108 protein-coding genes, 1 tRNA gene, 1 other RNA gene and 1 pseudogene (2 of these 111 cut by a window edge) are annotated in these 115,343 nt (G+C 31.7%); 56 read left to right on the top strand and 55 right to left on the bottom strand.

Translation table 11 applies throughout. From position 1 onward, the window contains the following. Together greA and SLH33_RS05240 are read left to right on the top strand one after the other, a co-directional pair. Positions 1–22: the 3' end of a transcription elongation factor GreA gene (greA, locus tag SLH33_RS05245; protein WP_320418018.1), read on the top strand. The gene continues 452 nt to the left of window position 1, outside the view; 22 of the gene's 474 nt are visible here — the last part of the coding sequence; the start codon falls outside the window, past its left edge; it ends in the stop codon at positions 20–22. A 128-nt stretch (positions 23–150) separates the two neighbouring features. Then, positions 151–543 carry an HIT family protein gene (locus SLH33_RS05240; RefSeq protein WP_320418017.1) on the top strand — a complete coding sequence of 131 codons (393 nt, stop codon included), beginning with the start codon at positions 151–153 and terminating at the stop codon, positions 541–543. A gap of 71 nt (positions 544–614) precedes the next feature. Here SLH33_RS05240 and SLH33_RS05235 read toward each other — a convergent pair whose 3' ends face one another. After that, on the bottom strand, positions 615–1,766 hold the full coding sequence (locus SLH33_RS05235; RefSeq protein ID WP_320418016.1) for a HAMP domain-containing sensor histidine kinase: 1,152 nt from the start codon (positions 1,764–1,766) through the stop codon (positions 615–617). Positions 1,767–1,848: 82 nt separating this feature from the next. On the opposite strand from SLH33_RS05235, the gene SLH33_RS05230 reads away from it, so the two are divergent. After that, positions 1,849–2,709: a flavin reductase family protein gene (locus tag SLH33_RS05230; protein WP_320418015.1), complete on the top strand. Its 861-nt coding sequence runs from the start codon at positions 1,849–1,851 to the stop codon at positions 2,707–2,709. A 7-nt stretch (positions 2,710–2,716) separates the two neighbouring features. Beyond that, positions 2,717–3,082: a DUF3127 domain-containing protein gene (locus SLH33_RS05225; protein WP_320418014.1), complete on the top strand. Its 366-nt coding sequence runs from the start codon at positions 2,717–2,719 to the stop codon at positions 3,080–3,082. Between the two features lie 132 nt (positions 3,083–3,214). Here SLH33_RS05225 and SLH33_RS05220 read toward each other — a convergent pair whose 3' ends face one another. The 3 genes from SLH33_RS05220 to SLH33_RS05210 all read right to left on the bottom strand — a co-directional run bounded on the left by SLH33_RS05220 (position 3,215) and on the right by SLH33_RS05210 (position 5,718). Next, on the bottom strand, positions 3,215–3,457 hold the full coding sequence (locus SLH33_RS05220; protein ID WP_320418013.1) for a DUF1456 family protein: 243 nt from the start codon (positions 3,455–3,457) through the stop codon (positions 3,215–3,217). A 9-nt stretch (positions 3,458–3,466) separates the two neighbouring features. After that, positions 3,467–4,093 (bottom strand): short-chain dehydrogenase, encoded by a 627-nt coding sequence (locus SLH33_RS05215; RefSeq protein WP_320418012.1) that lies wholly within the window; start codon positions 4,091–4,093, stop codon positions 3,467–3,469. 62 nt (positions 4,094–4,155) lie between these two features. Beyond that, positions 4,156–5,718: an NAD(P)/FAD-dependent oxidoreductase gene (locus tag SLH33_RS05210; RefSeq protein WP_320418011.1), complete on the bottom strand. Its 1,563-nt coding sequence runs from the start codon at positions 5,716–5,718 to the stop codon at positions 4,156–4,158. 51 nt (positions 5,719–5,769) lie between these two features. Between SLH33_RS05210 and aat the strand changes: the two genes are divergently transcribed. After that, complete coding sequence (aat, locus tag SLH33_RS05205) at positions 5,770–6,393, top strand: leucyl/phenylalanyl-tRNA--protein transferase (RefSeq protein ID WP_320418010.1); 624 nt, start codon at positions 5,770–5,772, stop codon at positions 6,391–6,393. Positions 6,394–6,664: 271 nt separating this feature from the next. Here the strand turns inward: aat and SLH33_RS05200 are convergent, their stop codons facing one another. Then, positions 6,665–8,581: a CocE/NonD family hydrolase gene (locus tag SLH33_RS05200; RefSeq protein ID WP_320418009.1), complete on the bottom strand. Its 1,917-nt coding sequence runs from the start codon at positions 8,579–8,581 to the stop codon at positions 6,665–6,667. A 68-nt stretch (positions 8,582–8,649) separates the two neighbouring features. Between SLH33_RS05200 and SLH33_RS05195 the strand changes: the two genes are divergently transcribed. Further along, entirely contained in the window at positions 8,650–10,599 is a 1,950-nt protein-coding gene (locus SLH33_RS05195; protein WP_320418008.1) for a YgiQ family radical SAM protein, read from the top strand. 3 nt (positions 10,600–10,602) lie between these two features. Here SLH33_RS05195 and SLH33_RS05190 read toward each other — a convergent pair whose 3' ends face one another. The 7 genes from SLH33_RS05190 to SLH33_RS05160 all read right to left on the bottom strand — a co-directional run bounded on the left by SLH33_RS05190 (position 10,603) and on the right by SLH33_RS05160 (position 20,017). Then, positions 10,603–11,145, bottom strand: coding sequence for a sigma-70 family RNA polymerase sigma factor (locus SLH33_RS05190; RefSeq protein WP_320418007.1), 543 nt, complete (start codon positions 11,143–11,145; stop codon positions 10,603–10,605). Between the two features lie 270 nt (positions 11,146–11,415). Continuing rightward, positions 11,416–11,670 carry a hypothetical protein gene (locus SLH33_RS05185; RefSeq protein ID WP_320418006.1) on the bottom strand — a complete coding sequence of 85 codons (255 nt, stop codon included), beginning with the start codon at positions 11,668–11,670 and terminating at the stop codon, positions 11,416–11,418. Between the two features lie 88 nt (positions 11,671–11,758). Beyond that, on the bottom strand, positions 11,759–13,372 hold the full coding sequence (locus SLH33_RS05180) for an amidohydrolase (RefSeq protein ID WP_320418005.1): 1,614 nt from the start codon (positions 13,370–13,372) through the stop codon (positions 11,759–11,761). Next, complete coding sequence (locus tag SLH33_RS05175; protein WP_320418004.1) at positions 13,369–13,731, bottom strand: DoxX family membrane protein; 363 nt, start codon at positions 13,729–13,731, stop codon at positions 13,369–13,371. Before SLH33_RS05175 ends, SLH33_RS05180 begins: the two co-directional genes overlap by 4 nt. Before the next feature lie 3 nt (positions 13,732–13,734). Beyond that, a complete protein-coding gene (locus SLH33_RS05170; RefSeq protein ID WP_320418003.1) occupies positions 13,735–15,171 on the bottom strand; it encodes a M20/M25/M40 family metallo-hydrolase in 1,437 nt (478 codons plus the stop codon). A 44-nt stretch (positions 15,172–15,215) separates the two neighbouring features. Beyond that, positions 15,216–16,994, bottom strand: coding sequence for a TonB-dependent receptor (locus SLH33_RS05165; RefSeq protein WP_320418002.1), 1,779 nt, complete (start codon positions 16,992–16,994; stop codon positions 15,216–15,218). A gap of 5 nt (positions 16,995–16,999) precedes the next feature. Next, the gene (locus tag SLH33_RS05160) at positions 17,000–20,017 is read right to left on the bottom strand and encodes a tetratricopeptide repeat protein (protein WP_320418001.1); all 3,018 of its coding nucleotides are present in this window, start codon (positions 20,015–20,017) and stop codon (positions 17,000–17,002) included. A gap of 124 nt (positions 20,018–20,141) precedes the next feature. Here SLH33_RS05160 and SLH33_RS05155 point away from each other — a divergent pair, with 124 nt between their 5' ends. After that, entirely contained in the window at positions 20,142–20,828 is a 687-nt protein-coding gene (locus tag SLH33_RS05155; RefSeq protein WP_320418000.1) for a cell division ATP-binding protein FtsE, read from the top strand. A gap of 14 nt (positions 20,829–20,842) precedes the next feature. Further along, the gene (locus SLH33_RS05150; protein WP_320417999.1) at positions 20,843–21,709 is read left to right on the top strand and encodes a glycosyltransferase family A protein; all 867 of its coding nucleotides are present in this window, start codon (positions 20,843–20,845) and stop codon (positions 21,707–21,709) included. Here the strand turns inward: SLH33_RS05150 and SLH33_RS05145 are convergent. From SLH33_RS05145 to gyrB, 5 genes are all read right to left on the bottom strand, one after another. After that, on the bottom strand, positions 21,686–22,765 hold the full coding sequence (locus SLH33_RS05145; RefSeq protein WP_320417998.1) for a glycosyltransferase: 1,080 nt from the start codon (positions 22,763–22,765) through the stop codon (positions 21,686–21,688). The two genes, SLH33_RS05150 and SLH33_RS05145, sit on opposite strands and share 24 nt — an antisense overlap. Positions 22,766–22,945: 180 nt before the next feature. Next, entirely contained in the window at positions 22,946–23,428 is a 483-nt protein-coding gene (locus SLH33_RS05140) for a GNAT family N-acetyltransferase (RefSeq protein ID WP_320417997.1), read from the bottom strand. A gap of 88 nt (positions 23,429–23,516) precedes the next feature. Beyond that, on the bottom strand, positions 23,517–24,443 hold the full coding sequence (gene mdh / locus SLH33_RS05135) for a malate dehydrogenase (protein ID WP_320417996.1): 927 nt from the start codon (positions 24,441–24,443) through the stop codon (positions 23,517–23,519). A 122-nt stretch (positions 24,444–24,565) separates the two neighbouring features. Beyond that, a complete protein-coding gene (locus SLH33_RS05130) occupies positions 24,566–25,588 on the bottom strand; it encodes a DUF6588 family protein (protein ID WP_320417995.1) in 1,023 nt (340 codons plus the stop codon). 127 nt (positions 25,589–25,715) lie between these two features. Next, positions 25,716–27,653: a DNA topoisomerase (ATP-hydrolyzing) subunit B gene (gyrB, locus tag SLH33_RS05125; protein WP_320417994.1), complete on the bottom strand. Its 1,938-nt coding sequence runs from the start codon at positions 27,651–27,653 to the stop codon at positions 25,716–25,718. Positions 27,654–28,172: 519 nt separating this feature from the next. Between gyrB and epsC the strand changes: the two genes are divergently transcribed. Then, complete coding sequence (gene epsC / locus SLH33_RS05120; RefSeq protein WP_320417993.1) at positions 28,173–29,003, top strand: serine O-acetyltransferase EpsC; 831 nt, start codon at positions 28,173–28,175, stop codon at positions 29,001–29,003. A gap of 2 nt (positions 29,004–29,005) precedes the next feature. Then, a complete protein-coding gene (gene cysK / locus SLH33_RS05115; RefSeq protein ID WP_320417992.1) occupies positions 29,006–29,929 on the top strand; it encodes a cysteine synthase A in 924 nt (307 codons plus the stop codon). Positions 29,930–29,997: 68 nt separating this feature from the next. Here the strand turns inward: cysK and asnB are convergent, their stop codons facing one another. Beyond that, positions 29,998–31,659: an asparagine synthase B gene (asnB, locus tag SLH33_RS05110; RefSeq protein ID WP_320417991.1), complete on the bottom strand. Its 1,662-nt coding sequence runs from the start codon at positions 31,657–31,659 to the stop codon at positions 29,998–30,000. Between the two features lie 377 nt (positions 31,660–32,036). On the opposite strand from asnB, the gene SLH33_RS05105 reads away from it, so the two are divergent. The 12 genes from SLH33_RS05105 to recQ all read left to right on the top strand — a co-directional run bounded on the left by SLH33_RS05105 (position 32,037) and on the right by recQ (position 45,869). Then, positions 32,037–33,419 (top strand): anthranilate synthase component I family protein, encoded by a 1,383-nt coding sequence (locus tag SLH33_RS05105; RefSeq protein ID WP_320417990.1) that lies wholly within the window; start codon positions 32,037–32,039, stop codon positions 33,417–33,419. A 123-nt stretch (positions 33,420–33,542) separates the two neighbouring features. Further along, positions 33,543–34,133, top strand: a complete 591-nt coding sequence (locus tag SLH33_RS05100; RefSeq protein WP_320417989.1) for an aminodeoxychorismate/anthranilate synthase component II — start codon at positions 33,543–33,545, stop codon at positions 34,131–34,133. Positions 34,134–34,149: 16 nt separating this feature from the next. Continuing rightward, complete coding sequence (gene trpD / locus SLH33_RS05095; RefSeq protein WP_320417988.1) at positions 34,150–35,139, top strand: anthranilate phosphoribosyltransferase; 990 nt, start codon at positions 34,150–34,152, stop codon at positions 35,137–35,139. 26 nt (positions 35,140–35,165) lie between these two features. Continuing rightward, positions 35,166–35,519, top strand: coding sequence for a four helix bundle protein (locus tag SLH33_RS05090; protein ID WP_320417987.1), 354 nt, complete (start codon positions 35,166–35,168; stop codon positions 35,517–35,519). Between the two features lie 85 nt (positions 35,520–35,604). Continuing rightward, positions 35,605–36,393 carry an indole-3-glycerol phosphate synthase TrpC gene (gene trpC, locus SLH33_RS05085; RefSeq protein WP_320417986.1) on the top strand — a complete coding sequence of 263 codons (789 nt, stop codon included), beginning with the start codon at positions 35,605–35,607 and terminating at the stop codon, positions 36,391–36,393. Between the two features lie 83 nt (positions 36,394–36,476). Then, complete coding sequence (locus tag SLH33_RS05080; protein ID WP_320417985.1) at positions 36,477–37,115, top strand: phosphoribosylanthranilate isomerase; 639 nt, start codon at positions 36,477–36,479, stop codon at positions 37,113–37,115. 52 nt (positions 37,116–37,167) lie between these two features. After that, positions 37,168–38,346, top strand: coding sequence for a tryptophan synthase subunit beta (gene trpB, locus SLH33_RS05075; RefSeq protein WP_320417984.1), 1,179 nt, complete (start codon positions 37,168–37,170; stop codon positions 38,344–38,346). Positions 38,347–38,376: 30 nt separating this feature from the next. Beyond that, on the top strand, positions 38,377–39,144 hold the full coding sequence (trpA, locus tag SLH33_RS05070; RefSeq protein ID WP_320417983.1) for a tryptophan synthase subunit alpha: 768 nt from the start codon (positions 38,377–38,379) through the stop codon (positions 39,142–39,144). Positions 39,145–39,199: 55 nt separating this feature from the next. Then, positions 39,200–39,856, top strand: a complete 657-nt coding sequence (locus SLH33_RS05065; protein ID WP_320417982.1) for a porin family protein — start codon at positions 39,200–39,202, stop codon at positions 39,854–39,856. A gap of 19 nt (positions 39,857–39,875) precedes the next feature. Next, entirely contained in the window at positions 39,876–40,430 is a 555-nt protein-coding gene (locus SLH33_RS05060) for a TlpA disulfide reductase family protein (protein ID WP_320417981.1), read from the top strand. A gap of 74 nt (positions 40,431–40,504) precedes the next feature. Continuing rightward, positions 40,505–43,684 carry a S41 family peptidase gene (locus SLH33_RS05055; protein WP_320417980.1) on the top strand — a complete coding sequence of 1,060 codons (3,180 nt, stop codon included), beginning with the start codon at positions 40,505–40,507 and terminating at the stop codon, positions 43,682–43,684. Positions 43,685–43,757: 73 nt separating this feature from the next. Then, positions 43,758–45,869, top strand: a complete 2,112-nt coding sequence (gene recQ / locus SLH33_RS05050; protein WP_320417979.1) for a DNA helicase RecQ — start codon at positions 43,758–43,760, stop codon at positions 45,867–45,869. Between the two features lie 185 nt (positions 45,870–46,054). Here the strand turns inward: recQ and SLH33_RS05045 are convergent, their stop codons facing one another. Both SLH33_RS05045 and SLH33_RS05040 read right to left on the bottom strand, forming a co-directional pair. Continuing rightward, the gene (locus tag SLH33_RS05045; protein WP_320417978.1) at positions 46,055–47,716 is read right to left on the bottom strand and encodes a reverse transcriptase domain-containing protein; all 1,662 of its coding nucleotides are present in this window, start codon (positions 47,714–47,716) and stop codon (positions 46,055–46,057) included. 356 nt (positions 47,717–48,072) lie between these two features. Beyond that, a complete protein-coding gene (locus SLH33_RS05040; protein ID WP_320417977.1) occupies positions 48,073–51,519 on the bottom strand; it encodes a methylmalonyl-CoA mutase family protein in 3,447 nt (1,148 codons plus the stop codon). 457 nt (positions 51,520–51,976) lie between these two features. On the opposite strand from SLH33_RS05040, the gene SLH33_RS05035 reads away from it, so the two are divergent. The 5 genes from SLH33_RS05035 to SLH33_RS05015 all read left to right on the top strand — a co-directional run bounded on the left by SLH33_RS05035 (position 51,977) and on the right by SLH33_RS05015 (position 55,786). Beyond that, positions 51,977–53,995 carry a urocanate hydratase gene (locus SLH33_RS05035; protein WP_320417976.1) on the top strand — a complete coding sequence of 673 codons (2,019 nt, stop codon included), beginning with the start codon at positions 51,977–51,979 and terminating at the stop codon, positions 53,993–53,995. 19 nt (positions 53,996–54,014) lie between these two features. Continuing rightward, a complete protein-coding gene (locus tag SLH33_RS05030; RefSeq protein WP_320417975.1) occupies positions 54,015–54,563 on the top strand; it encodes a DUF4136 domain-containing protein in 549 nt (182 codons plus the stop codon). Between the two features lie 94 nt (positions 54,564–54,657). Beyond that, complete coding sequence (locus SLH33_RS05025) at positions 54,658–54,825, top strand: DUF5522 domain-containing protein (RefSeq protein WP_320417974.1); 168 nt, start codon at positions 54,658–54,660, stop codon at positions 54,823–54,825. 3 nt (positions 54,826–54,828) lie between these two features. Then, positions 54,829–55,527: a DUF4197 domain-containing protein gene (locus SLH33_RS05020; protein ID WP_320417973.1), complete on the top strand. Its 699-nt coding sequence runs from the start codon at positions 54,829–54,831 to the stop codon at positions 55,525–55,527. A gap of 73 nt (positions 55,528–55,600) precedes the next feature. Continuing rightward, on the top strand, positions 55,601–55,786 hold the full coding sequence (locus tag SLH33_RS05015) for a hypothetical protein (protein ID WP_320417972.1): 186 nt from the start codon (positions 55,601–55,603) through the stop codon (positions 55,784–55,786). On the opposite strand, the gene SLH33_RS05010 is transcribed toward SLH33_RS05015, so the two are convergent. Continuing rightward, the gene (locus tag SLH33_RS05010) at positions 55,766–56,557 is read right to left on the bottom strand and encodes a helical backbone metal receptor (protein WP_320417971.1); all 792 of its coding nucleotides are present in this window, start codon (positions 56,555–56,557) and stop codon (positions 55,766–55,768) included. The two genes, SLH33_RS05015 and SLH33_RS05010, sit on opposite strands and share 21 nt — an antisense overlap. Continuing rightward, entirely contained in the window at positions 56,554–57,369 is an 816-nt protein-coding gene (pyrF, locus tag SLH33_RS05005; protein ID WP_320417970.1) for an orotidine-5'-phosphate decarboxylase, read from the bottom strand. The genes SLH33_RS05010 and pyrF overlap by 4 nt, the downstream gene beginning before the upstream one ends. A gap of 61 nt (positions 57,370–57,430) precedes the next feature. On the opposite strand from pyrF, the gene SLH33_RS05000 reads away from it, so the two are divergent. The 10 genes from SLH33_RS05000 to SLH33_RS04955 all read left to right on the top strand — a co-directional run bounded on the left by SLH33_RS05000 (position 57,431) and on the right by SLH33_RS04955 (position 64,150). Beyond that, entirely contained in the window at positions 57,431–58,507 is a 1,077-nt protein-coding gene (locus SLH33_RS05000; protein WP_320417969.1) for an ABC transporter permease, read from the top strand. 1 nt (position 58,508) lies between these two features. Next, entirely contained in the window at positions 58,509–58,979 is a 471-nt protein-coding gene (locus tag SLH33_RS04995) for a thioredoxin-like domain-containing protein (protein ID WP_320417968.1), read from the top strand. A gap of 1 nt (position 58,980) precedes the next feature. Beyond that, positions 58,981–59,466 (top strand): TlpA disulfide reductase family protein, encoded by a 486-nt coding sequence (locus SLH33_RS04990; protein WP_320417967.1) that lies wholly within the window; start codon positions 58,981–58,983, stop codon positions 59,464–59,466. A gap of 35 nt (positions 59,467–59,501) precedes the next feature. Continuing rightward, complete coding sequence (locus tag SLH33_RS04985; RefSeq protein ID WP_320417966.1) at positions 59,502–59,993, top strand: TlpA family protein disulfide reductase; 492 nt, start codon at positions 59,502–59,504, stop codon at positions 59,991–59,993. An 18-nt stretch (positions 59,994–60,011) separates the two neighbouring features. Then, complete coding sequence (locus SLH33_RS04980) at positions 60,012–60,527, top strand: TlpA disulfide reductase family protein (RefSeq protein ID WP_320417965.1); 516 nt, start codon at positions 60,012–60,014, stop codon at positions 60,525–60,527. 2 nt (positions 60,528–60,529) lie between these two features. Beyond that, positions 60,530–61,291, top strand: coding sequence for a triose-phosphate isomerase (gene tpiA / locus SLH33_RS04975; protein ID WP_320417964.1), 762 nt, complete (start codon positions 60,530–60,532; stop codon positions 61,289–61,291). After that, positions 61,292–62,125 (top strand): 50S ribosomal protein L11 methyltransferase, encoded by an 834-nt coding sequence (prmA, locus tag SLH33_RS04970; RefSeq protein ID WP_320417963.1) that lies wholly within the window; start codon positions 61,292–61,294, stop codon positions 62,123–62,125. Positions 62,126–62,132: 7 nt separating this feature from the next. Further along, complete coding sequence (locus tag SLH33_RS04965) at positions 62,133–62,408, top strand: ATP-dependent Clp protease adaptor ClpS (protein WP_320417962.1); 276 nt, start codon at positions 62,133–62,135, stop codon at positions 62,406–62,408. Between the two features lie 3 nt (positions 62,409–62,411). Then, positions 62,412–62,684: a hypothetical protein gene (locus SLH33_RS04960; RefSeq protein WP_320417961.1), complete on the top strand. Its 273-nt coding sequence runs from the start codon at positions 62,412–62,414 to the stop codon at positions 62,682–62,684. A 632-nt stretch (positions 62,685–63,316) separates the two neighbouring features. Next, complete coding sequence (locus SLH33_RS04955) at positions 63,317–64,150, top strand: M57 family metalloprotease (protein WP_320417960.1); 834 nt, start codon at positions 63,317–63,319, stop codon at positions 64,148–64,150. A gap of 58 nt (positions 64,151–64,208) precedes the next feature. Here the strand turns inward: SLH33_RS04955 and SLH33_RS04950 are convergent, their stop codons facing one another. Continuing rightward, a complete protein-coding gene (locus SLH33_RS04950; RefSeq protein WP_320417959.1) occupies positions 64,209–64,607 on the bottom strand; it encodes a hypothetical protein in 399 nt (132 codons plus the stop codon). Between the two features lie 214 nt (positions 64,608–64,821). Between SLH33_RS04950 and SLH33_RS04945 the strand changes: the two genes are divergently transcribed. Further along, the gene (locus tag SLH33_RS04945) at positions 64,822–65,394 is read left to right on the top strand and encodes a biliverdin-producing heme oxygenase (RefSeq protein WP_320417958.1); all 573 of its coding nucleotides are present in this window, start codon (positions 64,822–64,824) and stop codon (positions 65,392–65,394) included. Here SLH33_RS04945 and SLH33_RS04940 read toward each other — a convergent pair. The 9 genes from SLH33_RS04940 to SLH33_RS04900 form a co-directional block, all read right to left on the bottom strand. Beyond that, positions 65,384–67,642, bottom strand: coding sequence for an ATP-binding protein (locus SLH33_RS04940; RefSeq protein WP_320417957.1), 2,259 nt, complete (start codon positions 67,640–67,642; stop codon positions 65,384–65,386). The two genes, SLH33_RS04945 and SLH33_RS04940, sit on opposite strands and share 11 nt — an antisense overlap. 31 nt (positions 67,643–67,673) lie before the next feature. Continuing rightward, entirely contained in the window at positions 67,674–68,126 is a 453-nt protein-coding gene (locus SLH33_RS04935) for a response regulator (protein ID WP_320417956.1), read from the bottom strand. A gap of 191 nt (positions 68,127–68,317) precedes the next feature. Continuing rightward, positions 68,318–69,235: a helix-turn-helix transcriptional regulator gene (locus tag SLH33_RS04930; RefSeq protein ID WP_320417955.1), complete on the bottom strand. Its 918-nt coding sequence runs from the start codon at positions 69,233–69,235 to the stop codon at positions 68,318–68,320. An 11-nt stretch (positions 69,236–69,246) separates the two neighbouring features. After that, complete coding sequence (locus tag SLH33_RS04925) at positions 69,247–70,005, bottom strand: SDR family NAD(P)-dependent oxidoreductase (RefSeq protein WP_320417954.1); 759 nt, start codon at positions 70,003–70,005, stop codon at positions 69,247–69,249. A 15-nt stretch (positions 70,006–70,020) separates the two neighbouring features. Continuing rightward, entirely contained in the window at positions 70,021–70,860 is an 840-nt protein-coding gene (locus SLH33_RS04920; RefSeq protein ID WP_320417953.1) for an SDR family oxidoreductase, read from the bottom strand. A gap of 134 nt (positions 70,861–70,994) precedes the next feature. Beyond that, positions 70,995–71,068: transfer RNA gene (locus SLH33_RS04915), tRNA-Arg, on the bottom strand. A gap of 44 nt (positions 71,069–71,112) precedes the next feature. Then, positions 71,113–71,340 (bottom strand): DUF2007 domain-containing protein, encoded by a 228-nt coding sequence (locus SLH33_RS04910; RefSeq protein ID WP_320417952.1) that lies wholly within the window; start codon positions 71,338–71,340, stop codon positions 71,113–71,115. 15 nt (positions 71,341–71,355) lie between these two features. Next, positions 71,356–71,508 carry an SsrA-binding protein gene (locus SLH33_RS04905; protein ID WP_320417951.1) on the bottom strand — a complete coding sequence of 51 codons (153 nt, stop codon included), beginning with the start codon at positions 71,506–71,508 and terminating at the stop codon, positions 71,356–71,358. A 77-nt stretch (positions 71,509–71,585) separates the two neighbouring features. Then, complete coding sequence (locus tag SLH33_RS04900) at positions 71,586–72,914, bottom strand: cell envelope integrity protein TolA (protein ID WP_320417950.1); 1,329 nt, start codon at positions 72,912–72,914, stop codon at positions 71,586–71,588. Positions 72,915–73,413: 499 nt separating this feature from the next. On the opposite strand from SLH33_RS04900, the gene SLH33_RS04895 reads away from it, so the two are divergent. Further along, complete coding sequence (locus SLH33_RS04895; protein WP_320417949.1) at positions 73,414–74,355, top strand: calcium/sodium antiporter; 942 nt, start codon at positions 73,414–73,416, stop codon at positions 74,353–74,355. Positions 74,356–74,423: 68 nt separating this feature from the next. On the opposite strand, the gene SLH33_RS04890 is transcribed toward SLH33_RS04895, so the two are convergent. Further along, positions 74,424–75,434 (bottom strand): glutamine synthetase beta-grasp domain-containing protein, encoded by a 1,011-nt coding sequence (locus SLH33_RS04890; RefSeq protein WP_320417948.1) that lies wholly within the window; start codon positions 75,432–75,434, stop codon positions 74,424–74,426. Positions 75,435–75,669: 235 nt separating this feature from the next. Here SLH33_RS04890 and SLH33_RS04885 point away from each other — a divergent pair, with 235 nt between their 5' ends. Continuing rightward, positions 75,670–76,848: an AIR synthase related protein gene (locus SLH33_RS04885; RefSeq protein ID WP_320417947.1), complete on the top strand. Its 1,179-nt coding sequence runs from the start codon at positions 75,670–75,672 to the stop codon at positions 76,846–76,848. A 1-nt stretch (position 76,849) separates the two neighbouring features. Here SLH33_RS04885 and SLH33_RS04880 read toward each other — a convergent pair whose 3' ends face one another. Further along, positions 76,850–77,278, bottom strand: coding sequence for a DUF6265 family protein (locus SLH33_RS04880; protein WP_320417946.1), 429 nt, complete (start codon positions 77,276–77,278; stop codon positions 76,850–76,852). 92 nt (positions 77,279–77,370) lie between these two features. Here SLH33_RS04880 and prfA point away from each other — a divergent pair, with 92 nt between their 5' ends. Further along, positions 77,371–78,447, top strand: coding sequence for a peptide chain release factor 1 (prfA, locus tag SLH33_RS04875; protein ID WP_320417945.1), 1,077 nt, complete (start codon positions 77,371–77,373; stop codon positions 78,445–78,447). A 151-nt stretch (positions 78,448–78,598) separates the two neighbouring features. Next, on the top strand, positions 78,599–79,093 hold the full coding sequence (locus tag SLH33_RS04870; protein ID WP_320417944.1) for a pyridoxamine 5'-phosphate oxidase family protein: 495 nt from the start codon (positions 78,599–78,601) through the stop codon (positions 79,091–79,093). 66 nt (positions 79,094–79,159) lie between these two features. On the opposite strand, the gene SLH33_RS04865 is transcribed toward SLH33_RS04870, so the two are convergent. Next, the gene (locus tag SLH33_RS04865) at positions 79,160–79,552 is read right to left on the bottom strand and encodes a hypothetical protein (RefSeq protein WP_320417943.1); all 393 of its coding nucleotides are present in this window, start codon (positions 79,550–79,552) and stop codon (positions 79,160–79,162) included. A 128-nt stretch (positions 79,553–79,680) separates the two neighbouring features. Between SLH33_RS04865 and SLH33_RS04860 the strand changes: the two genes are divergently transcribed. Next, positions 79,681–79,986: a hypothetical protein gene (locus SLH33_RS04860; RefSeq protein WP_320417942.1), complete on the top strand. Its 306-nt coding sequence runs from the start codon at positions 79,681–79,683 to the stop codon at positions 79,984–79,986. Positions 79,987–80,145: 159 nt separating this feature from the next. Here the strand turns inward: SLH33_RS04860 and SLH33_RS04855 are convergent, their stop codons facing one another. The 5 genes from SLH33_RS04855 to SLH33_RS04835 all read right to left on the bottom strand — a co-directional run bounded on the left by SLH33_RS04855 (position 80,146) and on the right by SLH33_RS04835 (position 82,031). After that, positions 80,146–80,349: a hypothetical protein gene (locus SLH33_RS04855; protein ID WP_320417941.1), complete on the bottom strand. Its 204-nt coding sequence runs from the start codon at positions 80,347–80,349 to the stop codon at positions 80,146–80,148. Further along, on the bottom strand, positions 80,333–80,695 hold the full coding sequence (locus tag SLH33_RS04850) for a hypothetical protein (protein WP_320417940.1): 363 nt from the start codon (positions 80,693–80,695) through the stop codon (positions 80,333–80,335). The genes SLH33_RS04855 and SLH33_RS04850 overlap by 17 nt, the downstream gene beginning before the upstream one ends. Further along, positions 80,695–81,060, bottom strand: a complete 366-nt coding sequence (locus SLH33_RS04845) for a YtxH domain-containing protein (protein WP_320417939.1) — start codon at positions 81,058–81,060, stop codon at positions 80,695–80,697. The genes SLH33_RS04850 and SLH33_RS04845 overlap by 1 nt, the downstream gene beginning before the upstream one ends. A gap of 99 nt (positions 81,061–81,159) precedes the next feature. Beyond that, positions 81,160–81,375: a hypothetical protein gene (locus SLH33_RS04840; RefSeq protein WP_320417938.1), complete on the bottom strand. Its 216-nt coding sequence runs from the start codon at positions 81,373–81,375 to the stop codon at positions 81,160–81,162. Between the two features lie 218 nt (positions 81,376–81,593). Continuing rightward, positions 81,594–82,031 carry a pyridoxamine 5'-phosphate oxidase family protein gene (locus tag SLH33_RS04835; protein WP_320417937.1) on the bottom strand — a complete coding sequence of 146 codons (438 nt, stop codon included), beginning with the start codon at positions 82,029–82,031 and terminating at the stop codon, positions 81,594–81,596. A 309-nt stretch (positions 82,032–82,340) separates the two neighbouring features. On the opposite strand from SLH33_RS04835, the gene SLH33_RS04830 reads away from it, so the two are divergent. The 5 genes from SLH33_RS04830 to SLH33_RS04810 all read left to right on the top strand — a co-directional run bounded on the left by SLH33_RS04830 (position 82,341) and on the right by SLH33_RS04810 (position 86,825). Next, complete coding sequence (locus SLH33_RS04830) at positions 82,341–82,907, top strand: AraC family transcriptional regulator (RefSeq protein WP_320417936.1); 567 nt, start codon at positions 82,341–82,343, stop codon at positions 82,905–82,907. After that, positions 82,900–83,346, top strand: a complete 447-nt coding sequence (locus tag SLH33_RS04825; RefSeq protein ID WP_320417935.1) for a response regulator — start codon at positions 82,900–82,902, stop codon at positions 83,344–83,346. The genes SLH33_RS04830 and SLH33_RS04825 overlap by 8 nt, the downstream gene beginning before the upstream one ends. 16 nt (positions 83,347–83,362) lie before the next feature. After that, positions 83,363–85,516, top strand: a complete 2,154-nt coding sequence (locus tag SLH33_RS04820; RefSeq protein WP_320417934.1) for a sensor histidine kinase — start codon at positions 83,363–83,365, stop codon at positions 85,514–85,516. A gap of 124 nt (positions 85,517–85,640) precedes the next feature. After that, entirely contained in the window at positions 85,641–85,775 is a 135-nt protein-coding gene (locus SLH33_RS04815; protein ID WP_320417933.1) for a hypothetical protein, read from the top strand. A 33-nt stretch (positions 85,776–85,808) separates the two neighbouring features. Next, complete coding sequence (locus SLH33_RS04810; RefSeq protein WP_320417932.1) at positions 85,809–86,825, top strand: AraC family transcriptional regulator; 1,017 nt, start codon at positions 85,809–85,811, stop codon at positions 86,823–86,825. Positions 86,826–86,888: 63 nt separating this feature from the next. On the opposite strand, the gene ssrA is transcribed toward SLH33_RS04810, so the two are convergent. Continuing rightward, positions 86,889–87,286, bottom strand: a transfer-messenger RNA (tmRNA) gene (gene ssrA / locus SLH33_RS04805). 257 nt (positions 87,287–87,543) lie between these two features. Here ssrA and SLH33_RS04800 point away from each other — a divergent pair. The 3 genes from SLH33_RS04800 to SLH33_RS04790 are packed head-to-tail and all read left to right on the top strand — an operon-like array spanning position 87,544 to position 89,368. Further along, the gene (locus SLH33_RS04800) at positions 87,544–88,752 is read left to right on the top strand and encodes an NAD(P)-dependent oxidoreductase (protein ID WP_320417931.1); all 1,209 of its coding nucleotides are present in this window, start codon (positions 87,544–87,546) and stop codon (positions 88,750–88,752) included. Positions 88,753–88,784: 32 nt separating this feature from the next. Continuing rightward, positions 88,785–89,000: a DUF3820 family protein gene (locus SLH33_RS04795; protein ID WP_320417930.1), complete on the top strand. Its 216-nt coding sequence runs from the start codon at positions 88,785–88,787 to the stop codon at positions 88,998–89,000. Then, positions 89,000–89,368: a DUF1801 domain-containing protein gene (locus tag SLH33_RS04790; protein ID WP_320417929.1), complete on the top strand. Its 369-nt coding sequence runs from the start codon at positions 89,000–89,002 to the stop codon at positions 89,366–89,368. The genes SLH33_RS04795 and SLH33_RS04790 overlap by 1 nt, the downstream gene beginning before the upstream one ends. Here SLH33_RS04790 and SLH33_RS04785 read toward each other — a convergent pair whose 3' ends face one another. Then, complete coding sequence (locus tag SLH33_RS04785; protein ID WP_320417928.1) at positions 89,369–90,325, bottom strand: transglutaminase domain-containing protein; 957 nt, start codon at positions 90,323–90,325, stop codon at positions 89,369–89,371. Positions 90,326–90,352: 27 nt separating this feature from the next. Then, positions 90,353–91,171, bottom strand: a complete 819-nt coding sequence (kdsA, locus tag SLH33_RS04780) for a 3-deoxy-8-phosphooctulonate synthase (RefSeq protein WP_320417927.1) — start codon at positions 91,169–91,171, stop codon at positions 90,353–90,355. A gap of 68 nt (positions 91,172–91,239) precedes the next feature. On the opposite strand from kdsA, the gene SLH33_RS04775 reads away from it, so the two are divergent. The 3 genes from SLH33_RS04775 (at position 91,240) to SLH33_RS04765 (ending at position 94,470) form a co-directional block, all read left to right on the top strand. Beyond that, positions 91,240–92,226 carry a M20/M25/M40 family metallo-hydrolase gene (locus SLH33_RS04775; RefSeq protein WP_320417926.1) on the top strand — a complete coding sequence of 329 codons (987 nt, stop codon included), beginning with the start codon at positions 91,240–91,242 and terminating at the stop codon, positions 92,224–92,226. A 104-nt stretch (positions 92,227–92,330) separates the two neighbouring features. After that, entirely contained in the window at positions 92,331–93,827 is a 1,497-nt protein-coding gene (locus SLH33_RS04770) for a S8 family peptidase (RefSeq protein ID WP_320417925.1), read from the top strand. A gap of 124 nt (positions 93,828–93,951) precedes the next feature. Further along, the gene (locus tag SLH33_RS04765; protein ID WP_320417924.1) at positions 93,952–94,470 is read left to right on the top strand and encodes a DUF4136 domain-containing protein; all 519 of its coding nucleotides are present in this window, start codon (positions 93,952–93,954) and stop codon (positions 94,468–94,470) included. Positions 94,471–94,514: 44 nt separating this feature from the next. Here SLH33_RS04765 and SLH33_RS04760 read toward each other — a convergent pair whose 3' ends face one another. The 3 genes and pseudogenes from SLH33_RS04760 to SLH33_RS13040 form a co-directional block, all read right to left on the bottom strand. Further along, complete coding sequence (locus SLH33_RS04760; protein WP_320417923.1) at positions 94,515–94,988, bottom strand: hypothetical protein; 474 nt, start codon at positions 94,986–94,988, stop codon at positions 94,515–94,517. A 6-nt stretch (positions 94,989–94,994) separates the two neighbouring features. Next, positions 94,995–101,087, bottom strand: a complete 6,093-nt coding sequence (locus tag SLH33_RS04755) for an alpha-2-macroglobulin family protein (protein WP_320417922.1) — start codon at positions 101,085–101,087, stop codon at positions 94,995–94,997. A 189-nt stretch (positions 101,088–101,276) separates the two neighbouring features. Further along, a pseudogene (locus SLH33_RS13040) lies at positions 101,277–101,471 on the bottom strand (OmpA family protein); the annotation flags it as partial. Positions 101,472–101,690: 219 nt separating this feature from the next. Between SLH33_RS13040 and SLH33_RS04750 the strand changes: the two are divergent. Beyond that, positions 101,691–103,043 carry a UDP-N-acetylmuramate--L-alanine ligase gene (locus SLH33_RS04750; protein ID WP_320417921.1) on the top strand — a complete coding sequence of 451 codons (1,353 nt, stop codon included), beginning with the start codon at positions 101,691–101,693 and terminating at the stop codon, positions 103,041–103,043. Positions 103,044–103,045: 2 nt separating this feature from the next. Here the strand turns inward: SLH33_RS04750 and SLH33_RS04745 are convergent, their stop codons facing one another. The 9 genes from SLH33_RS04745 to trkA form a co-directional block, all read right to left on the bottom strand. Then, the gene (locus SLH33_RS04745) at positions 103,046–104,110 is read right to left on the bottom strand and encodes a nucleotidyltransferase family protein (RefSeq protein ID WP_320417920.1); all 1,065 of its coding nucleotides are present in this window, start codon (positions 104,108–104,110) and stop codon (positions 103,046–103,048) included. Then, on the bottom strand, positions 104,100–105,233 hold the full coding sequence (locus SLH33_RS04740) for a hypothetical protein (RefSeq protein ID WP_320417919.1): 1,134 nt from the start codon (positions 105,231–105,233) through the stop codon (positions 104,100–104,102). The genes SLH33_RS04745 and SLH33_RS04740 overlap by 11 nt, the downstream gene beginning before the upstream one ends. Positions 105,234–105,288: 55 nt before the next feature. Continuing rightward, entirely contained in the window at positions 105,289–105,468 is a 180-nt protein-coding gene (locus SLH33_RS04735; protein WP_320417918.1) for a hypothetical protein, read from the bottom strand. A 20-nt stretch (positions 105,469–105,488) separates the two neighbouring features. Beyond that, complete coding sequence (locus SLH33_RS04730) at positions 105,489–108,281, bottom strand: lamin tail domain-containing protein (protein WP_320417917.1); 2,793 nt, start codon at positions 108,279–108,281, stop codon at positions 105,489–105,491. A gap of 150 nt (positions 108,282–108,431) precedes the next feature. Then, positions 108,432–108,611, bottom strand: a complete 180-nt coding sequence (locus tag SLH33_RS04725) for a hypothetical protein (protein ID WP_320417916.1) — start codon at positions 108,609–108,611, stop codon at positions 108,432–108,434. Between the two features lie 27 nt (positions 108,612–108,638). Beyond that, positions 108,639–111,284 carry a T9SS type A sorting domain-containing protein gene (locus SLH33_RS04720; protein ID WP_320417915.1) on the bottom strand — a complete coding sequence of 882 codons (2,646 nt, stop codon included), beginning with the start codon at positions 111,282–111,284 and terminating at the stop codon, positions 108,639–108,641. Positions 111,285–111,363: 79 nt separating this feature from the next. Next, on the bottom strand, positions 111,364–112,035 hold the full coding sequence (locus tag SLH33_RS04715; RefSeq protein WP_320417914.1) for a phage tail protein: 672 nt from the start codon (positions 112,033–112,035) through the stop codon (positions 111,364–111,366). Positions 112,036–112,348: 313 nt separating this feature from the next. Next, a complete protein-coding gene (locus tag SLH33_RS04710) occupies positions 112,349–113,848 on the bottom strand; it encodes a TrkH family potassium uptake protein (protein WP_320417913.1) in 1,500 nt (499 codons plus the stop codon). Further along, on the bottom strand, positions 113,848–115,194 hold the full coding sequence (trkA, locus tag SLH33_RS04705; RefSeq protein WP_320417912.1) for a Trk system potassium transporter TrkA: 1,347 nt from the start codon (positions 115,192–115,194) through the stop codon (positions 113,848–113,850). The genes SLH33_RS04710 and trkA overlap by 1 nt, the downstream gene beginning before the upstream one ends. A gap of 117 nt (positions 115,195–115,311) precedes the next feature. Between trkA and radC the strand changes: the two genes are divergently transcribed. After that, positions 115,312–115,343, top strand: the 5' end (the start) of a protein-coding gene (gene radC / locus SLH33_RS04700) for a RadC family protein (RefSeq protein ID WP_320417911.1). 655 nt of this gene lie beyond the right edge of the window; only the first 32 of its 687 coding nucleotides appear in the window; its start codon is at positions 115,312–115,314; its stop codon lies beyond the right edge, outside the window.

Below are 115,343 nucleotides of genomic sequence, written 5' to 3'. Positions count from 1 at the left end.
AATTTTAGAGATTTCAAGATAAGATATAAATAAAAAATATGTAAAATTTATTCGGGTTTTGACATAGTCAAAACCCGAATTGTTTTTTATATTTACTACTGATTGTCATTCCTGCGTAGACAGGAATCTAATTATAAATATTACAAAACCATGGCAAGTATTTTTACCAAAATAATAAATGGCGAAATTCCGTCATATAAAGTAGCAGAGAATGATGATTTTTATGCGTTTTTAGATATTAATCCGAATGCTGCTGGACATACGTTGGTAATTCCGAAAAGAGAAGAAAACAAATTATTCGATTTAAGTAAGGAAGAATATGATGGATTAATGAGTTTTTCTTACAGAGTAGCAAAAGCTTTAGAAAAAGTAGTTGATTGTAAGCGAATAGGAATGAGCGTAATTGGTTTAGAGGTACCGCATGTGCATGTGCATTTAATTCCTATCAATACCATGGCAGATATGCGCTTTATTGATAAGGTAAAATTAACGAATGAGGAGTTTGTGGCTTTGGCAGAAAAAATTGCGAGTAATTTTAAATAAAAATATTATCATTACTAGGTAGACAGAAATATTTTTATATAGATGAGACTATGCAATATATTGAATAACTGTTAGATTGTATTTAGTATAATCTCAAACGTAGTTCCTTTACCTAGTTCAGATTTTTGAACGAAAATCTTTCCTTTGTGATAATCTTTAATAATTCTTTTTGAGAGAGATAAGCCTAGGCCCCAACCACGTTTTTTAGTAGTGAATCCGGGTTTGAATATTTGTTTAAACTGCGATTTAGGAATTCCTTTTCCTGTATCGGTAACGAGTATCTTTACTTTTTTATCACTTTCAAAAATGGAGACACTCACAGCGCCTTTTCCTTGCATCGCATCTATGGCATTTTTAATCAAATTTTCTATTACCCAACCATAAAGTTCTGTGTTTAAGTTGCTTTCTATCACTTCTTTTGATGTTGAAAATGAAAAAGAGATTTGTTTTGAACTTCTAGATTCTAAATAATCATACGCTTTTTTGGTAATTTCTACTATATTTTGAGGTTTGAGTTCGGGCAATGAGCCTATTTTTGAAAACCTATTGGCAATGGTACTCAATCGGTTAACGTCTTTTTCTATTTCATCCACATAATCTTCGCTAATATTTTCGGCACGTAAAATAGCTATCCAACCCAATAAAGAAGATAACGGAGTGCCAATTTGATGCGCTGTTTCTTTAGCCATTCCTGTCCAAAGTTTATTCTGCTCTGCAATTTTATTGGAATTAAAGAATAAGTACACAACCGTTAAAAATAATCCTAAAATTAATAGAAGAGCCAGCGGATAATAAGTGAGTTTGTATAACAGATCTGAGTTTCTATAATACACAAATTGCTTTTTATTTTTTAAATAATTGATAACAATAGGCTGATTTTGATGTTTCATCAGCTGTAGCTGATTTTGAAGATACTTTTTATCTGTAGATTTTACAGAATCTAGGTTATGTGATGAAATAATATTTTCTTTATCATCAGTTAAAATAAGAGGGATATCTTTAATGTTTTCAAAGACTTTTGTTTCTAGATTAAAACTGGCATTTAAATCGGTATTACTTTCAAATTCTTTAATAGCCGAAGCAAAAATTTCCATTTTAGCTCTTTCATCTTGTTTAAATTTTTGAAAGAAAATATAGGTGTTCCATAAAATTAAAGAAACAATAAAAAACGATACCAGTATGGTAATACGTTTTACCCAAAAAGTATTGCTTAAAAAACTCATTAGCCAAATATAAACTATTCTTTGCTATAACTTAATTTCTAAAAGCGCAGTATATTTACATAGAATAAAAACAAAAAATAAAATGTTATCAATCAATCCTAAAGATATTTCAATACCAAAGTTACATGCTTATTTGTTAGGAGCAGTAGCACCAAGACCTATAGCTTTTGCAAGCACTATAGATGTTGATGGAAATCCGAATTTATCTCCTTTTAGTTTTTTTAATGTTTTTGGAGCAAATCCGCCTATTTTGGTTTTTTCACCTGCAAGAAGCGTAAGAGATAATACCACAAAACATACGTTAGATAATGCAGAAGCGACTAGAGAAGTGGTAATTAATGCTGTAAATTATGATATCGTTCAGCAAATGTCATTAAGTAGTACGATGTACCCTAAAGGAGTAAATGAGTTTGAAAAAGCAGGATTAACCATGTTACCTTCGGATGTTGTAAAACCTTTTAGAGTGGCAGAATCACCTGTGCAAATGGAATGTAAAGTGATTGATGTAATACACACAGGAAAAGAAGGAGGAGCAGGTAATTTAATTGTTTGCGAAGTAGTAAAATTACATATTAATGAAAATGTTTTAGATGAAGAAGGGCATTTAGATCATTACAAGTTAGATTTAGTAGCCAGAGCAGGAGGTAATTTTTATTCACGTGCAAGAGAAGGTTTTTTTGAAATCCCTAAGCCATTAACTACGTTAGGTATTGGAGTAGATCAAATTCCTTTAGAAATAAGAAATAGTAAGATTTTAACAGGGAATAACTTAGGTGTGTTAGGGAATGTTGAAGTGTTGCCAATTAAAGAAACTGTTGATAACTTTGCAAAAGAACATCCGCAATTTGTTGGTATTTCAGAAGAAAAAAAACATACATTTGCACAAGAATTTTTAGAAAATAATGATGTAGAAAGTGCTTGGAAAGTGCTTTTAATTAAATAGATACGTAATGGAAGTAATTGGGAAAATTAAATTAATTAACGAAACACAAACCTTTGGAAGTAACGGTTTTAGAAAGCGTGATATGGTGGTAACTACCGATGAACAATATCCGCAAATGATTTTGATTGAATTTATTCAAGATAAATGTGATTTATTAAACAGTTTTCAAGTAGGACAAGATGTAAAGGTGTCTATTAACTTACGCGGTAGAGAGTGGATAAACCCACAAGGAGAAGCAAAATACTTTAATTCTATTCAAGGATGGAGAATTGAAAGTTTAGCTGCGGGAGCTCCAGGTAATGTTCCTCCAGCACAATCATTTGAGCCTGCACCAGATTTATCTGCTGACGAACCAGATGATTTACCTTTTTAAGAAATTTGAAGTTTTTTTAACATTCAAGATATAAAACAAAAAGAGCGCAATTTGCGCTCTTTTTGTTTTATTATGATTATTTACCTTTTACCTTATTCTTATAAGCAAAGTAAAAAGGCCAAAAAAAGAAATTTATTTCTTTTCTTTTTGAGGCATAGGTCCTCTTAAATGGATAATTAAACCATTTAAAAAGTTTCTTAAAAACTGATCTCCACATTCCATATACTTTGGATGATCTTCTTTTCTGAAAATTGCATTGATTTCAGATTTTGATACTTTAAAATCAACCAAAGCACAAATATCAATAATATCAGTATCACGTAGTTGATGTGCTACTCGTAGTTTTTTAAAAATATCGTTGTTTGTTAATCCCATTTTTATAATTTAATTTACCATACTAAAAATTGCCCATGCGTAAATTGCAAAACGCAAAAAACGGAATAGACCAAAAGTTATTACTCCTTTTAAAGGATATTTTATCATACCTGCTGTTAAGCAACTTATGGCAAAAGGTAAAGGCAAAAGTGCACCTACTAAAATTAAAAAACCACCCCATTTGCTGGTGTTTTTTAAGTGCATTGCCATTTTTACTTCTAAATATTGTTTTACAGCAGCAATTTTTAAGGAAGATCTGCCAATAAAATAAGCAGTTATTCCTCCTAAATATGAAAGAGTTGCTAAAATTGCCAAGTTAATAAGTGGTTCTGATGTTTTCTTAGACCATGCAATAAAAATTTCAGGAGGAATTAACCCTAAAATAGTTTCAGAAATAAAAAATGAAGTAAAAATCCCTATAGGAGAGAAAGTTTCTGTCATTTTATGCAAGCCGTCATTTATATTATAGACGTATTTATTTATCAGTATAAGTGCTATAATTACTAAAACTACAGGTAAAAAAGCCTTTTTTACACTTTCCAGAATAAACATATAAAAACCTGTACGCTTATAATAGTTATGTAAACGTTTGGCATGCGGCTTTTTATTTCCCTTTCTTTTTTTTTGTTTCGACATGGTTTCCTTCCTCAAATTTTAAGGTGCAAAAATACTACCAAAACAAAGTATAAACCAAGAAATTAACGTTTATATTTTGCTATTGCAGCTTCTGCACAACGCTCTCCATCCATAGCTGCTGAAATAATGCCACCTGCATAACCACCACCTTCACCACACGGAAAAAGACCTTCAATTTGTGGGTGTTCTAAATCTTCATTTCTTGGAATGTTAACCGGTGATGAGGTACGAGATTCCACCCCGATAATATTTGCTTCTTGTGTGTAATATCCATGCATTTTTCTACCAAAAGCAGCAAACCCTTTGCGTAATCTACTTCCAATTAATTTAGGTAATAATGAATGCATTGGAGCAGAGTTTAATCCTGGTTGATAGGAAGATTCATTTAAGGATAATGATAAGCGACCTTCAACAAAATCGGTAAGTCTTTGAGCTGGTGCAACCTGACTTTTTCCTCCAGCATTAAAAGCTAATTTTTCCAAATCCTTTTGAAACTCTAATCCTTTTAAAGCACCAAAATGTTCATATTTTGGTAAATCTTTATCCACATTTATTTCTACAACAATTCCAGAGTTTGCAAATTTGTTGTTTCTTCGAGAAGGAGACATTCCGTTAACCACTACTTCGCCATTGGCTGTTGCTGCCGGAACTATAAATCCACCAGGGCACATACAAAATGAATATACACCACGGTTGTTAACTTGATGCACTAAACTATAGGCAGCAGCAGGTAATAATTCATCACGTTGACCAGAACAACTATACTGAATTTGATCTATCAGTTCTTGAGGATGTTCTACACGAACTCCCATGGCAAAAGATTTAGCTTTGATTAAAATTTCTTTTTTGTGTAATAGTTCAAAAATATCTCTTGCTGAATGTCCTGTTGCTAAAATAACCGAGTTCACAGCCATTTCCTTTCCGTTTTGTAAGATGATGGCTTTAAGTTTATTATTGTTTATAACAAAATCAGTAACGCGTGTTTCAAAATGAACTTCACCACCGTATTTTAAAATAGTTTCACGAATATTTTGAATGATTTTTGGTAATTTATTAGTTCCAATATGTGGATGAGCGTCTACTAAAATTTGATCGGTTGCACCGTGGTATACTAAATTTTCAAAGATTCTGCGTACATCTCCTCTTTTCAAACTACGAGTATATAATTTTCCGTCAGAGTAAGTTCCTGCACCTCCTTCACCAAAACAATAATTAGAATCTTCGTTTACATCATGAAATTGGTTAATGGCACGTAAATCACGTCTACGATTCTGTACATTTTTCCCACGTTCTAATACAATAGGTTTGTAGCCTAATTCAATACAACGAAGCGCAGCATACATTCCTGCAGGACCAAACCCGATGATATGAATTTCCTTAGCATTCGATACATCTTTGTAATCAAAAACATAATCTGGAGCATCTGGTAAAGGTTCATTAATATACACCGCAACTTTATAGTTGAAAATGATCTCTTTTTTTCGAGCATCAATAGATTTTCTTAGTACTTTAATTCCTGAAATATCAGAAACAGCAATATTTAATTGCTGTGAAGCTTTTTTTTCTAAAATTGAAGCGATGCGTTCTTCAAATAAATTAATGCGGAGTTGAATCTCTTTTACCATGCTGCAAAATTAGTTAAAAACCCATTGAGTCTATTTGATTATTTTAGCAATATGATTTGGATAACAAATAAACTTGAATTTCCATCGTCTGAATTAGCAACCGAAGAGGGAATATTGGCCTTGGGAGGAGATCTATCTACAGAAAGATTAATTTTAGCTTACTCAAACGGAATTTTTCCGTGGTTTAATGAAGGGGAGCCCATTGTTTGGTATTCACCCTGGGAACGTATGGTGTTGTTTCCTAAGGAGTTGAAAATATCCAAATCGATGAGGCAATTGATGCGTAAAAATAAATTTACCATTACCGAAAATACTGCTTTTAAAGAGGTGATTTTTAACTGCAAACATATTGATAGAAAAGATCAACCTGGAACATGGATTACCAATGACATGGAACAAGCTTATATTAATTTGCACAAAAAAGGAATTGCAAAATCTGTAGAAGTGTGGTTTGAAGGTAAATTGGTAGGTGGTTTGTACGGAATTGATCTAAAAAATGGTGTTTTTTGTGGAGAAAGTATGTTTAGTAAACTAAGTAATACCTCAAAACTAGCATTTATACACTTAACTCAAAATTGCGGATACAAACTCATCGATTGCCAAGTGTACAACGAACATTTAGCAAGTTTAGGAGCCAAAGAAATACCCAGAAAAGAGTTTTTGGAATTTTTATAGAGATTTTTATATTACTAATAAAGTAAGAGCTGTGAAATTTGAATAAAACGTCTCTTTTTTTTAGTTTTCAAAAAAATAATTAATAAACATCCATCCCATTCGGCGAGAAAAAATAACCATTCATCTATACAAATAATTCATTTCGGCGATTTTGTTAGTTTAAATCTATTAATTCTTATAACTTTGTAATCACTTAAGAGACGTCTTAAGTTCTTTTTCATAGCAATTTTCCCACTCAATTCTTTTGAGTGGGTTTTTTATTTTATAAGAATTATTGTTTTAACACAGAAAATTCAATTGAACTATCCGTAAAAACACTATGTGTTTGTGTTTTAAAATCTTTTTCGTCTGCTTTGTAAATGTTGTCTACATAAGTTTGCGGATTCAAATCGATTAAAGGAAACCATGTGCTTTGTATTTGAATTTGTAGTTTATGACCTTTTTTAAACGTGTGAAAAACATCTTGAAGCTTAATATTTACATCTGTTTTTTTGTTGGGTGTAAATGGTTCCGGATTTGAAAAACTGTTTCTAAAACGACCGCGCATTACTTCACTACGAACCATTAAATGATAATTGCTCAGTTTTAAATGCGGTTGCATTTCTTTATTATCATTTTTTAAATCCGCAGGATGCACGTCAATTACTTTTACAATCCAATCGGCAGCAGTACCTGTAGTTGCTACTTTTAATTTTGCTAAAATATCACCAGCAAGCGTAAAATCTTCTGTTAGTACATCGGTTTCAAAAACCAATACATCGGGTCTTCTGGCAGCAAAACGCTGATCGTCGGTCATGTATTTTCTGGGTGTAAATACGGTTTTAATATCTTCGGAATAAGGAACAGGACGCTTAATGTCACTAATGAAATTAATTTTTGCTTCTGATTTTTTATTCGAAGTTAACTCTTGATTTTCTGACAAATAAAAAAATTGTTTTTGAGTGTTTTGAGGAGGCCAAACATCGTACGATTTCCATTCTTTTTTACCAGTGTCAAAAACATAGGCTTCTGGCAATCCACTGTTTTTAGAACCGTCTCCTTTTAAAAAGTGATTGAAGAATTTAGTTTCTACTTCTTTTTGGAATTTTAATGAGATGGAATCTCCAAAATAATAATTACCCACAGCATTTTTAACTTTGCTTCTAGACCAACCTCCGTGATCCCAAGGGCCAAAAACTATTGTGTTATAATTTTCTGGTTGATGTTTTTCAATGCCTTTGTAGGTTTCTAACGGACCATACAGATCTTCGGCATCAAACCAACCACCAACAACCATAGTAGCTACAGTTGAAGGAACTTTATTTAAATGTTGAATGATTCCTTTGCTTTGCCATACCGAATCGTAGTTAGGATGTTCCACAATTTCTTTCCAGAAAAAATCATCAATTCTATTTTTGTTTTCTGTGGTTTTTACATCCAATCTGTCATATTGAAAATATTCGTTTAAGTTTTTAAGCGGACCTTTATCTAAGAAAAATTGATATTGATCTTGCGTTTTCATATCAGGAAAAGAATACCAAGCAGAATCTGTTGGTTGATCTTTATAGGTTCCAAATAAAGAAATAGCTTTGAAATAGCTTAATAAAAAAGCTCCGTTGTGGTGGAAATCATCAAAAAAGAAATCGCCAATGCAAGCTTGTGGTGAAGCAGCTTTTAAAGCAGGATGCGCATCAATAGTAGAAACTGTTGTATAATGTCCGGGGTATGAAATTCCCCATGTACCCACATTACCGTTATTGTTTTCTACATTTTTAACTAACCAGTCAATCGTGTCATAGGTATCAGACACTTCATCGGTTTCTTTTTCTTTTTTATTTGGAATATAGGCACGCATATTATCATACACACCTTCACTCATCCAACGTCCACGAACATCTTGATACACAATAATATTCCCTTCTTTCATTAAGTTTAGGTTAGGTCCAATTTTTTTTCTGAATTCAGTCTCTCCATAAGGACTACAACTATAAGGAGTTCGTTGTAACAGAATTGGGAAGGTTTTACTTTTGTCTTTAGGAGAATAGATGGTGGTGTGTAGTTTTACACCGTCTCTCATAGTTATTTGTACTTCTTTTTTGGTGTAGTTATCTTGTACGAAAGTGTCTTTTACATCGACTTCTTTCTTACCTTTTTTACAGCTAATGATTAAAAAAACAGAGAGTAAAAAAAGTTTTGCGTAGTTTTTCATAATGGTTTGGTTTATAAACCGATAAATATATAAAACTATCTGAGTAAAACATCGTATTTTTGCAGCGTATGAGAATAAGAAGACTTTCAGATTGGTTACCGACTACAAACAAGGAGGTGAAGTTACGAGGATGGGATGAATTAGATGTAATTCTGTTCAGTGGAGATGCGTATGTAGATCATCCGGCTTTTGGGCCTGCGGTAATTGGTCGTATTTTAGAAAGTTATGGATTGCGTGTTGCTATTGTACCACAACCGAGTGTGCATGATAATTTACAAGATTTTACTAAGTTAGGTACACCTCGCTTGTTTTTTGGAGTTACTGCAGGATGTATGGATTCTATGGTGAGTAATTATACTGCCAGTAAACGCAGAAGAGACAAGGATGCTTATACACCTAACGGCGATAAAGGTTTTAGACCTGACTATGCCACTACTGTTTATACGAAGATTTTAAAAGAGAAATTTCCAGATGTTCCTGTTTTGGTTGGAGGAATTGAAGCTTCGCTTCGTCGAGTAACACATTACGATTATTGGTCGGATAAATTAATGCCTTCCATTTTAAAAGAATCTGGAGCAGATATGTTGGTTTACGGAATGGGAGAACAACCATTGCGTGAATTGGTAGAGTTATTGCAAAAAGGAGTTCCGTTTTCTAGCTTAAAAACGATAAAACAAACAGCAGTTTTACTGAATGAGGATGAAAATGTACCGAAGAATAAAAATTGGCAAGATGTTGAAATAGCTTCACATGAAACTTGTTTGAAAGATAAAAAGGCCTATGCGGCTAACTTTAAAGTTATTGAGCAAGAATCTAATAAATTATATGCTCGTAGAATTTTTCAAAAAGTAGGTGATAAAACCTTAATGATCAATCCTCCGTTTCCAACAATGACTGAGGAAGAAATTGATGCTTCTTTCGATTTGCCATACACACGCATGCCACATCCAAAGTACAACAAGCGTGGACCGATTCCTGCGTATGAAATGATTAAATTCTCGGTTAACGTACATAGAGGATGTTTTGGAGGATGTAGTTTTTGTACGATTTCTGCACACCAAGGAAAGTTTATTGCCAGTAGAAGTCAGGAATCTGTTTTAAAAGAAGTAGATGAATTGACTAAGATGGATGATTTTAAAGGATATCTTTCTGATATTGGTGGTCCATCGGCAAATATGTACAAAATGAAAGGGAAGGTGCAGTCTATTTGTGATAAATGTGTAGCACCAAGCTGTATTTCACCGGTAATTTGTAGTAATTTAGATACGTCTCATAAACCGTTAACAGATTTATATAAAGCAGTGGATGCGCATCCGAAGATAAAAAAATCATTTATTGGTAGTGGAATTCGTCATGATATGTTAGTGCCTGAGTTCAACAAAAATGCAGATCCGAAAGAAATAGATGCGTATACCGAAGAGGTTATGACCAAACACGTTTCTGGGCGATTAAAAGTAGCTCCTGAACATACGTCTGACCCTGTTTTGAAGTTAATGCGTAAACCTTCGTTTACCTATTTTCATAAGTTTAAAGAGCGTTTTGATAAGATCAATCGTAAAAATAAACTGAATTTACAGTTGATACCTTATTTTATTTCGAGTCACCCAGCTTGTGAACCAGAAGATATGGCAAATTTAGCTGCTGAAACGAAAGACATGGGTTTTCAACTAGAGCAGGTACAAGATTTTACACCAACACCTATGACGGTAGCTACGGTAATTTATTACAGTGGATACCATCCATATACGTTACAGCCAGTTAAAACGCCAAAAACGCGTCAAGAAAAGTTAGATCAACATAAATTTTTCTTTTGGTACAAAAAGGAAAACAGACAATGGATTAAAGATAAACTTACCAATGTTGGACGTACCGATTTACTGAAAAAGTTATTACCAAATGATGACTCTTGGCGTAAGAATAAACCAGGTAAAACAAAAAACACGTTTGATGACACGGTGACTTCAGTAAAAGAATCTAGAAGAAGAAATAAAGGATTTAAAAAGAAGAGAAGGAGGTAAGGTTTACCCACAAACCTTACAATCGTCTTTGTCTTGAATTTCGCCTACTAATTTTCCTTCGTCGTTTAAAACAAATCCGCAGCAATCCATAAAACCTTTAGCAATGAGTTTACGAGCACGTTGTATTTGCGACTTTGTAGTTGGTAAACTTTGATTTAGGTGTTTGGCTACTTCTTGCTGTTTTAATCCTTTAATATCTGCTAAAAATAGAGGATCTCGGTATTTTTTAGGTAAACTTTGTAAAATACCTCGTAAACAGTCTTTTTCGGTATGTGTGGTATTATCTAAAAGTTCAGGTTCGGCTTCAAAACCTGTCCATTCAAAAGTTTGATTGGTGTTTTTAAAATGGTCAAGAATTGAGTTTCTGGCTATGGTAAATAGCCACGATTTTAGTTTGGTAATATCTTTTAATGTATGAAGTTTGGTATGTACTTTAATAAAAACATTTTGCAACAGATCATCGGTTACCATAGGATCTTTTACTTTGCTTAAAATAAAGTGTTTTACATCATCTGCATATTTTGCCCAAACTTGTTGTGTTGTCATAAGAAAAAGTAAAAACAGAAATCACTCTTATAAATTTAAAGAATAATTTCTGTTGTGGTTAATAAATTAATTTAATTAACAGTTACAATTACTACAAGTACAGTTATCGCAAGTACAATTGCTACAATTTCCTGTTTTACAGCCTTCACAATTACATGTACATTCGTTTTTATTTTTCATAATATGTATGTTTTATGTTTGTTTATTAATAAGACATAAAACTTTAGAAAAAGATGCATTTTATCTCAAATAATTTATATGAATAGCAGATTAAGCTTCGTTTTCAATACGATTTCTTTTCATTTCAAAGGCTTCAGTAGCCTCTTTTATAATTTTTAAAGTATCGGAAGCTCTATTCATTACTTTATCTAACTCTTTGTCTAAATCTTTAGATTGAATATCAAATAATTGAACTTCAACTACACCAATTTTTTCAATTAAACTTTTTTGTGTGTTTTGGATATCTTCCATTTTTACCAAAACAGAATTCATAATTTTCAATTTTTTTTCTGTTTTTTCATCCATAATTATAGTTTTTATAGTGAACTATAATATAATAAAAAATAATTTAAACAAAATTAAGATTTTGATTTTCAGTATTATAAAGTGTGAATTAATTTACTTTTTGACCTCCAACATAGGTAGCTAACACCTTTGTAGTTGGAATTTCTTCTTCAGAAACGGTCATAATATCTTTATCTAGAATGATAAAATCGGCAAACTTACCTACTTCTATACTTCCTTTTTCGTCTTCTTCAAAATTGGCATATGCATTCCAAATAGTCATTCCTTTTAAGGTGTTTTCTCTTGATAACGCATTTTCAGTTTGATATCCGTTTTCAGGATATCCTTTTAAGTCTTTTCTAGCAGTGGCTGCATAAAATGTATACAACGGACTCACATGTTCAATAGGAAAATCGGTACCTAAGGCAACTTTTCCGTATTGTTTTAATAAATTGTTATATGCATAGGCACCTTTTATTCTTTCTGCTCCCACACGATCTTCCGCCCAATACATATCGGATGTTGCATGGGTTGGTTGTATAGATGGAAGTACATTTTTAAATAAATTGAAATCTTGTAGATCAACAATTTGAGCATGTTCAATACGCCAACGTCTGTTTTCTTTTCCCTTCAAAACTTCATTATACGTTTTTAACATGATGTAATTGGCAGAATCACCAATAGCATGCGTGTTCATTTGATAATTTGATTCAGCAATTCTTTTGGCAACATTTTGAAGATTTTCATATGAGTTGACCAAGGCTCCAAAATGTCCTTTTTTATCAGAATACTCAGCTTTTAATGCAGCACCTCGAGAGCCTAAAGCTCCATCGGCATATACTTTTACTGAGCGAACGTTTAACTTATCTGTTTTTATAATACCTTTATTTAAGTAGTAATCAAGGTTTTTTTGATTGTTTGATATCATTGCGTACACACGCATTTTTAAATCGCCTGTTTGTTGTAAACTGTCAATAAGTTCAATCACTTCTTTGTCTAAACCTGCGTCGTCTACAGTTGTTAAACCTAAATCAAAACAAATTTTTTGAGCATCTATCAATGCTTGAATTTGCTGTTTTTTAGTAGGTTGAGGAATTTTAATAAAACTCATTGCATTATCTATTAGCACACCGGTAAGCTCACCATCTTTTTTAATAAATTCTCCACCATCAATTTTAGAATCTTTGTTAATACCCGCTAAATCAATTGCTTTTTGGTTGACCAACATGGCATGACCATCAATTCTTGTAATAGCTATTGGTGTATTTGGAAACAATTCATCTAATTGATCTTTTGTTGGGAATTCCTTAACTTTCCAATCATTTTGATCCCAACCTCTACCCGTAATGTATAGTGTGTTTTTATCTTTTTTGAAATCTAGTAATCGCTCTAAAACTTCATCATAGCTTTGTGTGCCAACTAAATCTACTTTTTGCTGTTGTAACCCTAAACCATAAAAATGACAATGTGCATCTATAAATCCAGGATATACTGCGTTATTTTCAGCATCAATAATATTAGAAGATTTATATTTTTTTTTGATTTCTTCATTACTGGCTACAGCTATTATTTTTCCGTTTTTTACAGCAAAACTTTGTGCGGTTTCAAAGTCTTTGTTGACGGTGTAAACTTTAGCGTTTGTTACAATTAAATCGGATTTTTCTTTGCCACAGCTAATAAATATTAAGGTAAGTAAAGATGCTAAGGAGATTAACTTTTTCATGAGTGTTTATAAATTAAATATGCTATATATAATAATAAAAACTGAAGAGGAGCTCTAATAATTGCAAGCTTCTTTGATCCAATAGCTGGTTTTTCTCTAAATAAATCCCAAATATGTATAGGAAAGAAAATAAGCATAAGGAAAAACATTCCTGCTGCAGCTTTTTTTGAAGTATTAGTAAAAATTAAACCAATACCAATAGCTAATTCAAAAAAGCCAGCTATATAATTTATGATAAGTTTTGGTAGTGGTTTAGGAATAAACCTATTAAATATTTTAGGTTTAACAAAATGCATTATACCTGCAAAAACAAAAAACAGTCCAAAAACTAAACGTAAAAAAAGTATAAGTTTAGACATAAATTAAGGTTTTATAGGCTCTTTGGTATATAAATATTTATCCATTAAATAAATTAAACTAGCCATAGAAGCGCTTCCCATTTCTAATTCACGCTTGTTTACTTTATCAAATGTATCGGTTTCTGTATGGTGATAATCAAAATAACGTTGACTATCAGGTCTGTACCCAACTAAGGTAACATGGTCGTCTTTTAACGGTCCCACATCAGCACCACTTCCTCCTGTGGTTAAATCATGTAATCCGTAAGGTGCTAATAATTTATTCCAACTTTTTACCAGAAGTGTATTTTTTTCATTTGCATCTATAGAAAACCCTCTTGGAGTATGACCTCCAGAGTCACTTTCTAATCCGCCAATATGATTTTCATTATTAAGTTTAGCCAAACGAGCATATTCTTTAGCTCCGCGCAAACCATTTTCTTCATTCATGAAAAACACAATACGTAATGTGTTTTTAGGCTGAATATTATTCTTTTTAAAAAGATAAGCAACTTCTAAAGAATGTACAATTCCGGTACCATCATCATGTGCACCTTCACCTAAATCCCAAGAATCTAAATGACCGCCAACTACCATTATTTTATCAGGATTTTCACTTCCTTTTATTTCTCCAACCACATTGAAAGATGGAGCATCTGGCAATGTTTCACAACTTTGTTTGAAATAGAATTTTAAATTCGGATTTTCTTTTAAATCTTTACTAAGGTTCTCTGCGGCTCTAGAGCTGATAGCAGCAGCTGGGATGTATTCATTTTTAGGAATATCTCCATAGCCCATACTTCCGGTATGTGGATAGTCATCAATTCCGTTGGTCATTGAACGAACAATAACTCCTTTTGCTCCGTATTTACCACAGACTCTAGCACCAGAAAAACGCTGCCCAACACAACCTCCATAGGCTTCAAAAGTATTGATTAGAGTATTGTCAAAAGCACCGTTAAAAAACACGATTTTGTCTTTTAATTCGTTACCTCTTTTTTCTGCTTCTTCAACGCTTTTTACTTCTATTACTTCACTAGTAATACCTTTAGCTGGAGTAGCAATAGAAAAACCTAAAGCACAAACAGGAACGTCTTTTTTTACACCATTTACGGTGTAATTTGCTACTTCCTTTTCTCCTCTAACCCAATGAGGAACCATAACCGGTTGTAACCAAACTGAGTCAAGACCAACTTCTTTCATCAATTTTTCTCCCCAAACTACTGCTTTTTCAGCTTCTGGAGAACCGGATAAGCGTCCGCCAATATTTTGGGTTAAATCTCGAAGCCATTCATAGGATTTTCCTTGCGTGAGTGCGGTATTGAAAAAGTTTTTTATATGAGTGCTGTCAATTTTTTCTTCAGAAGATAAAGAGTTTGAATGAGTTGTAGCTTGCTCTTTCTTTTCTGCGCATGCTACCAAAATACCTAATGCAGAAATTAGGGTTATTAATTGTTTCATTATAGTAGTTAATTTATAACCCTAAATCTACAAAAAAAAGCGACTTAAAAAAGTGCGTCAAATTTCCAGACAATTCCACCAATCACTTGAATGCCCTGAACATTATAATTGGTGAATTTTTGATAGCTGTTATTGGTAATATTGTTAACTTTTAAGAAAGCTGAAAAAATAGGATTAAAATGATAACCTCCATTAACATTTACATCAATATAACTTTTTAAATCTACTGCGGTAGGTACATCATTGTCATATATAAATCCTTTTCTATTCCCAACAAAATAAATATTAGTAGTAGCATACCATTTATCTGTTTTATAATGACCAAAAACATCAGCTTTTATTTTTGGTAAATGCCATGCTTCTTCTTGATTTAATAAGCTATAAGTATTGAACTCACTATTTAATCCAACAGTAATTTGTTTGCTAAAGTCGTATGCTATTTCACCTGAAACAGTAACGGTTTTTACATTGTCATATACTGCACTGAAAGAGTTTCCGTAGTCATAACCACTAAAAGAATAACCTGTAAGTACATCACCAGTAGTATTTCCATTTGATTTGGAATTGTTAAGGACATACAAAGGTTTATTTTCTTCATTTTTATAACTTGCTTGCACATTATAATTAATGGTATTAGACAAAATACCTCTTAAACCTCCATATATATTATAGATTTCATCAGTTTGTAAAATGGTTTGAGTAGGAGAGATGTATGGATTTTCATTGGATAAACTTTTATACGAATTGTTGTGTAAATCACCCGACGCACCCACATATAAATTAGCAAGTTTACCAATTACCGGATAATTTATTTCTACATCCGGATAAATGAAAAATTGATTTAGACTATTTTCGGTATCCATACTAAAGAAAGCTTTAGCTCCCACTTTAATATCAAATTCATTGAACTTAAAATTGTAATATGGATGTGCTCCTAAGGTGATGAATTTATACTTAACTTCATTAAAATCATCATTTTCATAAGATCTAACAAATGTTCCGCCTAAATAATCTAAAGATCCTTTTAATTGTAAGTCTTCTAACTGTAAACCAAAACGACCTAAAGGAAAAGCAAAAGTACCCTCAATACCTGCATTGAACTCACTACTTTCAAAATCATCAGTAAAAAGACTCACAAAAGCATTGGCATCTTGGGTGTAAGAATCTTGAAATTCTGCACCTCCAAAAACTTTATAATGTTTGTAAGTTTGTTGTGCTTCAATAGAATTGATAGCAATTTCTGTAAACGGAATATTTTCTGGTATTCCGTACCAATTATACATGTCTCTTTCGGCTTTGAAGCCTAATTTCCAATCAAAGTAACGTTCTTCTTGTTTGAAAAGTAAATCCAGATCAACATTGTAAAAGCTGCTACTTAGCACAGTATTTTCAACAGGGTCATTGGTGTATAAAAAGTTTAATCCGATAGAATATTCACCATCAAAAGGGGTGTTGTTATGAATGTATGCTTCAAAAAAAGGCGTGGTGTTGTTTCCAAAACCTGCGGAAAGATAATTATCAAATAAGCGCTCTTGTTTACCTAAATTAATTCCTTTTAACGTCCCGCTTTGAGGGATAAAGGTAGAAGCTACTGGAACCGATATAATTTGATATTCTAACTCTTTTTTATCAACTTCTTTTGATAGATGTATAACCGGTTTACGTTTAATTTTAAAAGCATCGGTTACTTTAGGAGCGTACGATGTAACTACATTAACAACCTCGGTTTTTATAGTGTCATTTTTTTTGGTAATAGATGTTTCTTCTTGCGCAAAAGTAAACTTGCCAACAAACATCAATAATAAGATTACATATTTTTTCATCAATTTTACTTTTGTGTGTTTACTGATTCGTTTGTTTTGGCTTCGTTGTTTTTAATATTACTGAGTTCATTTTGAGCTTCTTCAACTAAATCTTTGAATTGCGTAAAGTTTTTAATAATATTTTCTAAAATATAAGTGGCTTGATAAGCGTCTTTTAAAGCATAATAATTTTTAGCCATAATGATGTAGCTTTTTACTCCCCAATATTTGTAGTTTGAGTAATTAGCAATTAAATTTTGTACTTCTTTATTAGAATCCTCATACGCTTTTGCTTCGTGTAAAAAATAAGCATTGTAATAAAGTGCTTCTGCTTTCAGCTCACCGGTTGCAGTTTCATTTACGATAGAATAGTATTCTTCAGCAGTTAAATAATCATGCGTTTTTATAGCAGAACGAGCAATAATGATTTTTGCATCTTCTTCAACTACTTGGTCTATTTTAGCGTTGGTTAAAACTTTTTCTGCATACTCCACAGCTTTTTCATAATTAGCTTGTTGGTAATAACCTTTCATCATGTTGCTTTGAGCAAAAATTATGTTTTGCGGATAATTAGCTTCTTTTTCTAAACGCTCTAATAAAAGCATAGCGTTAGTCCAATTGTTACTTTCTAAATAAATTTGAGAAAGCTTCGCTAAAGATTCTTCTGAAAATTCATTCTTACCTTGTTCAACGACATATGAATAATGCGGAATGGTTTTTTCTTTCTGATTTTTCTTAAAATATGATTGAGCCAAATAAAAATGTGCTTTTAAAGCGTGTAATCCATTAGGAAATTCATTTAAATATTTATTGAATCCATCTATAGCTAAATCTGTACTGCCGTCTAAAAATTTATTTTCTGCTGCTTCATAAGAAGCATTGTCAATATCGCTATTAGATACATTTACAAAATGAACATTTTTTACCCATGAAGCATATTCATCAACTTTACCAATATCCACATACACATTTCTGGCATTGGTAACTGCTTGTTTTGCTTCATTTGAATTAGGGTATTTAGCAACGACTTCTTTAAACTTATTTAAAGCTTGTGTATTTTTACCTCCGTTGTAATACAATAAACCTTGACGTAATAATACGTTTGGTACATAATTACTACTTGGATGATTTTGTAAAAGTTTATTATAAGTTTCATTTGCTTTCGACGTTTTGTTCATGGTTGTGTATGTAGAGGCCAATTGGAACAAAGCATCATCTTTTAAATTAGAAGTTTCATAATTATTGGCTAACGATTGCAAATCTTTAATTTTTGCTTGATTATTGCCAGCTAATCCATTGCTCATCGCTTTTTGATACAATGCGTAATCTGCACCTACACCTCCTTCATTAATTACTTTTTCATATGCGTTGATAGCCTGTGAATAGTTTTTTGTAGCGTAGTAAGAATCACCCAAACGATTTGAAGCATCATCATTTAAATCATTATCATCTAATTGCTGATCTAAAAACTTTTTGAAAAAGGTGGCAGCACTTTCATAATTTTTCAATTTAAAATATGAGTAAGCAATATTGTAATTCAGATTTTTAGCTTCTTCTATAGAATGGTTGTTAACTGATAAGAATTCATCGAGAGAATTTTGATATTCACCCAATAAATAATCCGTTTCAGCCATCCAATAACGAGCCTTGTTTTTAATAGTATCGTTTTCTGCTTTGGTGGCAATTAAAAAATGTGGATTTGCTTGTTCTAGCTTTTGCTGATTGAAGAGCTGTATACCTCTGTACAATGATATTTCATTAGCTAGCACATCATTTTCAGTATTTTGATTTGTTTGTAAGTAATCAATAGCTCCTTGATAATCTTGCTGGTATAAATATGACGTGATTAAAAGATCACTTATTTCTTGTTTTTTTGGAGACTCAGGATATTTTGCTAAATATTCTTTTAGTACTTGTGGTACACTTTTGTATGGGTTTCCTTCTTCGTAACTTAATTTAGCATAGTTAAAATCAGCATCCGCAGTTATTTGCGGATCAAAATCCATTTCACTTGCATTCTTAAAAGCATTTAAAGCTTCAGCTTTTTTTCCTGTTTTTAAATAGCATTCACCCAAATGGTAGTAAGCATTTTGAGAAACCATGTTTTGGCCACCTATAATTTTAGTAAAATAAGCAACCGCATTTTCATAATCTTCTTTCTTATAATAAGCATACCCTAAGTAGTAATAATCGGTATTATTCCAACGTCCTTTTTTACCTTTATATTCCAATAAATATGGAATAGCTTTCTCATACTGCCCCAAATTAAAGTAACTCTCACCAATCACTTTAGAAATATCAGAAATTTGTTTTTTCTCAGCTGTTGGCAATATTTTTTCTCCAATTAGGATGGCTTTTTCAAATTTTCCACCTTTAAAAGCAATATCTAGTAAGTAATAATTGGCTTTAGATTTGTAAGTAGCATCATCAGCTAATTGGGCTAAATTATCTTCGGCTTCACCAAAGTTTTCTTGTTTGTAAGAAATATATCCGTAGTAATAACGTGCATCATTACCATATCTTGGATCTCCTAATAAAGTAGCAAATTTTTCTTTGGCACTGGTTAAATAATTAGAAACTAATAGGGCATATCCCATTTTGTAGTTCAATTCATTTCTATCTTCAATACTCAATAAATTAGGATCTGCTTTTTGATACCATTTTAAAGCATGAGAGGCTTTTCTATTAGAAAAATAATAATTTCCCACATTCATAAAAGCCATTTCTTTTTTGCTGCTATACGGATTGTTTTTAACAAACGTCATTACTTTATCATCGGCATTGGTTTGATTGAGTTTTATAGCGCACATTGCCTCATAATAATCAGCATCTGTTTTTAAATTATTATGTTTTCCGCTGCTTTTTGACACTTCAGCAAACAATTTTTGAGCGCCTGCATAAGCTTTATTGTTATACAAAGTGATTGCATGATGAAATTTTGCATCGAAATTTGATTGAATTTCTGTTTGTTGTGCCCAGGAATTCAATAGCCAAAATCCACAAAGTAAAAGAGTTAGGGATTGTTGAATTGGTTTTAATTTCATAGTTGTCGTTATATAAAGTTGATAACGTTGTTTTTTTTAAATTGTTGGATAGTTTATTCAAAAATAAAAAATGTACGGAATAATCAATAATAAATGATAGATTTGTAGAAATCTACTTGTTTTTATGGAGGAACCAATTCTACATCTTGAGAATGCAGATATATATCAGCGCGATAATTTAGTACTTTCAAAAGTAAATTTTTCGTTGAATAAAGGTGATTTTTATTACTTAATAGGAAAAACAGGAAGCGGTAAAAGTAGCTTGCTTAAAACTTTGTATGGAGATATTCCGTTACAGCGTGGTTTGGGGAATATTGTTGGGTTTGATCTGAAGAAATTAAAAGAAAAAGATATTCCATTTTTAAGAAGAAATTTGGGAATTGTTTTTCAGGATTTTAAATTATTGAATGACAGAAATGTTTTTGAAAATTTAGATTTTGTATTGAAAGCTACAGGTTGGAAAGATAAAAATGAACGTAAAGAAAAAATTTACGAAGTTTTGGATAAGGTAGGTATGAAGGAAAAATACTATAAACAAACCTTTGAATTATCTGGAGGAGAGCAGCAAAGAGTAGCTATTGCTAGAGCGCTGTTGAATGATCCAGAATTGATTTTAGCCGATGAACCTACCGGAAATTTAGACCCGAGAACTTCATTAGAGGTTATGGAGCTATTGAATGAAATTCATCAAAGTGGCAAAACTATCTTTATGGCAACACATGATTATCAGTTAATTGTTAAGTTCAAGCAAAAAACAGTTAAGTGTGAAGATGGTAAACTATTTGAAGTTGTGCAACAGACTAGTGCATAATGCTTTCGGTATTAGTGCCAACATATAATTACAATGCTTATTTTTTAGTTGAAGAAATTCACAAGCAATTACTAGAAACCAACAATGTTTTTGAAATAATTTGTGTTGATGATGGTTCTCAATCTAGTTTAAATTCAGAAAATAATAAAATAAATAATCTTTCGAGTTCAAGATTCATAGAGCTAACTGAAAACATTGGAAGAAGTGCTATTAGAAATTTATTAATAAAAGAATCAAATTTTAATTGGCTTCTTTTTTTGGACGCTGATGGTTTTCCTGTTAGTGATAATTTTATCCAGGATTATATAGAAATTATAAAGAATAATCTTTTTAAACCTAAAGTATTTTGTGGAGGAAGAAAGCACAGAGATTTAAAAAATAGTTTACGAACTAGTTTTGGGATTAAAAGAGAAGAAGTTCTAGTTGAAAAGAGAAAAAAAGAACCGTATCGTTATTTTTTTACATCTAATTTTTTAGCAACAAGAGAGATTTTTAATGAGGTTAACTTCTATGAAAATTTAACTACATATGGTTATGAAGATTATTTTATAGGGAAGCAGTTAGAAAAACAAGGAATTAAAGTCGTTCATATTGATAATCCTGTCTTTCATGAACAAATTGAAGATAATGAGGCTTTTATTGAAAAAACGAAACAAGGTTTAGAAAATCTGATGTTTCTAAAAAAGAATTTTCCGGAAGATTTTAGACAAATGAAATTATTAAAGGTTTTTAATTTTTTTGAACAGACTTTTCTAATTCATTTTCTAAAAAATAAGCATATATATTTTGCTAAAAAAGCTGTTGAGACTTCTTTATTAATATATTTTGACCTATTTAGAATAAGTTATTTGGATTATTTACAAAGAAGAAAAAATAGATAGTAAAATTTGTTCTTCGTTCTCCCAAATCAATTCTGATTTGGCTCTTTTTAATGCATCAGAAAAATCTTTTTGAGTTATATTTTGGATCTGATAAGCAATGTCTTTAGGGGTTCTATTTGTTGTAATTTCACCAACTTTATAATCTAAAATGATTTGTTTCATTTCCGGTAAATTTGAAACTAGGATGGGTACTTCCGCTTGAATATAATCGAAAATTTTATTAGGTAAAGTAAAACGATAATTCAATCCCAAATCTTCTTCTAATGAAATGCCTAAAACAGCATTCGGTGTAATATTTTTTAGTTCTTCAGGATTAACCTTTCCGTAAAAAATAACCTTATTTTCTAATTTTTTAATTTGTACTATTTTCTTTAGCTGTTGAGTAATATCACCATCACCTACAATTAAGAAAAGAAAATCATCCAAGAACTTGATAGTATCAATCATTAACTCCAAACCGCGACCAATATTTACACTACCTTGGTATAGGATGATCTTTTTGTTAAAATTTAGATTTTTTTTGAGGGAGTTATTTTTTTGTTTTAAGGGTAGGTTTCTTACAACAATAAAATCACCATTATATAATTTTTTATAATATTCAGCGATACTTTCGCAAACAGTAATACCATTTTTAACTTCAGGTATCAAAAGGGTTTCTAACTTTTTCCAAAACCATTGTACTCTTTTTTTATGTGCTAACTCAGGGATTTCAGAAAATAGCTCATGACTGTCAAAAACCAATTTTTTGCCTTGTAATTTACTGATGATAAAATTGGGTAACAGAGTGTCTAAATCATTCGCTAATAAAATGTCTTTTTTTGAAAATAGCAGTAAGAAAAACAATCGGGTATTATATTCCGCATAAAACAAAAAACCTTTATTAAATAATAGATTTAAGCGTTTGGTTGTATAATTTCTGTTAACAGGTAAGCTTGTTGTTAGTTTTCTGCCTACTAATAGAATGTCAAAACCAGATTTGTGAAGAGTATCACAAACTTTGGCAACACGTTGATCTGTTGATAAGTCATTAGTAACAGAAACTATTATTTTTTTCAATGAAATTGATTTTGAGATAAAAATAAAAATAAAAACCCGCTCCAATTACTTGAAGCGGGAAAATTGCTATGAAAAACTATGAAAAAGAAACTAAAAGAATGTTTCTCTATAATTTGGACGATAGGTTTTCAAAAATCTTACATAGGATTTTAATTTTAACATTTTTTTATAATTATCACGTTATAAGTGTTTTAGCATCCATATATTGCAAGTAGGATGTTCTGAATTTCCTAAAGATTTTTCTAGCTTTTTAAACCCTAATTTTTCATACATAGAAACGGCTTTTGCAAAATGAGGTAAACTCTCTAAGTAGACTTCTTTATAGCCTAATTCTTTGGCAGAATCTAAGCTTTTTTGCATCAACTCTTTACCGATTCCTTTGTTTCTTATAGTGTTTGAAATATAAAATTTAACGAGTTCAACACAGTCATTATTTAAACCTTCTGTGGGGTAAATACCACAGCAACCTAATGCCTTACCATCAACCTCTGCTACCCATAAAACTGACTTCGGATTTTTAAATAAATCGTAGAGATAATCGGTAGTTGGATCTGTATAAACGGTACCTTGTTGAGGTGCATTGTGTTCCTCAAAAACACTTCTGATCATAGAGGCTAAAGCTTTGTTATCTTCTTCTTGAACTTTTCTATAAATTGCTTTCAACTTAATTGATTTTTATTACGAACTAAAATTAACTAAAAAAGCAACTTCATTTGAAGTTGCTTTTAAAATATATTGTTAAAAAAGAGTGTTAAAACTCTAAAGCTTTATTATTGTTTTTAACAGCTTCAGCAGAAGAAGTTAAAGCTTCTTTTTCTTCAGCACTTAAATTGATCTCAACAATTTTTTCAATTCCGTTTTTACCTAATACTACCGGTACACCAATACAAAGATCAGATAAACCATATTCACCATCTAATAAAGCTGAGCATGGGTAAATTTTCTTTTGGTCGCAAGCAATAGCTTGCACTAAACCTGAAACAGCAGCACCTGGTGCATACCAAGCAGAAGTACCTAATAAACCAGTTAACGTTGCTCCACCAACCTTAGTATCTTGTTTTACTTGTTCTAGTCTTTCTTCTGATAAGAATTCAGAAACAGGAACTGAGTTACGTGTAGCTAAACGAGTTAATGGTACCATTCCTTTGTCAGAGTGACCTCCAATTACCATTCCGTCAACATCAGAAATAGGAGCTTCTAAAGCTTCAGCTAAACGATATTTAAAACGAGCAGAGTCTAATGCACCACCCATACCAATAATACGGTGTTTAGGTAATCCTGTAGCTTTATGTACTAAATAGGTCATAGTATCCATTGGGTTAGAAACCACAATGATAATGGTGTTAGGAGAGTGCTCAATTAAACTTGAAACAACTGATTTTACAATACCTGCATTGATACCTAATAACTCATCACGAGACATACCTGGTTTACGAGCAATACCTGAAGTAATCACACAAATATCAGATCCAGCAGTTTTGCTATAATCTCCAGTAGTTCCTGTAATTTTAGTGTCAAAACCATTTAATGAAGCAGTTTGCATTAAATCCATAGCTTTACCTTCAGCAAAACCTTCTTTAATATCTACTAAAACAACTTCTGAAGCGAAATTTTTAATAGCAATGTACTCAGCACAACTTGCGCCTACAGCACCTGCTCCTACAACTGTTACTTTCATTTTATATATATTTTATTGAAAATTATTAATAAGATGCACAAAAATAGCGATTTGCCTATGGATATAAAAGAAAACCCATTGATATTTCAATGGGTTTTTATTAAAAATTATATTTAGTTTTTTTATCTAAAACTAAAGGCAATACCAGCATTTACAGCATTGTATTCTTGTAAAGTATAGTCAGCAAAAATTTTGAAAAAACCTAAGCTTAATCTTGCTCCTAAAGTGGTTCTAAAACCGCTTGCGTCAAAATCTAAGTTTAAAGGATCAATTAATTGTCTTGGTGTAGGGGATAAATTATAGTCAATAGTGTAAGTCCCTAGCATGTCTAAAGAAGAAGTACCTCCTGTATAACCGACACCTCCGTAAACATTTATAATAGGAAAGTTAAGTGAGGCAATTGCTTGAACTGTATATGCATTTAAATTAAAATCTACTTTACCATTTTGAATATCAATATTATCGCCTGGGTTGTCATCAACAATATTATAATCAATTCCCATAGTGGTATAGGTAGCTAATAAAGATACGTGTAAAGGAGTTTTGTCTAGTGGACCAAACCAGTCAGTAATCTCTTTTTTAAATCCAACACCAAATAAACTTCCTTTTACATCATCACTTCCTGATTTTGGAACAAATCTTAAAATAATATCTGATTTAAAAGGTAGTCCTAAACTTGCTTGTATAGCAGGAGTGGGAACAGCATTTAAAGGCAGGTCTTCTTTAATACCTCCAGGCATGTCAAAAGTTCCTTGATAAGTAATTCCATTCTCTTGAAACTCTACAGTAGCTAAAACGCCATCATTTTCTGAACCTGCTACCGTTGCAGAAGTGATATTACCGCCATTTAATTGGTTGACAGATGTCAAATTTGATAATGAAAACATTTCATCTTTTGATGGAATGAATGATCCGTTTAAATTTATAGAAATATCAAATCCAAATTTTTTATGCACTTTAGCTGTGTGATACCATCCATTATTCATTCCATAAATTAATCCCTTCATCGCAGGATTCATATAGGCTTTGGTTAATCTATTTGCATCTTGGGAGCTAGCAAATAAAATGCCTTCTGGTCCGTTTTGAGCATTTGTATTAATAGCAGTAACTATCAATAGTAAAAAAAGAAAAATATTTTTTTTCATAATTTGAGGATTGTTTATTAATGGCTAAAAATATAAAAATTATTATATCTGAGAACTTGTTCATGAAAACAAAAAAAACCTTAAGGAATTTGTCTTAAGGTTTTTTGTTTTTATAATGCATATAGCATTACGCATCAATATTTGCATATTTTGCATTCTTTTCAATAAACTCTCTACGAGGTGGAACTTCATCTCCCATCAACATTGAGAATACTCTATCTGCTTCAGTTAAATTATCAATAGTTACTTGACGTAATGTTCTGAACTCAGGATTCATGGTAGTGTCCCATAATTGTTCAGCATTCATCTCTCCAAGACCTTTATAACGCTGAATAGTAACCCCGCCACCCATTTTTTGAGCAATTAAGTCACGTTGGTTATCATCCCAAGCGTACTCACGCTTTTGTCCTTTTTTAACTAAGTATAAAGGTGGTGTAGCAATGTATACATACCCTTGCTCAACCATTTCACGCATGTAACGGAAGAAGAAAGTTAAAATTAAGGTAGCGATATGCGAACCATCAACATCGGCATCACACATGATCACTACTTTATGATAACGTAATTTTGTTAAGTTTAACTCACGAGGATCTTCTTCGGTACCAATCGAAACCCCTAATGCTGTAAACATGTTTTTGATTTCTTCGTTTTCAAAAACTTTGTGTTGCATTGCTTTTTCAACGTTTAAGATTTTACCTCTTAAAGGAAGAATAGCTTGGAAATTACGATCACGACCTTGTTTTGCAGTACCACCTGCCGAGTCTCCCTCAACCAAGAAGATTTCACATGCTTCTGGGTCAGTTTCAGAACAGTCAGATAATTTACCGGGTAAACCACCAATACTCATTACTGTTTTACGCTGTACCATTTCACGAGCTTTACGAGCTGCATGACGAGCTTGTGCTGCTAAAATTACTTTTTGAACAATGGTTTTAGCATCGTTTGGATTCTCTTCCAAGTAATCCGTTAACATTTCAGATACCGCTTGCGATACTGCTGCAGTTACTTCACGGTTACCTAATTTGGTTTTGGTTTGTCCTTCAAACTGAGGTTCCGCAACTTTAACTGATACGATAGCTGTTAATCCTTCACGGAAATCATCACCTGAGATTTCAAACTTTACATTTTTTAGTAATCCTGAATCATCAGCATACTTTTTCAACGTAGCCGTTAATCCACGACGGAAACCAGATAAGTGAGTACCTCCTTCGTGCGTGTTAATGTTGTTTACATACGAATGTAAATTTTCAGCATATGAATCGTTATATACCATTGCAACTTCTACCGGAATTCCGTTTTTCTCACCTTCCATAGAAATTACATGCTCAATAATTTGAGTTCTGGTACTGTCTAAATACTTTACAAACTCTGATAACCCTTCTGTACTGTGAAAAGTTTCAAAAATGAAATTACCTTCATCATCTGTACGACGTTTATCGGTTAGAGTGATGGTAATTCCTTTATTTAAATACGCTAACTCACGCATACGCGTTGCTAACGTATCGTAATTGTATTCCGTAGTTTGTTGGAAGATAGATTTATCTGGAATGAAAGTTACTTCGGTTCCTGTTTTATCAGATTCTCCAATAGTTTTTACCGGATATAAGGTTTTACCTCGCTCGTATTCTTGTTGCCAAATTTTACCTTCACGGTATACTGTAGCTTTTAAATGGTCAGAAAGTGCGTTAACACAACTTACCCCAACTCCGTGTAAACCACCGGATACTTTATAAGAATCTTTGTCAAATTTACCTCCGGCACCAATTTTGGTCATTACTACTTCAAGAGCCGAAACTCCTTCTTTTTTATGTAATCCTACCGGAATACCACGACCGTTATCTCTAACCGTGATAGAATTGTCCTCATTAATGTCTACCGAAATAGTATCACAATGACCTGCTAAAGCTTCATCAATAGAGTTATCTACAACTTCATACACTAAATGATGTAAACCACGCACACCAACATCACCAATATACATGGACGGACGCATACGTACGTGCTCCATTCCTTCTAACGCCTGAATACTATCGGCTGAATAATTATGTTTTTTTTCTTCGCTCATTTTATAAGTGAATTAATTTGTTTTCTTATGATGGAATAAAACGCTCTTATTTGTTGGCTGAGCGTAATTGAAGCCAAAAAATAATCGCTGGAAAAGAGCGATTACTAGTTATACAAATTTACACTTTTAAAACTTTAAAATGAAGTTTTTAAGCGATTTGTGTTTAAGATTATCAACAAATGTTAAAAATTAAAAAGTGTCTTAAATCAATTAAAAATCACCTTAAAATTAAAAATGTTATTTAAATCTCTAAACTAGAAATCAGAAATTACAGAAAATGGCTTAGAATTTAATTTTTGATTTCTGTTTGCAGGTAAAAATGGATTTTTTTTAAGTTTTTTCTTCCAAAAAATACCTTTATATTTGCATTACATGTTAGCAATTAAGTTAAATAAAGTATGTTGTCAGTGTTGTTTCTTGAAAAAGAAGCAGATGTTGGCTATGTAGTATATTTTATTTTTTAAAATATTAATGACCACTTCTGTTTTGAATAGAAGTGGTTTTTTGTTTTTGATAAATATGAAAGAAAATAATTTTAAAGCACAATTTTTAGCATCTATTAGTGAATGTAAATGCTATGTGGGAAAGGAAAATGCAGAAGAATTCATTCAAAATTTATATGATGTATTATTTCAAGTAGGTAAAAAACAAATCACAACTGAAAAAGATTTTAATGCTTACTTTAATGAATTAGAAAGTAGTTTTACTGATGTTTTACTTGATGTTTTAACGGACAAAGAGGAATTGATAAGTATTAAAGAAAAGCTTTTTGATGCTATTCCATCCATTTATGCTATTTTGATTGAAGATGCTGAATTTATATTGCAAAATGACCCTGCGGCAAAATCTATCAGAGAAATTCAAATTGCTTATCCTGGTTTTTTTGCTACTGCTGTTTATCGTTTTTCACATTTATTATATCAATTAAATATACCCATTTTACCTAGAATTTTATCTGAATATGCACATAGTAAAACCGGAATTGATATTCATCCGGGAGCATCTATAGGAAAGCAGTTTATGATAGATCACGGTACAGGTGTAGTAATTGGCGAAACTACGATAATTGGAAACCAAGTAAAGATTTTTCAAGGAGTAACGTTAGGGGCTATTTCAGTTTCACGAGAAATTAAAGATACCAAAAGGCATCCCACTATCAAAGACAATGTAGTAATCTATTCAGGAGCAACCATTTTAGGAGGTAGTACTGTGATTGGGGAAAATAGTGTAATTGGAGGAAATGTGTGGTTAACACATAGTATTGAACCACATTCTAGAATATTTCATAAAAGTCAAATTATTGTAAAAGGAGAAAAGATTAAGAAAGAACCTATAAATTTTGTCATTTAGTTATGAAACATAATACCATTTTAAGCACAATCGGAAATACACCCGAAGTTAAGATTAATAACTTATTTTCAAACGATTTTGAAGTTTGGATGAAGTTAGAAAGAGCAAACCCAGGAGGTAGCATTAAAGATCGTATAGCATTGTCAATGATCGAAGATGCAGAAGAAAAAGGATTGCTGACCAAGAACACGGTAATTATTGAGCCAACTTCAGGTAATACAGGAGTAGGTTTAGCAATGGTGGCAGCGGTAAAAGGATATAAAATTCTGTTAGTAATGCCAGAATCTATGAGTATTGAACGTAGAAAAATTATGGCAGCTTACGGAGCAGAATTCTATTTAACTCCCAAAGAATTAGGGATGAAAGGAGCGATTGAAAAAGCACAAGAATTGGTTAAAAATAATGAAGATGCGTGGATGCCTCAGCAGTTTAAGAATATGGCAAATCCTGAAATTCACAAAAAAACCACCGCACAAGAGGTTTTAAAAGCGTTTCCTGACGGAATTGATTATTTAATTACTGGTGTTGGTACTGGTGGACATATTTCTGGAGTTTCAGAAATTTTAAAACAACATTTTCCCAACTTAAAAACCTACGCAGTAGAACCTGCATTATCACCTGTGTTAAGTGGAGGTGAACCAGGAGGGCATCCATTACAGGGAATCGGAGCAGGTTTTATTCCGGATACGTACGATGAAAAAGTAGTAGACGGAGCGATTACGGTTGAAAAGGAAGATGCTTTTAAATTTGCAAAAGAATTGGCTAAGAAAGAAGGAATTTTAACTGGAATCTCTACCGGAGCTTCCTTAGCAGCTATTGATAAGTTTAAAAATGAAATTCCGAAAGGAGCCAAAGTATTGACGTTTAATTACGATACAGGAGAACGTTATTGGTCAGTTGACGGATTATTTTCTGAAGAAGGATAAATAAAACATCCCGAGCCATTGGCTCGGGATTTTTTACACAACTAAAAATTTAAAAATTACGAACAGGCTTAATAAGCATCTTCGTGAACTGTTTTTATAGCTCTACCACTTGGTTCATTTTGGTTTTGAAAGCTTTCATCCCATGCTAGTGCAGTTGGTGTACTACATGCAATTGATGGAACCGAAGGAACCGTTAATGCTGCCGTTTCACTTGGAAAATGCTCTTCAAAAATTGAGCGGTAGTAATATTCTTCTTTGGTTCTTGGAGTTTGAATAGGAAAACGGTGATGTGCGCTCTTCATCATTTCATCCGTAACTTCTTTATCAACCAATTCTTTTAAGGTGTCAATCCAGTTGTAACCAACACCATCAGAGAATTGTTCTTTTTGTCTCCAAGCTACTTCTTTTGGTAAATAGCTTTCAAACGCTTTACGTAATACCCATTTTTCCATGCGTTCCCCATTGATCATTTTATCTTCTGGGTTAATACGCATTGCTACATCCATAAATTCTTTATCTAGGAACGGAACACGACCTTCAATTCCCCAAGCCATTAAACTCTTGTTGGCACGTAAACAATCGTATTGATATAATTTATCTAATTTACGAACCGTTTCTTTGTGGAATTCCTCAGCATTTGGTGCTTTATGGAAGTATAAATAGCCTCCAAAAATTTCATCTGCTCCTTCACCAGATAATACCATTTTTATTCCCATAGATTTAATAACACGTGCCATTAAATACATAGGCGTAGAAGCACGAACGGTAGTAATATCATAGGTTTCTAAGTTGTAAATAACATCACGAATAGCATCTAATCCTTCTTGAATGGTAAAGGTGATTTCATGGTGAATGGTGCCGATATGATCAGAAACTTTTTTAGCAGCTGCTAAATCAGGAGAACCTTCTAACCCGATAGAGAACGAGTGTAACTGCGGATACCAAGCATCATCGGTATCTCCAGATTCTACACGTTTTGCTGCATATTTTTTAGCGATTGCTGAAGTGATGGAAGAATCTAATCCGCCCGATAATAACACTCCGTAAGGAACATCACTCATTAATTGACGGTGAACCGCAGCTTCTAAGGCATCGCGTAATTCATCAATACTTGTTTGGTTGTCTTCAACAGCATCAAACTCCATCCAATCACGAGTGTACCACTTTTGTAATCCGTCTTCACGTGTATAATAATATCCCGGAGGAAAAACTTCAATTTTATTACAGAAACCTTCTAATGCTTTTAATTCTGAAGCCACATAAAAAGTTCCTTTTTTGTCCCATCCCATATATAAAGGGATAATTCCCATATGGTCACGAGCAATTAAATATTCATCTGTGTGCGCATCGTAAATGGCAAAACCAAAAATTCCGTTTAATTCATCTAAAAATTCAACTCCTTTTTCTTTATATAATGCGATAATTACCTCGCAGTCAGATTTTGTTTGAAATTCATATTTGCCTTCAAACTGCTTCCGTAATTCTTGATGATTGTATATTTCTCCGTTTGCAGCTAATACAAATCTTCTGTCTTTACTAAATAAAGGTTGTTGTCCTGAACTTGGATCAACAATAGCTAAACGCTCATGCGCTAAAATAGCTTTGTCATCACTGTAAATTCCGCTCCAATCTGGTCCGCGATGACGTACTTTTTTAGACATTTCTAATAGTTGAGGTCTTAAGTCTTCTGCTTTCTCTTTTAAATCAAACGCACATACAATTCCGCACATAATATTTTAGTTTAAATTTTTAGTTTTCGTTGTAATTATGATGCAAATAACCGAATGATGTTTGTTTTTGAAAATGAAAATTAAATTATTGATTATAAATTGTAATTAAAAATATTTAATTTATTTCAAAATGTAATGTAATTGGTAGCGTTTGCTGTAAAAAGACTGAAGATTATTAGTTTTTGGTTAAAAATGAAAAAAAATAGCTCAAAATAAAATCACTTTTATATATTTGTTCCATAATGATGAAACAATTATTAAATAACTGGTGGTGGAAAACTCATAACGTACGTTAGTGAGACCATCTTGTTATATCTATAATACAACGAAAAGGCTTATCTCATGATAAGCCTTTTTTTATTTTAAAAACTTTTGAAATGCAATTTAAAACCATACATAAAATCCGATTATCAGATACTGTTACTCCAGTAGGTTTGTATTTACGGTTGCGTGATAGATACCACGGAACGTTATTGTTAGAAAGTTCAGATTATCACAGTAAAGAAGATAGTTATTCGTTTATCTGTATTGAACCAATAGTATCCATGAAAGCAGATAAAAATGAGTTTTCAGTATCAATAAAAGGGAAAGAAATTAGTAAACAAACCATCGATAAAAATTTTTATGAATTGTTTACTGAGTTTACAGATTTGATCGATTTAGATTGTGAAGAATCGATGAAATCATACAACGGTTTGTATGGTTATACTACGTTTGATTCGGTACAGTATTTTGAAACGATAAAGTTTACGAATTCAGATGCTCCTTCTGCAATTCCGATGATGCAATACAGTTTTTATAAATTCATTATTGCCATCAATCATTTTAATGATGAAATGACGTTAATCGAAAATATTGAAGCTGTAGATGAATCACGCTTACAAGAAATTGAAACCATTATCAATGCACAAGCATTCAATACCCAAAAGTTTGAAATTGTTGGTGAGGAAACTTCCAATTGCACCAATGAAGATTTTAAAGAATATGTGCGTAAAGCAAAAGAGCATTGTAAACGAGGCGATGTATTTCAATTGGTATTATCACGTCAATTTCAGCAAAAATTTAAAGGAGATGAGTTTAATGTGTACAGAGCGTTACGTTCTATAAATCCATCACCTTATTTGTTTTATTTTGACTACGGAAGTTTTAAATTGATGGGTTCTTCACCAGAAGCACAAATTAAAATCAACCAAGGAAAAGCAATTATCAATCCGATTGCAGGAACTTTCCGAAGAACGGGTGATATGGCAGAAGATATCAAATTAGGCAAAAAACTTTCTGAAGATCAAAAAGAAACAGCAGAACACGTAATGTTGGTCGATTTAGCTCGTAATGATTTAAGTAAACATGCCAATAATGTTACAGTTGAGGTTTTCAAGGAAGTACAGTATTTTAGCCATGTAATTCATTTGGTGTCAACTGTTCAAGGACAAATAAAAGGACAGCCTATTAAAGTTGTCGGGGATACTTTTCCGGCAGGAACCTTAAGTGGAGCACCAAAATACAAAGCGATGGAATTGATTGATAAATACGAAAATCAATCTCGCGGATTTTACGGTGGTGCTGTTGGAATTATCGGATTGAATGGAGATGTGAATTTGGCAATTGCCATTCGATCGTTTGTGAGTAAAAACAACGTGTTGTATTCACAAGCGGGAGCAGGAATTGTGATTCATTCCAATGAAGAAAATGAGTTGCAAGAAGTAAATAACAAGTTAGCAGCGCTAAAAAAGGCATTGTTGTTGGCGGAAAAAATATAAAGCCCCTCCCAACCTCCCCAGAGGGGAGGAGAGTAGGTGGCAACTAAAAAGATAAATAAAAGTATAATTAAAAATGACCTTAGTAAAACTCCCTCCCTTTGGGAGGGACGGGGTGGGCTTATTATGAACATTTTAATATTAGATAATTACGATTCGTTTACCTATAATTTGGTACATATGGTTGAAAATATCACCGATAAATTACCAGATGTGTATCGTAATGATGAAATTTCGGTGGAAGAAGTGGGTGAGTATGACCTGATTATTTTATCTCCAGGACCTGGAATTCCAGAGGAAGCAGGAATTTTAAAAGAAACGATAAAAACCTATACGGGTAAAATTCCGATGTTTGGAGTGTGTCTAGGTTTACAAGCGATTACTGAGGTTTTTGGAGGGAAAATTATCAATATGAATGAAGTTTTTCATGGAGTGGCAACTAAAATGAGAGTAACTCAAAAAGATGCTGTTATTTTTCAAGATATCCCTGAAGAGTTCGAAGCAGCTCGTTATCATTCTTGGATCGCTTCCAAAGAAAATTTTCCTGCAATGTTGGAAGTAACTTGTGTGGATGAAGATGGTGGAATTATGGCGTTGCGTCACAGAAAATACAACATCAGTGCAGTTCAATTTCATCCAGAATCAATCTTAACAGAAGTAGGAGAAGATTTAGTACGAAATTTTATTGATAATGTAACTAAAAGCAAGAAGCTATAAGCTAAAAGCTAGTAATATGAAACAATTACTCAACAAATTATACCAACACGAACGTTTATCAAAATCAGAATCAAAACAAATTTTGATGGAGATTGCAGAAGAAAAATACAACGAGGCGCATTTAGCATCGTTTTTAACCGTGTTTATGATGCGTCCGATTACGGTTGATGAATTGTCGGGTTTTAGAGAAGCATTGTTAACGTTGGCAATTAAAGTCGATTTATCTGATTTCAATACGATTGATATTGTGGGTACCGGTGGAGATGGAAAAAACACTTTCAATATTTCTACATTAACATCGTTTGTGGTAGCGGGAACCGGACAAAAAGTGGCAAAACACGGTAATTATTCGGTGTCCTCAAACTCGGGTTCATCAGATATGTTAGAGAGTTTTGGGTATGAATTTACGAATGATGAAGCTACCTTGAAACGTCAATTAGAGAAGGCTAATATTTGTTTTTTACACGCGCCAAAATTTCACCCTGCAATGAAAGCAGTGGGTGCAACAAGAAAAGCGTTACAACTTAAAACCTTTTTTAATATGTTGGGACCATTGGTAAACCCGAGTAGCGCAAAAAATCAGTTGTTAGGAACATTTAATTTAGAAGTTGCTCGATTGTACAACTATATTCTGCAAGAAGAAAACAACAAATACGGAATTGTGCACGCTTTGGATGGTTATGATGAAATCTCACTCACTGGCGGATTTAAATTGTTTAGTAAAGAAGGAGAGCAGTTAATAACTCCCGAAGATTTAGGATTGAAAAGAGTTGCCCAGTCTGAAATTTTTGGCGGAGATTCCGTAGTAGATGCTGCAAAAATTTTTAAGCAAATATTAGATGGAAAAGGTACTGATGCACAAAACAATGTGGTGTTAACCAATGCCGCTTTTGCTTTAAAAATTGTTGATGAAAAGAAAAGTTTTTCAGCTGCTTTTTCGGAAGCTAATGAATCCTTATTTAGTGGAAAAGCAAAAGAATGCCTTAATAAGTTAATTACGAATTAGTAATTACGAATTATAAATTGCCAGTTATGAAAAAGGATAATATTATTCAGATAAAAAGTTATGATTTTGCTGTTAGAATAGTAAAAGTGTACAAATATTTATCTGAAGAAAAGAAAGAATTTGTTTTGAGTAAACAATTGTTAAGATCAGGAACGTCAATAGGAGCAAATATTGAAGAGGCGATTGGTGGTCAAAGTAGAAAAGATTTTTATGCTAAATTAACAATAGCTTATAAAGAAGCCAGAGAAACACATTATTGGATTAGGTTGCTCAGAGATACTGATTATTTGATGAATGATGAAGTGAACTCTCTACTTGAAGATGTAAATGAATTATTAAAAATCATAGGAAGTATTCAGAAAACAATTCGTAATTCATAAATAAAAATATAAATTAATAATTACAAGTTATGAATTAACACAAGTAAAACTCGTAATTCATAATTTAAAATTCATAATTAAATTAATGACAATTTTAGATAAAATCATCGCTTTTAAAAAGCAAGAAATAGCAAAAATAAAAGCCGAAGTTCCGGTAAAAAAACTGGTAGAAAGTCCAAATTTTAAACGGACTCCAATTTCATTGAAAGCTTCGTTAACCGAAAAATTTTCAACAGGAATTATAGCAGAGTTCAAGCGTCAATCTCCATCCAAAGGAATTATAAATGATAAGGTTTCGGTTACTGAAGTTACCCACGGATATTTAGATGCGGATGTGGCGGCACAATCTATTTTAACTGATACGTCGTTTTTTGGGGGAACGATGGCAGATTTGATGGAAGCGAGAACTATCAATACTACAAAGCCAATTTTAAGAAAAGATTTTGTGGTAGATGCATTTCAAATCGTAGAGGCTAAGGCAATTGGTGCAGATGTAGTTTTGCTAATTGCAGCGTGTTTAACGGGAGAGCAATTAAAAAATTACGGTCAATTAGCAACCGATTTAGGATTAGAAGTGTTGTATGAGGTTCATAATCAGGAAGATTTAGATAAGCTTTCTGATTTAGATAATAAAATCATTGGAATTAATAATCGTGATTTAAAAACCTTTAAAGTTGATTTGGAGAATTCTATTGAACTGGCAAGTCAAATTCCATCTAGCTCTATCAAAGTATCAGAAAGCGGAATTAGTGACCCAAGAATTGTATCAGGTTTAAAAGAATATGATTTTAAAGGGTTTTTAATTGGTGAAAATTTTATGAAAGCGGAAGATCCTGGATTGGCATGTCAGGAATTTATTAATCAAATTCGATAAAAGTGTAATTGTGTAAACGTTGAATTGTTTAATTGTGAGCATATAGAATACAATTAAACAGTTTAACAATTAAACGTTTAAACATGAAAATTAAAGTTTGTGGAATGAAATACCCGGAAAATATTCTCAAAATAGCAGCACTACAACCTGACTATGTAGGGTTTATTTTTTATGATAAATCTCCAAGAAATTTTGAGGGAATTATTCCTGAGTTACCAAAATCAACCAAAAAAGTAGGGGTTTTTGTCAATGAATATCTAGAGATTTTGGTGTCATTGGTTGAAGAATATAAGTTGGATGTTATTCAGTTTCATGGTGATGAAAGTGTGGATTATATAAAACAATTGAAAACACATTTACCAAAAGTTGAAATCATTAAAGTCTTCGGAATAAAAGATGAATTTGATTTTTCTGTTTTAGAAGATTATATCGATGTTGTAGACTATTTTTTGTTCGATACCAAAGGAGAAAACAGAGGGGGAAATGGCGTTACTTTTAATTGGGAAGTATTGAAGGATTATCCGTACACAAAACCCTATTTTTTAAGTGGCGGTATTGGTTTGAATGAAGTTGAAGATTTAATGTCGTTCCTGCAAAAGCAAGAATCTCAATGTTGTTATGCAGTTGATGTAAATAGTAAGTTTGAAATAGAACCCGGATTAAAATCCGTAGAAAAAATACAAAAATTTAAAAAATCTGTCATTACGAACGAAGTGAAGTAATCTCTAAATTAAAGATTGCTTCGTTACTCTCGCAATGACGAAATCGATAAAAATGAAATACAATCCAGATAAAAACGGGTATTATGGGCAATTCGGAGGAGCTTTTATTCCGGAATTGTTGTATCCAAATGTTAAAGAGTTAGAAGATAATTACATTAAAATTATTAAATCTGAATCTTTTAAAAAAGAGTATAAAAGCCTTTTAAAAGATTATGTTGGCAGACCTAGCCCGTTGTATTTTGCAAAAAGGTTATCAAATAAATACGGTGTAAATATCTACTTAAAACGTGAAGATTTAAATCATACAGGAGCACATAAAGTCAATAATACTATAGGTCAAATTCTCATTGCCAAACATTTAGGGAAAACTAAAATTATTGCAGAAACCGGTGCGGGTCAACATGGAGTGGCAACAGCAACTGTATGTGCTTTAATGGATTTAGAGTGTGTTGTTTTTATGGGTGAAAAAGATATTGAGCGTCAAGCACCCAATGTAGCGCGTATGAAAATGTTGAGGGCAAAAGTGGTGGCTGCCACTAGTGGGAGTAAAACATTGAAAGACGCTACCAATGAAGCTATTCGATATTGGATTCAAAATCCAGATACCTATTATTTAATTGGCTCTGTGGTGGGACCACATCCGTATCCTGATATGGTGGCGAGATTACAAGCGGTAATTTCTGAAGAAATGAAATGGCAATTAAAAGAGCAAACTGGTAAAGAAAATCCGGATACAATTATAGCTTGTGTAGGTGGTGGAAGTAACGCAGCAGGGGCTTTTTATCATTATTTAGATGATGAAGATGTGGAGTTAATAGCTGTAGAAGCTGCTGGTTTAGGTGTGAGTTCTGGTGAAAGTGCTGCCACCTCTCAGTTAGGAGAAGTAGGTGTAATTCACGGAAGTAAAACTATTTTAATGCAAGATGAATACGGACAAATTGTGGAGCCTTATTCAATTTCTGCAGGATTGGATTATCCGGGTGTAGGGCCTTTGCATGCATTTTTATTTGATGAAAAACGAGCAAAGTTTATGAATGCTACAGATGAAGAAGCATTAAAAGCTGCCTATGAATTAACACGTTTAGAAGGAATAATTCCCGCTTTAGAAAGCGCACACGCCTTGGCGGTGTTACCAAAAATTAATTTTAAAGAGAATCAAACGGTGGTTATCAATTTATCAGGAAGAGGTGATAAAGATTTGGAAACGTATATGAAAAATTTAGGCTTATAGCCATTGGCTAAAAGCTAAAAGCTATTTAAAATGAACTCAATTCAACAATTATTTCAGCAAAAAGATAAAAATCTATTATCTATATTTTTTACAGCAGGTTTTCCAAAATTGGAAGACACCACCGCTATTATTTCAGAATTAAACAAAAGCGGAGTAGATTTTATTGAGGTAGGTTTACCATATTCTGACCCGTTGGCAGACGGACCAACCATTCAACATAGTAGTTCGGTAGCGTTACAAAACGGAATGAATCTCGATGTGGTTTTTCAGCAATTGCAATCAATAAAGGAAGCAAACAGAACGCCTTTGGTATTGATGGGTTATGTGAATCAGATTATAAAATATGGCGAAGATAAATTCTGTCAGCAAGTAAAAGATTGCGGAATTGATACGGTTATCATTCCTGATTTACCTATGGTTGAATATGAAAATCACTATCAACAATTATTCAATAACTACGGAATAACCAACGTGTTTTTGATAACTCCACATACATCCGAAGAACGCATTCGTAAAATTGATAGTTTAACCAAAGCTTTTATTTATGTGGTGGCTTCTTCATCTATTACAGGGGCAAAAGGAGAAATTTCTCAGCAGCAAATTGACTATTTTGAGCGAATTAAAAACATGAACTTACAAAGCAAATTGATTGTTGGCTTTGGTATTTCAGACTATAAAACTTTTGCCACTGCTTGTCAATACGCTAACGGAGCTATTATTGGGTCAGCTTTTATTAAAGTGTTAGAGAATGGTGGAGTTGGAGAGATTGAAAAGTTTGTGAACTCAGTAAAAAGTTAGTTTGTTTCTTTTGTAATTTTTATGCACTTTCGTGGTCTTAAATTTTAAAAAGACTATGGAAAGAATAAAGATACTATTAATTCTAACAGGGTTAATCTTTACAAATTTTATAATTGCTCAAGAAAAAGTAAAATTAGGAGTAAATGCTGGAGTAAACTATTCTTCATTAAGAGAGAGTGATAATATATTTCGTAAAACAGATTCAGATTTTGCTTATTTAGTAGGAGCTAAATTTGAGTATATTATAAATGAGAATATTTCAATAATTACAGATATTAACTACGAAGTTAAAAAGACAAGCTATGATGTTACAGTGGCTAGTAATCAAGATGATCCTTGGTTTCCAAATACAAATTTAAAAGTAAAGACAAATCAAAATTTTTTAACTGTTCCAATGTTGATAAATTTTAAATTTGGAAGCTCTAATACTTTCTTTTTAAATGGAGGTCCTTTTCTAAGCTATTTACTGAATGCAAAAAGCCATACACAAGGAAATGTTTATGCTGATGAATCTTCTAAATTCAAAAAAACAGATTTTGGTATTTCATTCGGAATAGGGAAAATAATTTCACTAGATGATAAAAATGATTTGATTATTGAGTTGAGAGATAATTATGGATTAATTGATATCAATAGTAATTTATACAATGATTTTAATGAGGTAAAAACTAATTCTTTAAATTTAACTGTTAGTTGGAGTTTTAATCTGTAGAAATGCTTTATAAAATCAAATGAACCTCAAAAAACACCTCACTTGGTCTAATCTGATTTTTGTTTTAGTTGTAGCGTTAATGTTATACAAACCTACAAGAGTTTGGTTTATTCGTCAAGTATCCTTTTCACCATCAGTTTCATCGGTAGAGAAAAGTCAAAAAATAACCGATTATAATTGGCCTTTGTATGGTTTAAATACCGAAAGTGTCAACTTTTCACAGTTTGAAAATAAAGTAGTTTTCTTAAATTTTTGGGCTACTTGGTGTCCACCTTGTATTGCAGAGTTTCCTTTTATTCAGGAACTTTATAAAGATTACAAAGACAACGTGGCTTTTGTATTTGTAACCAATGAAAATTGGGAAGAAGTTGAGGCCTTCTTTCAGAAAAACAACTATGATTTTCCAACATATCAATCATCAGCAAGGTATCCAAAAGGATTGCCTTCTGTAAGTTCAATTCCCACAACCTTTATCATCGATAAAAAAGGAAATATCAGAGTTCAAAAAACAGGTTCAGCCGATTGGAATAGCGAAAGCTTTAGAAAATCGATTGATGGAATGTTGAGTGAGTAAGTGTTAAAAAATCTTAAAAAATTTAGCAACTTTCTTTAAAGAGTTAACTTCGTTTGTTAGTAAAATCAAACGAAATGCATTTAAAAAAGCTCCTTACAGTTGCAACACTTTGTATTGTTGGTGTTGCGGTTTCTCAAAACACACTTATTCGTAAACCAGCTATTAGTCCGGATGCTTCTCAAATGGCGTTTAGCTATGATGGAGATATTTGGACGTATAATTTCAATACACAACAAACCAAAAGATTAACTATTCATGAGGCTTATGAAAGTGATCCGGTTTGGAAGAATGATAATAAAACTTTAGCGTTTTCATCTAATAGAAAAAAAAATACAAATGTTTTTATTACTTCGGAAGATGGAGGTTTACCAAAGCAATTAACCTATTATCCAACGGCTAATACACCAACAAGTTGGGATGCAAACGGAAATGTTATTTTTTCAACTAAAAGAGTATTAGCAGGACCAGAGTGGGATGCACAGATTTATTCGGTAAATGAAAATGGCGGAACACCTGAGCGATTACTTACAGCTTATGGTTCTATGGCATCGGTTTCTCCAAATGGTAAATTTATTGCTTATGTAAAAGGAGCGTGTAGAACTGCGCGTGAAGATTATTCGGGGTCTGCGCAACGTGATGTTTGGATCTATAACACGCAAACCAAACAATATTATCAAATAACAACTAGCAATAAAAATGACCATTCTCCAGTTTGGGATGCTCAAAACAATCTGTACTACATTGGTGCTAAAAGTGGTCGATACAATATTTATAAGCAAGCAATTTCTGACAACGGAACAGCTTCCGGAACAGCTCAAAAATTAACTAATCAAAGAGAGGATGGTGTTCTTGAGTTTTCGGTAAGCAATAACGGAACAATAATTTATACTGCTGGAATAGATACTTACAAATTAGAAAATGGGTCAACAAAAAAACTAGATTTTAATTTGGCTTCAGATAATCGTTTCAATTTAGAAGAAACAAAAACGGTAAGTAACGGAATTAGCGAATTTGCTATTTCACCTAACGGAAAGAATGTTGCATTTGCAGTGAACGGAGAAATCTTTGTAAAAGAAAATGACAAAGAGAAAAAGCGTTCAAACAATGTAAGTAAAGATTTCTTTAGGGATAAAAATCCGGGTTGGATCAATGATAAAACAGTTGTGTTCTTATCTGACAGAGACGGAAAATTTCAGTTATACAGCGTAACTTCTGCAGATAATAAGGTTGGCTTACACAGAACCTTAAAAACTAAAATTACTAAGTTAACTAATGAGAAAGAAGATGTTGATTTATTTATCATTTCTCCGGATAATAAAAAAATAGCATATCAAGTTGGAAGAGGGAAATTGATGATTGCTGATATTGACGAAGGGAAATTAAAAAATGAGCAAGTTTTTTCTGATTCTTGGGCAGCTGCTGAAGATGTTTCTTGGAGTCCGGACAGTAAATGGATTGCTTATTCTCAAGAAGATTTGAATTTTGACAGCGAGATTTTCATTCAATCTGTAGAAGATAAAAATAAAAAAATGAACATCAGTATGCATCCAAGAAGTGATATGAGTCCTGTTTGGAGCGAAGATGGAAAAAAGTTAGCATTTTTATCAAATAGAAGCGGAATTAACTATGATGTTTGGATGCTTTGGTTGCAAAAAGAAGATTGGGAAAAGTCAAAAGCCGACCATGAAGAAGGTGATTATTACCAAAAAGAAGAAAAGAAAGACAAAGAGGAAGACAAGGATAAGAAAGATAAAAAGCCAAAGAAGAAAAAAGTTGTTGTAAAGATTGATGAGGATAAAATTTACGATCGATTAGTACAGGTAACTTCGTTACAAGATGATGAGTACAGTTTAGCGTTTAGTAAAGACAATGATTTTATCTATTATTCAGCTACAGATCCATCAACTAAAAAAAGAAGTTTATTCAAAATTAAATGGGATGGTTCAAAGCCAAAAGCAGTTAAAGGAACTGATGGAGCAAGAGGAGTTTCTTTGCAAAACGGAAAAATATATTTCCTAGCTAAAGGTGGTTTAAAAGAATTAAATACAAAGTCTGATAAAATTACAGGATTACCACATTCGGCAACCTATACCAAGAATGTTCAAAAAGAGCGTGAGCAAATTTTTGAAGAAGGAATTAGAGCTTTGTCGGCTGGTTTTTATGATCCGGAATTCCATGGATACAACTGGAAAAAGTTGATAGAAAAATATAAGCCTTGGGCATTGAATGCGAGTACGCATCAAGATTTTACATATATGTTCAACTTGTTGTTGGGTCAGTTAAATGCGAGTCACATGGGTTACAGACCATCTAATAATCCGGGTAAAACAACCAATGAAAAAATAGGATTGATAGGATTAGAAGTTACCAATACTAACAACGGAGCAAAAATCAATTATGTGTTGCCAAATTCACCTGCAGATAAGTCAAGAAGCAAATTAAATGTTGGTGATGTAATTACCTCAGTAAACGGTACTCCGATTAAAAAAGACACAAACTTTTTCAGTTTATTTAAAAATACCGAAGGTGATGAAGTGTTGTTAACCTTACAATCGGGTAAAGAAGTAGTGTTAAGAACACAAAAAAGTTTGAGAAACTTACAATATGATGAATGGGTAAATTCTCGTAAAAAATTGGTTGATGAATTTTCTAACGGACAATTAGGATATATTCACATTCAAGGAATGAATATGCCAAGTTTTGAGCGATTTGAACGCGAATTAAAAGCTAGTGGATATGGTAAAAAAGGTATTGTTATTGATGTGCGTTACAACGGAGGTGGTTGGACTACCGACCGATTAATGGCAGTGTTGAATGTAGATCAGCATGCGTATACCATTCCGAGAGGAGCCACAAAATCGTTAAAAAATAATAAACAATTTACAGGTAATTATCCGTTTAATGAACGTGCCATTTTATCGGTAAATACAAAACCTGTGGTAGCATTGTGTAATGAAAACAGTTATTCAAATGCAGAGATCTTTTCACATGCCTTTAAAAGTTTGGAGTTAGGTAAATTGGTTGGTCAACCTACCTTTGGAGCGGTAATTTCAACAGGAGGTAGACGCTTACAAAACGGATATATTCGTATGCCTTTTAGAGCTTGGTATGTAAAAAAATCGGGTAAAAATATGGAAAATGAAGCTCCGGCAGTTCCAGATTATTTAGTTGAAAACAAACCAGGATGGAAAGATAGAGGAGAAGATGCTCAACTAAAAAAAGCCGTTGAGGTATTGTTGCAAGAGATTAAATAAATAAAAATTAGAAATTATAAAATTGAAGCGTAGAATGTAAATTCTACGCTTTTTTTATTTCTACTTTTGCCGTATGATGCAGATTCAAGAAAAAGATTTACTTTCTAAGTTAAAAACAAATTTCGGTTATGATAGTTTTAGGCTACAACAACAAGAAATTATTGAAAATATTTTAGCCAAAAAAGATACGTTGGTAATTATGCCAACAGGTGGAGGTAAATCGATCTGTTATCAATTACCGGCACTTTTTTTTGAAGGAATTACTTTGGTTATTTCTCCGTTAATCGCATTAATGAAAGATCAGGTAGATAGCTTAAAAGCCAACGGAATTTCAGCAGCGTATTTTAATAGTAGTCAAACCCCCGAAGAGCATCAAAAAGTGTTCGACGGAGTAGCTGATAAAACAGTAAGATTACTTTACGTAGCACCAGAGAGTTTGTCTTTACTTCAGCATATATTAAATCAAAATTATATTAGTTGTATTGCGGTTGATGAAGCGCATTGTATTTCTGCATGGGGGCATGATTTTCGTCCCTCATATAAACAACTCGCTTTTTTAAAAAAATCATTACCAGAAACACCCATTGTAGCGTTAACAGCAACAGCAGATAAGGCAACACAAGAAGATATATTACAGCAATTAGCAATTGCTAATGCTACAAAATATATAAGTTCTTTTAATCGTGAAAATATAGCTTTAGAAGTAAGACCTGCGAATGATCGTATAAAGCAAATTATTCGTTTTATTAAAAAGAAACCGAAAGAGGCGGGAATTATTTATTGTTTAAGTAGAAAAACAACAGAGCAACTTGCTGAAAAGTTAAAAGACAACAATATTAATGCGAAATCGTATCATGCTGGTTTGTCTTTTGAAGAACGTTCTAAAACTCAAGAGGATTTTATTAAAGATGATGTAGATGTAATTTGCGCAACTATTGCCTTCGGAATGGGAATAGATAAATCAAACGTACGTTGGGTAATTCATTATAATATGCCCAAAAATATTGAGGGATATTATCAAGAAATTGGGCGTTCTGGTAGAGATGGTCTAGAGGCAGAAGCATTGCTTTTTCATAGTTATTCAGATGTTATTCAGTTGCGTCAATTTATTGCAAATACTACAAATAAAGACGTTCAGGAAGCCAAGTTAGACAGAATGAAACAGTTTGCGGAAGCTACTGTTTGTAGACGTAAAATTTTGTTAAGCTATTTCGGAGAGCTAATCGAAGAAAATTGTGGGAATTGCGATGTATGTAAAAATCCGCCAAAGTTTTTTGATGGTACTGTAATTGCACAAAAAGCATTGTCTGCTATCTATAGATTAGAAGGTAAAGAAGCCATGGGAACTGTAATAGATGTGTTGAGAGGAGCACAAAATGCAACGATTTTAGAGAAAGGATATCAGCAAATAAAAACTTACGGAGTAGGAAAAGATATTTCATGGAGAGATTGGCAACATTATATTGTTCAATTAATAAATCAAGGATTTTGTCAAATAGCTTTTCATTTACACAATGCTTTACAGCTTACAGAATTCTCCAATAAAATACTGTTTAATGGTGAAAAAGTATTTTTAACCACTCCTGTTGAAATTGAAAAAATTAAAAAAGAAACTGAGGTTAAGTCAAAAACAAAAAAGAAGATTGTTAAAGATACCTTATTTGAACGTTTGCGAAAATTACGTTATAGAATTGCCCAGGAGGAAGATATTGCTGCTTATTTAGTTTTTAATGATGCAACGTTGAGAGAAATTGAAAACGAGCGTCCGCAAACAGATGAGGAGTTTTTAGCCATAAGTGGAGTAGGGCAACGAAAATTAGAAGTGTATGGAGGAGAGTTTATGGAAGAGATTAAAACCTTTCTTAGTGAGAAAAAGAAAGGTAAAAAAGATACCACGTTAGAAACTTTTAATTTATACAAAGAAGGTTTTACGATTGATGAAATTGCTGATAAAAGAGGACTGAAACCTCAAACGATCTTTTCGCATTTGTCAAAATTATATTTAGAAGGAAAAGATGTGAGTTTAGATGAATTTATCTCCGCAGATATTTTGAATTTGGTTAGAAATGCAAAAAAAGTGTTGAAAAATGAAACAGCATTAAAACCGTATTTTGAGTTTTTAGGTGAAAAAGTTCCGTATGAACAGATTAGAATAGGATTGACTATTTTACAGAAGAAAGGATAAACAAAAACCTGACGAGTTATTGCTCGGGAGTTCTTTTAAAAAAAATATGGTGCAAATTTTTATGATAATACTCGAATGAGATAGAATTGGTGTTCTATAAAAATCGTTATTTAAAATTTTTACATATAAAGGTTTAGTTTTTGACTTAAGTAAGTTAATTTGAAAGGTGAGGGGTGGCTTAATAACTAACTTTGTATATTTTCGTTTTCAATTTCAGATATAATAGAATAAATTATGTCGAATATTAATTTGAAACTATTAAAATTAACACGTTTATATCTTTCTTCTTTATTATAAATATATTTAGCGAAGTCTTTTTTAGAAAGAGCCAGACTATCCTCATTTTGAGATCTAACTTTATCAGTAATAACTATTTCTTTACTTTTTAATTTGTTGGTGTTTTCGTAGCAAGTTATCTTTGGATCTTTAATTAATGTACCACTCTCGTTTGAAAACTCATCACTTAAAAAAATTCTCCTTCCAAAAGAATCTGTTATAGTTAAGTCTTCATCTTTGTAAAAATGTTCAATACAGTTTTGGTTAGTTTTTCTATGTGAAGGTTTTGGAAGATAGAAAGTAAAAACTTTATTATTAAAATTTTTATATCTTTTTCCTTCTTTCGGAACAATATTTTTAAGGGCTTTTATATTATCTGAATCAAAAATTGCTATTATTGGGTTTGTATTTTTTGTAGAAGTTGAAATATATCCATCTAGGTAAGATTTCAACTTAGTATCCCCAACGGTAGCTTCATATTTAATAAATTCAATTTTTGTGCTTAAGTGTCTATAGGTATCATTTATTACTGAAAGAGAATTGATGGCAGCAGTTAAATGCATCCAATCAGTATTACCTTCCGTTAATACTTTTACTTTTCCTTTTGAATAATTTTCAGTATAATTTTTAAAATTATGGTTAGGGTTTAATGAATTGAATTTATTTAGCAGCGATTTAAATAATAAATCTTCTTTTCCTCTAATATCAGATATAAATAATAATTTTCCCTCAATAATATTTATAAACAACCGGGAGCTAAATTTTTTTTTAGGATTCTTTTTAAAGTGATTAATTGTGGCTAGTTCTAAACCTCTTATTTCCCAGGAGTGTAACATAGCTCTGACTTGTTTTAAGAAGCCTTTTTTAACATTTACTCTTTTGTTAACAGTTAATCCAGTTACATATTGATTTTGGAAGTGTTTTCTTAAAGTTGTTTTCGATTTGTTTACTTTGAATCCATTACTATTTATTATTTCTAATAGAGTCTCGCTTAAATAGAAAGTTTCATCTTTTTCTATTCCAATTTTAGAAGGTACTTTTTTTAGGTTAGTTGAAAATGTGATATCATCAGAATAACGACTATAAAAACTTTTGTTTTTTTTAGCAAAAAGTTTTAGCTGATTGTCTAGTTTTCTGGTTATCAAGTTAGAAATTATAGGTGAAGACGGGCTGCCTTGAGGTAATTCATTGTTGTGGCAACATAACTGAGCTAAAATACTAGATACTTCATCATTAAAACTAAAAGGATGAGATTTAAACATACCTCTTACACGACCAAAATTTATGGATTGAAAGAAATCACTTAAATCTAAATTTATTACAAATCTTTGTTTTTTGTGCGGGGTAGCATTAGTTCTAATTCCTTTACCTTTAACATAGCTGTGAACATGTTTTTTTACTGTATAATTTTCCTGTAACTCTTTAGCTATTTTTTTTTGAATAGCTTTAAGTGAAGGTATTGGTGCTAATATCTTTCTAGGATTGCCGTTTTTTTTGTCTATGGTGAATTCGCGATATTTATTATCAATACTATATGCATTGTAGTCAAGCTTTTGAATTGAAATACTCAAAAAACTAGCTAAATCTTTTTTATTCTTAATTTCTATAAATCTGATAGGAGAAATAGAGCTCATGGTTATTCTACTTTAGCTACATTCTTGAATAAAATATTAAGATGTTATAAATAAAATGTTGTTATAACTTATATAAATAATTTAAATATTTCTTGTATTGTAGGAATAATTATTTAAAAACAAGTTAATTTGAAAAGAAGGAATTCCATTCCAAAACTGCTGCTGAAACGCGCGCAAAATCAATAATACCATGAGCAATATTTTTCATAAAAATAAGAAATAATTTTACTCTATCAAAAAACCTCTCAGAAATTTCTGAGAGGTTTTAAATATTCATCTAAAGGCATTGCCTTTTACATGTTTCGTCTGTACTGACCACCAACTTCAAATAAAGCAGAGGTAATTTGTCCTAAAGAACAAACTTTGGTAGCTTCCATTAGCTTTTCAAAAATATTTTCATTTTGAATGGCTGCTTGTTGTACTTTGGCTAATTCTTTAGTAACCTTCTCTTTGTTGGCTTTATTTAGGCTTTCCTTGGTCTTAATTTGGAATTGCTTCTCATCTTCTGTAGCTCTAATCACTTCCGCAGGTTGTACCGTTGGAGAACCTTTTGAACTTAAGAAGGTGTTTACTCCAATAATTGGGAATTCACCAGTATGTTTTAAGGTTTCATAGTATAAACTTTCTTCTTGAATTTTTGAACGTTGATACATCGTTTCCATCGCTCCTAAAACGCCTCCGCGTTCTGTAATTCGATCAAATTCAGCTAATACCGCTTCTTCAACTAAATCGGTTAACTCTTCAATAATAAATGAACCTTGAATTGGATTTTCATTCTTTGCTAACCCTAATTCTTTATTGATAATCAATTGAATTGCCATGGCTCTACGTACCGATTCTTCAGTAGGAGTTGTAATCGCTTCATCATATGCATTGGTGTGTAACGAGTTACAGTTATCGTAAATTGCATATAATGCTTGTAGCGTTGTTCTGATATCGTTGAAGTCAATTTCCTGAGCGTGTAACGAACGTCCAGAAGTTTGGATATGATATTTCAACATTTGCGCACGTGAGTTAGCTCCGTATTTAAGTTTTAAAGCTTTTGACCAAATTTTACGAGCTACACGACCAATTACTGCATATTCAGGATCAATTCCGTTTGAGAAGAAGAAGGATAAGTTTGGACCAAACTTATTAATATCCATTCCTCTTGATAAGTAGTACTCAACATAGGTAAATCCGTTAGCTAATGTCAATGCCAATTGCGTAATTGGATTTGCACCTGCTTCGGCAATATGATATCCAGAAATAGACACCGAATAGAAGTTACGCACATTCTTTTCAATAAAATATTCTTGAACATCACCCATTAAACGTAAGGCAAATTCCGTAGAGAAAATACACGTGTTTTGAGCCTGATCTTCTTTTAAAATATCTGCTTGAACTGTACCACGAACCTGAGCTAAGGTATTTGCTTTAATTTCTGCATATACATTCGCAGGTAAAATTTGATCTCCGGTAACACCTAAAAGTAATAAACCTAACCCGTCGTTTCCTTCTGGTAAATCTCCGTTGTAACGAGGGCGTTCAACACCTTTATCGTCGTATAATTCTTTTAATTTCGCTTCAACTTTGTCTTCTAAACCGTGTTCTTTAATGTATTTCTCACAATTTTGATCAATAGCAGCATTCATGAAGAATCCTAATAACATAGGCGCTGGACCATTAATGGTCATAGAAACCGATGTCATTGCATGACTTAAATCGAAACCAGAATATAATTTTTTAGCATCGTCTAAACAACAGATGGAAACACCGGCATTACCAATTTTTCCGTAGATGTCTGGTCTGTGACCTGGATCGTTACCATAAAGCGTCACACTATCAAATGCTGTCGAAAGACGCTTTGCAGGCATGCCCAAACTTACGTAGTGAAAACGACGGTTGGTACGTTCTGGCCCACCTTCACCGGCAAACATACGTGTAGGGTCTTCTCCAGTTCTTTTGAAAGGATATAAACCAGAAGTATAAGGGAATTCACCAGGAACATTTTCTTGTAAATTCCAACGCAATAAATCTCCCCAAGCTTTGTATTTTGGTAAAGCTACTTTCGGAATTTGCGTATGTGATAACGACTCAGTATGTGTTTCAATTTTTATTTCTTTATCTCGAACCTTGAATGAATAAATTGGGTTTTTATACTTGGCAACTTTTTCTTGCCAGTTTAAAATAACCTCCCAGTTATGCGGATCAAGATTTAGTTTTACCTTATCAAACTGATCGAATAATAATTTTAAAAACTCCTTGTTATCTCGAGAGGAGTCGAGAGACAGAATCTCATCCTGATTTAACCCTGATTTGGTCAATAATTCTTGGTCGCTGAGAGTAGTCGAAGCGACAGAAAGAATCGTTTGATAAATACCATATAATTTTTGAGCTACTTTTTCTTGCTCATCAACAGTCTTGTCATACGCTCTGTTGTTTTCTGAAATTTCTGATAAATAACGTGTTCTTGCTGGTGGAATTACAAAGATCTTTTCAGACATTTCTTTGGTGATTTCAAAAGACGATTGTAAATCAGCTCCTGTCTTTTCAACCAATTTGTCCATGATTGCTTTGTACAATGAGTTCATTCCTGGATCGTTAAATTGCGAAGCAATCGTACCAAACACAGGCATATCATCCGTATGAACATCCCACAAATTATTATTACGCATGTATTGTTTTTTTACATCGCGCAATGCATCTAAAGCTCCTCTTTTATCAAATTTGTTAATAGCAACCAAGTCAGCAAAATCCAACATATCGATTTTTTCTAACTGAGTAGCAGCACCAAATTCAGGAGTCATTACATATAAAGAGGTGTCTGAATGTTCTATGATTTCGGTATCAGACTGACCAATACCTGAAGTTTCTAAAATGATCAAATCAAAATTAGCTGCTTTCAACACTTCAACCGCTTCATTCACGTATTTTGATAAGGCTAAATTTGATTGACGTGTAGCCAACGAGCGCATATAAACTCTTGAATTGTTAATGGAATTCATACGGATTCTATCTCCTAATAAAGCACCACCTGTTTTTCTTTTTGATGGGTCTACAGAAATTAATCCGATGGTTTTTTCTGGGAAATCAATTAAAAAACGACGAACTAATTCATCTACTAAACTCGATTTTCCTGCACCACCAGTACCGGTAATTCCTAAAACGGGTGTTGTAGAATTTTTATTTTTCTCATGGATAATATCCATCGATTCTTTAGCAATTTCCGGGAAATTTTCAGCAGAAGAAATTAAACGCGCAATACTTCCTACATTTTTTTCTTTTAATTGATTGATTTCTCCATTCAATGAATCACCAATGGCAAAGTCAGACTTTTCAACCAAATCATTGATCATACCTTGTAATCCCATTTCACGACCATCATCTGGAGAGTAGATACGCGTAATTCCGTAATCCATCAATTCTTTGATCTCTTCCGGAAGAATTACTCCGCCGCCACCGCCAAAAATTTTAATATGACCTGCTCCTTTTTCTTGTAACAAGTCGTACATATACTTAAAATATTCGTTGTGACCTCCTTGATATGAGGTCATAGCAATAGCATTGGCATCTTCTTGAATTGCACAATTCACCACTTCTTCCACACTTCTGTCATGGCCTAAATGAATCACTTCACATCCGGTAGATTGAATAATTCTACGCATAATATTGATGGAAGCATCATGACCGTCAAAAAGAGATGCAGCGGTTACAATTCTTACTTTATGTTTAGGTTTATAGGGTGTTATTTGTTCCATTCGTAAATTCGAGTTGTTTGAAAGAGCCGCAATTTACGGATTTATTAAAAAACTGACCGAATTTTAAAGAATTATAAATAACTCCAAAAAGCCCAAAGCTTTCTGGTTTTTAAATAAGTTGGATTGTGCTCGTTTTGGTAGGCTTCGCGTTCAAAACTTATGTTTCTGTAAGCGATGTGTTTATTTTTATATTTGATCAATTTCACACACCATTCTAGTAGATAAAACAGGTAAAAAAATACAACTAACAGTTCTAGTTGCTGTTTTAAATGGATCTTTTCATGGGTGATCAAACACGTGTCTTCTTTTAGATCTTTTTGTTTCAAAAAGATAAAAGGGAAAAGTGTTACTCCCACAAATCCTCTCGGAACAATATATTTTGAAATAAAAATCATCTGACAAAGAAAAACAATTATCGCACCAAAATAAATATATTTGTTGGCACAAGCAAACAACCATGACTTTTAAAGAACAGATATTACAAGGAATTCCAAGTGAATTACCTTCAAAAAAAGAATACGATTTAGCCATAAACCACGCACCAAAGCGTAAAGAAATTTTATCAGAAGAAGAAAAGCAATTAGCCTTGAAAAATGCGCTTCGTTATTTTGATAAAAAACACCATGCAACTTTATTACCTGAATTTTCCGAAGAATTAGAAAAATACGGACGTATTTATATGTATCGTTTCAGACCAAATTACGAAATGTATGCACGTCCAATTGAGGAGTATCCGGGTAAATCTCAACAAGCAAAATCGATTATGTTGATGATTCAGAATAATTTAGATTATGCTGTGGCGCAACATCCACATGAGTTGATTACCTATGGAGGTAACGGAGCGGTTTTTCAGAACTGGGCACAGTATTTATTAACCATGCAATATTTGTCGGAAATGACTGATGAGCAAACGTTAGTGATGTATTCTGGTCACCCAATGGGATTATTTCCATCGCATAAAAATGCACCAAGAGTTGTGGTTACCAACGGAATGATGATTCCGAATTATTCTCAACCCGATGATTGGGAAAAATTCAATGCTTTAGGCGTTACACAATACGGACAAATGACTGCGGGAAGTTACATGTATATTGGTCCGCAAGGAATTGTACACGGAACAACGATTACGGTTTTAAACGGATTCAGAAAGATAAACAAATCACCAAAAGGAAATGTATTTGTAACTGCTGGTTTAGGAGGGATGAGTGGTGCGCAACCTAAAGCAGGAAACATTGCAGGTTGTATTACAGTTTGTGCAGAAGTGAATGAAAAAGCAGTACATACCCGTCATTCTCAAGGTTGGGTAGATGAGGTAGTTACTGATTTAGATGCATTGGTTTCTCGAGTGAATCAAGCAAAAGAAAATCAAGAAACAGTTTCTATAGCCTATCATGGAAATGTAGTGGAGGTTTGGGAAAAGTTTGATGAAGCAAATGTGTACATCGATTTAGGTTCTGATCAAACTTCGTTGCATAATCCTTGGGCTGGAGGTTATTATCCTGTAGGTATTTCATTTGAAGAGGCAAATGCAATGATGGCAGAACAACCGGAATTGTTTAAAGTAAAGGTTCAGGAATCATTACGTCGTCATGCAGCGGCAATTAATAAACATACTGCCAAAGGAACTTATTTCTTTGACTACGGAAATGCCTTTTTATTAGAAGCAAGCAGAGCAGGAGCAGAGGTTTATAAAGATGAGAACGGTAATTTTTGTGCGCAAAGTCATTCAAAACTGGCAAGCGAAGCATTCGCTTATCCAAGTTATGTACAGGATATTATGGGGCCAATGTGTTTTGATTATGGTTTTGGTCCGTTCCGTTGGGTGTGTACCTCTGGAAATCCGAAGGATTTAGAAAAAACCGACAAAATAGCATGTGAAGTTTTAGAAGAGATTAAGCAAAATTCACCAGAAGAAATTCAGCAACAAATGGCGGATAATATTCAATGGATCAAAGGAGCGCAAGAAAACAAATTAGTAGTAGGTTCTCAAGCGCGAATTCTATATGCTGATGCTGAAGGACGTATTAAAATTGCGAAAGCCTTTAATAAAGCTATAAAAAAAGGAAAGATTGGTCCGGTTGTATTAGGTCGTGATCATCATGATGTGTCAGGAACTGATTCACCTTACAGAGAAACTTCTAACATCTATGACGGTTCTCGTTTTACTTCAGATATGGCTATTCATAATGTAATTGGAGACAGTTTTAGAGGGGCTACTTGGGTGTCAATCCACAACGGTGGAGGTGTAGGTTGGGGAGAAGTAATTAATGGCGGATTTGGCATGCTTCTTGATGGAAGTAAAGAAGCATCAAAGCGCTTAAAATCAATGCTTTTCTGGGATGTGAATAACGGAATTGCAAGACGTTCTTGGGCAAGAAATGACGAAGCTATTTTTGCTATTAAGCGTGCCATGGAAGCAAATAAACAACTTAAAGTTACGTTGCCAAATATAGTGGATGATGCATTGTTTAACTAATGTTTAAAACCTTGTAAATATGAAAATTGCTCGACTTTTTGCACCATTGCTTTTGTTGGTTCTTACTTCATGTAGTTCAGTAAGAGTAGCTACAGATTATGATACAAAAGCAGATTTTGACTCGTATAAAACCTTTGCGTTTTATAAAACTGGGATTGATAAAGCTCCAATCTCTGATTTGGATAAAAAGAGAATAATGAGAGCAGTTGAAGCTGAATTAGTAGCTAAAGGAATGACTAAGTCGTCTGAACCAGATGTGTTAGTTAGTTTATTTACAAAGTCAAGAGAAAGAATAAATATCAATGATAACAACCCTGGCTGGGGTTGGGGTTACGGTTGGGGCTGGAACCCATGGATGTGGGGTGGAGCTAACAGACTTAACGTAAATCAGTACACAGAAGGAACTTTATTTTTAGATATAATTGATGCTAAAAAGAAAGAATTAGTATGGCAAGGTATTGGTACTGGAGCTCTTAAAAGCCTTAATGTAGAAAAGAAAGAAGCACGTATTAAAGAGTTTGTTAAAGAAATAATGGCTAAATATCCTCCGGGAGCTGAGAAAAAATAGTTTTTATTCATTATTTTAATAATTAATAAAACGTCAGTATGAACTTATAGGTTTGTAGTGACGTTTTTTGCTTGAAAAATATATATTTGTAAATATGTATAGAAATAGAATTGAATTAGAGGATGATGATTATTACATAAATGAGCAGGGGTTTAAAGTCTTTACAGAAAAATACCATTTAAAAAGAGGGTATTGCTGTAAAAGTGGCTGTAAACACTGTCCGTACGGATATGATAAAAAAACAGATACATTTAAAAGATAAATTATGAAAAAAATAATTGCATTGGCGTTTGTGCTAGTTTTATCAAGTTGTGCTGAGTTGCAACAAGTAGTAAACCAATTACCACAAGGAGGTTTAACCCAGCAACAAATAGGGCAAGGTTTACGACAAGCGTTAGATAATGGAATTCAACATCAAGTAACCAAATTAACTGCGAAAGATGGTTTTTATAAAAATGAATTAGTAAAAATTTTATTACCAGAAGAACTAAAAGCAGTAGATAATGGTTTACGTAAAATAGGATTAAGCTCTTTAGCAGATGAAGGAATAAAGGCTTTAAATAGAGCTGCTGAAGATGCTGTAAAAACAGCAACTCCAATTTTTGTCAATGCAGTTAAAGAAATAACGTTTACTGATGCAAAAAACATTTTGCTTGGAGATAATAGAGCGGCAACATCGTATTTAGAAGGTAAAACAACTACTGCTTTGTATAATCAATTTAATCCGGTAATTAAAAATTCTTTTGGAAAAGTAGGCGCTGATGAAATTTGGGCAAATTTAATTACAAAATATAATAGTATACCTTTTGTGAAAAGAGTAAATCCTGATTTAACAGATTATGTAACTACAGAAGCCTTAAAAGGAGTGTTTACTATGATTGCCGTAGAAGAAGAAGGTATACGTACAAAAATTGGTTTAAGAGATACAGCTTTATTAAGAAAAGTTTTTGCTTTACAGGATTAATAATAAATTTTATAATTAGTTGAATTTCAATTAAATATTTTAGTATATTTAATGACAGTTAAACCTTCATAACATGTCACGATTAAGTCAACTAACCCGATATAGAAAGCACTTAGAGGAACGTTACTATAAATTAATAGAACGTTCTAATGAGTATAAATATATTGACGAGGTACAAAGTGACCTGGCTTCTTATAAGGCTATGAAAATTCTTGAAAAGATAAATAGAGTTAAATATTTAGATAATTCTTTGATGTAATTGTTTAAAATAATCAAAGGCTTTAAGCAGTCGGGTTCCATACCATGAAAACATTTCTCCGTCTACAAATACGGTTTTTGCATGATGTGTAATTCTACCAATTTCAAACGCGTGCTCTTCTTTGAACGGATAAGGCTCTGATGATAATAAAACCAAATCAGGATCCCCTTCTATTCTTATTTTTTTTATTTCAACTTCAGGATAACGTTCTTTATTGCTATAAATATTGTCAAATTTGTTTAATTCTAATAGGTAATTGATAAAAGTATTATTCCCAGCAACCATCCATGGATTTCTCCATATAAAATAAGCAACCTTTTTGGAACTTAAATTTCTTTTAAATTCTCTAAAATCATTCAACTTAAATTCAATTTTTTGAATGATTTTTGAAGCTTCGGTTCTGCATGAAAATAATATGCCATACTGCTCAATAAGATCTAGGGTATCCTTAATTGTGAAAATATCTGAAACATGAACAGGTGCAATTTTTTCACACATTGTTACAATTTCTTTGGTGTTTTCTTCTTTGTTACATAGAATAATGTCAGGCTTGAGAGCTTTGATTTTATCAATTTTGATGTTTTTTGTTCCGCCAACTATTTCTTTTTTTTGCTTTAAATCAAAAGGATGAACACAAAACTTAGTAATGCCAACAATTTTATCTTCTAAACCTAAATCTATCAATAATTCAGTTTGACTAGGAACTAAAGAAATAATTCTTTTTATAGGTTGTTCAATTTCAATTTTTCTATTGAGCTGATCTTTAATCATTTTTGAAGAATCATTTTCATTTGCTTTTGCAATTCTTCTGCTTTTTCTGCTGCAGCTTCAGCAAAATTATCTTCATTGGAAGCATAAATAATTCCGCGAGATGAATTAACAAGCAATCCAACATTTTCAGTCATTCCATATTTACAAACCTCTTCTAAATTACCACCTTGAGCACCCACCCCAGGAACTAACAAGAAGCTATTAGGCACAATTTTTCTAATGTCCGACAAATATTCGGCTTTTGTGGCTCCAACCACATACATTAGGTTTCTTGAGTTTTGCCAAGTTTTTGAAGTTTCTAAAACTTCTTTGTATAATTCTGTGCCTTCAACTTTTTTAGTTTGAAAATCAAAAGCCCCTTCGTTAGAAGTTAAAGCAAGTAAAATAGTATGCTTGTTTTCAAAAGCTAAGAAAGGCTCTACAGAATCTTTACCCATATATGGAGCAATGGTGACTGAGTCAAAGCCTAAATCTTCAAAAAAAGCTTTAGCGTACATAGTTGAGGTGTTGCCAATATCACCGCGTTTAGCATCTGCAATTGTAAAAATTTCTGGATAAGTTTCGTTTAAATACTCAATCGTTTTTTTTAAAGCCACCCAACCTTTAATTCCGTAAGCTTCATAAAAAGCAATATTAGGTTTATAGGCAACGCATGTATGATGAGTGGCATCAATAATAGCTTTGTTAAACTCAAAAATTGGGTCTTCTTCCAGCAGTAAACGTTTGGGAATTTTATCCAAATCAACATCTAAGCCAATGCATAAAAAGGATTTTTTTCTTTTAATTTCTGAAATAAGTTGTTGTGTGGTCATGGTTGTTGTTAAAAGTTATTCAAAGGTAATTATTTTAAACTTTCTGTTATCTTTGTTTTTAATGTTTCAGTATATAGTTAACAAATCTTTTTACGGACTTCTTACCTTGCTAGGGGTTGTAACAGTTATCTTTTTTTTGTTCAATATTTTACCCGGAGATCCTGCTAGAATGTTAATGGGGCAAAGAGAAGATTCAGAACAGCTTCAAAACATAAAAAAGAAGTATGGCTTTGATAAGCCAACAACTACTCAGTATTTTTATTATGTAAATGATCTATCGCCCATTTCTATACATAGTAAAAATGAAGAAGATTATACTTTTTTATCTGCTGAAAAATATAGTTATAGTAAACTTTTTTCAATAGGAGAGAGTCAGGTGGTGTTAAAATACCCTTACTTAAGAGAATCCTTTCAAAAAAACGGTAAAAAAGTTTCTGAAGTAATTTCAGAAACATTGCCAAACACAGCAGTTTTAGCTATTGTAGCTATTGTAATTGCAATTTCTATAGGAATAGTTTTAGGGGTTTTATCAGCACTTTATAAAGATACTTTCTTTGATAGAATTATAGCTATAATTAGCACTTTAGGAATGAGCGTTCCATCATTTTTTTCAGCAATATTATTTGCTTGGTTTTTTGGTTTTGTGTTACATAAATTCACAAATTTAGAAATGACAGGGAGCTTGTATGAAGTAGATGATTTTGGAGAAGGAAGTTATATTAAGTGGAAAAATTTGATTTTACCCGCACTAGTTTTAGGTATTCGTCCGTTGGCTGTAGTAATTCAATTAATGCGAAACTCGTTGTTAGAAACTTTGAATCAAGATTATGTAAGAACTGCAAAAGCAAAAGGATTAAGTACGTATCAAGTTGTTAAAACACATGCGCTTAAAAATTCATTAAATCCTGTGGTTACAGCAATTTCTGGTTGGTTTGCTTCAATGTTAGCCGGTGCTGTTTTTGTGGAGTATATTTTTAATTGGAACGGTTTAGGTAAGGAAATAGTTAACGCATTAAACACATTAGATTTACCAGTAATTATGGGAAGTGTTTTAGTAATTGCAACTTTATTTATAATCATTAATATTCTGGTTGATGTTATTTATAGTTGGTTAGATCCACGAGTTAAATTAAATTAAAATGAAGAGTATAATTTTATTTTTTTTAATGATGATTTTTGTTGGCTGTGCTGCGTTTCAACCAAAATCATTCTCCAAAAATGCGTTAGATGAAAAATTAGTCACGCCAGAAAGGGATTCCATAACATTAAGAGAGGTTTTGAATAAAAATACTAACAAGAATAAATTTATTCAGGTTTTTGCAAGTTATTGTCCGGTTAGTCAAGCTAGTTTTGATGATGTAGTTGCTTTTCAAAAAGAACATCCAGAAAAAGAATATATTTTCTTGTCAGTTGATCATACGTATCACGACTGGAAAAGAGGTTTAGAGTATATAAAACCGAAAGGTCAATTTTATTACATTCCTAAAAAAGGAAATGGAGATTTAGGTAAGTTTTTAAAACTGAAAAGTATTCCGAGGTTTTTAAAAATTGATAAAAAGGGAACTATTAAGGTGTATAAAACTTCAAAAGTATCAGATAAATTAAAATAAGATGAAGAAAATTATATTAATACTAGTAGTTGTTTTTTTCAATTGTAAAACAGAGAATCCAACACAGTTTTCACAAAAAGCATTAAATGATATTTTTATTTCTTTAGATGAAAAGACAACAACATTTCAAGAAGTAATAAATCAATACAAAGGAAAAAAAGTGTTGATTGATGTTTGGGCTTCTTGGTGTGGAGATTGTATTAAGGGCTTACCAAAAGTGGTTACCTTGCAAAATGAAAACCCTGACGTAGTTTTCCTGTTTTTATCGTTGGATAAGAATTTAGACGAATGGAAAACTGGAATTGAGAAATATAACGTAAACGGTGAACATTATTTTATGAAATCTGGTTGGGAAGGAGATTTTGGTTCTTTTTTAGGTTTAGATTGGATTCCTAGGTATGTGGTAGTTGATGAAAAAGGACATATAAGTATGTACAAAGCTGTTGAAGCAAATGATAGTCAAATACTTGAAGCTTTAAAAAAATAATGTACATTAGCAATTAATAATTAATCCCCGTTAAAATGAAAAAATTACTTTTTATTTTTTCAGTTTTATTGTTCGTTGGATGTAACAACAAAACTGAAAGGTCTGTCCCGTTTTCTTCAGAAGCTCTTGCTGATACATTTATAGGTATTGATGAGCAACCAATTACATTACAACAAGTATTAGATAAATACAAAGGAAAAAAAGTAATGTTAGAGGTGTGTGCTTCTTGGTGTAAAGACTGTATTTTAGGTTTGCATTATGTTAATAAATTAAAAGAAAAACATCCAGATGCAGCTTTTGTATTTTTGTCTTTAGATAAAACTATTCCTCGTTGGAAAAGAGGAATAGAACGATTTGATTTTAATGGAGATCATTATTTCTTACAATCAGAATGGGAAGGTGCTTTTGGAGAGTTTATCAATTTAGATCAAATTCCACGTTACATGGTAGTAAATGAAGAAGGTCAAATAGTATTGATGCGAGCTACCAACCCACAAGATCCAGCCTTAGACGAAGCTTTAAACTAATCTCAAACTAATCAAAAAATGAAAATCAATAAAATAGCATTACTACAAGTATCATTACTTTTAGTCATAATCGCATTTACATCATGTAATACTGTACAAAAAGGAACAAAAATGCCAGTTGGAGCGTTACAAGGTAAATTTTTAAATCTTGAAGAAGAAGAAGTTCAATTTGATAAAATTTTAGAAAGATATAAAGGAAAAAAAGTATTTGTAGAAGTATGTGCCTCATGGTGTAAAGAATGTATTTTAGGTTTACCACATATTAACAAGCTTAAAGAGAAAAATATCGACGCAGTATTTGTATTTTTGTCAATAGATAGAAATGTAGATCAGTGGAAGAGAGGAATTGAACGTTTTGATATAAAAGGAGAGCATTATTACTTACCATCTGCATTAAAAGGAAGTTTTGCGCAAAGTTTGCAAATAGATAAAATTCCAAACTACATGGTGGTAAATAAAAAAGGAGAAATTGTTGTGTCAAATATTTCTGATCCTACTGATGTTAGATTAAAAGAAGCATTAGAAAACAACTAACTATGAGACAAAAAATAGTTGCAGGTAACTGGAAAATGAACAATACTCTTGATGAGACAAAAAAACTTATCAAAGAATTAAAAAAAGAATTAAAATCTGTTAAGTTAAAAAAAGATACACGTGTAATAATAGCACCAACTTTTGTAAACTTACTAACTGCCACCAAAAAAACTAAAAAAACTAAAATTGAAGTAGCAGCTCAAAATATGCATCAAGCTAAAAATGGTGCTTATACAGGTGAGATTTCTGCAGAAATGTTAACTTCAGTTGGTGTAAAAACAGTTATTTTAGGTCATTCTGAAAGGAGAACTTATTTTAACGAAACAGATAAACTTTTAACAGAAAAAGTAAATACAGCATTAGAAAATAATTTAGAAGTAATTTTTTGCTTTGGAGAGCAGTTAGAAGATAGAAATAGTGAGAATCATTTTAAGGTGGTGGAATCTCAATTAAAAAATGCGTTATTCCATTTAAAATCAGAAGATATTAAAAATATAATTCTAGCCTATGAACCCGTTTGGGCAATTGGTACCGGTCAAACAGCTAGTGCAGATCAGGCTCAAGAAATGCATGCGTTTATTAGAGGTTTATTTGCTTCGGAATATAGTCAGGAATTAGCAGATACTATTTCAATTTTATACGGTGGTAGTGTAAAACCAAATAATGCCGAAGAAATTTTTTCAAAGCCAGATGTAGATGGTGGTTTGATTGGAGGAGCGTCATTAAAAGCAAAAGATTTTTCAGCAATAGTAAAAGCTATATAATTGGATAATATTTATATTGAATATAATTTTACGGTTCAGCCTAAAGAACCGGCAACCGAAATTCTTATTGCAGAATTAGGAGAAGCAGGATTTGAAAGTTTTGTTGAAAATGAAGAAGGAGTTACAGCTTATATTCAAAAATCGGACTGGAATCCTTCTGTTTTAGAGAGTATCTTTATTTTAAACTCTTCTGATTTTAAAATTGAGTATAACCACAAAGAAGTTGAACAAACCAACTGGAATGAAGAATGGGAAAAGAATTTCAGTCCCATTCAGGTTGATGATTTGGTAAGTGTAAGAGCGCCTTTTCATAAAAATCCAAATTTAAAATACGATATAGTTATTGAGCCAAAAATGAGTTTTGGTACCGGTCATCATGAAACAACACACATGATGCTTCAACATCTGATTGATATAGATTTAGAGGGAAAAAAGACTTTAGATATGGGGTGCGGCACAGGTATCTTGGCTATTTTTGCAGAGATGAAAGGAGCGCAACCTATTGATGCTATTGATATTGATAATTGGTGTTATGTAAATTCAGTAGAAAATATCGAACGAAATAACTGTCGTCATATTTCAGTATATGAGGGAGATTCTTCTCTTCTAATCAATAAAAAATATGATGTTATTATAGCTAACATTAACCGAAATATTTTGTTAATGGACATGAAAGTATATACTAGTTGTTTAAATGATAACGGAGTATTGCTTTTAAGTGGGTTTTACCATGAAGATATTCCAATTATTGATGCAGAGGTAAGTAAGTATGGCTTAAAACTGGATAAAGTTATTGATAGAAACAATTGGGTAGCAGTAAAATATATTAAATAAAATGAAGATGAGTACAATTGAAAAAATTCAAGAAGAATTAGATGTTCTTTTTCAAGAAAAAAGAGAGCATGAAATTGTTTTGTACAATGATGATGTAAACACATTTGATTTTGTAATTGACAGTTTAATAAGTGTGTGTGAGCATACTTTAGAGCAAGCTGAGCAATGCACTATTTTAGTTCATTACAAAGGTAAATGTGGAGTTAAAACAGGAGAGTATGATGATTTAGAACCTCGTTGCTCTAAATTGTTAGAATTAGGATTATCTGCAGAAATCGTATAATTGATGGAAAACGTTTTAAAATATTATGAGTTTTCCGATTTTTTTGAAGATAAGTCTAATGTGTTTTCAGGAAAATTAATAGCGTATTCAGAATTAAATTCTCAACATTTTTTAATTTTTGAAAAAAAAGATGATCAATTTAATCTTTATGTTTCAAAATTTCCATCCAAAAAAGATATAGGGATTCGACCTCCAGAAATACTAGAGGTATTGGTTGAAAACTATGATAAATCCTTATCTGAACATAGAGTAGTTTTAAGAAAGTATCTATATTAAAAAGTCAAAAAAAATATTTTTTTGACTTTTTTTTATGATTAATGTGACCTTTTAAAAATAGTTGTGTCATAATAGTGTAGCAGTCAGGTAAAAAGGCTGTTGTTTAAAAGAAAGAAAGTTCATATTACATTGTTTGAATTATGTTTTTATCAATTCCCATTAACCCTGATAAAAATTTATAATCCCCGTTAATAAGAGCTTCTTTTAGTAAGGCGCCCCTTGAAAAATCTCTTTAGGAGATTTCTGAAAGAAGAAGCTTTCTTTTAAAAAGAAAATAGAGAGTAGTAGTTTTTAAAATAGTAGTAGTTAGTTTTTATACTAAGTTTGGTTAGACGAAGAGCCTTGGACGAAAGTTCAAGGTTCTTTACTTTATAGACTTTTCTTAACAGTTGCAACTTTAATTTTTGTTCATTTTATCTGTAAGCTAGATTTTAGTTTGGTTATTTTATTTAATGGTTTAAGTAAATGAAATCTGTTAGATATAAGTTGCTAATATATAATTTAGATCTTTTTTGTTTAGAAATAAACTTAAAACATTAATCTGTTGATATTTAAACACTTGTTAAAATATTAATAAAATGATAATATATTTGTTAAAATTCTAATTATTAACCCTTCAAAATTTAAAAACAATGAAAAAACTTAGAATTCCCCGAGTAGTATTAGTATTAATTAGTGCTGGTTTCTTTGCTTGTCAGTCAGAAAAGGCAGATATGCAAGAACAACAATTTCAAAATGAAGTATCTCCAGAGATTATTTCAAAACTTGCGGATTATGACATCAATACAAGTGATGTTTCTAAAGTGAATTTTTTATTACCTGATGGAAAAACAATTCCAATGTATCAAATGGAAGGAGATCTCCATATGTCTGAAGAACAGATTATGGGATTAAAATCTTTACAAGGTTTATCTGCTAAGAATTACCATACTAATAATTTGGTAAGTCAAAACACAGTAATTGATATTATTGGTTACACAGGTGGTAGTCAAGCGTTATCAACAAAAGAGCGTACTGCTTTACAATGGGCCGTAGATAACTACAATGCATTAGGTTTGTCTATTTCATTTAATTTAACATTTGGTACCGGATATCAGAGTAAAGATATGGTTGTGTATCATAATCCGTCTCAAAGTGGAGCTGGAGGTTCGGCAGGATTTCCTTCTGGAGGAGCGCCGTACAAGTATGTTCAAATTTATGGTTTAAATAACTATGACACAAACGTAATTGAGCATGTTATTACTCATGAAATTGGTCACTCAGTTGGTTTCCGTCATACAGACTGGTATTCTAGACAAAGCTGCGGTCAAAATGTAAATGAAGGTGATGCTGGAGTAGGAGCAAATCCAATTCCTGGAACACCATCAGGTTATGATTCAACATCTGTTATGTTAGCTTGTTTCTCTTCTTCTGAAGATGGTGAGTTTGGACCTAATGATGTTACTGCATTAAATTATTTATATTAATTAATTTGATTTAATATAAAGGAAGTTCCGAGTATGAATGCTCGGAACTTTTTGTGTTTTAATAAAATACTTTCTGAGAAAAATCTACAACTTGATAATTTTGATCTAGTAATTTTACTTTAACCATTGGGTATTCAATATTATTGTCAGGATTCTTTAAAGCTAAATTGATGTCTTGAACAACAACTTGCTTTTCTTCTTCATTATATTTTAAATAGTACTTATTATCCTTATGTATTAATGTAGCTATGTTTGAAGCTAATTTAATTTCATTTGCATCAAATAACTCAACTTCTATATATTTTGTACCGTGTATTTCATAAATATCAATGATAATATTGTATAGTTCTTCGGTTCTCTCAACAGAAGAATAAAAAATAGTTCCGCTTCTGTCTTGTGAGAATATATTTGAAGCTGTTAAAAAAATTAGAATAAATAAAAAAATCGTTTTTTTCATAATTGGGGGATATTTTTGTGCAATTTTAAAACAAAAAAACACAATTCACAAATATCAATAAGATTTTACCTTGTATTAAATAGAGTAAAGAAGAGTTGTATTACTTGCCTTGCAATAAGAAAAAGAAATAAAATAAAGTCTTTTTCTTAAAATTAATTGTAAAATGGTAGTTTCGTAAAACTTTTAAAAATTGTTATTTACTAAATAAAAACACATGAGTTTAAGTGAAAAGTTAAAGGAAGAGACTAAGCCTTATCATCAAAATGTAGAAAAGAGACTAATAAAAGAGTTAAAAAAAATTTCTACACTTCAGCAGTACGCTTTGCTTCTTAATAAACTTTACATGTTTTATGAACCTATTGAGGTAAAAATACATGAGATTATAGATGATACATTAATACCAGATATTAATAATAGGTACCATACAAAAAGATTGTATAATGATTTGTCTGCTATAAATAATGTATGTACAATTACACAAAAACCAGATTTGTTTCCTATTAGTAATTCATCATATGCAATTGGGGTTTTATATGTTATAGAGGGTTCTACACTTGGAGGTCAAATTATAACCAGTATGTTAGAAAAGAAATTGCAGTTAAAAGAAAATGATAGTTGTGTTACTTCTTATTTCAATTCATACAATAAAGATACTAATCTAATGTGGAGCAATTTTAAAAACTATTTATTTACATCATCAAAATACATCGATGAACAACAAGCCGTATTGGGGGCAAAAAATACGTTTAAAGCACTTGAAAATTGGCTTTTAATTGCTAGTGTTTAGGAAAGTAAAGTTTAATGGTAGCGCCTTCTCCTAGTTCTCCACTAGCATCTATTAATCCTTTATGCTTTGTCATTATTTTTTTACAAAGAGCAAGACCGATTCCAGATCCACTGTAATCAGATTTGCTATTTAACCTTGAAAATATTTTGAATATTTTTTCTTTATATGCATTGTTAAACCCTATGCCATTATCTGTAACTTCAATAATGTGATACATTCCATAAGTTGAAATTTCATCGAATGAATTTTCTCCGCTTTTTATTACAATTTCAGGAGGTCTTTGTGGGTCTCTAAATTTTAATGAATTGTATATAGTATTTAAAAATAATTGTTTCAATAAAAATGGGACACCTTTTATATTGGGCAAGGATTCAATTTTTAAGGTAGCATTGGCATCTATAAGAGTGTCTTTAATTTCTTCTTTAGTTTGCAGTAATAAATTGTGTATATCTACTATTTCAAAATCGGGAGTTTCAACATTAGCTTTAGTATATTTTAATATATCACTGATCAAAGTTTGCATTCTTTCTGCCGAATTTTGCATTTTGATAATTTTGTTATGCACATTATCAGGTAGTGGATTATTTGTGTTTGTCCTTAGCAAAGTTGAAGCCATCATACGTATTTTTCTTAGAGGCTCTTGTAGGTCATGTGTACTAATCCAGTTTATATTTTCTAGTTCAGCATTGGTTTCTTTAAGAATTTCACCTAATTTTCTTTGGGTTTCTTTTTCTTCGTTTAATAGAATGGATCTTATGTGAATTTGAAAAAAATTAAAAAAATTAGTACTTGCTGCTAATTCGGCTTCTAGCCATGGTTTACTAGTGTCTTTAACGTTTTCAGTAAATTTCTCAAAAGATTTTCTGGGAGATAAACCATTTTTGTCTTTTTCTATAGATTTATTAGGGTCTCCTGCCCAATGAATATCTTTAATAGTTGGGTTTCTGTACCAAATTATAAAATCTGCTTCATTGCCAAGAGAAAAATAGTTAATACCCGGAAAAGCTTCAGAAATTGATTTTAAATCTGATGCAACATGTGATAAAGAGTGAGTTACAAAACGACCATTATTACTAAAGTTGTAAAGGAATTCTCCTAACAGTTCAATTTCTTCATTAGTTGGCGTTTCACCATAGGTGTAAAGTTTACCGCTTATAAATGCAGAAACTCCTGTACTATTGCATAGTGAAATAATATGTTTTTCTTTGAATAATTGAATTATTGAACTACGATCAAATACTAATTTTTTAGAAGTTAAACTTTCAACCGCAGCATTAGCCTTTCGTGCAATTTCATATTGTTCATTTAATAATCTTACATCAATTTGAGAGGTAATAAAATGACCATGAAGTTTTACCGTGTTTCGAATATCTTGACTTAAATATTTTGGAGAATAATGATGGCAAGCAATTAAGCCCCATAATTTACCTTTATGAATAAGAGAAACTGTTAAGGTAGCGCCAACTCCCATATTGTGTAAATATTGAATATGAATAGGAGAAACGCTTCGTAGTATTGATAGGCTTAAATCTAAATTTTCTATAGAACTTGAATTATATGTGTAAAGTTCTACTGGTTCATAATCTACATCTCCAATAATTCTTAGAGGATTTTTTATATATAATTCTCTAGCTTGTGCAGGTATGTCGGTATGCGGATAATGAAGGCCTAAAAAAGGTTCTAAATGTTCTTCTCTGCTTTCCGCAATAATTTCCCCGTTGTACTCAGCATCAAAACGGTACACCATTACACGATCATAATTGGTAATGTTTTTTATAGCTAAAGCAACAGAGTTGCATAGTTCTTTTAATGTTGAGGTGTCTTCAATATAGCTTAATAACTGTTTTGAAGAGTTGTATAGTTGGTTGTCTTTGTCAAATTGATTTTCCGTAGGTTCTCCTTCAATTATAACTGAGTTGTTACTATGATGAAAACTAATAGAAAAAAGTCTTTCATTAAAAGAGAAATTAAATATTTTAAAGGAGCCAGATGTGTCTTTTTTAAAAGTGTAGTATTTGCTTAAAAATTCTTCATTAAAAAAGGTATCTATTTTTTTTCCTAAAATTTGCTGATAAGTTAAATTTAGATAATCTTTAGTATTTTTACTACATACATTAATAACACTTAATTTACTATCTACAGAAATTAAAAATCCATGAGGTTGTATAAGACCGGGAATATGAATGGGTTCATCTTCACAGTTCTCTAAATTTACAATAGTATGGTTAGTTATATTTCTAAAATTCATAGATAGTAATTGATGTTAAAAGTAGTGTCTGCTAACAATATACTTTATTGAAAAGAAAACTAGCAGTATTTTGAGGATGATTTTTCCAGTTAATATTTGCAGCACTCGAAATAATTTTAAGCAAATCATTAAAATTAGTTGGCTTTACCGCATAATAATTTGCTCCTAGTTTTTGGCTTTGTAAAATGTTATGTTCATTAGAACTTGTAGAGTACATGATTACGGGGGCACCTTGTGTTTCAGGTTTTGATCTAATTTCTTCCAAAAGTTCAAAACCCGACTTTAAAGGCATGTTTAAATCTAAAAAAACAACAAAATCTCCATGGTTGTTTTTTTCTATAGATTCTATTAAATTTTCTCCATTCTTAAGTAAACATAGTGTAATTATACAGTCTTTACTTTCACATAATGTCATTACTGCTTCTTCAAAAAACATTAAATCATCTTCATCATCGTCAGCATAAAAAATTGTAAACTCTTTCATTTAATTAATTAAAATAAGCTTGTTTTTAAAACAGTTGGTTAAACAAAATGTTTAGTTAGTAATCTGCTAAGTTAACTTTTTTTTATTGTGTTGATAGTATTTTTAAGTATTAATTGAAAATTGTAAACTATTTAGTTTTATGTTGTTATAATATGTGTTTAAGCAGATTCCTATTTGTAAATAAAGATTATTTAATTAAAGCGATTTCTAAACTCTAGAGGAGATAATTGGGTTTTTGTTTTAAATAATCTACTAAATGACTGAGAATGCTCAAAACCCAATTCATACGCAATTTCACTTACAGAAAGCTGTGTGGTTGATAGTTTTTCTTTTGCCTTTTCTATTAACTTTTCATGAATATGCTGTTGTGTGCTTTGGCCTGTTAATACCTTTAGTAAACTACTCAAATAATTAGGAGAAACATGTAGGTTATCCGCAACAAATTGAACGGTAGGTAGCCCTTTTTCAATCAATTGATCATTATTGAAATATTCCGATAAAATATTTTCTAAATCTTCTAAAATTTGATGATTGGTTATTTTTCGGGTGATAAATTGACGCTCATAAAAACGATCTGCATAATTTAGCAATACTTCTATTTGAGAGATGATGATGTTTTGACTAAATTTATCAATATTCGTATGGTATTCCTTTTGAATATTTTGCATAATGGTAGCTATCATCAATTCTTCTTTTTCTGATAAAAATAAAGCTTCATTTACGGCGTATCCAAAAAACGGATATTTTTTTATGTTTTTTGCTAAGTTAGTGTTCCATAAAAAATCAGGATGAATCATTAAAATCCAACCCGAAGGTTTTGGGTTGGATTGTTTGTTCATTTGCATATTCATTACTTGCCCGGGAGAAAAGAAAGACATTAACCCTTCGTCAAAATCGTATTCTTGCTGACCATAACGTAGTTTTATGTGAATGTTTTTTTTCAAAGCAATAGAAAAATAATCTTGCACCCAAGAGAACTCAGAGTTTTCTTGAAGTTGATAATTTACTTGACTGTAATCAATTAAACTTACTAACGGATGCTCGGGTTTAGGTAGTCCTGCAAGTTCATGGTATTGATGTATGTATTTAAATTGTTGAATGTTTTTCATTGCAAATAACCTTATAAAAATATTCCACCAGATACTTCAATTCTTTGCCCATTTATCCATTTAGCCTCAGGAGTACATAAAAAAGCCACAACCCCGCCTATATCTTCTGCTTCACCAACTCTTCCTAAAGCGGTAAAATTACTTACTGCTTGTCTTTTTTGCTCATTTGTTTTGTTTTCTCCTCCGCCAAAATCTGTAGCAATAGCACCCGGTGCTACTACGTTAGCTGTTATTTTTTTGGAAGCTAATTCTTTAGCTAAATAGCGGGTAAAAACTTCTACGGCACCTTTTGCTGAAGCATACGCAGATGAATTTGGAAAAGAAAAACGTGCTAGTCCAGAAGAAATGTTAATAATTCTACCTTCATCATTCATGCATGAAATTGCTTTTTGAGTTAAAAAATAAACACCTTTTAAATGTACGTTTATCATTTCATCAAAATCTTCTTCTGTGGTTTCAAGAAATGGTTTATAAATTCCGGTTCCAGCATTATTTACCAAAAAATCAAATTCAGAAGACCCAAATTCTGATTTCATTTTAGATTTTAAATGATTAAAGAAATCATCAAATTGATGGATGTTGCTTACATCTAGCTGTAAAGCAATTGCTTTTTGTCCAATTTTGTTAATTTCTTTAATTACGTCATTTGCTGCAGATTGATTTGAGTGGTATGTAATAACAATATCAATACCTTTTTCGGCTAAATTAACAGCCATATCTTTTCCTAAACCTCGGCTTCCGCCAGTTACTAATGCTATTTTATTGTTCATTTTTTTCATTTTTGGTTAAAAATCTGTTGAAGTAGTTAAAGTTTTATTTTTTTCTAATTCATTCTCAATAATCTTTATCTTTTCCTTGGCAAACTGATAAGCATCGCTACCTAAGAATAAATGTATAGGAGGTGTATTGCTTTTAGTAATTTCAATTAAAGCAACAGCAGCTTTATCAGGATCACCAGCTTGATTTCCGTTTATTTCATCTGTGTGAAGTTTTTCTATAGCTCTGGCTTCTTCATACTCTCTTATCGGATTTTTTGGGAGACTAAAAGAGTTATTTTCTAAAAAATTAGTTCGGAAATAACCAGGGTATACCACCGTAGCATTTATTCCGAAAGCTTTTGCTTCGGCAGAAAGAGCTTCAGTTAAACCCACTAAAGCAAATTTAGTTGCGCAATAAACTCCAAAACTGGGAAAGTTTCCAATAAAACCAGCAACAGATGCAATATTAATGATATGACCTGATTTTTTTGATCGAAAAAGAGGCATTATTCTTCGGATAATATTAAGCGCTCCAAAAACATTTACATCAAAATTTTTACGAGATTCTTTATCACTTAGTTCTTCAAGCGTACCCGCTTGTCCGTAGCCAGCATTGTTTACGACGATGTCTATTTTTCCAAACTTTTTAATAATATTATTAATAGCCTTGTCTACACTTTCTTCATTAATCAAATCTACCTCTAAAGGTAAAAAATTACTTTCAGAATAGTTTACGGCATCTTTTAAAGATTGTAGGTTTCTTGTTGTTGCAGCTACTTGATAGTTTTCTTTTAGTAGTTTTTTAACCAAAGCCAATCCTAATCCTTTAGAAGCTCCGGTAACTAACCAAATTTTTTGTGTGTTCATTATGTGTTTTTTAAGATTAAAATGCAAAGTTCTATCTTATGTTTGCTAATGAAGTAACAAAACCTACGTTTGTTGTAACAAAATCTTTGGTAAGTGATATAAAAAATAAAACCCTATCATTTGATAGGGTTTTGTGACCTCGGCAGGATTCAAACCTGCAACCTCTTGAGCCGTAATCAAGTGCACTATTCAGTTATGCTACGAGGCCGTTTTTGCGGATGCAAATATAAGATTTATTTTTAATTCAAAAAATTATTTTGAAATTTCTTTTTTAAAATCTGTTAGTAGAGGTAAAGCTTTATCCTTATCACTTTTAAAAATAAATAATTCGCAGGTGTCTCCTAAGGTACCAAAACCTGCTAATCTACCAGATTCTTTTTCATCTTTTATAATTGATGGAATACCAGATTGAGTTAATAATTCAGCTAATCGATTAACTAAGATTGAGCTTCCGGTATAAATTTTAATATGTTCGTTCATGGCAATATATTTTGTTTAATCTAAAGAGTTTATTGTAACAAAAGCTTTCCATCCAATAATAGCTAGTTGTAATTTTGATGCTTTGCTAATGTCTAGTTGTTTTTTTGTATAAGAGGGCAAAACAGCTTTGTTTATTGTGGCTAAGGTTTTAAAAAGTTGTTTTTTCATTTTTGTTGTAAAATTCCAGTATCTAAATATAAATAAAAGGAATGGAAAAGCGAAGACTATTGTCTTCGCTTTTAATTTTATTTTTTGTTTTCCATCATTTTTTTAGCTAAATCAGCACCTATGAGTGATTGTAATAAATTATTATCATTTCCAGATTTTCCTCCTTCAATATAAGTAGAAGGTAGTTTTAGATCTTTAATTTGTTGCGCAACACCTACCGCTGTTTTGTATTCCCATTCAGCTTTTTCTTGCGGAGTTAAACCAGCGCTTACTAATTTTTGGTTTTCATACGCTTGTGCATCGGCAGCAAGTTTTTTGCTTTTAGCTTTAAATTGTTCAACTTCATATTGTTTCTTTTCTTTAATTAAATTGAATTCAGCTACTTTAGCTTCTGTTTCTGCAGCAATGGTTTGTTGTATTTGCGCTTTTTCTAATCTAGCTCTTTCGGCAGCTTTTTCGGCTTCTCCTTTAGCTTTTTCTTTTTGAGCACGGTAAAACTCACGTTCTGCTTGTTGCTTTTCTAATTGAGTTTGGGCTACTTCTTCTTTTTGTAATTGTAATCGATTATCAAAAGTCTCTTCCCAATCAATTTCTGTTACAACTGCTTGTACAACAGTTAAGCCGTATGATTTTAATGAGTTTCCTTGTACTCGTACCGGTTCACCATCTTCAAATTTTATTCTGAATCTTTTTTGACGAGATTCTTTATTGGGAACAGTTCTTACCACGGTACTGTCTCCAATAATTTCTGGCTTTTCATTGTCAGAATATTCTTCTAAAACATACATTCCGTTTTCTAATTGATCTTGAAAATAGCGATCAAAATCTGCAGCTTGACCAGAAATATAGTCTTGAGCAGCCATTAACTTACAAGTGTTTTTAATAGATTGATCTATATTTGGGATAATTCTTGATCGAATAAGGTTTTTCTCGGTTTTATTTCTATCTGCCACCGATAAGAATTGCTTTTCATCAGTAATATCAATACTAATAACAATAGAGGTGGCAATTTCTCCTTTTACGGCATCGTTAAATTCCCATTGACGTGCTTTGTCTACGTAAGCATATTGACTCTGATCTCCCAGTTTACCTTCTACATTAGGAATTACATATTTAATAGGTATTTCAAACTGTATAGGTATTAATCTTCCCCACATTTTTGTTTTTATACCCTGTTGAAAAACTGCTTTTTGCCCTCCCCAAGGATATTGAACTGCATAGGCGGTGCCTGGTTCAGCATAAAAGAATATTCCTGTTAAAAAACTCAATATGATACCTGCAGCGATAATTTGTAAACTTCGTTGAAAAGTAAACCAATCGAATGTTTTTTTGTCTTTTAAAAAGGGTTTTAAAATAATTGATATAATTCCAATAATAATTAATAAAATTCCAATAAATGTTAGCATAATAGTTTCTTTTTTATAGTTTATTAAAATAATGTTTCAATAGCATTGTAAATAAAATTGATTGCAATAGTAGCAATTTTTAGTATGACGATTATCATTTTAATTTTGGTTTTTGAGTTAATAATTAGCCTCAATTTCGAAATTGTTTTTTGAAGATAATTCTAACTAATAATTAGTTCCAAATTTTTTAAATGATTTTCATAAAGGTAACTTTATATATGAATCCTAAAAAGTGTTTTTAGTTTTAATTCAAAACATTGTTCTCTTATTTTTTGTTTTATTATGTAATAGGAAAATTGTTTTTTTGTGAATATATGTAATTAAATAAAGGCTATTTTACTGCTGTTTTCACAAAAGCAAAGGACAAACGATTTTTAAAACAAAGTTTTTTATGATTTTGATTTTTATAGTCATTATTCAAAAGCTCTTTTTTTGAAATGAAAAAGAGCAATATTATCTTTCTATAAAAAGAGTATCTTCGCAAAAAAATATATAATTTATGAACATACTTTACATCTTAGGAGGGCTAGTGTTGTTGGTTTTAGGAGGAAACTGGTTACTGAAAGCAGCAGTAGGGTTATCTTTAAAACTAAATATTCCTAAAATTGTAATAGGTATGACAATAGTATCTTTTGCAACTTCAGCACCTGAATTAATAGTAAGTGTAAAGTCTGCTTTAAATGGAGCTACAGGACTAGCTGTGGGTAATGTTATAGGTTCTAATATTGCAAATTTAGGATTGGTTTTAGCTATTACTGTTATTTTATCTTCTATAGATGTAGAAAAAAGTTTTTATAAAACCGATTGGCCGGTAATGATGATAGCTTCAATAATGCTATACGTTTTTATAGCATTTGATAGAACTATTCAACAATACGAAGGTGTAATATTATTTATAACGTTAATTGCTTTTTTAGTGTATCTATTGCGTTTTCAAAAGCAAGCAGTGGTTGATGAGATGCCTGAGGATGATGAGGAGTTACCTTTGTATAAAATTGCTCTTTTCTTGGCAATAGGAGGTTTTGGTTTGTGGGGAGGATCAGAGTTGTTAATAAACGGATCAATATCTTTAGCAAAAAGCTTGGGTGTTAGTGATGCAATTATAGGAGTTACCGTAGTTTCGGTAGGTACAAGTATACCTGAGTTGGCGGCATCGGTAATAGCGGTTTTAAAGAAAGAAAAGGCAATTTCTTTAGGAAACTTAATAGGGTCAAACGTGTTTAATATTTTAGCGGTGCTTGGAATTACTTCAATGATAACTCCTGTAGTAGTTAAACCAGATGCATTAAGTTTAATTACTAATGATATTTATTGGATGCTGGCTATATCATTTGCAATACTTCCGTTAGTATTCTTTCCCAAAGGGCTACGTTTAGGGTGGAGAGATGGAATTATATTGTTAGTGGTTTATATTGCTTTTGTATATCAGGCAATAATGTAATAGTTTTTAAAATAAAAAATCCCAAAACATTAATGTTTTGGGATTTTTTATTGAGAATATTGTTTAAATTATATTTTTACACTTTTTACAGTTTCAACAATTCTTCCTGCTACTTTGTATGGATCAGCATTAGAAGCCGGACGACGGTCTTCTAACCATCCTTTCCATCCTTTTTCTACAGTAATAATAGGAATACGAATAGAAGCACCACGGTCAGAAACTCCATAGCTAAAATCATTAATAGAAGCTGTTTCATGCTTTCCTGTTAAACGCTCATCGTTAAATTCACCATACACCTCAATATGTTCTTTGGTAACAGGTCTGAAAGCTTCACAAACTTTTTCGTAAACCTCTCTGCTTCCACAAGTTCTTAATAAGTTGTTAGAAAAGTTAGCATGCATACCAGAGCCATTCCAATCTCCTTTTACTGGTTTTGGATGGTATTCAATGTAGTAACCATATTTTTCAGTTAATCTATCTAATAAATAGCGAGCTACCCAAATTTCATCTCCTGCTTTTTTAGCTCCTTTTGCAAATAACTGAAATTCCCATTGTCCTGAAGCTACTTCTTGATTAATTCCCTCAAAATTCAATCCTGTGGCAATACATAAATCAGCATGCTCCTCAACAAAGTCACGACCATGAGTATTTTTACCACCTACAGAACAATAATACATTCCTTGAGGTCCTGGGTAACCACCAATAGGGAAACCTAATGGTAATTGAGTATGCGTATCCATAATAAAGTACTCTTGCTCAAAACCGAACCAAAAATCATTGTCATTATCATCAATTTTAGCTCTAGCATTTGATTCGTGAGGAGTTCCATCGGCATTTAAAACTTCTGTCATTATCAAGTATCCATTTTCACGTGCAGGGTCTGGATAAATAGCTACTGGTTTTAATAAACAGTCAGAATCGTTTCCTTCTGCTTGTTTAGTTGAAGAGCCATCAAAAGACCAAATAGGGCAATCTTCTAGCTTGCCACTAAAATTATCAATAACTTTAGTTTTACTACGCATGTTTTGAGTAGGGTAGTATCCATCTAACCAAATGTACTCTAATTTAGATTTGCTCATTGTGTTGTGTTGTTAAACTGTTAAAAATTAGCTACAAATATAATAATTGCTACCTTTTAGAAGAATAAAAAAGAAATACAAAAAGTATTTTTATAGATAATTAAATTTTAGTATTTATTTATTGTTAAATAAGTATTTAAAAATAGATTTTTAATCTTAAATTTTATTTTTTTTAATAATCAGTGCTAGTTAAATTAATCAATAAGTTATTTTTGCGTCACAACAACACAACACAATGAGTCAAGAAGTATCTAAACGTTATGCCCAAAGAGGCGTTTCGGCATCTAAAGAAGATGTTCACAATGCTATTAAAAATATAGATAAAGGTTTATTTCCAAAAGCATTTTGTAAAATTGTTCCTGATTATTTAACAGGTAATCATGAATACTGTTTGGTTATGCATGCTGATGGAGCTGGAACAAAATCTTCCTTAGCCTATATGTATTGGAAAGAAACTGGTGATGTTTCGGTATGGAAAGGTATAGCACAAGATGCCTTAATCATGAATATTGATGATTTATTATGTGTGGGTGCTACAGATAATATTATGCTTTCTTCTACTATTGGTAGAAATAAAAATTTGATTCCGGGTGAAGTTATTTCTGCAATTATTAACGGAACGGAAGAGTTGATATCTGAATTAAAAGAATTTGGAGTAACCATTCATTCTACAGGAGGAGAAACTGCGGATGTTGGTGACTTGGTGCGAACCATTATTGTAGATTCTACCGTAACTGCTCGTGTAAAAAAAGAAAATGTGATTGATAATGCTAACATCAAAGCAGGTGATGTTATTGTTGGGTTAGCATCGTTTGGTCAAGCAACATATGAGAAAGAGTACAATGGCGGAATGGGAAGTAACGGATTGACTTCTGCACGACATGATGTTTTTAATAAATATTTAGCAGAAAAATATCCAGAAAGTTTTGATGCTGCTGTCCCTTCAGATTTAGTGTATTCTGGTAATGTAAAATTGACTGATAAAGTAGAAAATTCTCCAATTGATGCTGGAAAATTAGTCTTATCACCAACGAGAACGTATGCGCCAATTATTAAAAAAATTCTTTCAAAATATACATCGGATACCATTCACGGAATGATTCACTGTTCAGGTGGAGCACAAACTAAAATTTTACATTTTGTAGATGATCTTCATATAGTAAAAGATAATATGTTTGCTATTCCTCCATTGTTCAAGTTAATACAAGAGCAATCAAAAACCGATTGGAAAGAAATGTATCAAGTATTCAATTGTGGACATCGAATGGAATTATATGTTTCTCCTGAAATAGCAGAGGATATTATAACCATTTCAAAATCATTTAATGTAGATGCTCAAATTGTTGGGCGTGTAGAAACATCCGAAGAGAAAAAACTAACTATTAAGAGTGAATTTGGTGTTTTTGAATATTAAATCACCTTCTATCAAAAATAAAATCTACAGAAAAATCATCATTAGCAATTTTTGCTTTTAACTGATTTTTTTCTGCCCAATATGTTATTTTTTTTGGAAATTCATTTTGCTTGTTCTCGCAAGTAAAAGACGAATCTGTTTGGTTGATAAACTTAAATAGAGTGGGTTGTTCATTAACACCTGTTACTTGAAGAAATAAAGAATTATCTTTTTCTATTATACTCAAATTTTCTTTAAAAACAGTATCTGTTTCCTGCAAGGTGTATCCTATTCCGGTATAGTTATTATACCAAGTTTCAAAAGTAGTTTGGTTCGGTTTGTCATTAGATCTTACCCATTTTCCAATAATCCATTCGGGTTTTTTAGTGTTTTTTTCTGTTTGACAAGAAAGGATTGAAAAGCAGATAAAAAAGAAAAATAATAATCGCATAAATAGTTGTTTTAAAGTTTGTTACGTGTGTATCAAATTTAATTAAAAATCCGATAAAAAATCGTAAATTCGCAACCCAAGAAAAGAGTAAGATGTTAGACAAGTTACAGATCGTAAAACAACGTTTTGATGAGGTTTCAGATTTAATCATTCAACCAGATGTTATTTCTGACCAAAAACGTTATGTACAATTAAATAAAGAATATAAAGATTTAGGTAAAGTTGTTGATAGAGCTAAAGAGTACGAAACTTTACTAAATAATATAGAAGAAGCCAAAGAAATTATTGCAGATGGTAGTGATGCGGAAATGGTAGATATGGCTAAGATGGAAATAAGCGAAGCTCAAGACCGTATTCCTGTTTTAGAAGAAGAAATTAAGTTTTTATTAATTCCGAAGGATCCTGAAGACGGTAAAAATGCTGTAGTTGAACTTCGTGCAGGAACTGGTGGAGATGAAGCAAGTATTTTTGCCGGAGATTTATTCAGAATGTATTCTAAATACTGTGAAAGCAAAGGATGGAATGTTTCTATTGTTGATTATTCTGAAGGAACAAACGGAGGATTTAAAGAAATTCAGTTTGAAGTTTCTGGTGAGGATGTGTACGGAACGTTAAAATTTGAAGCAGGAGTACACCGTGTACAACGTGTACCTCAAACAGAAACGCAAGGTCGTGTACATACATCTGCAGCTACGTGTATGGTATTTCCAGAGGCAGAAGAATTTGATGTAGAAATTGATCCTAAAGATGTCCGTATTGATTATTTCTGTTCGTCAGGTCCAGGAGGTCAGTCGGTAAACACTACATATTCTGCGGTGCGTTTAACACACATTCCAACAGGATTGGTAGCGCAATGTCAAGATCAGAAATCACAACATAAAAACAAAGAAAAAGCATTCAGAGTATTACGTTCGCGTTTATACGATATGGAGCTGGCTAAAAAACAAGCAGAAGATGCTGCTAAACGTGGAACGATGGTAACTTCAGGAGACCGTTCTGCAAAAATTAGAACCTATAACTATCCGCAAGGTCGTGTAACTGATCACAGAATTGGATTGACTTTATACGATTTGCAAAATATTGTGAATGGTGATATTCAAAAAATCATTGACGAATTAATGCTTGCAGAAAACACTTCTAAGCTAAAAGAATTAGGAGAAACAATATAAAACAAAGCCCAATCATCTGATTGGGCTTTTTTAATTTACTAAAATTTTAGCAGTATATATTCAATTGGTTTTGAGCTAATTTTAATATTTTATGAGTTAACTTTCTTTTAGTTAGGCGTTTACATTTGTTGGTAACTTAAAACTATTACAGATGGAAACAAAAAATAAGATAGATGCTTTAAAAACATTTAAAGATCTTGCAGAAAATATCGATTTTACATTAATGTCTACTAATTTATCACAATTTCCATTTCATACTGTACCTATGAGTACTAAAAAAGTAGATGAAAATGGAAATATTTGGTTTTTGAGTGGAAGAAATAGTATGCATAACGTGCATATTAAACAGAGTCCAGAAGTACATTTGTCGTATGCTAAACCTGGAGATATGGAATTTTTAGCCGTGTGTGGACATGCAGAAATTATGAATAGTCCAAGTATTATAGAGGAACTGTATGGCAAATCAGATGATATGTGGTTTGACGGAAAAAATGATCCTAATGTATCTGTAATTAAGGTAAAACCACATGAAGTAAGTTATTGGGATACAAAAGATAATAAATTGGTAAGCTTGCTAAAAGCGGGTTATGCATTTATAGTAGGGAGTGAGCCAGATACTATTGAAAAGGGTACAATTGATTTTTAGGAATCATGAAAATTCAATTATATAAAAGCATCTGTTTTTAAACAGATGCTTTTTAATTTTATTTCTTTATTCTTCCTCGTTATTAAGTTCTTCAGAAAAAATCATCATGTCAGATTTCTCTTTAATACTTATTGCTTTGTTACAATTAATGGCTATAGGACGTTGTAATAACCCAGGGTTGTGTTTTATAATCTTTAACCAATCAGAAACTAAAAAATCTTCAGCTTTACCAACATTGGGTGAGTTAGGATGCTCAGGAGAAAAAAGTTCACCCAAACTAACTCCTATCATATCTGCTATTTCCAGCCATACAGTTTGAGAAATGTTTTCATTGCAAATATCAATAGTTTGTATACGCTTATCAATACTTTGAGCATAAGCTAACATTTCTTTTCCAAAGCTTGATTCACATGAATATATATACAATAACTGTCTGTTGTCTTTTGCTAATACGCTCATAATATTAAGTTTATGAATCAAAAATACTTCATCATTAATTGTTTTCTTTGCCCAAATGAATCAATGATTAACTCATATGAGCAATTCGTTTTTTTTAATTATAAATAGCTTTGTATAAAACGACTATTATGAATACTAAGCAAGAAATATTAAGAATAGAAGAGTATGAAAAAAAAGGATATACTTCAAGCTATCAGTTTGAAAATGACGCGCTTGTTGATGTCGACTCAAAAAAAAGTTATGCTAAAGATGCAGTAACCATAGAAAAGCAATACAGATTTGAAGGTTTTACGAACCCTTCAGATTTAAGCATTCTATACATTTTAAAGATGAATGACGGTACTAAAGGTACTTTGTTAACTGCATACGGACCAAAAGCTGATGCAGAACTAGCATGGTTTTTAAAAGAAGTAGAAGAAATTAATTCAAAGTAGTTTTTTGATGGAAGTAAAAGAAAAGAGTTTAGCGTTAGCTAAACTCTTTTCTTTTTTCCTTTTCTTTTTTCCTTTTCTTTTTTCCTTTTCTTTTTTCCTTTTCTTTTTTCCTTTTCTTTTTTCCTTTTCTTTTTTCCTTTTCTTTTTTCCTTTTCTTTTTTATTTAATTATCTTCTTAACCATGTTATATAAACCATATCTACCAGCTGTTTTAACTGCAGTTTGAAACCAATTAGGTAAAGACAGATCATCTTTAATTTGATGCTTTATAATTTTTAGTTCTTCAATAGAAATATCTCTTTCTAGTTTCAATCTATGAAGCTCCTCCTTAATTTCTTTATTGTTATTATATATCGTCTTCATCTTCAAAAAAGATATTTGATAGGTTTTTTATTATTAAACTTTCAATAGCGCCTCTTAGCATATAAGCAATAACTGCAAATAGTACATAGATTAAAGCAACTAAAAAATATGCCAAAGCATCGTTACCTAAATAATTACCTATTAAGTTAGACAAGCCTACAGCTATAAAAATAAAAGCAATTAGCAAGAACAATCCTACAACAGCTAGTTTAACTAGCATGCTTATAGATGAGGTTGCCATTTGAAAAACTTTGAGCCTGTAATAGGCTTCAGAGTTTTTCAAAAAGGCCTCACTCTTTTTAATAGCAGTGTCAGTTGTATGTTCTAATGATTCGAAAATAGCCATTATTTACTAGCGGTCTGTAATTTTTTATTCTTTGCTTTAAGTACCTTAAGCTTGTTTTCTAAAGTTGAAATTACATCATCAGCTTTATAGCTTATGTCAGTTACTAAAGTATCTAGTTTCTGTTCTAAAGTTTGATTTTGAGAAGCTAATGCCTCAGAAACATTGTTTCTTATATCTGTAGCTGTCCTAGAAACAGAATCTTTAACATGTATTGCTTCTGCAGCTAAAGTATCTTTAGCTTCATTTGCTTTTTCTGCAATTCTTTGTCTTGTTTTGCTACCTTTATCTGGAGCAAAAAGCACTCCTAATCCCACGCCAACGGCTGTTCCTAGTAATACTCCTAATGTGTTGTTATTATCACTCATAATATTTTTTTTAATGTTGTTAATAATTAATACAAAGATAAGTTGAGGTGTTTTAGTATGTTGACTCTTAAAAAAATAAGATTAACTCATTTAATAAAATTACCGGTTTAAAGTTCTCTTTTTCTTTTTTGCAATTAAACCTACTAGTATAGATATAGAGCCAATTCCTAAATTTATATAACTGTTATCTGTATTTGGTTTTGAGTTATAGTAAGAAATATCTGAAATCATATCAGGAAAAATAAGTCTGAGTAATCCATAGGCTAATAAAAACAAGCCAACAGTTACTAGAAGTATTTTTACTATTTTAATCATTCTGAATTTCATTTCAATCTCTTACTCGTTCAAAATTATATACATATTTTAATATTTTATTGCTCAAAAAAGAGTAATGTTAACTCATTTGAGTTTTTTATACATTTTAAACAATAAGGTTAAGTTACTGTTAATAAGTGTGGTAGTGGGGTTTAAATAAAAAAAAGGCTACTTGTAAAATAAGTAACCCTTTTTAATAATCCCCAACTTAAATATTTTTAAATAGCTATAGATTTTTGCTCCGTTATATCCCAACAATAAGCATTGACAACAGAAACTTTTAAAGCTACTATATCACTATCATTTTTTCCTTTTTTAAAGCATTGAACGTCCTCATTATCCCAAAACTTATCAATTAAGTCTTTAGAATCATAATGAACACCTACCCCAGTAATTGATAGGTATTCTTTATCTGTATAATTAGCAAAAGTTAACAGTACATCTCCTTTTTCTTGAATTACTTCAAAATGTTCTGATTCTTTATGTGATAAAAACCAAATATTACCATTCTCATCAATTGATTTAACATTCATAGGGCACACACAAGTTCTCTGAGAATCTAGAGGAACTATTAACATGCACTTAGGATTGTTAATTAATAACGATTTAATTTTTTCAACATAATTTTTCCCGTCTAAATCTTTCACTGTATCCATGAGGAAATACTTTCATTCAATTACTGATGCAAATATTGTGGTTTTTATTAAATGACATTGACTCAAAAAAAAAATAGATGTGCTCTATTGAATTAAAAAGAGTGCTTAAATAACATACTTAAGCCAAAAGGTCTAGTAATAGTTACGAATAATCTGCTTTTGTAAAAATAAATTTTATATGTTAAGCGCGTTTTAATAAATACCTGTAATACACATTATTTAACATAGAAAATAAATTGCTTTTTATTGTTTTTTATAGTTTTTCTAATTAAAAATTGTAGTATTTTCGCTTAACAATTAATTAATTGCATGATTGTTTATCTTAAATACGATATCAATACCACATCTAAATTATTTTTAAAGCATCATTTGAGTACTTTAAAAATTGACTTTACAATATCTAATACAAATGAAATTGAATTCTCAGAGCATTTAACCTTAGATAGTAAATTAAAATTGCAAGAGTTATTAGCGCAGTTTCAAATAGAAATAGTTAATGATACTAATTTAGATACTATTCAACGTATTAAAATGTGTATTGATGAGATGTTAAAGGATAAGGAAGCAGTTAAAGTAACAGCCTCTCATTACTTAGCAGATAAACTAAACTATTCATACGCTTATTTATCAAATTTATTTTCAGAAGCAACACATTCTTCTATAGAGAATTATATAATTTTAAGAAAGGTAGATTTGGTAAAAGAATTTTTATTAAATACAAACCTTACATTAACGGAAATAGCATATGAGCTTAACTATAGCAGTGTAGCTCATTTGTCTGGGCAATTTAAAAAAACAACAGGACTAACAACTTCTGCTTTTAAAAGAATTGTAGAGAAACGTAAACAGTATTTAACTACTATTGTAAATGACTAAAAACCCTTTAAGAGTTATTTTAACAGATGATGATATAGATGATCGTTTGTTTTTTGAAGAAGCTATTCAAGAAGTTAACATTGATACAATGCTTACTATGTTTAACCATGGTCAAGAATTAATGAATCATCTTCTTGCGGCAGATACTATTTTGCCAAATTTAATTTTTTTAGATTTGAACATGCCCATAAAAAATGGAATGGAGTGTTTGCTAGATATTAGAAAAACCCCTAAGCTAAAAGATATTATAGTAGCCATATATTCAACCTCTTCTTCTGAAGAGGATATAGAAAATACATTTGTAAACGGAGCCAACATATATATCAATAAACCTTCAACTTTTAATGATCTTAAAAAGGCTATAGAAAAAGTATTACAAATTAACTGGCAATATCACACATCAGACTTTAAAAAAGAAAATTTTTTATTCAGAATTTAAAAAGATAATATAAAATATGCCTAACAAAAATATTATAGAATCAAATAAAGTTTATGTAATTCTATCTGCTGTTGTATTAGGTATTTTATTATCAACTTTTATTGGGTCATATATGTTTTTTTCTCAATTAGAAGATTCTTTAGATTCTTCTAATGAAGAATATGATGAATATATTCAGTTAAATCAATTATCAGAAAAATATAAATTAATAGAAAAAGAGCAACTCCAATCATCACTACTTAAAAGAAAAATTGATTCTCAACGGTGGCATGACCTAAGTGATGATATTGAACTAATGCTTCAAAATTTACGGAGTAAATTTAAAGACGATCAAGTACAGCTTACCAAAATTAATGCAATTACATTTCAGCAAGATAAATTATTCGGAACCCTATCTGAATTAGATACCACTTTTGCATTATCTAGCAGAAGAAATATACTAAAGAAATTTAAAGATATTAATACCACTTTAGTTACTATTGACTCTATTAAAAACAGCATAGTAAAACATAAAAGAAAAAACATATCTAAAATTTTAAAAGACCAAGATGACACTAATAGGTCTGTAGCTATAATGATGGTTATTACTTCGCTATTGGCGCTAGTAATTTTTACCCTGTCTGTATACAAATTGTTTGTAGACAAGAAAAAATATTTAAAAACAGCTTTGTTTTTAGAAAGGATTCTAGATGCATCCAATGATATCGTGAACTTATACACTCCTATATATAACAATGATAAAGTTGTAGATTTTAAAATTGAATACGCAAGTAAAGCCAATCAACCGCTTACCCATTTTAATATTAATAATATAAAAGGAAAAAGGGTAACAGAAGTTTTTCCTTTCTTAAAACCTTCTGGTTCTTTTGATCAAATACTACAATCTTTTAACTCCCAAACAAGTATAGAGAGAGTTAATGATCATATAATTAACGGCGAATCTCATAAGTATTTTGTAAGATTATTTCCTTCTGAAAATAATATGAAAATAATTATTTCTGATGTTACTAAAACTTTTGAAGATGAAAAAGAGCTTATAAAACTAAATGAAAATTTAAAGCTGAATAATGATATATTAAATGAAGCAGAGAAGTTAGCTTCTATGGGAAGTTATATTTGGTTTATTGATGAAGATAATTCAGTACTGTCAGATAATGTTTATAGAATATTAGGATATAAACCTCAAGAATTCAAATCATCCGCAGAAAAATTTAAAGAATTTATTCATTCGGAAGATATAGATATGTATGATCAGCAAATAGAAGAGGCTTATAAAAACAATAAACCTATAGATTTTGTATTTAGAGTTATAACTCCACAAAACACAGTAAAATATTTATATACCAACGGAGAGCTGAGTAATTATTATGGTAAAACAACTATGATTGGTGTTATACAAGATATAACCATGAAAATAGATGTAGAAAAAGAGCTTCAAGAAAAAAACACAGAGTTAACGCATCAAAATGCCGAATTAGAATCATTTAATAGAATTGCTAGTCATGACCTGCAAGAGCCTTTACGTAAAGTTCAAATGTATTTGTCTAGACTTTCTGAAACCGAACAATTATCTGATAGAAGTAAAAAATATATAGACAGAGCCACTAAAGCAAGCGCAAGAATGCGTACGCTTATAAACAATTTATTAGCTTTTTCACGTATAAATAAAAAAGAAACTGAATTTACCTCAGTAAATTTAAACACCATATTACACGAAGCTATTGATGATTTGTCATTATCAATAGAAGAATCTCAAGCAGAAATTATTTATAATGATTTACCAGAAATAAAAGGAGTAGAATTTCAATTAAATCAACTATTTAACAACTTGCTATCTAATGCCATTAAATATCTTGACAAAGAAAAAAAATTACAAATTAAAATTACTTCAAAAAAAATAAACTATAAGCAAATAGACGAACCCTTTGTTAAAAACTATACCGAATATTACCAAATAAAAGTAACAGACAATGGTATTGGATTTGATAATAATATGAGAAACAAAATTTTTGAAATGTTTCAAAGGTTACATCAAAAACATGAATATTCTGGGACAGGAATTGGGTTGGCTATATGTAAAAAAATAGTAGTAAACCATCACGGATTTATTAAAGCCACTAGTATAAAGGGTAGTGGTTCTGTTTTTACAATATATTTTCCAGCAACATAAAAGCCTAAAAAATAGGCACTTATATCAGTTTTCTTAAAATTTTATAACACAATGCAAAAATTGTGTAACATAAAACCTTGACATCGGTTGCATCTTTGCAGTGTAACTTTAAACGATGTATAAAATGAAAACACTATCATACCAATCTAATAAATTAAATGCCAGAGTAGGTTTAGTAATGGCTAAAGTAGAATATTTAACTAAAAAAGGATTTAGTACTAAAATTGTAGCTAAGAAAGGCCAGCCATTAACCAAGTAAGATAAGTTTAATTAACCAAAAATTCACGAAATCATGAAATCAATTAGTATAAATAGTATTTCTATTTCAAGAACATTTACTCAGCTAAGTGAGCAATTAAATGGATCTTATAAAAAATGTTTTAAAGAGCATTGTTTAAAGCTGAATAATGAAATAGGATACGGAGAAATAAGAGGGATGTTATTAAAAGGAGGACTTTTTTATTTAGAGTTCAATGTAACTTTTGAAGAAGATGTAGAATTAACCATACAATCTAACAATAAACCCGTTGTTAATTTTGCTTATTGTTCAGAAGGAACCGTAGCACATCAGTTCTCAAAAGATAAAAAAGAGACTACTATACAGCCTTTTCAAACTACAATTATATCAAATATTGAAACCTCTAATAACAGAATCTTGTTTAAAAAGCATAATACTGTTAATTTAACTTTAATTACAGCTTATAATTTTAACGAGCAATTAAAGCCAAATACAGTACAAAAACAATTATTTGAAAGATTTGTAGAAAACAAAAGTGAAGACTATGTTTTTATAGGTTCTCACAACTTAGAAATAGCAGAAAAAATTCAAGAGTTAAACTCTATCAAACACAACGGAGTGGTTAGAAGTTTAATAATTGAAGGAACAGTACATATAGTATTAGCATTAGAGATTCAGCAATATAAAAGAGACCTTAAAAATATTGAAAATAACATAGGTACTCTAACAGCTAAAGAAATGGAAGAAATCAAAGAAATTTCTGACTTTATAAAGAATTACCCCGAAGAAGCAACCTCTGTAATAGATTTATGCAAAAAAACAGGTTTGTCATCAGCTAAATTACAAGAAGGATTTAAAATGATGCATAAAACCACAGTAAATGATTTTATTAGAGATGAACGTATTAGAAAATCGGAAAAATTAATTAAAACTACCGATTTAAACATTTCGGAAATTGTATATACCATCGGTTTTTCAAGTAGAAGTTATTTTTGTAAAATTTTTAAACAAAAATACAATTGTACTCCAATGGAATACAAATCAAAAACCAAGTTAGCTGCAACAGCATAACATACATCGTGAAACAAAAAAGAGGTTGTTTAGTAATAAACAACCTCTTTTTTTTGTAAGTAATTGTGGAGACGCCGAGAATCGAACTCGGGTCCAAACAAGCAGTTCCATAGCTTTCTACATGCTTAGTTTTTATACAATTTTCGACTAAAAGCTGACTAAAAACGATCTACTTTTAGCTTATCTTCTTAAAGTTTCAAAAACCTGTCAAAGCGCCAAGTTTTCTATGTTTACTTTTACGATGCCCATAAATGAAACGCCGCAAACCAAGGCTTTTCGTGGACATTTAGCTTGCGCACCTTGTGCGCCTAGGCCTTAAATCTTACTATAATTCAGATTAAGCAGCTAAAGCGTAGTTATCTTCGCCGTTTATAGTTTTGAAATAAGTTTAACGAGTCATCATTTCACTCCTCGGCATGCTTACCATTTCACTGGTCTTGCTGTCAAAACCAGTCGTCCCCAAAATTGTCAAAGAACACATAAAAAATATCAAAAATCATACCTTTTATGTGGGCGTTCGGGCGGGCTTTCGCTGCTCGCTTTTTGTTCGTTTCCTCACAAAAGAGCTCAAACATTTAGCCTGCGGTGAGCGCAGTCGAACCACTTAATCCCTAACGCAATTACCATTTTTAAAACGGATAGCAAATATAAAAAATCAATTTTGTACAAAGCTATAAAAAGAGTTATTTTCGCAACACTTCAAAAACAAACAACAAATATGAAATTCGGAATTATTAAAGAACGTAAAAACCCACCAGATAAAAGAGTCGTTTTTTCACCTAGTAAATTACAAGAATTGCAAAAACAATTTCCGCAAGCACAAATTGTAGTTGAAAGTTCAGATATCCGAGTTTTTCCAGATCAAGCCTATATCAAGGCAGGTATACAGGTAAGCGATGATGTGTCAGATTGCGATGTGTTATTGGGTGTAAAAGAAGTTCCGGTAGAAGCATTAATACCGAATAAAAAATATTTTTTCTTTTCTCATACTATTAAAAAGCAACCGTATAATCGTAAGTTGTTAAAAGCGATGTTAGAAAAAAACATCGAAATGTATGATCATGAAACCATAATTAGAGAAAACGGAGCCCGATTAATAGGTTTCGGTCGCTATGCAGGTTTAGTGGGTGCGTATAATGGTTTTAGAGCTTTCGGATTAAAAAACGGAACATTTACTTTACCTAAAGTAGAAACCTTACTGGATTTAGAAGCCGTAAAAGCAGAGTTGGATAAAATTAACATTCCGCCTATAAAGATTTTACTTACCGGAACAGGAAAAGTAGCATACGGAGCTAAAGAAATTTTAGATCATTTAGGTATCAAACAAATCTCAGATGCTTTGTATTTAACTTCCGAATTTTCTGAACCGGTGTATTGTATGGCAGATGTTATGGAGTATGCAAAACGTAAAGACGGTAAAGTAGGAGATAAGTTTGAGTTTTATAAAGATCCTAGTGGTTATGAAAGTAATTTTATGCCTTATGCAAAGCAAACCGACTTTTTTATAGCAGGTCATTTTTATGGCGATGGAGCTCCGTATTTATTTACGCGTGAAGATGCCAAACATCCTGATTTTAGAATTAAATATGTAGCTGATATTTCTTGTGATGTGGATGGGCCTGTAGCATCTACTATTCGTTCTTCAACTATTGCAGATCCTTTGTACGGTTATAATCCACAAACTGAACAAGAAGTAGATTTTAAAGATGAAAATGCTATTGTAGTTATGGCAGTAGATAATTTACCGTGTGAGTTGCCCAAAGATGCCAGTGAAGGTTTTGGTGAAATGTTTTTAGAGCATGTAATACCAGCTTTTTTTAATAATGATAAAGACGGAATTTTAGCCAGAGCAAAAATGACAACCAATGATGGTAAGTTAACGGAACGTTATTCGTACTTACAAGATTACGTTGACGGAAAAGAATAATAATAAACTTCCCGCAATAGCGGGATTTTTTTATGATACCAGATAAACAATTTTTAATTGATACCGCGAATATGCGAATGCCTTTTGGTAAATACAAAGGCACGTATTTAATTGATATTCCAGAATATTATATTGTTTGGTATCGCAATAAAGGGTTTCCTAATGGTAAATTAGGTAAAATGATGGCATTAGTTTATGAGTTAAAATTGAACGGTTTGGAGGATATTCTTCGTAAATTACGTTCATAATGAAACCAGCAGAAGCTTATATACTCAATCAGGAAGAACCATTTAAATCAATTTTATTGCAGTTACAACTATTGATTGAAACAAAATTTCCATCGGTAGAGATGAGGTACAAATGGAAGATTCCTGTGTATTATTTAAATGATCAACATTTATGTTATTTGAATTGTTCCGTTAAAAAAGGGTATGTTGATGTGGGGTTTTGGGCAAAAGATCATTTAGAAAATTACAATGAGTTTTTAGTTACAGAAGGTAGAACTGTGGTAAAATCACTTCGTTATTTTTCTGTAGAAGAAATTGACGCAAAAATTCTACTTTCAGTAGTTGAAGAAGCTTATCATAAAAAGCATAAAGGATTTTATAAAAAGTAACTATTCAATCAAAAATTGAATAGCTACTTCTTTATCAATTAGTAAAAATAAATGTTTACTGTTTTGTGGTGGAGTAATTTCTAATAATGAGTTATCACCAACTTTTTCTATAGGTATTCTCTCTGCATACGGACTGCCTAAAAAACCAACGTGAACAGATTGATGAGGTTTTAAATTTTTTAACATCAATGCTATTTTTCCTTCTTTGTTTTTTGATAGTGTTCCAGAAGTAGGAGAAATCAATTCTACATCAGATTTTAAAAACTCATGCATAAAAATCGGCTGATTGTAAAAATCGTTTTTCTCCATTCTGCCTACACGTAGTACCCAAATTGATTCATCAGGAAAATGCGTTTTAAAGTATTTATTTTTAGGTATGTTGAAGTAATACGAATTGAATTTTCGATACCATTTACCGTTATTTTCTGTTCCTGCTCCCCAAGTAGCATCTATATAAATCCAATTGTTATCTAATTTTACAGCGTTCCAAGCATGGTTGGGTTGTGGAAGAGGTTTACCAATATGATACGAAGTAGTTCTTACATAACCAGGTATTACTTCGTTTTCAATGTTGAGCAAATCACAGACCTTAGAAAAAGTTTGAGCAAAACCTTCACAAACAGCTTTCCTTGTAGATAAGGTTTCTGAAACGATTTTATTTTTAAATTCTAAAAGTTTTTGTTCTTTTTCAGCTTCTGTTTGATAACTAAAACGAATCTCTTTTCTAGTTGGGTTATAAAATTCCTCTAAATCATAACGGATATTTTTCGTCATCCAGCTGTAAATAGCTTTGACTTTATCTTCATCTGAAGAAAAATCAGTATTAATTTTTTCTGCTAATTTTTGAGCAGTTAATAATCCAGGGTACGTATCTGTTACATCCTTGATTTTAGAAAAATCTTGTGATGCAATCGATAGAGAAATCAGTAAAACAAAGAAAAATAAAAGTTGTTTCATAGTTGATGTACTAAACAAAAACTATGCCTATAAACTATTTACAACTTTTCTTATTGCCACTAAATTAGTCAAAAGGTTTTCTAAATATGCTAAATCTAACATATTGGCACCGTCCGATTTTGCGTTAGCAGGGTCAAAATGTGTTTCTATAAATAATCCATCAACATTGTTTACAACCCCAGCACGAGCAATGGTTTCAATCATGTCTGGTCTTCCGCCAGTAACACCACTTGTTTGGTTAGGTTGTTGTAAAGAGTGCGTTACATCTAAAACAGTTGGTGCATATTGACGCATTGTTGGAATACCGCGAAAATCAACAATCATATCTTGGTAACCGAACATAGTTCCTCTATCTGTGATCCACGCTTTTTCGTTACCAGCATCGTGTACTTTTTTTACCGCGTGTTGCATAGATTCCGGACTCATAAATTGTCCTTTTTTCAAGTTTACAACTTTTCCTGTTTTTGCAGCAGCAACTACTAAATCAGTTTGACGAACCAAAAAAGCCGGAATTTGAAGTACATCTACATATTCTGCAGCTTTTGCAGCGTCAGAAACTTCATGAATATCAGTTACTGTTGGTACATTAAAAGTTTCAGAAACTTTACGTAAAATTTTTAACGCTTTTTCATCGCCAATTCCTGTAAAACTATCAATTCTGCTTCGGTTTGCCTTTTTAAAACTTCCTTTGAATACATAAGGAATTTCTAATTTGTCGGTAATAGTAATAACTTTTTCAGCAATGCGCATTGCCATATCCTCACCTTCAATAGCACAAGGACCTGCCAATAAAAAAAAGTTGTTAGAATTGGTGTGTTTTATATTTGGAATAAGTGATAAATCCATGGGTGTAAAATTTTTAGCAAAACTACGAAATTAAATTATCTATCTTTAAACTTTAAATTCAATAAAAAATGAAAAAAACAATTTTATTTTTAGGTACATTGTTACTTATAACTTCTTGTAAAACGAACAAGACCAAAAGCTCATTAGTAGCCCAAAATGCAGTAAAGAATGTTGAAGTAAAAAAGAATTATACGATTGACTCAATTACTGTAAAAAAACACTTGTACACTTTGGCTTCTGATGAAATGGAAGGAAGAGCAACAGGTACCCCTGGAATTGAAAAAGCAGCACAATATATTGAAGGAGAATTCAAAAGAATAGGCTTGACTACTTACAAAGATTTAGGTTCTTACAGACAAAATTTTGAAGAAAAAGGTCTTAAAATGTTTAATGTTATTGGTGTTTTAGAAGGGAAAAGTAAAAAAGATGAATATGTGGTAGTTTCAGCACACTATGATCATTTAGGAATAAAAAAAGACGGAGAAGGAGATAGAATTTATAACGGAGCAGATGATGATGCTTCTGGTGTTTCGGCAGTATTAACATTAGCAGAATATTTTAAAAGCAAAGGAACAGAAAGAACGGTGTTGTTTGTTGCTTTTACTGCTGAAGAGATGGGCTTAGTAGGATCTAAATATTTTGGAAAGAATGTAAATCCTGAAAAATTTGTGGCAGGAATCAATATTGAAATGATAGGTAAAACCTCAAGTTACGGGCCAAAAACAGCGTGGTTAACAGGTTTTGAAAGATCAGACTTTGGAAAAATTATTCAGAAGAATTTAGAAGGTACAGATTATAAGTTATTTCCAGATCCTTATCCAAAATTTAAATTATTTTTTAGATCAGACAATGCTTCTTTAGCACGGTTAGGAATTCCTTCACATACTTTTTCAACAGGACCAATAGATCAAGATCCACATTACCATAAAGTATCAGATCAAGCTGAAACTTTAAACGTATCAAATATTACAGAAACAATAAAAGCAATCGCTTTAGGAACAGAAAGCATCATCAATGGAAAAGATACACCAAGCAGAGTAATAATTGAAGATTGATTTATTAATTCATTAATTTTAAACGTTATATTTTGTTGATAATGTTAAAATTTAATTAAAATTTTGATATATTCGCGAAGTTTAACTTTTAAAACCCTTCAAAAATGAAAAAAGTAATCCTTAGTTTTACCGTTGTTGGTATGATGTTTTCTTGTTCAAATAATGAGGAAATTACAGTTCAAGAACAACAGCAAGAACTGCTTTCAAGAAAAGAAATAAATGCTAAAATTAAACATTCAGTTGAAACTACTGGAGATTTTAGATGGACAAATACAGATGTTCATACAATATGGAGTGCTGTAAAACATGGTGATGAAATTTTAACTATTGGTTACGGAACCTCTAAAAATGATTTTGAACGTAGTGAAAAATCACAAAATATTAAAGAGGAGCTAATTAAACTCGTAGATGAAATTGAAGGAAGAAATAATGCTTCTAGAGGTACTAAAGAGCTTTATGTTAATGAAAAAATTAATGTAATAGATATGCAAGTAGCTAGTAAAGAAACTATAGAAACTTTACTGAAAGACCCTAGAGTTAGATATATTGAACCTGCTGGATATAGTGTTTTTGAAGGCAATGATCAATTACAAGCAAAATCAGACTCATCTAGTTCATCTGGTTGTGGATACTCATCTAGTTCATTAACATCATCTGATTATAGAACGGTATCACCAGGAGCAAGAGTGCCTTGGTCTTTTGATGCGCATAATATTCCTGCTGCATGGAGTTATAGCACAGGACAAGGAGTAACAGTAGCGGTTGTAGATACCGGATTATCTCCAGAACAAAAATGGATGAATCAATACTTCAATGATGGATATTCATCTGGGAGATCAGTGCAGAAGTATGGTACATTTGTAGACTCATGGTGGTCTTGGTCAGATAACTATGACGGAGTAAATGATAAATGTGGGCATGGAACAAGTATGGCTTCTGTTGCTACTGCACCAAGAAACAATGACAATTTACCGGTAGGAGTTGCTTACAATGCAAACTTAGTAACCTATAGAGCTGTTGAAAATGTAGTTGTTGATGACTACCATGAAAAAAGAGGAATTGATGAAGCATTAACAGCCTTAGGAGATAGAAGTGATGTAAAAGTAATTTCTATGTCAATTGGTTCTCCATTTAGTATTGGTAGAGTAGAAGATGCTGTTAAATATGCATATAATAGAGGTAAAATGATCATAGCAGCAGGAGGTACCTCAACTTCATTTACTACCTGGTATGGTGTAATTTTTCCTGCATGGATGAATGAAACGGTTGCGGTAACAGGAGTTAAGGAAGGACAGTATAGTAAGTGTGATGTGTGTCATACAGGTTCTGAAATTGAATTTACTGTACAAATGCAACGTACTAACGGAACAGATAATAAAGTTCCTGTATTAAGCTATTATGATCAAGCATCTGATTATGTTGGGGGATCATCTGTTGCCACTGCAACCACAGCTGGTATTGCAGCCTTAGTTTGGTCTAAGCATCCAACATGGACACGCGAGCAAGTTTTACAAAAAATGAGACAATCTGCTGATTTTTATCCTAATAAACATTCAGAATACGGGTACGGAAATATTAACGTATTACAAGCGGTGCAATAACAAACAACTAAATTAACTAACCAAAAAAGAGTCCTACAATTTTGTAGGGCTTTTTGTTTTAAGATGATGTACTAAATAGAAAAATCAATTTAAAATATTGTAAATTAGTATAAAACAATCAATAATGAAAAGAGGAAAATTTTTAGTGCTGTTTTTATTGATGGCTTGTTCGTCTCCTAAAATAGTATATGATTATGATGTTAAAACAAATTTTAGTCAGTATAAAACTTTTGATTTCTTTGAAGATGTAGGTGAGGGGTTAAATGAGTTAGATGTAAAACGAATAGTCTTTGAAGTTGAGAAAAATTTAAACGAGCAAGGATTCAAAAAATCTGATAATCCAGATTTTTATATTAATGTTATTTCTAAATTTTCAGAAGTAACTTCCAGGAATAGTCTAGGTATTGGAATAGGAAGTGGAGGTAGAAATGTTGGTTGGGGAGTTTCTGGAGGGATACCTATAAATCAAGCTAAATTAAGACAACAACTTACTATAGATTTTGTAGAAAGTGAAAGTAATGATCTTTTTTGGCAAGGAATTTCAGAAAGTACTATAAATGAACAAACCACCCCACAAGAAAGAGATGTTTATTATCAGAATCTAATTCAAAAAATTATAAAAGGCTACCCTCCCAAAAAATAAAAACCTGCTTTAAAGCAGGTTTTTATTTTGTTTAATTCTTTGTTTTAGAATTGATAACGGATACCTAAGCCAAAATCAGAATTAAATCCATCATAATAATCGCCAAATCCTATTTCAGGTCTGTAATCTAATGAAATGATTAATGGAATATCAAAATTATATTCAATTCCAACTACACCAGCAGCAAAAATATAAGTTTCTGAAGCGTCTACATTTTTTACATTCCAGTGACCTAAACCACCACCGAAACCAGCATACCAGTTAAATTGGTTTTCTAGTTCCCAAACCCATTGGTAAAGTCCTGTAGCTTTAAATCCGTCGTAGTTATTACCATTTCTTAAGCCTAAATCAATCTCTAAACGATTATTACCACTTAATTTACGTTGGTAAGAAATTTCAGCTCCAAAGCCATCGTTATCACCTAAACGCAAACCAATTGCGTTATCAGAAATACTTTGTGCATTTAAACCTAAAAAAGAAACAAACACTAATGCGATTGTTAAAATTGCGTTTTTCATATATAATTATTTAATATTATTCACAGTTATTCTAGTTCCGTTAGAGTGACTGCTAAACTCAGGTGCATACATACTTTGAATGGTGATAATACCAGTACTAAAATTACCTGCGTTGTTTACTCTAACATCGTATTCAAATATATGAATTCCTTTTATTAAACGATCAAAAAAGAAATTTGTTGCTGCATCTTTTGTGCTTTGATAGTATCCTAAACCGTCTTGCCATTTGTATTGTGACAATACATCAACAGGTTCAAAAGCAGCGGCACGCATATCTTTCATATGAATAAATTCCATATCTCTATCAGCGCGTAATTCAATTCTAACTGTAACTAAATCACCTACTTTTAAATCGGTAGTATTGGAGATTTCTTGTAACTCTTTACCCGTTGCCGAATTCACTTTTTTAAAGAGTTTTTTCTTTAATTTTAGTGGAGTTTCAGCCGAAGTAATTTTATCTAGATCTTCAAAATATTGCCAATATAATCCGCCCCAAGCAATTCCTTTTCCTTTTTTATTTATTGATACAGTGCTCATTTCAGGAGTAATTTCACTACCATTCCATGAAGTTTTAAAATATCCTGTACCGGCTTCAACTTTAGTGTTTTCTAGCTTAGACGGATCTATTTTTGTGTTACCCAAAGTAACTTCTATCATATCAGTTACAGAAATCCAATCAGAACCTTGTAGTAACAAAGCATATACTGCTTCTGTAGTTGCTTTGGTGGTTTTCCACTGGTTTACTTGTTTATTTTTTAACAACCAAACTTTTAATTCGTCTACAGTTTTAGTGTCATTTTCAATTTCTGAAAAAGCTTCAATTAATAAGGCTTGTGTTTCAATTGGAGCTTGGTGCCAGTACCAACTCGGTTGATTGCTTTTCCAATACATGCCTAATTCTTCAGATGTAATGCTATTCTCTTTTAATGATTTTAAAATTTTATCAGCAACTGATGTATTTCCGTCTCTAAAATGAATCAAAGCAATTTGCCCTTTTCCTAACAAATTAAAATCTTTCCAGTAGGTAGCAGATTGTTTAGTGTAGTACTCAACTGCTTTTTTCGACTTTTTTTCAATAGAAATATCATCAAAAAAACTACGCATATATAAATATTGCAATTGGAAGTAACCCAAATGATTTTTCTCTAAAAACTCTTTTGCTTTTTTATCGCCCTCTTTTTTGCGAATCTTTTCAGCTTGTTCTAACAATTTATCGTATTGATCTGCAATCTCAATATCTAAAAATTGAATAGCTTTTCTCAACATTCTATCTGTTTTGTCATCAAAATTAGAAGCCCCCAATTTTTTCAGATGTCCGAAACCAGAAGCAATATGATTGGTAATGTATATGTTCGGATATTGACTTCCTTTAAACCAAGGGAAACTACCATGGCTCATTTGAAAATCAACCAATTTATTAATTGCTTTTTCTTGCTCGTTTTTCATTTTGTTTAAATTGAACAACAACGCAATTCGTTTCTTTTGTTCGGTTTCTGATTGCGCATCACGCAACCAAGGCGTTTCTTGAATAATCAACGATTTTAACTCTTGATTTTTCTCTAAATTACTTAACAAAGCATCCGAAGATTTCCATGCATTAAACACCTCTTGAATTCTCGAATTTGAATTTGCAATATGACTAGCCAAGGTATTTGCATAATAGCGTGCAAAAGTTTGCTCAGAGCATTCATATGGATATTCCATCAAATACGGTAACGCTTGTACTGCATACCAAGCCGGATTTGAAGTAACCTCAAGTGTTAATTTATGATGACTGAGCGTAGTCGAAGTCTGATTTTTTAGTTTATCTAACGTAAATGTTTTTGTTTGATTAGAACGAACCCACATTGGTAGGGTTTCGGTAACCAACATTCTGTTAGACAAAACAGGTAATACATTTTGTTCTCCATCAGAAAAATCACCTGCTTTGGCAACCACTTTGTATTGTACTGCTTGGGTAGTTTCAGGAATGGTTAAATTCCATGAAACACTGGTGTTTCCACCTTTGTCAACTATAAAGGTTTGTTGATTATCAGTATTTCCTAAATCAGCATCAATCGGTTTTCCGGTAACCGCATCTGTTAAAATCAATTGAGCGAGTCCTTGTAGTTTTTTATCAGATAAATTACTGATTTTAGCACTCAGGGTTATTTTATCTCCTTCGCGTAAAAAACGCGGTGCATTAGCGGTAACCATTAATTCTTTTTGAGTCACAGTTTCTAAGGTAGTAACTGCCGAATGTAATTCTTTGTTGTGTGCTAATAACTGCAATTTCCATCTGGTTAATGCTTCAGGAACGGTAAAATTGAACGTTATATTGCCATTTTTATCTGTGGTTAAATGTGGATAGAAAAAAGCGGTTTCCTGTAAGTTTTTACGGATTTGAATTCCTTTTATTAAAGATGATTGATTTTCATCCTCAACTTGCTTATTTTCTGTTTTATCTGAAGCTTCCTTAGCGTAACCAACAACAACAGTTTCTTCCAGTAAATATGCCTCATCTTCTTCTACAGAAATAGCTTGAGGAGCAACACCAGCTACTCTTCCTTCAAGTTTTTTTGAAATAGAAGCATTTCCTCTTATCATTATTCTCTGCTTGCTTAAATAAAAACCAAACCAATTTAATTGATCGTATTGATGATATGGGTAATCGAAATGATCTTGGTTTTGATTATAAATTCTGAAATACGTATTCCCAAAACTTTGGTTGGCAGTCGTGTTATTATACACCTGATATTCTGGTCGGTTAATTGGGTTAAAATTCCATTGATGTGGTTTAAACTGATCTAAAGAAGCATCATACATACTAGCTAATAGTTCAGCCGTAACTTGATCTTTTTTAGAGCCTTTTACCGTAAAACTCCACGTTTCTTCACTACCCGGTTGTAGTTTATCTCTAAACGTTTTGGTAATAATTTCTAAATCCGTTTTTGGATATGGAACTTTTACATTAATACTACCACTTTCAAACGAATTGTAATTCACATAATGATAGGTAATGCCAAAACCACCTTCGTCTTTTTGAGTAACAGGAATTGTGATGGTTTTACTGCTTTTGCTTAACGGAATATAGTGTGAAGCTATAATTTTACCCTGTTTTTCAACAAATACCATCACCGTAATATTTTCAGAATTTGAGCTTACCGTAATTTTAGCGTTATCACCAATTTTATATGATTCTTTATCGGTAGTAACTTTTACTAACTCATTATCCGCAGGCAGCTTATCATCCAAAGAAAAAACAGAAAAATAATTTACATCAGTTACTTTTTGTTGGAATTTATCTTTGGTTTCTAATTCTGCTACATATTTACCAGATGACCATTTTTTAATGCTCTTTAGGGCGATTTCTTTTTCCTTATCGGTATTAAAAGTTGCTTCAAAAACTAATTTTCCTTTTTTCCAAGTAGTTACATCATGTTCATTTTTATATGCTTCGTGAGGAAATTTTTGTTTGAATTCACTTTCTGGAATAGTTTGATAATAAGGTGCGTTCCATGGACGCTTACGAAGCGGAGCGTTTGGCGCTTGTAACTTATAAATTTTTATAGTTCCTTTAGCAGGAACAAACTCACCATTTAAATTTTTAGTATCAATTTTCAACGAATGAGTTTTCTGAGTTTTATCCAGCTTATCATCCATTTCAATGGAAGCCAACAATGCATGATACCCCACTTTAACCGTTGTAGTTGCTGAACGCGTTTCTCCGTTGATGTCGGTTACATCTGCAGTAATTTCATACGTGAAAATGGGTTGATTTTCTTTGGCAACACTTTCATCCGCTAAGGCTTTAAAATCGATGGTAAATTCACCTTTTTCGTTGGTGATAGTTTCACCATGCGTGATTTCTTGTGGTTCAGAAAAGAAACTTGGTCTTGACCAATACCACCAACGCGGATATTGTACTTTTCTGTGTACTCGGTATACCACTTTGGCATCGGTAATATTAGCACCAGAATACGATTTTGCAAAACCATTGATAGTTACCGTATCGTTAATTTTATAGGTTTCACTAACCGGTTTAAAATCGGTTTGAAATTTTGGACGTTTATATTCTTCTACAGAAATAGAGGTGCTGTTGCTTCTGTTATTGATTCTAGCTTCAATAGAAAAATAACCTGTCAATCCTGTGTTAGGAATTGTTAGCGTACTTGAAAATGATCCAAATTCATTAGTCTTTAATTCTAGTTCTTTAATTATTTGTCCGTTAACATCTCTAAAGGTGATAAAAACATTTTCATCTACAATAACTTCCGATTTGTTTTTAAAGGTTTCCATAGAAATTCCCTTAAAGTGAACGGTTTGTCCTGGTCGATAAATGCTTCTGTCGGTAAATAAAAAGGTTTGTGTGTAAACCCTTTCTGGAGAATCATTTTTATATTTTTTATTCACATAATATCTACCAAAAGTTGCCTTGTCGTCTTTATAATTTACAGTAGCCTTTATGTTGTAATAATTATTGTTAGCAGAAAAAGTAAACCCCCCGTTTTTATCCGTTACAAAATGTCTATCTAATACTTTGTCATATCTATTTCGAGCGTCATTGGTTAAATGTGCTTTGGCGTTTACCAGTGGTTTTCCTGTATTTCTATCAACTACTTGATAGGTGTTTTCTCCGTATTTATTTCGAGAGATCAGCGCTAAATCAGTAACCTGAACCGAAGTGGTTGAAAAAATGCCATTTTTGAATTCTTCAGCAACTGAACCAACCAGTAAGTATAATCCTCTTTCCAATTTAGGAGTTATAATTTCGGTGGAATGCTGTTGATAATCATTTTCATTTTTTAAAGTTGATGACCAAGAAGTAACTTTTTGCAAGTTGCTGATAAATTTAGCTCTCTCATCATCTTTGTAAATTTTATCTAATTTTTCTAGGTCTTTTTCATCAATTTTATAGGCTGTAAAAAAGATGTTATCCAGATTTTTGTAAGTAACTAAAGTTTTAGAATATTGAAGTGAAGGAATATGCTCTTCCGTGATAATTTGAACTGATTTAGCCAAAATTTGTTGCTTTAAAACAGCACATTTTTTAGCGCCTTCACTATTAGGGAATTGTTTAATTACCTCATTACAGATTTGTAGTGCATCAACATTTTTAAAACGATTCTCTTCATTGGTTTTAGGAACATAGGTATTGGCTTGCTGATTGTAAATTTTTGCAATTTCATAACTATATAAACTCGAAACTTCATGGTTTTTATGTTGGCTTTTTGAAGTAGCCAAGGTTTCTAACAAAACCTTTTGTTTGTTGCTAAATGTTGCATGCTGATTTACAAATTCTAAACGTTGTAAGTCAACATCGGTTAGTGCATTAAGATTTTTGTTTTTTAAATGAAAATCGGTTAAGCTTTGATATATTTTTAACGCATTGAATTGAAGCGATAATGAATCTTTACTTTGTACTTTCAATTGGTTAAATGTATAGGCATTACTCAGATAATTTTCATCATCAATTTTAAATTGATAGGCAGGTTTAGTAATGCTAATTTCATTAGTTTTATAAAAATCTAATGCATTGTGTGCTAGAAAATCATATAACGTAGGACGGTATTTTTTTGAATCTTTCGCCAGCTGTAAGATATCTCCAAATTGATGAACATCTATTTTTTGCAATTGGTTTTTATCAGTCAAAGAAGCTTGATAATACTGATGAATTTCAGCAAAAAGTGTTTGTAAATCCCACGTTCTAAAATCTGTCGAATCAACTTTGTTTTCGGTTTTGGTTCGGTTGTAAAATTGCCATCTGTTTTGATTAAAGTATTGCCAATACAAATTCGCTAAAATGTTTTCCAATACTCGGTTTGTAGGAAATTTACTTTCAGCAATCTGTTTTTTAAACTCATTGATAATTTTAAGTTGAGCACCTTCCTCTAAAATCAATGAAAACTTGCTTTTATAAAACAGTGTTTTAATTAGTTGAGGTGCGTTGTGTTCTTTTTCAGCCTTTTGATAGATTTCTTCAACAACTTGTAAAGCCGATTTTGGAAGATTGTCCAATTCAAACTTGTGGACTTTTTCCCATAAATCAGGATAATTATTTTGTGCTTTTACTGTGGTTGAAAATAAGATCATCAATAAAAATAGTGTAAAATTTTTCATGTTTTTTTGGATTTATTCAAATTACATTAAAAACTAGTTTTTTTACAATTTGAAATGTGTGAAGCTAGTAGTTAAATGAGTGAATAGAACTTTTAAATGAGTTTTGAATTAAAGATACTTAAATTATCAGTTGTTTATGTGCTCTATAAAACAAAAAACGAGCCAATTGGCTCGTTTAAGATTTTAATATTAAAAGATTTTTTTCACTACAAATTCACAACGTCTGTTTACCTCGTGTTGTTCTTCGGTACAAGAATCTTCTGTTTTACATTTTATAAGAGGTTTCGTTTCTCCGTAACCAACAGCCGAAATCCGATCCGGTTCTATACCGTTTTCCATCAAATACATTCTTACCGAAGTGGCTCTTTTTTGTGATAGTTCTAAATTGTATCTGCTATGATATAATAAGGTGTTAGTAGCAAATTTAGTAGTTTTTTCATAGGATTAATTCAATCTTTTACTATTTTTTTGTCAATAAAAATAAGCAGTTGTTATTAACAAAAGATAGTTTCTTAAATAAATAATGAAAATATTTTCACAAGTAAGCTTTGCTGTTAGTGTAGGATTACTTCATTATCTTTACCGCGAATAATTATTAACTACATGAAAATTCATTTTATAGCTATTGGAGGTAGTGCTATGCATAACCTTGCTATTGCTTTGCAACAAAAAGGATATCAAGTAACAGGAAGTGATGACACCATTCACGACCCATCTAAAACGCGTTTAGCGAAAAGAGGATTATTACCTGAAGAATTTGGATGGTTTCCAGAAAAAATTACGACTAATTTAGATGCTATTATTTTAGGAATGCATGCTAAAAAAGATAATCCGGAGTTGTTAAAAGCGCAGGAGTTAGGATTGAAAATATATTCATACCCTGAGTTTTTGTATGAACAATCAAAAGATAAAACCCGTGTAGTTATTGGTGGTTCACACGGTAAAACAACCATCACTTCTATGATTTTACATGTGTTGAATTACCATGAAAAGGAAGTGGATTATATGGTTGGAGCGCAATTAGAAGGTTTTGATACGATGGTACATTTAACCGAGGAAAATGAATTCATCGTTTTAGAAGGAGATGAGTATTTGAGTTCACCGATAGATATGCGTCCGAAATTTCATTTATATAAGCCAAATATTGCTTTATTAAGTGGAATTGCTTGGGATCATATTAACGTTTTTCCAACGTTTGAAAATTATGTAGAACAGTTTGAAATATTTACCAACTCACTAATCAATGGAGGAATTATGGTATATAATGAAGAAGATGAATATGTAAAAAAAGTAGTAGAGGAAGCAACCAATCCGATTAAGAAATACCTATATAAAACGCCAGATTATTTTATTGAAAATGGTACAACCTATTTGAAGACTGCCGAAGGTGATTTGCCGTTAGAAATTTTTGGAGAACATAATCTTCAAAATTTAGCAGGAGCCAAATGGATTTGTCAGCATATGGGTATTGATGAGGATGATTTTTACGAAGCTATTGCTAGTTTTAAAGGTGCTAGTAAACGTTTAGAAAAGATTACCGAAAGTAAATCGACCGTAATTTTTAAAGATTTTGCGCATTCTCCTTCAAAAGTAGCAGCCACTACTGCTGCAGTTAAAAATCAGTATAAAGAAAGAGCCGTATTAGCTTGTTTAGAGTTACATACCTACAGTAGTTTGAATGCTGAGTTTTTGAATGAATATGAAGGAGCTTTGGATAATGCAGACAAAGCAGTAGTGTTTTATTCACCTCATGCGGTAAAAATTAAACAACTGGATGAAGTCACTGAACAACAAATAGCGCAAGCATTTAAGCGAGACGATTTAATTATTTATACGAATCCGCAAGAGTTTAAAGATTTTTTGTTCAGTCAGAATATAGAAAACACAGCTGTTTTATTGATGAGTTCCGGTAATTATGGTGGATTGGATTTTGAGGAGGTTAAAACATTGATCTGATATTAATTTTCTCTTCCTTTTATAATTCGATTAAATAACCAAATTGTATAGTCTTTTTTATAAAAAGCTTTCAAAATAATAACTAATCTTTTGGAAAGGAAATTTTTTATTTTTGATCTTCTGTAATGCTTTTCTCTTAAGTTTTTGTTTTCTATTAAATGAAGAAATTTTTTTAAGTATTGTTCTGAAGAAGCATTTTCAAATAAGTTAATTGAGTTGCTATTTAATGTTGTTTTAGAGATCGCTAAGAAATTATTTAGTAGGGTTTTTAGTTTTTTTTCGAGTAATTCAATACTTTTCTTTGTATCCGTCTTCTGAGATAATATAAACACATCATATGAGTTTCTCAATGAAATATCATTATATAATTGACCATCATCGTTTATTTGTTTTGCAATGATTGTTAGTTTTACTTGATCATTATAACTTAGTACAGATATGTTATCTTTTGAAAGAATATAAGGCTTAATTATTTCATGATTGAAAAGCTTAGCAAAATAGCCTATGGTCATTTCTTTATGAATTTCAACAGCCGCAATTTTATTTTCTTTCTGAAGTCTCGGATAATGTTTTTCTGAAGGGAAAAGATTATCTCCCGTACTTACATTAGTGTATTTGTTTTTCAATAATAAATTAATTGTAGTTTGATACTCGTCTTTACTAACCAAAAAATCAATATCTCCCACCATTCTTTCAGCAATATCTTCATATAAGCCTTGAAGTAAAAAAGCAGTGCCTTTTAAGAAGATAGGAGTGATGTTATTTGCTAATAATACATCATTTATTTCTTTTGCTTGCTCAATTATTTGTTCATTTCTTTCTCTATTAAGTTGAGTGATATGTTGCATATACTCAACTAAATCTTGAGGTAAATAGCCTAAAAAATTTACTTTTTTAAAATTACAATACAAAGCAGGAAATACATAATGCTTAGTACTTACTTTTACAACAGCATCCCAGTCTATATTGGCCTCTTGTAATTGTTTTTCAATAGTGGATTTATTATGCTCTTCATGATGTATAGTTAAGCATTTACCAATAAAAAATAAGGTTTCTTTATAGGTCATTTTCAAAAAGATGTTTAACAGTATTTATCATTTTCTCGTTATTAGAATATGTTAATTCATAACAATGTAAAGAGTTAAACCAATTAAAAAAAACACTTACATTATTAACTTTTTCTGAGATCCAAGAATCAGGAAGTAATCTTTGAAAAGCATCTATTTTTGAAATAGTTTCGAAAGTTAAATCAGCATTTTCTCTATACTTAATGAAGACTAATTTTTTACAAGGTAAATTATTAGTGTAATTGGTATTGTTTGGTGGTAAGTATCTAACAGTTTTATTAAGTTTTTCGAAATGATATTCTGCGGAGTTTTCAAGCTCTGGATAAAGAGGTAATAAGGTTTCTAAACTATTTTTTTTAATTGATATGGCAGATGGGTGAGTATAAACATGCTTTTTTTCAATATCAATTGGCACAAAATCATCTGCTAAACAAGTAAAACCATTTGCTTGTAAAAGAGCTAGTGAGGTGCTTTTTCCGTTTCCAGAATCTCCTAAGAATAGAATAGCTTCTTTATTATTACTTACTGCTGAGGCATGAAACACTCCCATCCACTCACTTTCTTCTTTATGGTGAATTTGCTGTACGATTTGCATTGAAAATTTGCCTTGAAAAAAATGAATATCTTTTCTATGCCACGAACCTATAAAAACATCATCAACTAATAAAAAGGTATGATTGTGCTCTGTAAACACTTGATAATAGTAATCGTATTTTTCAGTTTTTTTACTTTCAAGATGAGCAAATTTTGGATGAATTAAATAAAGCTCAAAATCAGATTCATAGTCAACTTTAAAAACTAAACTATTGATGGTGTAATATTTAGTTGTTTTAAAATTGGAATTAGGTTTAACGTTTTTGTAATCGTAAGAAAAGTTATCTTTTCTGTTAAGATTAGGTAAATAGATTTTTTGTTTTATATCGATAATAAAATCTACCGCTTTTTCAAACGGAACATCCATTTCATCAGCAAGTTGTAATCCAATTTTTTCAATAGGAATTTTATCATCTAACTTTTGTAAAATATCAGCAGTTTTATTTTCTAAAACTATATATTGATTTTTTTTAGAAAACCAAATGATGGATTTATCTTCTATTTTTTTACGTAGTAAAAAGTGTTTCATAATGTCTAAAAATAAAAATTCCTCAAGAATTACTTGAGGAATTTTTCTATTTTTATTAAAACCCGTCTCCAGGTTTTTCTGGACTTTGAGCCTGTGCTTTTTTAGGATTTAAAATCATATAAGTTCCTAAAGCTGTTAGTGCAGCGTATTTACCGTAATCTCCTATTTTTTTTATAGCTTCTTTACGAGAAATATTTTGTTCTTTATTTTCTGTTTTATTTATATCTTTTTTCATGGTATCAAAGTTTTTCTCGCTTATAAAATTATTTTTTTAGTTAATTTATGAGAGTCTGACTCTACTTTAATAATGTATAATCCACTTGATAAACTAGGTAAATTTACTTTTGAATATCCATTAGAATTTACCTCTGTGTTTATAATTTCATTACCTAAAACAGAATAAACCCTAATTTTTACCTTTTCATTTATACCAGAGATTGTAATTTCTGATTTTGAAGACTTGTAAACGCCAACGCTAGCATCAGTTTTTATATTTTCTGTACTTAATCTTTGCGATGTTGTGTGTAAGTAAAACTGTCCGCTATTATTAGTTTGATTTTCAATTACAACATCATAATTAGTTTCAGAAAGATTGATAAATTCATTGTTTAATCTGTCTTCTAAATAAACATCAAGTCCGTTAGGTAAATTTTCAGTATTTATTGTGAAAGAAACTTCTTTTCCTGCATCAGTAATTAAACCGATAGGAATAACCATAGTTTCGTAATCAGCATTTGGTAATGATTGAATTGCTAATTTTTCACCTTGATTATTTGAAACAAGTTCTGTAAATACTGCAAAATTAGTGTCTGCACCGCTAAATAAACTTCCGTCATATCCATTATCAAAATCAGTTGATTTTCCGTCGATGTAGAATATTTTAGCAGATTTTTTATCAGTCTCACTTTCAACAACTAATTCAATTTCTGGGTTAGGTGTCTGCCTCATAAAAGTATCAGTAGCTTGATGACTTTGATTTGTGGTTGCAAAATTTAAACTTCCGTTTGTGATAGCTTCTACAAAAAAACCTTGACCAGGTGCTAATTCAATTGGGTCGGCAGCATTTTTTGTAATGTATTGTGTTCCATCCCAAATCCAAATAGTTTCTTCAGTAAGTAAAGAAGTGTTATCAGAAGCAAAAGTAGCTGAGTTTACAAAAGCTGTAAAAGGATTACCAACTAAAGTAAAGTTATTTCTATCTCCAGTTGCTATTGCATAAGAAACATCCGATGAGTTTATGTTTCCTGTAAAAGAAATATCACTGGCCGATGCCAATTTAACTGAATACCCTTGTCCCGTTACAAAAGGTTCTGTTGTAGCAGCGTCAACATAATTCCAAGGAGATGTTCCATTATTGCTGAAAGAGGCTAATCCTAAATTGCTTCCTGTTCCAGCGGCTAAATTGTGACCAGAAATAAAATTTTCAATAGTTTCTCCATTTACTGGTGATGAAATCAAATACCAGTTAGTAGTTGGTAAATTTCTTGTATAAGTTACATCTCCTGTTAAAGTAGCATTTGCTATTAATGAAGCACCAGACTCAATAGTTACAGAATTTACAGTTGTGGCAGATGAAACAGAAGGGTAATTTGTCAAACCGTTAGGTATTATTACGTTATCAACGTCAATAGGTAAAACATTATGCAACCAATTAGTTGTTGTATTCCAATCATTATTAGTTGATCCAGACCAAATAAAATCTCCAGAAAAAGCAGTATTATCAGTATTATACCTTCCTGGAGAAAAAAGAACTGGGTTAGATGTGATGGTGGAATGATCTACAAAAGCTCCGGTAAAATCATCATCTCTAGCAATTGCTTGATTATTACCTGCTGCTCCATAAACTTCCACTAATACTGAAGATCCCATACTGTCTTTTATTGTAACTGTATCACCTGCGTTGTTTAAATTTAATGCACCACTGGAAGAGGTTTGAACTAAACCAGGAACGGTGGTTGGTGTTCCTCCACCAAAGACAACTATCGTCTGATTTGCTGGTATAATTGTTCCAGATGGAAATGTATGTCTAATGCTTATAGCATCTGATAACATCCATCCAGAAATATCTAAATCAATCCCACTTATGTTATAAACTTCAACAAATTCGTCATCAGTTGTATCAACCACACCATCACCATTAGCATCACCATTTGTAGCGTCTGGGTCGGCATGAATTTCATTTATAACAATAGGAATATCGTCATCTGATATGGTTATTGTATGTTGAGTAATTGATATATCAGCTATTCCTGAGGTAACAGCTAAATTTAGAAGTAACGTTTCACTCTCAAAATCAGTATCATTATTAATATCTAATAAAATATTTTGAGTTCCATTTCCTGTAAATGTTAATGAAGTTGTGTTAAGTGTATAGTCGCCAGATTCAGCAGTAGATGTTCCATCAACAGTTATACTAATAGTAACATCTGCATTATAATTTGTAAAAGAAACTGGGATTGTAGTATTAAAAGTAGTATTGGTTTCACTTTCTGAACTTGAAACAGCATCAAAACCTACTGTGGGGTTTGTTGTTGTAAAACCTGTCCATGTAATATCATCAATTATTACTTGACTTCCAGTTATGTTGCGTATTTCTAGTGTAAAATTACCTAATACATTAATGTTATCTACAGTAAAAATATAAAAATCTTTATCATCAGCATCATCAAATGCAATTGAGGTGCCATACGAGATATCATTGATGAATAGTTCTACCTGTCTGTTTCCAGCTCCTGTAAATCCTTTATAAAGTTTAACTGAAAAATTACCTATTCCACCGGGGATAAGGTCAGATTTTATGTTAGAATTATCAGAAACTCTTCTCAGCATTAAAGCTGGTAAATTTATTCCAACACCATTAGCATCATTATTACCATCTCTTGAAGCTGTATATGTCCAAGTAATTCCGTTATTACCAATAAAAGAATTGCTAGCGTAAGAGCTAGTAGCATTTGAATTGGTGAAGTCTTCTAAACCTTGGCTGTATAAATTTGAAAATGTAAAAGTTATTATAAAACCAAGGATTTTAAAAAAATAATTATTTTTCATAGATAAAATTTTTAACTCTTAAAAATAGGGAAAAAATATACGCTATCGTCTGCAATACAAAACTTTACGGTAATTTAATATGATGGCAATTCAAGAAAATAAAAAACCTCAAGATTTTCTTGAGGTTTTTAAAATAAAGTTTATTGAGGTTTAAAATCCATCTCCAGGTGCTTCCGGACTTTGAGCCTGTGCTTTTTTAGGGTTTAAGATCATATAAGTCCCTAAAGCTGTTAAAGCAGCATATTTACCGTAATTTCCTATTTTTTTAATAGCTTCTTTACGAGAAATTTCTTGTTCTTTATTTTCGGTGTTTTTTGAATTTTTATTCATGATAATTCAACTTTAAAAAGTTATATGTTATTCTAAAATAATTTTTTTAGTGATTTCTCCTAGATCAGAATTTACTTTCACAATATAAATTCCAGTAGATAAAGAAGGTAAATTAATTTTACTTACTCCGTTTGAATTAATAGAAGTTGAAACTAATTCTTTTCCAAGTAAAGAGTAAACATTTACAGTAGCTTTAGCTTGTAAACCAGCTATGGTAATTTCTTGTTTAGCAGATTTATAAATGCTTACGTTACTAATGTTTTTAATAATATCTTCAGAACTTAATCTTTCTGAAGTTGTATGTAAATAAAACTGGCCAATTCCGTTTGAAGCGTTATTTAAAACAACTTTATGAGTTTGTTCTGATAAATTGATGAATTCGTTGTTTAATCGATCTTCTAAATACACTTGAATACCAGAAGGCAAATTCATTGTGTTTACAGAAAAATTAATTTCTTTACCAGCTTCAGCAATTAATCCTACAGGAATTATAAAATCTTCAATATTTTCGTTTGGCAATGCTTGAATAGCTAGTCTTCTACCGTCATTATCACTCAACAGTTCAGTAAATACTGTAAAATCGGATGTTATCCCTCCAAATAATTTAGAATCATAGCCATTATCAAAACCTGTTGTTTTACCTTCAACAAAGAATACTTTTGTTGAAACTTCTTTTGTAGCTTCAGAGACTGATAATTCAAAAGATGGTTTTTGAACTTGTCTCATAAAAGTATCTGACGCTTGATGACTTCTATTAGAGGTTGCAAAAGTTACAGTTCCTCCTGTAGCTGCCTCTACAAAAAATGCTTGTACTGGGGCAATCTCTACATCACTAAGAGCATTATAAGTTACATAAGTACTTCCGTTCCACAACCAAATTGTTTCTTCTGAAAGTAATGCAGTATTGGCAGATGTAAAGGTTGCCGAATTTATATAAGCTGTAAACGGATTACCGAGCAAATTAAAATTATTACCGGTTCCTGTTGAAATACTTAAATTTACATTAGACACATTAGCAGCTCCTGTAAGTGATAAATCGCCTGCTGTGGCCAATTTAACTGAAAACCCCATTCCGTTAGTCATGGCACCAGTTGAACCAGAAGTTGCATAACCCCATCCAGGTATATTATTCGAATAGTAAGAAAGCCCAATATTACTACCTGTTCCTGTAGCTAATGTGTGATTGGTAATAATATCTTGTGCATTTTCTCCTGACACTGGCATTGATATTAAATACCAATTTGTTGTTGGTAGATTTCTATTGTATGTTATAATTCCTGAAACTGAACTTTCAGGTATAAAAGTTGCTCCTGAATTCATTGTCATACTTCCAAAACTTACCGGAGCTGTTGCTGTTGGATATGTCGACAATCCCGAAGGGATAATAACATTTCCTGTAGCATGAGGTACAGCATTTGTATTCCAATTACCAGATTGTTCCCAATTATTATCAATATTCCCTGTCCAAGTATATGTACTATAATTAATTGTCACATCAAAGGTTGAAGAATTAGGACAAGTACCTGCTGTGGTATACGTTACGGTATATGTATCTGGGGCTGATGCTGATAAATCTATAACGCCATTACTAGCAATACTTAATCCTGAAGTTGAACTAAATGTTCCACCAATTACCCCTGTTATGGTTGGTGAAGGATCACTACCATCTATAGTATATGATGATGAAGCATAACTAAAACTAGCATCATCCATAGCATTAATGGTTACACTTACATTTGATGAACTAGGGCACGTTCCTGCTGTGGTATACGTTACGGTATAGGTATTTGGTGTTGAAGCCGAAACATCAATAAGACCTGAGACACTATTAATACTTAAACCAGCAGTAGAACTAAAAGCACCTCCACCTAATCCCGTAATTGTAGGAGTAGGGTCAGTAGCGTCTTGGCAATATGCTGTAGCACCGTAACTAAAAGAAGCATCATCTATAGGTGTTACTGTTACTGTTGTGGTTCCACATGAATCAGGTGTTACACAACCTCCTTCACCTCTAACATAATAAGTCGTATTTGGGGCTGTTGGTGTTACCACTAACGATCCTGTAGTTGTTCTTCCAACTTCAGAACCTCCACAACTATCTGTATACACCACCCATTCTGTAGCATCATTTAAACTTCCTGTAATATTTAATGTTGTTGTATTGCCATTGCACACTGTTGTTGGTGTATGCACAACTGTTGGTACATCTGGCTCTATACAAGGTGTAGTACCTTCAACGACTAAATCAAAAACTACTAGCTGAAAATTTGTAGATCCATTTGTAACACTTGATACATCTACAGTAACACCAATTCCTGTACCGTTAACTGATGCTGATACACCAGATGTATCGCTTACAGTTGATTCGGATGTATTTAATGATATACTCGTTATTCCTGTAACTGTTCCTCCTGAAAATGTAAAGTTAATAGGAACTGTTATGCTAGCGGAATTTCTTATGCTAAAAATAATTTGATTAGCATCTACATCAAAAACAAGATTTGCTGATATAACAAACTCTCCTGACGATGATGCATCACTATTGTTTACAACCTGGGTATTACTTGTTTCTTCCAAAGTAACCTGCGAACCTTCTAGTGTTTGAGCATTTGCATTGGTTGAAAGTAGCAGTATAAATACTACTAAAATTTTTAAGAGTAGATTTTGGTTCATATTATTGTTTTTATTTGAGTATTCTGTTTTATATCAAAAACTCTCGTAGAATCATAAGAGTTTGAAAATTTCAAAACTTTTATTCCCTAGAAGGAATTAGACCTTGTATACAAATAATATAGCGAACTACAGTAGATGGCGACACAACATTAAAACTTGAATTTGCCCCAGTAACACCTATAGTTACATTAGGCGGAGTAACTACAACAAACTGCCCTTCAACAGTATTTGTAGCAGGTCCAAATGATTTTACCTTTTGCATAGTTATACCTGCAGGATAATTAGCAACTGCAGGAATATCACCAATTATTGGTATTTCTCTTACAGCATCATCTGTACTTAATTGTACAGCAGATGTACCAGTACCTCCGGTTACTGTAGCGGTATGTGTATGCGCTGGCAAGTTTAAGCTATTTAAAGCAACATACTCTCTACCTACCCAGCTTCCTTGAACTCTGGTTGTTAATCCAGAGCCAGTTCCTGCTCCCATAGCACTTCTACCTCTTAAATCAGGCAACGCAAATGTTGTTCTTCCATCACCCCCATATATATTTCCTATAACTGCGAATAACGCATGGTTTTGATCTATTGACATTAATTGTCCCTCACAAAACGCCCATCCTCTTGGCACAAAATTCCCCGCAAACATTTTTACTTCTCCTATAAATCCTTCTTGTTGAGCATTTATGTTTGTGTTACATAAAAGTAAGTAAATAAATAGAAGATTGGTAATTTTTTTAATTAAATTCATAATATTAGTTTTTATGGGTTTATATTTAGTTTTAAATAAATTCTGATGAGTAAACTTGTACAATGTTACCCTATCTGGTGTTTATAAAAGAATCCCGTTTATTAATAATATTGTTTAGAGATAGTAATTTCTATTTGAAGCATTTATTTCAGCTACATAATTAGTATATATGAATAAGTAATTCGATTAAGGTTTTTAAAACTTTGTGTTTCTATTTCCAAATTTAGAAATAGTAGTTACTAAACCTTAATCGAATTACTTAAACGCACTTATTTTAGGTATAAGAGCTAAGATATTTGGAATGAGAGCTGGATTAATTTTTTTTCCAAAAAAATGGAGTAAGAAGTATTAGAACAGTAAATAGTTCTAAACGCCCAATCAACATTAAAAAAGAACAAAACCATTTTGCTCCGGTAGAAAGATGTGAAAAATTGTCTACAGGACTTACACTACCAATAGCGGGACCAATATTCCCTAAAGAAGATGCGGTAGCACCTAGAGCAGATTTTATATCAAGTCCAAACATAGCTAATATCACTGAACCTAAAATAAAAATAAGCATGTATAAAATAAAAAAAGATAAAATGTTAAAAACAATAGTTTGATTTACAGCTTTACCATCATATCTAACAGGAATTATAGCGTTTGGATGTAATGATTTTTTAAATTCTAAAAAACTATTTTTCAACATAACAATATGACGAACAATTTTTATTCCTCCAGAAGTAGACCCTGCAGAACCACCTACAAAAAATAATGAAAAAAAGATTGCTGTGGCAAAGAAACCCCATTGTGTAAAATCAGCAGAAACAAAACCAGTTGTGGTAACTACAGATATTACAGAAAACAATGAATGACGTATAGCACTTTCTGTTTTTCCTAAGGTCATAGGATGCTCAATAGTAGTTTTTAAATTAGGATCTTGAAAAAAGATGATTAACACAGCAACTAAAGCAGAAATACCTAAAATACCGAATAAATAATAGTTAAATTCTTCACTTTCTATTACTTTTTTTATTTTTCCTTTCAAAGCAAAATAAGTAAGTACAAAATTGGTGCCTGCTATGAACATAAAAAGAATAATTATATATTGAATTATGGGACTGCCGTTCCAATATGCTACACTGGCATTTTTAGTTGAGAAACCACCAGTGCTCAATGTTGCCATGGCATGATTAATGGCATCAAACCATGTCATACCAGCTACTTTAAGTAATAAAAACTCAATTATTGTAAGGCTAAAATATATTAACCATAAACGTTTTGCTGTATCTGTAATCCGAGGATGTAATTTATCTGCAGATGGTCCAGGTGCCTCAGCCATAAAAAGTTGCATTCCCCCAATTCCTAATAAAGGTAAAATAGCAATAGTTAGTACAATTATTCCCATACCTCCAATCCAATGCGTTGCACTTCGCCAAAATAATATTCCTTTAGGCATTGACTCAATATCAGTTAGTATAGATGATCCTGTGGTTGAATATCCAGAAATGGTTTCAAAAAGCGCATCGGTAATAGATGGAATGGCGCCAGTTAAAAGGTAAGGAAGCATTCCTGTAAAAGTGAGTGTTAGCCAACCTAAAGTAACAATAAGATACCCTTCTTTTTTTTGTAAATTGTTGTTTTGTGGTTTGTTAAAGAAAAAAAGTAACAAGCCTAATGTAACGGTTATAATTCCTGAGTTTAAAATACCCCAAATAGATTCTTCTTTGAAATAAATACTAAAAGGAATGGCAAGCCACATAAAAACACCGTTTAATGCTGCTGTAATCCCCAAGAATCTATATATTAATTTAAGGTTTAAATTTTCCATTATTTAAAGAAATCTTCTACAGAAGAAATAGCTTCTGGTAAACAAAATACAATTACACTGTCACCTGCTTTAATTTGCATATTCCCAAAAGACATAAGAGCTTTTCCATCTCTAATAATTCCACCGAAAACAGCTTCTCTAGGAAAACGTAAATCTCGAATAGATTTTTGTGTAACTTTGGCTCCTTCATTTACCTGAAATTCAAATACTTCAGCATCTATATTGTGTAAATTAGCCAAAGCTAAAATTTCTCCTTTTCTAATATGTCTAAAAATATTGCTGGCAGCAATGAGTTTTTTGTTGATAAGCGTATCTATACCTATGGTTTGTGAAATATTTATATAATCCATATTCTCAACCAAAGCTACCGTTTTTTTTACTCCTTTTGATTTTGCTACTAAACAAGACATAATATTAGTTTCTGAATCTCCGGTTACAGCAATAAAAGCATCCATTTCTCTAATATTCTCTTGTTCTAAAAGCTCTAAATCTCGTCCGTCCCCATTAATAACAAGAGTGTGTCTTAGTTCTTCTGCAAGTACAGTAGCTCTATCTTTCTCTCTTTCAAAAAGTTTAACCTTAAAATTTTCTTTACAAAGTTTTCTTGCTGTTTTTTTACCAATACTACTACCTCCTAAAATCATGACATTTTTAATGTCAACGTGTTTTTTTCCGATAATATGATTAAATTTTTCTAAGCTATAATTGGGCATCGAAAAATATACTTGATCATTTAATTTATAAACGGTATCTCCACGAGGTATAATTGTTTGACTTGCTCCTTCTCTTTTAATAGCAATGGTAATAAAATCTACCATACAAAATTTGTCTTTAGCCTCTTTAACTGTTAAGTCTACAATAGGAGATTTATAGCCTAGTGTAGTACCCATTACATTAAATACGCCATTTTCAAATGCTACAGTGTCATTAAAGGAAGATTGATTTAAAAGTAGTTTAATTTCTTTAGCTGCTAGTTCTTCAGGAGAAATCATAAAATCTACTCCATAATCTTTGAAATTAATAACATCATTGGATAAAAACTCGGGGTTTTTTATACGAGCTATCGTTTTTTTTACCCCTAAAGCTTTACCAATTACAGCAATTGTGAAGTTAGTATTTTGGCTTTCGGTAACAGCCAATAACAAATCAGCATTACTAACTCCTATTTCTTTCAGTAATTTTACAGAGGTGGCATCACCTCTTTTGGTAATTACATCTAAATGGTTATTTAAGTAATTTAGCTTTTCACCATCAAGATCTACAATATAGGTGTCTTGAGATTCGTAGGATAATAATTTAGCTAAATGAAAACCGACGTCTCCAGCCCCAGCTATGATAATTTTCATATAAAAAATAAGTAAATAGAGTACAAATATACGTTTTTAAAAGAAATATATTTTAGATGTTTTGACGAGAAAAAAATATTTTCATATTTAGTATATTTGTTTGTAAGCTTATTGAAAATGAAAAAGTTGACTATAAAATCTTGGTCGGT

Source organism: Tenacibaculum sp. IB213877, from assembly GCF_034043975.1.
Taxonomy (GTDB): Bacteria; Bacteroidota; Bacteroidia; order Flavobacteriales; family Flavobacteriaceae; genus Polaribacter.
The sequence above is the reverse complement of the archived record's forward strand: the minus strand, read 5'-3'. Positions and strand labels throughout refer to the sequence as shown.

Bases quoted from the DNA above. Each gene is read 5' to 3' on its own strand.
- SLH33_RS04745 (WP_320417920.1), bottom strand. From the start codon at position 104,110: ATGACCTATAAAGAAACCTTATTTTTTATTGGTAAATGCTTAACTATA.
- SLH33_RS04775 (WP_320417926.1), top strand. From the start codon at position 91,240: ATGAAAAAAACAATTTTATTTTTAGGTACATTGTTACTTATAACTTCT.
- SLH33_RS04740 (WP_320417919.1), bottom strand. From the start codon at position 105,233: ATGAAACACTTTTTACTACGTAAAAAAATAGAAGATAAATCCATCATT.
- SLH33_RS04900 (WP_320417950.1), bottom strand. From the start codon at position 72,914: ATGCTAACATTTATTGGAATTTTATTAATTATTATTGGAATTATATCA.
- trpC (WP_320417986.1), top strand. From the start codon at position 35,605: ATGACAATTTTAGATAAAATCATCGCTTTTAAAAAGCAAGAAATAGCA.
- SLH33_RS04770 (WP_320417925.1), top strand. From the start codon at position 92,331: ATGAAAAAAGTAATCCTTAGTTTTACCGTTGTTGGTATGATGTTTTCT.
- gyrB (WP_320417994.1), bottom strand. From the start codon at position 27,653: ATGAGCGAAGAAAAAAAACATAATTATTCAGCCGATAGTATTCAGGCG.
- recQ (WP_320417979.1), top strand. From the start codon at position 43,758: ATGATGCAGATTCAAGAAAAAGATTTACTTTCTAAGTTAAAAACAAAT.
- SLH33_RS04750 (WP_320417921.1), top strand. From the start codon at position 101,691: ATGAAAATTCATTTTATAGCTATTGGAGGTAGTGCTATGCATAACCTT.
- SLH33_RS04950 (WP_320417959.1), bottom strand. From the start codon at position 64,607: ATGAAAAAAACGATTTTTTTATTTATTCTAATTTTTTTAACAGCTTCA.
- SLH33_RS05055 (WP_320417980.1), top strand. From the start codon at position 40,505: ATGCATTTAAAAAAGCTCCTTACAGTTGCAACACTTTGTATTGTTGGT.
- SLH33_RS04720 (WP_320417915.1), bottom strand. From the start codon at position 111,284: ATGAACCAAAATCTACTCTTAAAAATTTTAGTAGTATTTATACTGCTA.
- asnB (WP_320417991.1), bottom strand. From the start codon at position 31,659: ATGTGCGGAATTGTATGTGCGTTTGATTTAAAAGAGAAAGCAGAAGAC.
- SLH33_RS04990 (WP_320417967.1), top strand. From the start codon at position 58,981: ATGAAGAAAATTATATTAATACTAGTAGTTGTTTTTTTCAATTGTAAA.
- SLH33_RS05090 (WP_320417987.1), top strand. From the start codon at position 35,166: ATGAAAAAGGATAATATTATTCAGATAAAAAGTTATGATTTTGCTGTT.
- SLH33_RS04735 (WP_320417918.1), bottom strand. From the start codon at position 105,468: ATGAAAAAAGATATAAATAAAACAGAAAATAAAGAACAAAATATTTCT.
- SLH33_RS04765 (WP_320417924.1), top strand. From the start codon at position 93,952: ATGAAAAGAGGAAAATTTTTAGTGCTGTTTTTATTGATGGCTTGTTCG.
- SLH33_RS04725 (WP_320417916.1), bottom strand. From the start codon at position 108,611: ATGAATAAAAATTCAAAAAACACCGAAAATAAAGAACAAGAAATTTCT.
- SLH33_RS05025 (WP_320417974.1), top strand. From the start codon at position 54,658: ATGTATAGAAATAGAATTGAATTAGAGGATGATGATTATTACATAAAT.
- SLH33_RS04920 (WP_320417953.1), bottom strand. From the start codon at position 70,860: ATGAACACACAAAAAATTTGGTTAGTTACCGGAGCTTCTAAAGGATTA.
- SLH33_RS04760 (WP_320417923.1), bottom strand. From the start codon at position 94,988: ATGAAAAACGCAATTTTAACAATCGCATTAGTGTTTGTTTCTTTTTTA.
- SLH33_RS04715 (WP_320417914.1), bottom strand. From the start codon at position 112,035: ATGAATTTAATTAAAAAAATTACCAATCTTCTATTTATTTACTTACTT.
- aat (WP_320418010.1), top strand. From the start codon at position 5,770: ATGATTTGGATAACAAATAAACTTGAATTTCCATCGTCTGAATTAGCA.
- SLH33_RS04785 (WP_320417928.1), bottom strand. From the start codon at position 90,325: ATGAAACAACTTTTATTTTTCTTTGTTTTACTGATTTCTCTATCGATT.
- SLH33_RS04835 (WP_320417937.1), bottom strand. From the start codon at position 82,031: ATGGATACAGTGAAAGATTTAGACGGGAAAAATTATGTTGAAAAAATT.
- SLH33_RS05080 (WP_320417985.1), top strand. From the start codon at position 36,477: ATGAAAATTAAAGTTTGTGGAATGAAATACCCGGAAAATATTCTCAAA.
- SLH33_RS04825 (WP_320417935.1), top strand. From the start codon at position 82,900: ATGACTAAAAACCCTTTAAGAGTTATTTTAACAGATGATGATATAGAT.
- SLH33_RS04755 (WP_320417922.1), bottom strand. From the start codon at position 101,087: ATGAAAAATTTTACACTATTTTTATTGATGATCTTATTTTCAACCACA.
- trpB (WP_320417984.1), top strand. From the start codon at position 37,168: ATGAAATACAATCCAGATAAAAACGGGTATTATGGGCAATTCGGAGGA.
- SLH33_RS05060 (WP_320417981.1), top strand. From the start codon at position 39,876: ATGAACCTCAAAAAACACCTCACTTGGTCTAATCTGATTTTTGTTTTA.
- trpA (WP_320417983.1), top strand. From the start codon at position 38,377: ATGAACTCAATTCAACAATTATTTCAGCAAAAAGATAAAAATCTATTA.
- prfA (WP_320417945.1), top strand. From the start codon at position 77,371: ATGTTAGACAAGTTACAGATCGTAAAACAACGTTTTGATGAGGTTTCA.
- SLH33_RS04790 (WP_320417929.1), top strand. From the start codon at position 89,000: ATGAAACCAGCAGAAGCTTATATACTCAATCAGGAAGAACCATTTAAA.
- tpiA (WP_320417964.1), top strand. From the start codon at position 60,530: ATGAGACAAAAAATAGTTGCAGGTAACTGGAAAATGAACAATACTCTT.
- mdh (WP_320417996.1), bottom strand. From the start codon at position 24,443: ATGAAAGTAACAGTTGTAGGAGCAGGTGCTGTAGGCGCAAGTTGTGCT.
- pyrF (WP_320417970.1), bottom strand. From the start codon at position 57,369: ATGACCACACAACAACTTATTTCAGAAATTAAAAGAAAAAAATCCTTT.
- cysK (WP_320417992.1), top strand. From the start codon at position 29,006: ATGAAACATAATACCATTTTAAGCACAATCGGAAATACACCCGAAGTT.
- SLH33_RS04840 (WP_320417938.1), bottom strand. From the start codon at position 81,375: ATGATTAAAATAGTAAAAATACTTCTAGTAACTGTTGGCTTGTTTTTA.
- SLH33_RS05175 (WP_320418004.1), bottom strand. From the start codon at position 13,731: ATGTCTAAACTTATACTTTTTTTACGTTTAGTTTTTGGACTGTTTTTT.
- SLH33_RS04895 (WP_320417949.1), top strand. From the start codon at position 73,414: ATGAACATACTTTACATCTTAGGAGGGCTAGTGTTGTTGGTTTTAGGA.
- SLH33_RS04710 (WP_320417913.1), bottom strand. From the start codon at position 113,848: ATGGAAAATTTAAACCTTAAATTAATATATAGATTCTTGGGGATTACA.
- SLH33_RS04945 (WP_320417958.1), top strand. From the start codon at position 64,822: ATGAGTTTAAGTGAAAAGTTAAAGGAAGAGACTAAGCCTTATCATCAA.
- SLH33_RS04930 (WP_320417955.1), bottom strand. From the start codon at position 69,235: ATGAAAAACATTCAACAATTTAAATACATACATCAATACCATGAACTT.
- SLH33_RS05160 (WP_320418001.1), bottom strand. From the start codon at position 20,017: ATGAAATTAAAACCAATTCAACAATCCCTAACTCTTTTACTTTGTGGA.
- SLH33_RS05215 (WP_320418012.1), bottom strand. From the start codon at position 4,093: ATGTCGAAACAAAAAAAAAGAAAGGGAAATAAAAAGCCGCATGCCAAA.
- SLH33_RS05185 (WP_320418006.1), bottom strand. From the start codon at position 11,670: ATGGATGAAAAAACAGAAAAAAAATTGAAAATTATGAATTCTGTTTTG.
- SLH33_RS05225 (WP_320418014.1), top strand. From the start codon at position 2,717: ATGGAAGTAATTGGGAAAATTAAATTAATTAACGAAACACAAACCTTT.
- SLH33_RS04880 (WP_320417946.1), bottom strand. From the start codon at position 77,278: ATGCGATTATTATTTTTCTTTTTTATCTGCTTTTCAATCCTTTCTTGT.
- SLH33_RS04830 (WP_320417936.1), top strand. From the start codon at position 82,341: ATGATTGTTTATCTTAAATACGATATCAATACCACATCTAAATTATTT.
- SLH33_RS04940 (WP_320417957.1), bottom strand. From the start codon at position 67,642: ATGAATTTTAGAAATATAACTAACCATACTATTGTAAATTTAGAGAAC.
- SLH33_RS05190 (WP_320418007.1), bottom strand. From the start codon at position 11,145: ATGACAACACAACAAGTTTGGGCAAAATATGCAGATGATGTAAAACAC.
- SLH33_RS04925 (WP_320417954.1), bottom strand. From the start codon at position 70,005: ATGAACAATAAAATAGCATTAGTAACTGGCGGAAGCCGAGGTTTAGGA.
- SLH33_RS05040 (WP_320417977.1), bottom strand. From the start codon at position 51,519: ATGGAACAAATAACACCCTATAAACCTAAACATAAAGTAAGAATTGTA.
- SLH33_RS05235 (WP_320418016.1), bottom strand. From the start codon at position 1,766: ATGAGTTTTTTAAGCAATACTTTTTGGGTAAAACGTATTACCATACTG.
- SLH33_RS04820 (WP_320417934.1), top strand. From the start codon at position 83,363: ATGCCTAACAAAAATATTATAGAATCAAATAAAGTTTATGTAATTCTA.
- SLH33_RS05100 (WP_320417989.1), top strand. From the start codon at position 33,543: ATGAACATTTTAATATTAGATAATTACGATTCGTTTACCTATAATTTG.
- SLH33_RS04965 (WP_320417962.1), top strand. From the start codon at position 62,133: ATGAGTACAATTGAAAAAATTCAAGAAGAATTAGATGTTCTTTTTCAA.
- SLH33_RS05220 (WP_320418013.1), bottom strand. From the start codon at position 3,457: ATGGGATTAACAAACAACGATATTTTTAAAAAACTACGAGTAGCACAT.
- SLH33_RS04815 (WP_320417933.1), top strand. From the start codon at position 85,641: ATGAAAACACTATCATACCAATCTAATAAATTAAATGCCAGAGTAGGT.
- SLH33_RS05020 (WP_320417973.1), top strand. From the start codon at position 54,829: ATGAAAAAAATAATTGCATTGGCGTTTGTGCTAGTTTTATCAAGTTGT.
- trpD (WP_320417988.1), top strand. From the start codon at position 34,150: ATGAAACAATTACTCAACAAATTATACCAACACGAACGTTTATCAAAA.
- SLH33_RS04980 (WP_320417965.1), top strand. From the start codon at position 60,012: ATGAAAATCAATAAAATAGCATTACTACAAGTATCATTACTTTTAGTC.
- SLH33_RS04985 (WP_320417966.1), top strand. From the start codon at position 59,502: ATGAAAAAATTACTTTTTATTTTTTCAGTTTTATTGTTCGTTGGATGT.
- SLH33_RS05170 (WP_320418003.1), bottom strand. From the start codon at position 15,171: ATGAAACAATTAATAACCCTAATTTCTGCATTAGGTATTTTGGTAGCA.
- SLH33_RS04800 (WP_320417931.1), top strand. From the start codon at position 87,544: ATGAAATTCGGAATTATTAAAGAACGTAAAAACCCACCAGATAAAAGA.
- SLH33_RS04935 (WP_320417956.1), bottom strand. From the start codon at position 68,126: ATGAAAGAGTTTACAATTTTTTATGCTGACGATGATGAAGATGATTTA.
- SLH33_RS04960 (WP_320417961.1), top strand. From the start codon at position 62,412: ATGGAAAACGTTTTAAAATATTATGAGTTTTCCGATTTTTTTGAAGAT.
- SLH33_RS05210 (WP_320418011.1), bottom strand. From the start codon at position 5,718: ATGGTAAAAGAGATTCAACTCCGCATTAATTTATTTGAAGAACGCATC.
- SLH33_RS05015 (WP_320417972.1), top strand. From the start codon at position 55,601: ATGTCACGATTAAGTCAACTAACCCGATATAGAAAGCACTTAGAGGAA.
- SLH33_RS04905 (WP_320417951.1), bottom strand. From the start codon at position 71,508: ATGAAAAAACAACTTTTTAAAACCTTAGCCACAATAAACAAAGCTGTT.
- SLH33_RS04910 (WP_320417952.1), bottom strand. From the start codon at position 71,340: ATGAACGAACATATTAAAATTTATACCGGAAGCTCAATCTTAGTTAAT.
- SLH33_RS04845 (WP_320417939.1), bottom strand. From the start codon at position 81,060: ATGAGTGATAATAACAACACATTAGGAGTATTACTAGGAACAGCCGTT.
- SLH33_RS05000 (WP_320417969.1), top strand. From the start codon at position 57,431: ATGTTTCAGTATATAGTTAACAAATCTTTTTACGGACTTCTTACCTTG.
- trkA (WP_320417912.1), bottom strand. From the start codon at position 115,194: ATGAAAATTATCATAGCTGGGGCTGGAGACGTCGGTTTTCATTTAGCT.
- SLH33_RS04890 (WP_320417948.1), bottom strand. From the start codon at position 75,434: ATGAGCAAATCTAAATTAGAGTACATTTGGTTAGATGGATACTACCCT.
- SLH33_RS04865 (WP_320417943.1), bottom strand. From the start codon at position 79,552: ATGAGCGTATTAGCAAAAGACAACAGACAGTTATTGTATATATATTCA.
- SLH33_RS04795 (WP_320417930.1), top strand. From the start codon at position 88,785: ATGATACCAGATAAACAATTTTTAATTGATACCGCGAATATGCGAATG.
- SLH33_RS04860 (WP_320417942.1), top strand. From the start codon at position 79,681: ATGAATACTAAGCAAGAAATATTAAGAATAGAAGAGTATGAAAAAAAA.
- SLH33_RS05105 (WP_320417990.1), top strand. From the start codon at position 32,037: ATGCAATTTAAAACCATACATAAAATCCGATTATCAGATACTGTTACT.
- SLH33_RS04850 (WP_320417940.1), bottom strand. From the start codon at position 80,695: ATGGCTATTTTCGAATCATTAGAACATACAACTGACACTGCTATTAAA.
- SLH33_RS05065 (WP_320417982.1), top strand. From the start codon at position 39,200: ATGGAAAGAATAAAGATACTATTAATTCTAACAGGGTTAATCTTTACA.
- SLH33_RS04870 (WP_320417944.1), top strand. From the start codon at position 78,599: ATGGAAACAAAAAATAAGATAGATGCTTTAAAAACATTTAAAGATCTT.
- SLH33_RS05155 (WP_320418000.1), top strand. From the start codon at position 20,142: ATGGAGGAACCAATTCTACATCTTGAGAATGCAGATATATATCAGCGC.
- SLH33_RS05030 (WP_320417975.1), top strand. From the start codon at position 54,015: ATGAAAATTGCTCGACTTTTTGCACCATTGCTTTTGTTGGTTCTTACT.
- SLH33_RS04810 (WP_320417932.1), top strand. From the start codon at position 85,809: ATGAAATCAATTAGTATAAATAGTATTTCTATTTCAAGAACATTTACT.
- SLH33_RS05010 (WP_320417971.1), bottom strand. From the start codon at position 56,557: ATGATTAAAGATCAGCTCAATAGAAAAATTGAAATTGAACAACCTATA.
- SLH33_RS05240 (WP_320418017.1), top strand. From the start codon at position 151: ATGGCAAGTATTTTTACCAAAATAATAAATGGCGAAATTCCGTCATAT.
- SLH33_RS04730 (WP_320417917.1), bottom strand. From the start codon at position 108,281: ATGAAAAATAATTATTTTTTTAAAATCCTTGGTTTTATAATAACTTTT.
- SLH33_RS05200 (WP_320418009.1), bottom strand. From the start codon at position 8,581: ATGAAAAACTACGCAAAACTTTTTTTACTCTCTGTTTTTTTAATCATT.
- epsC (WP_320417993.1), top strand. From the start codon at position 28,173: ATGAAAGAAAATAATTTTAAAGCACAATTTTTAGCATCTATTAGTGAA.
- SLH33_RS04955 (WP_320417960.1), top strand. From the start codon at position 63,317: ATGAAAAAACTTAGAATTCCCCGAGTAGTATTAGTATTAATTAGTGCT.
- SLH33_RS05130 (WP_320417995.1), bottom strand. From the start codon at position 25,588: ATGAAAAAAAATATTTTTCTTTTTTTACTATTGATAGTTACTGCTATT.
- SLH33_RS05035 (WP_320417976.1), top strand. From the start codon at position 51,977: ATGACTTTTAAAGAACAGATATTACAAGGAATTCCAAGTGAATTACCT.
- SLH33_RS04855 (WP_320417941.1), bottom strand. From the start codon at position 80,349: ATGAAGACGATATATAATAACAATAAAGAAATTAAGGAGGAGCTTCAT.
- SLH33_RS04885 (WP_320417947.1), top strand. From the start codon at position 75,670: ATGAGTCAAGAAGTATCTAAACGTTATGCCCAAAGAGGCGTTTCGGCA.
- kdsA (WP_320417927.1), bottom strand. From the start codon at position 91,171: ATGGATTTATCACTTATTCCAAATATAAAACACACCAATTCTAACAAC.
- SLH33_RS05230 (WP_320418015.1), top strand. From the start codon at position 1,849: ATGTTATCAATCAATCCTAAAGATATTTCAATACCAAAGTTACATGCT.
- SLH33_RS05195 (WP_320418008.1), top strand. From the start codon at position 8,650: ATGAGAATAAGAAGACTTTCAGATTGGTTACCGACTACAAACAAGGAG.
- SLH33_RS05165 (WP_320418002.1), bottom strand. From the start codon at position 16,994: ATGAAAAAATATGTAATCTTATTATTGATGTTTGTTGGCAAGTTTACT.
- SLH33_RS05180 (WP_320418005.1), bottom strand. From the start codon at position 13,372: ATGAAAAAGTTAATCTCCTTAGCATCTTTACTTACCTTAATATTTATT.
- SLH33_RS04995 (WP_320417968.1), top strand. From the start codon at position 58,509: ATGAAGAGTATAATTTTATTTTTTTTAATGATGATTTTTGTTGGCTGT.